This window comes from Paraburkholderia phenoliruptrix (assembly GCF_019511605.1).
GTDB classification, from domain to species: Bacteria; Pseudomonadota; Gammaproteobacteria; order Burkholderiales; family Burkholderiaceae; genus Paraburkholderia; species Paraburkholderia phenoliruptrix_A.
The window spans coordinates 1-115,343 of sequence record NZ_JAEUAV010000011.1 but is presented as its reverse complement, the minus strand read 5'-3'; the positions used below and the strand labels follow the sequence as shown (position 1 = coordinate 115,343).

The 115,343-nt window shown below is 62.5% G+C and carries 98 protein-coding genes (1 of these 98 running past the window's edge); 61 read left to right on the top strand and 37 right to left on the bottom strand.

What is annotated here, in order from left to right:
• The 8 genes from JNB89_RS16220 to JNB89_RS16185 form a co-directional block, all read left to right on the top strand.
• On the top strand, window positions 1-2,026 hold the 3' portion of the coding sequence (locus JNB89_RS16220; protein WP_220362916.1) for an acyl-CoA dehydrogenase. 290 nt of this gene lie to the left of the window's left edge; the window shows 2,026 of its 2,316 coding nt (coding positions 291-2,316); its start codon lies off the left edge, out of view; its stop codon occupies window positions 2,024-2,026.
• A gap of 10 nt (window positions 2,027-2,036) precedes the next feature.
• Window positions 2,037-3,260, top strand: coding sequence for a CaiB/BaiF CoA transferase family protein (locus tag JNB89_RS16215; RefSeq protein WP_220362915.1), 1,224 nt, complete (start codon window positions 2,037-2,039; stop codon window positions 3,258-3,260).
• Between the two features lie 32 nt (window positions 3,261-3,292).
• A complete protein-coding gene (locus JNB89_RS16210) occupies window positions 3,293-4,480 on the top strand; it encodes a CaiB/BaiF CoA transferase family protein (protein WP_220362914.1) in 1,188 nt (395 codons plus the stop codon).
• A 60-nt stretch (window positions 4,481-4,540) separates the two neighbouring features.
• The gene (locus JNB89_RS16205; protein WP_220362913.1) at window positions 4,541-5,194 is read left to right on the top strand and encodes a carboxymuconolactone decarboxylase family protein; all 654 of its coding nucleotides are present in this window, start codon (window positions 4,541-4,543) and stop codon (window positions 5,192-5,194) included.
• 88 nt (window positions 5,195-5,282) lie between these two features.
• Window positions 5,283-6,038, top strand: coding sequence for a GntR family transcriptional regulator (locus JNB89_RS16200; RefSeq protein ID WP_013338281.1), 756 nt, complete (start codon window positions 5,283-5,285; stop codon window positions 6,036-6,038).
• Between the two features lie 160 nt (window positions 6,039-6,198).
• Entirely contained in the window at window positions 6,199-6,816 is a 618-nt protein-coding gene (locus tag JNB89_RS16195) for a glutathione S-transferase family protein (RefSeq protein WP_220362912.1), read from the top strand.
• Window positions 6,806-7,729 carry an amidohydrolase family protein gene (locus JNB89_RS16190; RefSeq protein WP_220362911.1) on the top strand — a complete coding sequence of 308 codons (924 nt, stop codon included), beginning with the start codon at window positions 6,806-6,808 and terminating at the stop codon, window positions 7,727-7,729. Before JNB89_RS16195 ends, JNB89_RS16190 begins: the two co-directional genes overlap by 11 nt.
• Window positions 7,730-7,783: 54 nt before the next feature.
• On the top strand, window positions 7,784-8,545 hold the full coding sequence (locus JNB89_RS16185; RefSeq protein ID WP_220362910.1) for an enoyl-CoA hydratase-related protein: 762 nt from the start codon (window positions 7,784-7,786) through the stop codon (window positions 8,543-8,545).
• A 333-nt stretch (window positions 8,546-8,878) separates the two neighbouring features.
• On the opposite strand, the gene JNB89_RS16180 is transcribed toward JNB89_RS16185, so the two are convergent.
• Complete coding sequence (locus JNB89_RS16180) at window positions 8,879-9,913, bottom strand: LysR family transcriptional regulator (RefSeq protein ID WP_220362909.1); 1,035 nt, start codon at window positions 9,911-9,913, stop codon at window positions 8,879-8,881.
• A gap of 106 nt (window positions 9,914-10,019) precedes the next feature.
• Here JNB89_RS16180 and JNB89_RS16175 point away from each other — a divergent pair, with 106 nt between their 5' ends.
• The 4 genes from JNB89_RS16175 (at window position 10,020) to groL (ending at window position 13,940) form a co-directional block, all read left to right on the top strand.
• Window positions 10,020-10,754 carry an SDR family NAD(P)-dependent oxidoreductase gene (locus tag JNB89_RS16175; RefSeq protein WP_220362908.1) on the top strand — a complete coding sequence of 245 codons (735 nt, stop codon included), beginning with the start codon at window positions 10,020-10,022 and terminating at the stop codon, window positions 10,752-10,754.
• A 120-nt stretch (window positions 10,755-10,874) separates the two neighbouring features.
• Window positions 10,875-11,471: an NADPH-dependent F420 reductase gene (locus tag JNB89_RS16170; protein WP_220362907.1), complete on the top strand. Its 597-nt coding sequence runs from the start codon at window positions 10,875-10,877 to the stop codon at window positions 11,469-11,471.
• 484 nt (window positions 11,472-11,955) lie between these two features.
• Window positions 11,956-12,246 carry a co-chaperone GroES gene (groES, locus tag JNB89_RS16165; RefSeq protein ID WP_008923887.1) on the top strand — a complete coding sequence of 97 codons (291 nt, stop codon included), beginning with the start codon at window positions 11,956-11,958 and terminating at the stop codon, window positions 12,244-12,246.
• Between the two features lie 53 nt (window positions 12,247-12,299).
• Complete coding sequence (gene groL, locus JNB89_RS16160; protein ID WP_013338351.1) at window positions 12,300-13,940, top strand: chaperonin GroEL; 1,641 nt, start codon at window positions 12,300-12,302, stop codon at window positions 13,938-13,940.
• Between the two features lie 181 nt (window positions 13,941-14,121).
• Here groL and cysC read toward each other — a convergent pair whose 3' ends face one another.
• The 3 genes from cysC to JNB89_RS16145 all read right to left on the bottom strand — a co-directional run bounded on the left by cysC (window position 14,122) and on the right by JNB89_RS16145 (window position 17,104).
• Complete coding sequence (gene cysC / locus JNB89_RS16155) at window positions 14,122-14,733, bottom strand: adenylyl-sulfate kinase (protein ID WP_220362906.1); 612 nt, start codon at window positions 14,731-14,733, stop codon at window positions 14,122-14,124.
• A gap of 15 nt (window positions 14,734-14,748) precedes the next feature.
• Window positions 14,749-15,960 (bottom strand): chondroitin 4-O-sulfotransferase, encoded by a 1,212-nt coding sequence (locus JNB89_RS16150; protein WP_220362905.1) that lies wholly within the window; start codon window positions 15,958-15,960, stop codon window positions 14,749-14,751.
• Between the two features lie 283 nt (window positions 15,961-16,243).
• Window positions 16,244-17,104, bottom strand: a complete 861-nt coding sequence (locus JNB89_RS16145) for a hydroxymethylpyrimidine/phosphomethylpyrimidine kinase (protein ID WP_013338353.1) — start codon at window positions 17,102-17,104, stop codon at window positions 16,244-16,246.
• Between the two features lie 282 nt (window positions 17,105-17,386).
• On the opposite strand from JNB89_RS16145, the gene JNB89_RS16140 reads away from it, so the two are divergent.
• The 8 genes from JNB89_RS16140 (at window position 17,387) to JNB89_RS16105 (ending at window position 24,943) form a co-directional block, all read left to right on the top strand.
• Entirely contained in the window at window positions 17,387-17,557 is a 171-nt protein-coding gene (locus JNB89_RS16140; protein WP_013338354.1) for a rubredoxin, read from the top strand.
• 298 nt (window positions 17,558-17,855) lie between these two features.
• Window positions 17,856-19,265 (top strand): hypothetical protein, encoded by a 1,410-nt coding sequence (locus JNB89_RS16135; protein WP_220362904.1) that lies wholly within the window; start codon window positions 17,856-17,858, stop codon window positions 19,263-19,265.
• Window positions 19,266-19,713: 448 nt separating this feature from the next.
• Window positions 19,714-20,292 (top strand): YqgE/AlgH family protein, encoded by a 579-nt coding sequence (locus tag JNB89_RS16130; protein WP_013338356.1) that lies wholly within the window; start codon window positions 19,714-19,716, stop codon window positions 20,290-20,292.
• A 10-nt stretch (window positions 20,293-20,302) separates the two neighbouring features.
• On the top strand, window positions 20,303-20,743 hold the full coding sequence (ruvX, locus tag JNB89_RS16125) for a Holliday junction resolvase RuvX (protein WP_220362903.1): 441 nt from the start codon (window positions 20,303-20,305) through the stop codon (window positions 20,741-20,743).
• On the top strand, window positions 20,730-21,263 hold the full coding sequence (gene pyrR / locus JNB89_RS16120) for a bifunctional pyr operon transcriptional regulator/uracil phosphoribosyltransferase PyrR (protein WP_013338358.1): 534 nt from the start codon (window positions 20,730-20,732) through the stop codon (window positions 21,261-21,263). Before ruvX ends, pyrR begins: the two co-directional genes overlap by 14 nt.
• 285 nt (window positions 21,264-21,548) lie before the next feature.
• Entirely contained in the window at window positions 21,549-22,574 is a 1,026-nt protein-coding gene (locus tag JNB89_RS16115; protein ID WP_220362902.1) for an aspartate carbamoyltransferase catalytic subunit, read from the top strand.
• Window positions 22,575-22,715: 141 nt separating this feature from the next.
• On the top strand, window positions 22,716-23,996 hold the full coding sequence (locus JNB89_RS16110; protein ID WP_220362901.1) for a dihydroorotase: 1,281 nt from the start codon (window positions 22,716-22,718) through the stop codon (window positions 23,994-23,996).
• Window positions 23,997-24,103: 107 nt separating this feature from the next.
• Entirely contained in the window at window positions 24,104-24,943 is an 840-nt protein-coding gene (locus tag JNB89_RS16105; RefSeq protein WP_220362900.1) for a lysophospholipid acyltransferase family protein, read from the top strand.
• A gap of 9 nt (window positions 24,944-24,952) precedes the next feature.
• Here JNB89_RS16105 and JNB89_RS16100 read toward each other — a convergent pair whose 3' ends face one another.
• Complete coding sequence (locus JNB89_RS16100) at window positions 24,953-25,849, bottom strand: symmetrical bis(5'-nucleosyl)-tetraphosphatase (protein ID WP_220362899.1); 897 nt, start codon at window positions 25,847-25,849, stop codon at window positions 24,953-24,955.
• Window positions 25,850-26,065: 216 nt separating this feature from the next.
• Here JNB89_RS16100 and JNB89_RS16095 point away from each other — a divergent pair, with 216 nt between their 5' ends.
• The 6 genes from JNB89_RS16095 to JNB89_RS16070 all read left to right on the top strand — a co-directional run bounded on the left by JNB89_RS16095 (window position 26,066) and on the right by JNB89_RS16070 (window position 31,703).
• A complete protein-coding gene (locus tag JNB89_RS16095) occupies window positions 26,066-26,977 on the top strand; it encodes a GDP-mannose 4,6-dehydratase (RefSeq protein WP_013338362.1) in 912 nt (303 codons plus the stop codon).
• Window positions 26,978-27,396: 419 nt separating this feature from the next.
• On the top strand, window positions 27,397-28,458 hold the full coding sequence (gene rfbB / locus JNB89_RS16090) for a dTDP-glucose 4,6-dehydratase (protein ID WP_013338363.1): 1,062 nt from the start codon (window positions 27,397-27,399) through the stop codon (window positions 28,456-28,458).
• A 10-nt stretch (window positions 28,459-28,468) separates the two neighbouring features.
• Window positions 28,469-29,362, top strand: coding sequence for a glucose-1-phosphate thymidylyltransferase RfbA (rfbA, locus tag JNB89_RS16085; RefSeq protein ID WP_027210070.1), 894 nt, complete (start codon window positions 28,469-28,471; stop codon window positions 29,360-29,362).
• Window positions 29,347-29,898 carry a dTDP-4-dehydrorhamnose 3,5-epimerase gene (gene rfbC / locus JNB89_RS16080; RefSeq protein ID WP_220362898.1) on the top strand — a complete coding sequence of 184 codons (552 nt, stop codon included), beginning with the start codon at window positions 29,347-29,349 and terminating at the stop codon, window positions 29,896-29,898. The genes rfbA and rfbC overlap by 16 nt, the downstream gene beginning before the upstream one ends.
• A 6-nt stretch (window positions 29,899-29,904) precedes the next feature.
• Complete coding sequence (rfbD, locus tag JNB89_RS16075) at window positions 29,905-30,798, top strand: dTDP-4-dehydrorhamnose reductase (protein WP_220362897.1); 894 nt, start codon at window positions 29,905-29,907, stop codon at window positions 30,796-30,798.
• On the top strand, window positions 30,795-31,703 hold the full coding sequence (locus JNB89_RS16070; RefSeq protein ID WP_220362896.1) for a glycosyltransferase family 2 protein: 909 nt from the start codon (window positions 30,795-30,797) through the stop codon (window positions 31,701-31,703). The genes rfbD and JNB89_RS16070 overlap by 4 nt, the downstream gene beginning before the upstream one ends.
• Before the next feature lie 66 nt (window positions 31,704-31,769).
• On the opposite strand, the gene JNB89_RS16065 is transcribed toward JNB89_RS16070, so the two are convergent.
• The 3 genes from JNB89_RS16065 to JNB89_RS16055 form a co-directional block, all read right to left on the bottom strand.
• On the bottom strand, window positions 31,770-33,677 hold the full coding sequence (locus JNB89_RS16065) for a glycosyltransferase family 2 protein (protein WP_223216783.1): 1,908 nt from the start codon (window positions 33,675-33,677) through the stop codon (window positions 31,770-31,772).
• A gap of 324 nt (window positions 33,678-34,001) precedes the next feature.
• Window positions 34,002-35,441 (bottom strand): ABC transporter ATP-binding protein, encoded by a 1,440-nt coding sequence (locus tag JNB89_RS16060; RefSeq protein ID WP_220362895.1) that lies wholly within the window; start codon window positions 35,439-35,441, stop codon window positions 34,002-34,004.
• The gene (locus tag JNB89_RS16055) at window positions 35,431-36,261 is read right to left on the bottom strand and encodes an ABC transporter permease (RefSeq protein ID WP_220362894.1); all 831 of its coding nucleotides are present in this window, start codon (window positions 36,259-36,261) and stop codon (window positions 35,431-35,433) included. Before JNB89_RS16055 ends, JNB89_RS16060 begins: the two co-directional genes overlap by 11 nt.
• A gap of 519 nt (window positions 36,262-36,780) precedes the next feature.
• Here JNB89_RS16055 and JNB89_RS16050 point away from each other — a divergent pair.
• The 6 genes from JNB89_RS16050 to JNB89_RS16025 all read left to right on the top strand — a co-directional run bounded on the left by JNB89_RS16050 (window position 36,781) and on the right by JNB89_RS16025 (window position 46,023).
• Window positions 36,781-38,154 carry an ABC transporter ATP-binding protein gene (locus JNB89_RS16050; protein WP_220362893.1) on the top strand — a complete coding sequence of 458 codons (1,374 nt, stop codon included), beginning with the start codon at window positions 36,781-36,783 and terminating at the stop codon, window positions 38,152-38,154.
• A gap of 118 nt (window positions 38,155-38,272) precedes the next feature.
• Window positions 38,273-41,593, top strand: coding sequence for a methyltransferase domain-containing protein (locus JNB89_RS16045; protein WP_220362892.1), 3,321 nt, complete (start codon window positions 38,273-38,275; stop codon window positions 41,591-41,593).
• Between the two features lie 35 nt (window positions 41,594-41,628).
• A complete protein-coding gene (locus tag JNB89_RS16040) occupies window positions 41,629-42,858 on the top strand; it encodes a glycosyltransferase family 4 protein (protein WP_220362891.1) in 1,230 nt (409 codons plus the stop codon).
• Window positions 42,859-42,878: 20 nt separating this feature from the next.
• The gene (locus JNB89_RS16035; RefSeq protein WP_135893151.1) at window positions 42,879-43,457 is read left to right on the top strand and encodes an acyltransferase; all 579 of its coding nucleotides are present in this window, start codon (window positions 42,879-42,881) and stop codon (window positions 43,455-43,457) included.
• A gap of 48 nt (window positions 43,458-43,505) precedes the next feature.
• Complete coding sequence (locus tag JNB89_RS16030) at window positions 43,506-44,471, top strand: glycosyltransferase family 2 protein (protein WP_220362890.1); 966 nt, start codon at window positions 43,506-43,508, stop codon at window positions 44,469-44,471.
• 55 nt (window positions 44,472-44,526) lie between these two features.
• Window positions 44,527-46,023 (top strand): mannose-1-phosphate guanylyltransferase/mannose-6-phosphate isomerase, encoded by a 1,497-nt coding sequence (locus tag JNB89_RS16025; RefSeq protein WP_220362889.1) that lies wholly within the window; start codon window positions 44,527-44,529, stop codon window positions 46,021-46,023.
• Between the two features lie 92 nt (window positions 46,024-46,115).
• Here the strand turns inward: JNB89_RS16025 and cysN are convergent, their stop codons facing one another.
• A complete protein-coding gene (cysN, locus tag JNB89_RS16020) occupies window positions 46,116-48,026 on the bottom strand; it encodes a sulfate adenylyltransferase subunit CysN (protein ID WP_220362888.1) in 1,911 nt (636 codons plus the stop codon).
• The gene (cysD, locus tag JNB89_RS16015; RefSeq protein ID WP_346656212.1) at window positions 48,026-48,955 is read right to left on the bottom strand and encodes a sulfate adenylyltransferase subunit CysD; all 930 of its coding nucleotides are present in this window, start codon (window positions 48,953-48,955) and stop codon (window positions 48,026-48,028) included. Before cysD (JNB89_RS16015) ends, cysN begins: the two co-directional genes overlap by 1 nt.
• A 1,008-nt stretch (window positions 48,956-49,963) precedes the next feature.
• Between cysD (JNB89_RS16015) and JNB89_RS16010 the strand changes: the two genes are divergently transcribed.
• From JNB89_RS16010 to JNB89_RS15965, 10 genes are all read left to right on the top strand, one after another.
• Window positions 49,964-50,782, top strand: coding sequence for an ABC transporter permease (locus JNB89_RS16010; RefSeq protein ID WP_220362887.1), 819 nt, complete (start codon window positions 49,964-49,966; stop codon window positions 50,780-50,782).
• Window positions 50,772-52,148, top strand: coding sequence for an ABC transporter ATP-binding protein (locus JNB89_RS16005; protein WP_220362886.1), 1,377 nt, complete (start codon window positions 50,772-50,774; stop codon window positions 52,146-52,148). Before JNB89_RS16010 ends, JNB89_RS16005 begins: the two co-directional genes overlap by 11 nt.
• Before the next feature lie 5 nt (window positions 52,149-52,153).
• Entirely contained in the window at window positions 52,154-52,828 is a 675-nt protein-coding gene (locus JNB89_RS16000) for a hypothetical protein (protein WP_220362885.1), read from the top strand.
• 37 nt (window positions 52,829-52,865) lie between these two features.
• Complete coding sequence (locus JNB89_RS15995) at window positions 52,866-58,046, top strand: glycoside hydrolase family 99-like domain-containing protein (RefSeq protein WP_220362884.1); 5,181 nt, start codon at window positions 52,866-52,868, stop codon at window positions 58,044-58,046.
• A 12-nt stretch (window positions 58,047-58,058) separates the two neighbouring features.
• Window positions 58,059-59,066, top strand: a complete 1,008-nt coding sequence (locus tag JNB89_RS15990) for an NAD-dependent epimerase/dehydratase family protein (RefSeq protein ID WP_220362883.1) — start codon at window positions 58,059-58,061, stop codon at window positions 59,064-59,066.
• Between the two features lie 22 nt (window positions 59,067-59,088).
• Window positions 59,089-60,522 carry an FAD/NAD(P)-binding protein gene (locus tag JNB89_RS15985; protein ID WP_220362882.1) on the top strand — a complete coding sequence of 478 codons (1,434 nt, stop codon included), beginning with the start codon at window positions 59,089-59,091 and terminating at the stop codon, window positions 60,520-60,522.
• Window positions 60,523-60,740: 218 nt separating this feature from the next.
• Window positions 60,741-61,586: a glycosyltransferase family 2 protein gene (locus JNB89_RS15980; RefSeq protein ID WP_220362881.1), complete on the top strand. Its 846-nt coding sequence runs from the start codon at window positions 60,741-60,743 to the stop codon at window positions 61,584-61,586.
• Complete coding sequence (locus JNB89_RS15975; RefSeq protein WP_220362880.1) at window positions 61,583-62,554, top strand: UDP-glucose 4-epimerase family protein; 972 nt, start codon at window positions 61,583-61,585, stop codon at window positions 62,552-62,554. Before JNB89_RS15980 ends, JNB89_RS15975 begins: the two co-directional genes overlap by 4 nt.
• On the top strand, window positions 62,548-63,570 hold the full coding sequence (locus JNB89_RS15970) for an MraY family glycosyltransferase (protein ID WP_220362879.1): 1,023 nt from the start codon (window positions 62,548-62,550) through the stop codon (window positions 63,568-63,570). Before JNB89_RS15975 ends, JNB89_RS15970 begins: the two co-directional genes overlap by 7 nt.
• Before the next feature lie 12 nt (window positions 63,571-63,582).
• Window positions 63,583-65,463, top strand: coding sequence for a polysaccharide biosynthesis protein (locus tag JNB89_RS15965; RefSeq protein ID WP_220362878.1), 1,881 nt, complete (start codon window positions 63,583-63,585; stop codon window positions 65,461-65,463).
• A gap of 147 nt (window positions 65,464-65,610) precedes the next feature.
• On the opposite strand, the gene JNB89_RS15960 is transcribed toward JNB89_RS15965, so the two are convergent.
• On the bottom strand, window positions 65,611-66,711 hold the full coding sequence (locus JNB89_RS15960) for an MraY family glycosyltransferase (RefSeq protein WP_220362877.1): 1,101 nt from the start codon (window positions 66,709-66,711) through the stop codon (window positions 65,611-65,613).
• Between the two features lie 251 nt (window positions 66,712-66,962).
• Between JNB89_RS15960 and JNB89_RS15955 the strand changes: the two genes are divergently transcribed.
• Window positions 66,963-68,591, top strand: a complete 1,629-nt coding sequence (locus JNB89_RS15955; protein ID WP_220362876.1) for a methyl-accepting chemotaxis protein — start codon at window positions 66,963-66,965, stop codon at window positions 68,589-68,591.
• A gap of 45 nt (window positions 68,592-68,636) precedes the next feature.
• Here JNB89_RS15955 and galE read toward each other — a convergent pair whose 3' ends face one another.
• Genes galE through JNB89_RS15935 form a run of 4 tightly spaced genes read right to left on the bottom strand, consistent with a single transcriptional unit; the run spans window position 68,637 to window position 72,969 of the window.
• A complete protein-coding gene (gene galE / locus JNB89_RS15950; protein ID WP_013338409.1) occupies window positions 68,637-69,662 on the bottom strand; it encodes a UDP-glucose 4-epimerase GalE in 1,026 nt (341 codons plus the stop codon).
• 12 nt (window positions 69,663-69,674) lie between these two features.
• Window positions 69,675-70,823, bottom strand: a complete 1,149-nt coding sequence (locus JNB89_RS15945) for a glycosyltransferase family 4 protein (protein ID WP_220362875.1) — start codon at window positions 70,821-70,823, stop codon at window positions 69,675-69,677.
• A 53-nt stretch (window positions 70,824-70,876) separates the two neighbouring features.
• Window positions 70,877-71,710 (bottom strand): glycosyltransferase, encoded by an 834-nt coding sequence (locus JNB89_RS15940; protein ID WP_220362874.1) that lies wholly within the window; start codon window positions 71,708-71,710, stop codon window positions 70,877-70,879.
• Window positions 71,707-72,969 carry an oligosaccharide flippase family protein gene (locus JNB89_RS15935; protein WP_220362873.1) on the bottom strand — a complete coding sequence of 421 codons (1,263 nt, stop codon included), beginning with the start codon at window positions 72,967-72,969 and terminating at the stop codon, window positions 71,707-71,709. Before JNB89_RS15935 ends, JNB89_RS15940 begins: the two co-directional genes overlap by 4 nt.
• A 274-nt stretch (window positions 72,970-73,243) precedes the next feature.
• On the opposite strand from JNB89_RS15935, the gene JNB89_RS15930 reads away from it, so the two are divergent.
• The 4 genes from JNB89_RS15930 (at window position 73,244) to waaA (ending at window position 78,266) form a co-directional block, all read left to right on the top strand.
• Window positions 73,244-74,638 carry a phosphomannomutase/phosphoglucomutase gene (locus JNB89_RS15930; protein ID WP_135893169.1) on the top strand — a complete coding sequence of 465 codons (1,395 nt, stop codon included), beginning with the start codon at window positions 73,244-73,246 and terminating at the stop codon, window positions 74,636-74,638.
• A 308-nt stretch (window positions 74,639-74,946) separates the two neighbouring features.
• Window positions 74,947-75,948 (top strand): lipopolysaccharide heptosyltransferase I, encoded by a 1,002-nt coding sequence (gene waaC, locus JNB89_RS15925; protein WP_135893170.1) that lies wholly within the window; start codon window positions 74,947-74,949, stop codon window positions 75,946-75,948.
• Window positions 75,949-75,997: 49 nt separating this feature from the next.
• Complete coding sequence (locus tag JNB89_RS15920) at window positions 75,998-76,882, top strand: Kdo hydroxylase family protein (protein WP_013338415.1); 885 nt, start codon at window positions 75,998-76,000, stop codon at window positions 76,880-76,882.
• A gap of 70 nt (window positions 76,883-76,952) precedes the next feature.
• Entirely contained in the window at window positions 76,953-78,266 is a 1,314-nt protein-coding gene (gene waaA / locus JNB89_RS15915; RefSeq protein WP_220362872.1) for a lipid IV(A) 3-deoxy-D-manno-octulosonic acid transferase, read from the top strand.
• A 39-nt stretch (window positions 78,267-78,305) separates the two neighbouring features.
• Here waaA and ureG read toward each other — a convergent pair whose 3' ends face one another.
• The 17 genes from ureG to JNB89_RS15830 all read right to left on the bottom strand — a co-directional run bounded on the left by ureG (window position 78,306) and on the right by JNB89_RS15830 (window position 95,575).
• Window positions 78,306-78,959: an urease accessory protein UreG gene (gene ureG, locus JNB89_RS15910; protein WP_135893172.1), complete on the bottom strand. Its 654-nt coding sequence runs from the start codon at window positions 78,957-78,959 to the stop codon at window positions 78,306-78,308.
• An 11-nt stretch (window positions 78,960-78,970) separates the two neighbouring features.
• Window positions 78,971-79,651, bottom strand: a complete 681-nt coding sequence (locus JNB89_RS15905) for an urease accessory protein UreF (protein WP_220362971.1) — start codon at window positions 79,649-79,651, stop codon at window positions 78,971-78,973.
• Window positions 79,638-80,330 carry an urease accessory protein UreE gene (ureE, locus tag JNB89_RS15900; protein ID WP_220362871.1) on the bottom strand — a complete coding sequence of 231 codons (693 nt, stop codon included), beginning with the start codon at window positions 80,328-80,330 and terminating at the stop codon, window positions 79,638-79,640. Before ureE ends, JNB89_RS15905 begins: the two co-directional genes overlap by 14 nt.
• 2 nt (window positions 80,331-80,332) lie before the next feature.
• Window positions 80,333-82,039: an urease subunit alpha gene (ureC, locus tag JNB89_RS15895; RefSeq protein ID WP_220362870.1), complete on the bottom strand. Its 1,707-nt coding sequence runs from the start codon at window positions 82,037-82,039 to the stop codon at window positions 80,333-80,335.
• Between the two features lie 56 nt (window positions 82,040-82,095).
• Window positions 82,096-82,401: an urease subunit beta gene (locus JNB89_RS15890; RefSeq protein WP_013338421.1), complete on the bottom strand. Its 306-nt coding sequence runs from the start codon at window positions 82,399-82,401 to the stop codon at window positions 82,096-82,098.
• Between the two features lie 40 nt (window positions 82,402-82,441).
• Entirely contained in the window at window positions 82,442-82,744 is a 303-nt protein-coding gene (ureA, locus tag JNB89_RS15885; RefSeq protein ID WP_006048588.1) for an urease subunit gamma, read from the bottom strand.
• A 131-nt stretch (window positions 82,745-82,875) separates the two neighbouring features.
• The gene (locus JNB89_RS15880; RefSeq protein WP_220362869.1) at window positions 82,876-83,679 is read right to left on the bottom strand and encodes a transporter substrate-binding domain-containing protein; all 804 of its coding nucleotides are present in this window, start codon (window positions 83,677-83,679) and stop codon (window positions 82,876-82,878) included.
• A gap of 228 nt (window positions 83,680-83,907) precedes the next feature.
• On the bottom strand, window positions 83,908-84,801 hold the full coding sequence (locus JNB89_RS15875; RefSeq protein WP_220362868.1) for an urease accessory protein UreD: 894 nt from the start codon (window positions 84,799-84,801) through the stop codon (window positions 83,908-83,910).
• Window positions 84,802-84,930: 129 nt separating this feature from the next.
• Window positions 84,931-85,623 carry an urea ABC transporter ATP-binding subunit UrtE gene (urtE, locus tag JNB89_RS15870; protein WP_135893177.1) on the bottom strand — a complete coding sequence of 231 codons (693 nt, stop codon included), beginning with the start codon at window positions 85,621-85,623 and terminating at the stop codon, window positions 84,931-84,933.
• Window positions 85,624-85,671: 48 nt separating this feature from the next.
• Window positions 85,672-86,535 carry an urea ABC transporter ATP-binding protein UrtD gene (gene urtD / locus JNB89_RS15865; RefSeq protein ID WP_135893178.1) on the bottom strand — a complete coding sequence of 288 codons (864 nt, stop codon included), beginning with the start codon at window positions 86,533-86,535 and terminating at the stop codon, window positions 85,672-85,674.
• Complete coding sequence (urtC, locus tag JNB89_RS15860) at window positions 86,532-87,725, bottom strand: urea ABC transporter permease subunit UrtC (RefSeq protein ID WP_220362867.1); 1,194 nt, start codon at window positions 87,723-87,725, stop codon at window positions 86,532-86,534. Before urtC ends, urtD begins: the two co-directional genes overlap by 4 nt.
• Before the next feature lies 1 nt (window position 87,726).
• Window positions 87,727-89,373 (bottom strand): urea ABC transporter permease subunit UrtB, encoded by a 1,647-nt coding sequence (urtB, locus tag JNB89_RS15855; RefSeq protein ID WP_220362866.1) that lies wholly within the window; start codon window positions 89,371-89,373, stop codon window positions 87,727-87,729.
• A gap of 355 nt (window positions 89,374-89,728) precedes the next feature.
• The gene (urtA, locus tag JNB89_RS15850) at window positions 89,729-91,033 is read right to left on the bottom strand and encodes an urea ABC transporter substrate-binding protein (protein ID WP_013338428.1); all 1,305 of its coding nucleotides are present in this window, start codon (window positions 91,031-91,033) and stop codon (window positions 89,729-89,731) included.
• Between the two features lie 598 nt (window positions 91,034-91,631).
• A complete protein-coding gene (locus JNB89_RS15845; RefSeq protein WP_220362865.1) occupies window positions 91,632-93,173 on the bottom strand; it encodes a DUF3443 domain-containing protein in 1,542 nt (513 codons plus the stop codon).
• Window positions 93,174-93,202: 29 nt separating this feature from the next.
• Window positions 93,203-93,655, bottom strand: a complete 453-nt coding sequence (locus JNB89_RS15840; protein WP_220362864.1) for a DUF2844 domain-containing protein — start codon at window positions 93,653-93,655, stop codon at window positions 93,203-93,205.
• A 137-nt stretch (window positions 93,656-93,792) separates the two neighbouring features.
• On the bottom strand, window positions 93,793-95,085 hold the full coding sequence (locus tag JNB89_RS15835; protein ID WP_220362863.1) for a DUF3443 domain-containing protein: 1,293 nt from the start codon (window positions 95,083-95,085) through the stop codon (window positions 93,793-93,795).
• 28 nt (window positions 95,086-95,113) lie between these two features.
• The gene (locus JNB89_RS15830) at window positions 95,114-95,575 is read right to left on the bottom strand and encodes a DUF2844 domain-containing protein (protein WP_220362862.1); all 462 of its coding nucleotides are present in this window, start codon (window positions 95,573-95,575) and stop codon (window positions 95,114-95,116) included.
• Window positions 95,576-95,886: 311 nt separating this feature from the next.
• Here JNB89_RS15830 and JNB89_RS15825 point away from each other — a divergent pair, with 311 nt between their 5' ends.
• Entirely contained in the window at window positions 95,887-96,723 is an 837-nt protein-coding gene (locus JNB89_RS15825; protein ID WP_013338433.1) for an alpha/beta fold hydrolase, read from the top strand.
• A gap of 337 nt (window positions 96,724-97,060) precedes the next feature.
• Complete coding sequence (locus JNB89_RS15820; protein ID WP_220362861.1) at window positions 97,061-97,753, top strand: hypothetical protein; 693 nt, start codon at window positions 97,061-97,063, stop codon at window positions 97,751-97,753.
• Window positions 97,754-97,977: 224 nt separating this feature from the next.
• Here the strand turns inward: JNB89_RS15820 and JNB89_RS15815 are convergent, their stop codons facing one another.
• Window positions 97,978-98,301, bottom strand: a complete 324-nt coding sequence (locus JNB89_RS15815) for a rhodanese-like domain-containing protein (RefSeq protein ID WP_013338436.1) — start codon at window positions 98,299-98,301, stop codon at window positions 97,978-97,980.
• A gap of 61 nt (window positions 98,302-98,362) precedes the next feature.
• Window positions 98,363-99,016, bottom strand: coding sequence for a protein-L-isoaspartate O-methyltransferase family protein (locus tag JNB89_RS15810; RefSeq protein ID WP_013338437.1), 654 nt, complete (start codon window positions 99,014-99,016; stop codon window positions 98,363-98,365).
• 400 nt (window positions 99,017-99,416) lie between these two features.
• Between JNB89_RS15810 and JNB89_RS15805 the strand changes: the two genes are divergently transcribed.
• The 6 genes from JNB89_RS15805 (at window position 99,417) to JNB89_RS15780 (ending at window position 106,330) form a co-directional block, all read left to right on the top strand.
• The gene (locus JNB89_RS15805; RefSeq protein ID WP_220362860.1) at window positions 99,417-100,535 is read left to right on the top strand and encodes a LacI family DNA-binding transcriptional regulator; all 1,119 of its coding nucleotides are present in this window, start codon (window positions 99,417-99,419) and stop codon (window positions 100,533-100,535) included.
• 3 nt (window positions 100,536-100,538) lie between these two features.
• A complete protein-coding gene (locus tag JNB89_RS15800; RefSeq protein WP_220362859.1) occupies window positions 100,539-102,026 on the top strand; it encodes a sugar ABC transporter ATP-binding protein in 1,488 nt (495 codons plus the stop codon).
• Window positions 102,007-103,020 carry an ABC transporter permease gene (locus JNB89_RS15795; RefSeq protein WP_220362858.1) on the top strand — a complete coding sequence of 338 codons (1,014 nt, stop codon included), beginning with the start codon at window positions 102,007-102,009 and terminating at the stop codon, window positions 103,018-103,020. Before JNB89_RS15800 ends, JNB89_RS15795 begins: the two co-directional genes overlap by 20 nt.
• A gap of 71 nt (window positions 103,021-103,091) precedes the next feature.
• On the top strand, window positions 103,092-104,054 hold the full coding sequence (locus JNB89_RS15790) for a substrate-binding domain-containing protein (protein ID WP_220362857.1): 963 nt from the start codon (window positions 103,092-103,094) through the stop codon (window positions 104,052-104,054).
• A 43-nt stretch (window positions 104,055-104,097) separates the two neighbouring features.
• On the top strand, window positions 104,098-105,147 hold the full coding sequence (locus tag JNB89_RS15785; RefSeq protein ID WP_013338442.1) for a sugar phosphate isomerase/epimerase family protein: 1,050 nt from the start codon (window positions 104,098-104,100) through the stop codon (window positions 105,145-105,147).
• A gap of 34 nt (window positions 105,148-105,181) precedes the next feature.
• Entirely contained in the window at window positions 105,182-106,330 is a 1,149-nt protein-coding gene (locus tag JNB89_RS15780; RefSeq protein WP_220362856.1) for a Gfo/Idh/MocA family protein, read from the top strand.
• A gap of 5 nt (window positions 106,331-106,335) precedes the next feature.
• Here the strand turns inward: JNB89_RS15780 and JNB89_RS15775 are convergent, their stop codons facing one another.
• The 3 genes from JNB89_RS15775 to JNB89_RS15765 all read right to left on the bottom strand — a co-directional run bounded on the left by JNB89_RS15775 (window position 106,336) and on the right by JNB89_RS15765 (window position 108,850).
• Complete coding sequence (locus JNB89_RS15775) at window positions 106,336-106,596, bottom strand: hypothetical protein (RefSeq protein WP_013338444.1); 261 nt, start codon at window positions 106,594-106,596, stop codon at window positions 106,336-106,338.
• A gap of 110 nt (window positions 106,597-106,706) precedes the next feature.
• Window positions 106,707-107,867: an ABC transporter substrate-binding protein gene (locus JNB89_RS15770; RefSeq protein ID WP_013338445.1), complete on the bottom strand. Its 1,161-nt coding sequence runs from the start codon at window positions 107,865-107,867 to the stop codon at window positions 106,707-106,709.
• Window positions 107,868-107,908: 41 nt separating this feature from the next.
• Window positions 107,909-108,850 (bottom strand): CysB family HTH-type transcriptional regulator, encoded by a 942-nt coding sequence (locus JNB89_RS15765; RefSeq protein WP_013338446.1) that lies wholly within the window; start codon window positions 108,848-108,850, stop codon window positions 107,909-107,911.
• A gap of 220 nt (window positions 108,851-109,070) precedes the next feature.
• Here JNB89_RS15765 and JNB89_RS15760 point away from each other — a divergent pair, with 220 nt between their 5' ends.
• From JNB89_RS15760 to cobA, 6 genes are all read left to right on the top strand, one after another.
• Window positions 109,071-110,750, top strand: a complete 1,680-nt coding sequence (locus tag JNB89_RS15760; protein ID WP_220362855.1) for a nitrite/sulfite reductase — start codon at window positions 109,071-109,073, stop codon at window positions 110,748-110,750.
• A gap of 22 nt (window positions 110,751-110,772) precedes the next feature.
• Window positions 110,773-111,327, top strand: coding sequence for a DUF934 domain-containing protein (locus JNB89_RS15755; protein ID WP_220362854.1), 555 nt, complete (start codon window positions 110,773-110,775; stop codon window positions 111,325-111,327).
• Window positions 111,324-112,076, top strand: coding sequence for a phosphoadenylyl-sulfate reductase (locus tag JNB89_RS15750; RefSeq protein ID WP_220362853.1), 753 nt, complete (start codon window positions 111,324-111,326; stop codon window positions 112,074-112,076). Before JNB89_RS15755 ends, JNB89_RS15750 begins: the two co-directional genes overlap by 4 nt.
• A 154-nt stretch (window positions 112,077-112,230) precedes the next feature.
• On the top strand, window positions 112,231-113,193 hold the full coding sequence (gene cysD, locus JNB89_RS15745) for a sulfate adenylyltransferase subunit CysD (protein ID WP_220362852.1): 963 nt from the start codon (window positions 112,231-112,233) through the stop codon (window positions 113,191-113,193).
• 24 nt (window positions 113,194-113,217) lie between these two features.
• On the top strand, window positions 113,218-114,534 hold the full coding sequence (locus JNB89_RS15740; RefSeq protein WP_220362851.1) for a sulfate adenylyltransferase subunit 1: 1,317 nt from the start codon (window positions 113,218-113,220) through the stop codon (window positions 114,532-114,534).
• A 52-nt stretch (window positions 114,535-114,586) separates the two neighbouring features.
• The coding region (gene cobA, locus JNB89_RS15735) for a uroporphyrinogen-III C-methyltransferase (protein ID WP_220362850.1) at window positions 114,587-115,343 on the top strand (757 nt) is incomplete at its 3' end.

Here is a 115,343-nt window from a genome sequence, read left to right as displayed (position 1 = left end):
GGTGAGCGAACACGGTGCGGCGCAAGCGCTGATCGAGGCGGTTGTGAGCGGCGAATCGGTGGTCGGAATTGCGTGGCAACACGGTATCGGGCAACTTGAACCATCGGCCGATTCGCCCACGCGCTATCGGCGCGACGGCGACACAATAGTGCTTGATGGGACGCTGCACTTCGTCACGCCGCTCGTCGGTGCGGACGGCTGGGTCGTACTGGCTAACGGCAGCGAAGGTCTGACGCTCGTCTGGCTTGCGGCCGATACGAGCGGTATCGAGTTAAAGGGTTCACGAGGTATCGACGGCGCTTCGCTCGGCACGCTCCATTTGCAACGCTGCACAGTGCAGGCGACGCAGGTATTGATGGAGGGTGAGGAGGTTCTGGACACGCTTGCGCGGGCGCTCGACATCGCCCGTATCGCGCAGGCAGCGGAACTGCTGGGCATTGCGCGTGCGGCTCTGGAAGCGACCATCGACTACACCTGTACTCGCGTGCAGTTCGGGCGCGCGATCGGTTCGTTCCAGGCACTCCAGCACCGTCTCGTGGACGGCTATATCCAGACCGAACTGGCCGCCGCGGCGCTGCGCGACGCGGCGGCAGCCGATAGGCAAGTGCGTTCTGAACTGGCCTCGTCGGCGAGCCGTGCGAAGGCGCGCAGCGCTCAGGCAGCGTTGTGGGTCACGCGTCTTGCGGTGCAGTTGCACGGCGCGATCGGTTACACGGAAGAAGGGCCGATCGGACCGTGGCTCAAGCGAGCGATCGCGCTCTCGGCGTGGCTTGGCAATGAGCGCGCTCACCGTGCCCGGTATTTCAGGTTGCGTCCAGCCGGCCGGCAGATGCGACGCGACGCGACGGGCACGACGCCGCCCACGGACTTTCCGCGCGACGCGGATTGGGACGCGATGCCCGAAGCGCAATTCCGGCAGATGGTGAGGGCATTCTTCTCGGCCCACTATCCCGAAGCATTGCGCTACTTTCCGCGGCGCTTGCATTGGAATGAGATCGCGCCGTGGTATCGCACGCTGTCCGAGCAGGGCTGGATTGCACCGGCGTGGCCTAAAGAGTTCGGCGGCATGGCATTGCCACCGGACAAGCTCATCGCGTGGATCGAGGAACAGGAACTCTTTGGCGTCGGACGTCCGCCCGATCAGGGGCTCATCATGCTCGGTCCGATCCTGATCCGCTACGGTTCTGATGCGCAACGCGCGCAATACCTGCCGAAGATCCTTTCCGGCGAACATGTGTGGGCGCAGGGCTATTCGGAGCCGAATGCCGGCTCCGACCTCGCGTCGCTGCGCACTCGCGCGTTGCTCGACGGCGACTCGTTCATCGTGAGCGGGCAGAAAACGTGGTCGACGCTCGCGCAGGACGCGACGCACATGTTCATGCTCGTGCGCACCGACAACAGCGGCAGGAAGCAGGAAGGCATCAGCTTTCTGCTCGTCGATCTGAAAAGCCCCGGCGTGACAGTGCGGCCCATTCAGACGATCGCGGGCGACGAGGAGTTCTGTGAAGTCTTCTTCGACGATGTTCGCGTGCCCAAAGGCAATCTCGTGGGCGAGTTGCATCGCGGCTGGGACATCGCGAAGCAGTTGCTCGGCTTCGAACGTCTTTTCTCCGGGAGTCCGAAGCATTCGCAGCACGCTCTTGCGCAACTGCGTGAACTCGCCGAATCGCGTGGCTTGCTGGCCGATCCCGCGTGGGTCGACGCATATGCGAGCGCACAGCTCGACGTCGCCGATCTGGTGTCGGCGTATGGCGGTTTCGCGGACACGGTCAAGCGCGGCGAAACGCTGCCGGTGGAAGTGTCGTGGCTCAAGATCTGGGCGACCGAAACGCACGAACGCGTCGCGATGCTGCTCAACGAAGCGGCAGCGGAATCGGCCATGTGCGAGCAGGCAGTGAGCACGGGGTCGCAGCCGGTGCATATCCACGCGCCGCTCTTCAACGCAATGGCGGCCAAGATCTTTAGCGGCAGCAACGAGATCCAGCGCAACATTCTCGCGCGCCAGGTGCTGCGGCTGCCCGTGTAAAGGAGGACATGTGAACCAACTGATGTCGCGCTTGCGCGTGCTCGATATGAGCCGCGTCTTTTCGGGCCCCTGGGTTGGGCAGATGTTCGCCGATTTCGGCGCGGACGTGATCAAGGTCGAACGGCCGGTGCACGGCGACGATACCCGCCACCAGGGTTTCAGGATGCGCGACGCGGCGGGCGAGGCAACGACGGAAACGTCGTCGTTCGTTGCGATGAATCGGGGCAAACGCTCGATCACGATCGATCTCGCGCAGCCAGCCGGTCAGGATCTCGTGCGCAAGCTTGCAGCGAAGTGCGATGTGCTGATCGAGAACTTCAAGGCCGGCGATCTGGATCGTTACGGTCTCGGCTACAAGGCGATGCGTGAGATCAATCCACGGCTCGTCTATTGCTCGATCAGCGGTTTCGGTCAGACGGGGCCGTATAGCAGCAGGCCCGGCTACGATCCGATCTTCCAGTCGATGAGCGGATTGATGGCGATGACCGGCGCGCCCGATGGCGAGCCCGGCGCGGGCCCGCAAAAGGTGGGCTACGCGGTGTCCGACCTCACCGCCGGGTTCTACGCGACAGCAGCGACGCTGGCGGCGCTTCATCATCGCGACACGGTGTCGGGGGTTGGGCAGCACATCGATATCGCGCTGCTCGACGCGCAGATCGGCGCGATTTCTCACATGGCTCAGAACTGGTTCGCCTCGGGCCGCCAGCCGCCGCGCCTCGGCACCAGTTCGGAGATCACTTGCCCTTATCAGGCGTTTAGCTGCAGCGACGGCGATCTGATGGTGGCGGTGGGAAACGACGGGCAATTTCGCAAGTTCGCAGCGGCAATCGGGCGACCGGAACTCGCGACCGACGAGCGCTTCCTGACCAACCCGCAACGGGCCGCGCACCGCGGCGAGCTGATCCCGCTCATTGCGGCGCAACTCGCGCCGCGCACAGTACGTCACTGGATCGACGTGCTCGAAGCAAGCGGGATTCCCTGCGGTCCGATCAATGACTTCGCGCAGGCCTTTTCCAATCCGCAAGTCGTGCATCGCGAGATGCGTCGCGTGATCGCGCATTCCGCCATCGGCGAAATGGCGTTTGTCGCGAATCCCGTGAAATTCTCCGAGACACCCATTCAGTATCGGCGCGCGCCACCTTTGCTCGGCGAGCACACCGACGAGATCCTCGGCGAAGTGCTGGGACTCGACGCCTGCGAAATCGCGGCGCTGCGCGAAACGCGGACTATTTGACGGACTCAACCGGCCACGTACCACCCAACGATATGACAGCACCTCTTTCTCACATTCGCGTACTCGACCTCAGCCGCATCATGGCGGGGCCCTGGAGCGGCCAGATTTTCGCGGACCTGGGCGCCGACGTCATCAAGATCGAACGGCCCGGTGCGGGCGACGACACGCGTAGCTGGGGACCTCCGTTTCTGCAGGCAAGTGACGGCACGCCGTCGAAGGAATCGGGCTACTTTCTTGCGGTCAATCGCGGCAAACGCTCGGTCGCCGTGGATCTTGCGACGCCCGAGGGTCAGGCAACCGTGCGCGCCATTGCCGCGCAGTGCGATGTGGTGCTGGAGAATTTCAAGGCGGGTACGCTCGAACGCTACGGCCTGGGCTACGACGATCTGAAGGTCGTGAAGCCCGATCTGATCTACTGTTCGATCACTGGTTTCGGTCAGGACGGACCCAAGGCCGGACATGCCGCATACGATTTCATGATCCAGGCAATGGGCGGTCTGATGAGCGTGACGGGCGAGCGCGACGACCTGCCTGGCGGCGGCCCGCAGAAAGTGGGCGTGCCGATCGTCGACATCATGACGGGCATGTATGCGACGATCGGCGTGCTCGCGGCGCTTGCGCGGCGCGCCGAGACAGGCGAGGGTGAACACGTGGACATTGCGATGCTCGACGTGCAGGTCGCGTTCCTCGCCAATCAGGCGATGAACTATCTTGTGTCCGGCAAAGTGCCGGGCCGTAGCGGCAATCGTCATCCCAACATTCAGCCCCAGGATGTGTTCAGGTGCCGCGATGGCCATCTGGTGCTCGCCGTGGGCAATGACGGTCAGTTCCGGAAGTTCTGCGAGGTCATTGCACGCACCGAACTTGCCGTCGACGAGCGTTTCGCCACTAACGCGCAGCGCGTGCGCAATTTGCCCGAGCTGCTCGCCATCATCCGCGAGGCGCTACTCGCCGACGACCTCGCGGTATGGCTTGCGAAGCTTGAAGCGGTTGCTGTGCCGTGCGGTCCGATCAACACGATCCCCATGGTCTTCGAGGATGAGCAGGTAAGGCATCGCGAGATGTTGCGTCATTTGCCTCATCCGGTGTCGGGCACGGTCCCGCAGGTCGTCAGTCCGATCCGGTTGCGCAATGCGCCCCTGGCGTTCGACCGTGCGCCGCCGACGCTAGGTCAGCATACGGACGAGGTGCTGCGTGAACTGGGCATTGCCGGGAGTTGAAGGTTGCATCATGAGAACTCTGCATCACTGTTTCCAATATCGCTTCATGAAGGACTGAACGTGGCTCGCATTCCCCTTTTTAATCCGGACTTGATGACTGCCGAACAGGAGCGCGTCTATCGCGCAGTCGTGGACGGCCCGCGCGGCACCGTGGTCGGCCCGCTGCGCGCGGCGCTACACCGGCCGGAACTGGCCGACTGCTGGCAACGTTTCGGAGCGATACTGCGGTACGGCACGAGTCTGCCGGCGCGTTTGACGGAACTGGCGATCGTGGTCACGGCGCGTCGCTGGAACAGCCAGCTGGAATGGCACATTCACGCCGACGCGGCAAAGCGCGCAGGCATCGGCTCAGCGGTGCTCGACGCGATACGCGAGGGCGAGGCTCCGCGCTTTGCCGATCAGGAAGAGGCCGACGTCTATGAATTCGCGCGACAGCTACAGCAGTCGGGCAACGTGCAAGAGGAGATCTATCAGCGCGTGATGGCGCGCTGGGGCAATGTTGGCGTGGTCGAACTGGGCGCGGTGATCGGGTACTACACACTGGTGTCGATGACGCTTAACGTGCATGACATCCCGTTGCCGGACGGCGTGCAGCCGCCACTTGCGCCGCTCGCGCATGTCAACGCCGCGCACGAGTCGTTGCCGACCCTGGCGCCGGCGGTGGCGGCCGAACCGGCGTCGAGCGATGTCGCGGGAGGCCCCGGAAATCGGTAAAGGTCAGTAGTCTGGTTCACTGATTCTTTGCATTACACTAGCGGGACGCGCCGCGTGCCAGCGGCATACGATCAAACCCGGAGCAGCAATGAGTCACGAGGCAACCGTCAGCGAACCCGTCATCGATTTCAGCCTGAGCGGCGTGGCTCGATACATCCAGCTTGCGACGCTTTTCCGGCGGCGGATCGAAGCGGGTCAGTGGCCGGTAGGCGAACAGATCCCAACGGTGGACGAACTGGCCGAGGAGTGCGCCGTTGCGCGTGCAACGGTGCGTCAGGCGCTCGGGCTGCTGGAAGACGAGAAGCTCATCGAGCGTTTCCGCGCGAAGGGCACATTCGTTATCCAGAAGCCACAGAGCGCGTTGTGGTGCGAAGTCCCTACCGACCTTTCAGGGTTGCTGCTGGCCGCAGAAGGCGCAAGCATCGAAATCCTGAAGCACGAAAAGGGCGTGATGCCCGGCAGCGTGCTGCACACCGGCGGGCAACTGGCGCCTTCCTATCAGCATTGGCGCCGGCGCCATTCGCGCGAGGGGCAGCCCTATTATCTCGGCGATGCCTACATCGACGAGCGATTGACCCGGCGCATCCCCAAATCGGCGTTCAAGCAGCACACCACGATGCGCATTCTGCGCGACATGCCCGATCTGGAATTGCGCGAAATTCAGCAGACCATCACCATCGGCGCCGCCGACGTCGAACTGTCGCGCATGCTGGAGATTCCGCTCAATGCGCCGGTAGCGCACGCGTGGCGGACCGCGACCGACGCCAACGGGACGATCGTTTTCGTCGGTAACGGGGTGTATCGCGGCGACGTCGTGCGACTCGACATCAAGGTCGCGCTGTAGCGGTTCGCGCGCGCCCTGGCGTTCGGCGCGCCAGGGTTTTCACCGAAAAGCTTTTTGCACGGCCAATAGGCTAAAAGAACATATAATTGACCTATTCAGGGCTTGCTGTTTTTCGGCTGCCACGAGCAGGTGTCAGATTGCCGTCAGAAGGATCGCTTCGATGAAACTTCATTATTCACCGCGTTCGCCGTTCGTTCGCAAGGTCATGGTCTGCGCGCTCGAAACCGGCGTCGCGCCGCAACTCACGCGCGTGCGCTCGCCGGTCGCGATGGACACGCCGAATCTTGCGCTCATGCGCGACAACCCGTTGAGCAAGCTGCCCACGCTCGTGCTCGACGATGGACTCGCGCTGTTCGATTCGTCGGTGATCTGCGAGTACCTTGATACGCTGCACGATGGCAAGCGGCTTTTTCCAGCCGAGGGACGCGAGCGCTTCGTCGCGCTTCAGCAGCAGGCTTTCGCTGACGGGCTGCTCGACATCCTGCTCTTGTGGCGGCAGGAGCGCAACAAGCCTGAAGTACAGCGGCGCGCGCAATGGCTGGACGGTTTTGCCGCGAAGTCGGCGGCTTCGCTTGATGCGCTCGAAACGCTCGCGCCGAACTTGCGGCTGGACTCGATTCAGATTGGCGATATCGCGATTGCGTGTGTTCTCGCGTACTACGATTTTCGTCTGCCTGATCTGCAATGGAGAGAGGGGCGGCCGGCGCTTGCCGCATGGCATGCGCAATTCGCCGAGCGCGACTCGATGCGCAGCACGGAGCCCGGCGATGGCGAATGATTCCCTTAAGGCGCAGGCCGATCCGCTGCGTCCTCACGAGACGGTACCGGCGAAAATGCCGCGCGCGCCACACGAAGCGTTGCCTGCGCTCGCCTGCGATACGCATTCGCATGTGTTCGGTCCTTACGATGCATTCGCGTTCGCCACGCCGTCGAGCTACCCGCCACCGCTCGCGCCCGCGGCAACGTACCTCGAGATGCTCGACACGGTTGGCGCAGGCCGCGGTGTGCTGGTCCAGCCCGCGCCATATGGTATCGACAATGCCGCGCTCGTGGCTGCGCTACGCGCAGGACAGGGCAGAATTCGCGGCGTGGCCGTGACGCGTGAGGACGTTAGCGATGCGACGCTTGAGTCACTGGATGCGAGCGGAGTGCGCGCGTTGCGCTTCAACGAAATGCCGAGCCCGCAAACCGGCAAGCCATTTGCGGGCAGCGTAGGTGTCGACACGGCGCTCGCGCTGGCGAGCCGTATCCGGGCGTTGGGCTGGCACGCGCAGGTTTGGGCGCGCTGCGCGGACGTGCCGGCCATCGCCGAACGCCTTGGGAAAGCCGGATTGCCGGTCGTGTTCGAGCATATGACCTGCTTCGATCCGGCGCTCGGCGTTAAGCACCATCACTTCGCGAACGTGCTCGCGCTGCTGCGCGAAGGGCGTATTGCTGTGAAACTCGCGCTGTGCCGCGTGTCGAAACTGGTGCCGGACTACGACGATCTGCGGCCATTTCATGATCGCCTCGTCGAAGCCAATCCGCAGCAACTCGTCTGGGGTTCCGACTGGCCGTTCGTGCGTATGGACGATCAAGCGCCAGATGTAGGGGCGCTACTCGATACGTTCCAGCGCTGGGTAGACGACCCCGCGCTGCGGCAAGCCATCCTTGTGGAGAACCCCGCCCGGATCTACCGGTTCGAGGAGTAGCAGGAGAGATCTATTTACCATTTCGGCACAGACACTTAAAAAGGAATCCTCTTCATGTCGCTCAAGCTCGACAAACATGATGGCGTGGCGATCGTTACGCTTGACCGTCCGCCTGTCAACGCGCTGACCATCGCGCTATACGCTGAAATCGCCGATTTGTTCCAGCAACTGGGTACGGAACTCGACGTCCATTGCGCGGTGCTCACTGGCGCGGGAGAACGTGCGTTTTGTGCGGGCCTTGATCTGAACGAGTTCCTCGCCGCGAAGCCGGAGGATGATCCCGAGCGCGCCGCGATTGTGCGTCGGACGTTTTCGGCGGTCTATCGCTGTGCGATTCCCGTGATTGCGGCGATCAACGGTCCGGCGCTCGGTGCGGGCTCCGTGCTCGCGACGGTTTGCGACATCCGCATTGCGGCGAGCCATGCGCGCTTCGGTACGCCGGAGATTAACGTGGGTCGTTGCGGCGGTGCGGCACATCATGGCCGGTTGATACCGCAGGGCGCGCTGCGGCGCATGTACTTTACGGGCGAGCCAATCAGCGCACAGGAAGCCTTCCGGCTTGGGCTTGTCGATCAGGTCGTCGCGTCGGAGGAACTGATGCCGACCGCGCTTGAGCTTGCGTCGAAGATCGCAGCGAAAAGTCCGCCCGGCTTGCGCTATGCAAAGCAGGCGCTTAACGATATCGAGTCGATGGCGCTGGAGGCTGGCTATGAGCATGAGCAGAGCTACAGCACCAGGCTGATGTACACCGAGGACGCGCGCGAAGCGACTCGGGCTTCGGTTGAAAAGCGTCCGCCCGTGTTTCGAGGACGGTGAGGCGCGAAGGCTCAAGGAGTCGAGTACACCATGCCATATGTGGCGACCGGGCTGCTGTCGAAGTCCGTTAAAAACGCTGCCCCTGTTCCTGGATGACGCTAATGTAATTTCCGCTGCTGAAGGCACGCAATAAGGCTTGGCGGCAACTCCGGCCCGTTAGTCGTCCTTGCGTTTCAATGCTGATTTTCACGCAGTCTTGACCCACCGGGGATGCGAACAGAATCCTGGACTACTTTGGAGGTAGTCCATGTATTCATACGAAGACCGCGTTCGCGCGGTCGAGCTGTACCCGAAGCTTGGCAAGCGCATCAAGGCGACAATCCGCGAGTTGGGTTACCCGACTGAACCACCCCGAGTTTGAACTGACCGCCGAGCATTGCCAAGCCGTACTAATTGTTTCGCAGGCTTGTTGACAGCCTTCCCGGCTCTCTTCGTATCGTCTGCGACCGCACTTCGCACAGCACCCTTCGGGCAACTCCCGCGATCGCCAAGCCGCTCGACGAGCCGTGCCTCGCATTCAGACATAGCGTGCCCGCGCCGCTGCGAGATCATGAAGGTGAGAGGACGCATGTGCCACGCGCGCCGTTTAAGTTCGACGAGCGTGCCGTTCGCAAGGTCTTCGTCAACCATATGACGCGGCATGTGGCCCCAGCACAAGCCGCCCTTGAGCAGATCGTGCTTCGCGCCAAGGTCGTTCACCAGCCACTGGCGTTCACTGACTACGCCCTGTTGTGTCTTCTGCGCATCGGGCTGATTGTCGGTGACGACGAGCTGGACGTGCCGGCCAAATTCCTCTCGTGGAATCGCCCCGCTGATTGCGGCAAGCGGATGCGATGGCGCACAGACGGTCACCATTTGCGCGTCACATAAATGCTCGCGTTCTATCGTGGCTGGGCTTAGTTCCGGCACGTCGGTAATCGTCACTGCCAATGCGCACGTGCCTTCGAGTACCAGACGCTCGCCGCCCTGCATGGTCGTCATGCGCAGATTGATGGCCACCGTTGGAAAGTCCGCCTGCAGGGTACGCAAGCATTCAATCAGATGCGCACGCGGGAAATAGGTATCCACGGCAATCGAGACCTGGGGGACCCCGGCGTCAGCAATTGAAGCCGCGCGCATTTTCATTTCCTCAGTGCGGGAGATCACGCCGCGAGCATCCGGCAGCAGGCTGCGGCCCGCGGCCGTGAGCGTCGCTTTGCGCGTGTTGCGCTCGAACAGCACCACGTCGAAGGCATTCTCGAGCGCGCTGATCGCGTGACTGATCGCCGACTGTGCGCGTCTCAGCTCACGTGCAGCGCCGGAAAAGCTTCCCTCGTCACACACGGCGACAAAGGCCCGGAGCTGGTTGATGGTGACGTTGTCAAGCATGGTTATCCAAAAACTAGATGGCAGTTATAGATTTTTAGTCAATTGGCTTTATGAATCAAGAGTCCGAGAATCGGGTTCTCGTTTTTGTTTCCAGGGATGCATGCACATGAACAGACTTGATGGAATGACTGCGGTGATCACCGGCGGCGCGACCGGCATCGGACGCGCCGCGGCCGAGCGCTTCATAGAGGAGGGCGCGTTTGTCTTTATCTTCGGGCGCCGGCAGGAAGCACTCGACGCCGCTGTGGCCGGCCTCGGGCCCAATGCCCGCGCGGTGAAGGGTTCGGTCTGCGATCTCGCCGACCTAGACCGGCTCTACGCAGCGGTGAAGGCAGAGCGCGGCAGCCTCGACATCGTCTTTGCGAACGCGGGCGCGGGGAGCCAGCTTCCACTCGGCGAGATCACCGTGGAGCACATCGACGAAATCTTCGATACCAATGTGAAGGGTTCGATCTTCACGGTCCAGAAGGCACTGCCACTGATGAGCCGGGGCGGTTCGATCATCCTGACCGGATCGAGTGCCGGCACCACGGGCGCGCCGGCCTTCAGCGCCTACAGCGCGAGTAAGGCGGCCGTGCGCAACCTCGCTCGGACGTGGGCCGAAGACCTGAAGGGCACCGGTATCCGGGTGAACGTGCTCTCGCCCGGGCCGACCGCGACCGAACTCGCGAAGGAAGCGCTAGGCGAGGAGGGCATGAAGCTATTCGCGTCGCTCAATCCGCTCCAGCGCATGGCCGATCCGGCAGAAATCGGAGCAGTCGCCGCCTTTCTTGCGTCGTCGGACAGCAGCTTTATGACCGCCAGCGAGGTGGCCGTCGACGGTGGCCTCGCGCAACTTTGAAGAGAAGATCAACTGGGCCAATTGCTAGAAGGCAAAACGGCTTTCATTGGGTGACAGGCCAAACAATTGAACCGAGCGGCGGTTACAAGCTGTGAGCGCGCCGCGAAAGAAGGAGAAAACATGAGTTACGCAATCATCGGCTTTGGCAAGATCGGCCAGGCACTGGCCCGGGCGTTTGCCCGCAAGGGCATTGAAGTAGCCGTGGCAACCACGCGCGATCCGCAAAGCTTTGCAGCCGATGCGGCCGCGATCGGACCGACGATTATTCCCAAGACTCTGGCGGAAGCCGTCGAGGCTGACATTATCTTTCTGGCAGTACGTTTTGAGTCGCATCCGAACGTCGCAAAAGCACTGCCTGACTGGAAGGGCAAGACCATCGTCGACGCGATGAACACGCAGGCTCCGATCGAGGAGCTGGGCGGTCTTCCGTCCTCTGCGTTCGTCGCGAAGGCGTTCGCCGGCGCGAGGCTGGTGAAAGGCTTCAATCATCTCGTTGCTGCCGTCCTTGATCAGGACCCGGCGGTACACGGTGGCAGGAGAGTCGTGTTCCTGGCGAGCGACGATGACGGCGCCGCAACTGACGTCGGCGCGCTCGCGGAAAATCTGGGTTTTGCGCCAATCAAACTTGGCGACCTTTCAGAAGGCGGGTGGCTTGTCCATGCGCGGGGGAAAAGCTGGGGGCAATTGATCTTCAAGGACCTGGTCAAGTTCGACTGATAACGACGGCTCAACGATATCTCGCCGGGTCCCCATTACAAATATGAGAGGTGTGGCGCACAGGGGGCGGGACTCGCCGATCGCGCACGGCTCCGTGCATTGTCCATCGCCGAGTCTTCACTGGCTCAGTCGCGCTGATCTCGGATTTCCAGGGTTTCCACTGACTTGCGCCGTTTGCATTGCCGCACGTCAGAAACCGTGCCGCAGGAGCAGCGGCTGCTTCGCATCCCGGCGATTGCGGAGCCATAAATCCTTGTTCCTGCTGGATGTTTTCGCGTTGCCCCGCACACATACAGTTCAGGCCGAGGGGAATAAAGTTCAGGGCTGAATGAATCTGGACCGCCCCCGCATCCCTTCTTGAATTTGTCACCACCCGTCCATATAATTAGCACTCGCTGCACGAGAGTGCTAACAACTTCGCCGGTTGGCTCGGCCAGCCGGGTTTTCCAAGCGTTCTTCAGTCTCAATCAAGAGAGGAGTATGTATGAACCTTCGTCCTTTGCATGATCGCGTGATCGTCAAGCGTCTGGATCAAGAAACCAAGACCGCGTCGGGCATCGTGATCCCCGAAGCCGCAGCAGAAAAGCCGGATCAGGGCGAAATTCTGGCGGTCGGCCCGGGCAAGCGTGACGATAAGGGCGCAGCAATCGCCCTCGACGTGAAGGTTGGCGACCGCGTTCTGTTCGGCAAGTACGCAGGCCAGACCGTCAAGGTCGACGGCAACGAACTGCTGGTCATGCGCGAAGAAGACATCATGGCCGTGGTGCAGAAGTAAGCGCAAAGCCGCTACTTCCCCGGTTATATCTCAAGAATTCAAGGAGTTAGAAGATGGCAGCTAAAGACGTCGTATTCGGTGATTCCGCCCGTGCCAAGATGGTCGAAGGCGTGAACATCCTCGCGAACGCTGTGAAGGTCACGCTGGGTCCCAAGGGCCGCAACGTTGTCCTGGAACGCAGCTTCGGCGGCCCGACGGTCACCAAGGACGGTGTGTCGGTCGCAAAAGAGATCGAACTGAAAGACAAGCTCCAGAACATGGGCGCGCAAATGGTCAAGGAAGTGGCTTCCAAGACCAGCGACAACGCAGGTGACGGCACCACGACCGCAACGGTCCTGGCTCAGTCCATCGTCCGCGAAGGCATGAAGTACGTCGCATCGGGCATGAACCCGATGGACCTGAAGCGCGGTATCGACAAGGCTGTCGCAGCCGCAATCGAAGAACTGCGCAAGATCAGCAAGCCGTGCACGACCAACAAGGAAATCGCTCAGGTCGGCGCGATCTCGGCAAACAGCGACACGTCGATCGGCGAGCGCATTGCTGAAGCAATGGACAAGGTCGGCAAGGAAGGCGTGATCACCGTCGAAGACGGCAAGTCGCTGCAAGACGAGCTGGACGTTGTCGAAGGTATGCAATTCGACCGCGGCTACCTGTCGCCGTACTTCATCAACAACCCGGACAAGCAAGTCGCCGTGCTCGACAACCCGTTCGTGCTGCTGCACGACAAGAAGGTGTCGAACATCCGCGATCTGCTGCCGGTTCTGGAACAGGTCGCCAAGGCTGGCCGTCCGCTGCTGATCATCGCAGAAGACGTCGAAGGCGAAGCTCTGGCAACGCTGGTTGTGAACAACATCCGCGGCATTCTGAAGACCGTTGCTGTGAAGGCTCCGGGCTTCGGCGATCGTCGTAAGGCAATGCTGGAAGACATCGCGATCCTGACCGGCGGCCAGGTCATCGCTGAAGAAACCGGCCTGACGCTCGAGAAGGCAACGCTGGCTGAACTGGGCCAGGCAAAGCGTATCGAAGTGGGCAAGGAAAACACCACGATCATCGACGGCGCAGGCGAAGCCGCTAACATCGAAGCTCGCGTCAAGCAAGTGCGCAAGCAGATCGAAGAAGCGACCTCGGACTACGACCGCGAAAAACTGCAAGAGCGCGTTGCCAAGCTGGCAGGCGGCGTTGCAGTGATCAAGGTTGGCGCTGCGACCGAAGTCGAAATGAAGGAAAAGAAGGCACGTGTCGAAGACGCACTGCACGCAACGCGCGCAGCTGTGGAAGAAGGCATCGTTGCTGGCGGCGGCGTTGCGCTGATCCGTGCACGTACGGCGATCGCCGGCCTGAAGGGCGCTAACGCCGACCAGGACGCAGGTATCAAGATCGTGCTGCGCGCCATGGAAGAGCCGCTGCGCCAGATCGTCACGAACGGCGGCGAAGAAGCCAGCGTCGTGGTGGCGGCAGTTGCTGCTGGCCAGGGCAACTACGGCTACAACGCAGCAACCGGCGAGTACGTCGACCTGGTTGACGCAGGTGTCGTGGACCCGACGAAGGTCACGCGCACGGCGCTGCAAAACGCAGCATCGGTTGCAGGTCTCCTGCTGACCACCGACGCAGCTGTTTGCGAACTGCCGAAGGAAGATGCACCGATGCCTGGCGGCATGCCCGGCGGCATGGGCGGCATGGGCATGGACATGTAATTGCGTGTCCGCTCCCCGGTTGGACTTCGAAAGAGGCTCAATCGGGAGCTTATGGAAAGCGCACCGCGAGGTGCGCCATCCAAAAATCGCCAAAGAAAAACCCGCAGCAATGCGGGTTTTTCTTTGGCTGCGTGTTTTTGCAGGCCCCTGCTTGTGCAGCTGCCGGTTATGCAGCTGCCGGTTATGCCGCGACCGCGAGAGAGTGCTCGCGCAAATAGTCGAAAATGCCGCCCACGCTTTCGCTCGGCGTGAGCGTTGCCGTGTCGATAACCAGTTCGGGATCGAGCGGCTTTTCATACGGTGCCGAAACGCCGGTGAACGCCGGAATTTCGCCGGCCAGCGCTTTCGCGTAGAGCCCCTTCGGGTCGCGGCGCGCGCAGGTTGCGACCGACGCTGACAGGTACGTCTCGATGAAATTGCCGGCGCCGATAATGTCGCGCGCCATCGCGCGGTCAGCCTGCATCGGCGAAATAAGTGCCGTGATGACGATAAGGCCGGCGTCGTTCATCAACTGCGCGACATGTGCCACGCGGCGGATGTTTTCGTGGCGGTCGTGCGGGTCGAAGCCAAGGTCGTTGCCGAGGCCGTGGCGCACGTTGTCGCCGTCGAGCACGTAGCAGGCATGTCCTTGCTCCACCAGTTGCCGCTCCAGCTCGAACGCAATGGTCGACTTGCCCGCGCCCGAAAGGCCCGTCAGCCAGATCGTAACCGGCTTCTGACGAAGAACCCGCGTTCTGTCCGCAAGCGTGACAGCGCCGCGAAAGCGTTGCACCGGGCCGCTGAGTCGTGTCATTCCTGTTCCTTGAACTTAAACGCAGTGCCAACCTTGGCGCCATACTCCGGCGTTGTGCAGCCGCTCCGCCGAATCGGCGAGAGCGACATGAAATCCGTCGGGCGCGCTCGGCGGCAAGGCGATCGAAAAGCCGGCGTTGGCGCTGGGGTAGCCCGCGTTGGCAACGTCCGGCCGAGGCTCGCCGCTCGAGCCGCGGGCAATGACTTCGCTGCCGACGCGCACTTCGAGCAGCACCTTTTGTTCCGGATGGTTAAGATTCACGACCCAGCCGGAGATCACGCCGTCGCGCACCGAGTCGACAAACCCGTCGTACATGTCCGCAAGCGTTTGCGCGCCGGTCCGCGCGAATTGCAGGTATTTGTTGATCGGTGCGAGGTCAAAACGGCCGATCACGCCATGCACCTGGGCGAGGAAGGCTTCGTCGAATCCGAACACCACCGACTTATGCAGGTACGGATTTTCAAGTTGATTGATCTCGGACTGAATCTCATTGACCAGTTCGAGGGCTTTCGCGAACACGCTGCCCGAGCGGTGCACATCAGCGCTAACTTCGCGCCTGACATGCTCGAACAGCTCGTAATCGAGGCGATTGTCGTCAATGAATTTCTGTTTCGCGCTTTCGGCCAACGGGCCGTGTGCTTTCGACGAACCGCTCGTTAGGTTCGTCTCGAAGTAAAACGGCAATTCCAGTCCGGTGTTCGCGCAAAGCCGGAGTAAAAATTCGCTCATGTTTTCGCAAGTGCCGACCGTGCTGAAATGATGCTGGAGGTTGGCTTTGGCAATACTCAGGCTCAGTTCGTCCGGCGCCGAATGCCCGCTCAACATTTGCACGAATATATTTTTGCCGCCCAGAGACTCGCTCACCCAGTCATCGAGCGAAAGCGCGCCGCGACGCACGAGCGCCTCTGTGGCCGACACGCTTGCACCGCGTGCGACTTCGCCGTTTTTCCCGTTTAGCGCGTAGCGGTAATGCGATATGTGGCGCGCAAGCGGGTCGCGCAGAACGGTGCAATAGGCGAGGGGAGTCTTCAAACTCCTGTGAATTCCGTACGATTGGTGTCCGCCGCCGATATGCGTTTCGAGTAATCTGTTGCGGCAGTTGTCCCAGCCTTCTCTATCCCACTCGAACACGACGAACTGATCTTTAGCTCTGTTCAGGTCGAAGAACGAGATTACGGTCGATCCCCCGCTCTTTGGCGGGTGGATGAAAAATGTGGGCGCGGACATATATCCATGTGAAGAATTACGATTTGCAAGTGTAGCGTGTGCTTACGCCGCGGTTGTAACGTTTGTTTACAAAAGTGCAAACGTTTGCCTCCGCCGACGCGGGTGATCAGACAATGCAGCGGGGTAACGGCGAGGCGGGGCGAGGAAGCGCGCGAGTTGCACGCAGTTCGCTGAGAAGCGTGCAGAACTGTCGAAGAGAGGTTCGATCAACTGCCGAACTCGCGGCCACCGCCAACCTGCGGTGACCCCGGAAACGCCCAATACGCGGTAAGCCGAAACCGCGTCAGTGCCGGGCTTCGCCAGGCGCCACGTCCTGGCCGCTCGTCGGCGGCGTTTCGTCGTCGCTGCTGCGCGCCCAGAAGAACCGGTCCGGCATGTATGCACCCATACCCGGCCGGAACGCGCTGCGTACCGCCTGGTAAAGATATTCCTGAGCTTCGCGAACGGCCTCCGCCGGCTCCTGGCCATTGGCGAGCAGCGCCGCGATGGCCGAGCCGAGCGTGTCGGTCAACCCCATGAGGCGGTTGCTGCCGCGATCCCACATGTCCTGACGCAACTGGCCGTCTTCGCTGAAAAGCGTATTGACGAGCCGGTGCGTGCCGGTTTCCGTGGACAGAATGTATTCGCAGCCATGCGACAGCAGATGCGAAATCGCCGCGTCGAGGCTTGGCGCTTCGGCGTCGCCGTCCGGCTGGGCAAGTGCGAGCAACGTGGTCGCGTCGGCGACCAGCAAGGTGGTTTGTGGCGCAAGCAGATCGGCGATAGCTTCGCGCAGTTCGTCGGCGGCCAGCACGTGTTCGTCGTCGAGCGTGAAGTCGGGGGCCAGAATCAGCGGAACGTCGTCGTAATCGGCTACCACCTCCGCAATCGCGCTCACCACTTCCGCGCGCGTGCAGGCGCCGACCTTGAACGCCGCGATCGGCATGTCCTCGAGCAGCATGCGCGCCTGAGTCGCCACCACTTCAGGGTCGAGCCCGTTGACCTCGTCGCATGTCGCCGAATCGCGCACGGTGTAGCCGGTTAGCACGGAAACGCCATGACAGCCCATGCTGGCAAGGGTCATGAGGTCGGCTTGCAGGCCGGAGCCGCCGGTGGGATCGGAAAGGCCGAAGGTGAGGACGATCGGAGGCGTGTCGCTGGGCATGAAGATTTGAAAGGAGCAGTGTTTTGGTGCACTGAGTGTGCAATCGGCTCAATTATGCGTCCTAAACCGGGGCGGGGGCGTTTTTTCGCATCGTGACGGCGCGCTCCGCCTCGCGCGGCCAGGCTGTGGCGCGACGCCGCATACGGCGCCGGCTCCCGTCGCCCGGTGTTGCGGGCTTCCATTGTCGGCGCGGATTCGGCATTTGCCATTGCTAGGCATGGGGGCGGCAACACGGTACCATCATGGCTCCCGTTTCCCCGGACTTCACGACGCGACACAAGAATGGAATATCAAAGCTGGATGTGCCTGATTTGCGGCTGGATTTACGACGAAGAAGCCGGTTTGCCGGACGAAGGCATTGCGCCGGGCACGCGCTGGGCGGACGTTCCGATCAATTGGACCTGCCCGGAATGCGGCGCGCGCAAGGAAGACTTCGAGATGGTCCAGATCTGAAGCCGGTTGGCGGCCGGCGGCGCGCGGCCGGGTGTCGTATCGCGCCGGAACGTCGCCGTACCGGCAGTGTCGCAGGCGTAAGCTGGGATAGCCGGCTCGTTGCGGCGATTGGTCGTTCCGCACCGGTCGTTCAGCATTCGTCAGTGCGCTCGCGTCACTCGCGCATCGGTTGTTGCGTGTCTGGCGTGGCGCATTTCTCATTGCGTGTTTGTCATCGTTCAGTGGCCGGTTCGCGCGTAAGGCGCTCAGTGTGCGCGCGGCGCGCAACGGCGGCCCGCCGAGTTTCTGTCGCCCACTCATGACTCTTCGATCCGCAGCCCCAGTTTCCTTCGACGCTTTGCCTAACCCGCGCGGCGGCGCTGTCCGTCCCGCGGAACTCGCGCTGGCGGAGGCGCTGTTGGCCTTCGAGCAGCACACCGGCTGCACCACCGCGCTAGTGCGCGCCGCGCACGCACTGCGCAGCGCCGGCTGGCTGAGCGCGACGCGTTTCGCCGACGTGCTGGTGCGCCTCTCGCCGCTCGCCGCGGGCGATCCCGCGGAGGCCGAGAGCGTGCGGCCCGGCTTCGGGGCGGCGCTGCGCGATTTCCGGGCGGCACTGGAGCGTCACAATCTTCGCGAGCTGGCCTGCTCGCCCACGCTCTTCAACCATTACCGGGTGCTGTGCGCCGAGCTGGGCGAGCACACGGCGGCATCCCCGGTTGCGTTCGAAGATCTCGCGCTGACCGCGCGGCCCGTGCCGCCGGTGTCGTTTCATGTGCAGCCGGCTGAGCAACTGGCGCATCTGCGCGCGCGCTACGAACGGGCGCTGCTGCCGGTGCTGCGCTCGCAACCGGACAGCGGCAGCATGGCGGCGCGCGCGGCAACCGAAGCCGCGCTGGACGAACTGGACGCGGTGTTCACGGAACTTTCCGGTCCCGATCCCTACGATTTCTGGCGCCTCGCGAAGGCGTGCGCGCGTGCGTTGCGCGTGAGCGGGCGCGCGGCGGGCGAGCCGGACGCGCGCCGCTTTTACGCGCGCTGCAATCTGGCGCTTGCCGAGCATGCGCGCGGCATCGAGCGCGCGCAGCGCTCGCTCGTGCGGGCCACGCTTGCGCTGCTGTGGCGCGACTATGCGCTGTTCGGCGCGGCCGCCGAAGACGCCGACCAGGTCGAGGTGCTGCACGACTACGGCTTGACGGTCGACTGGCACGTCGCGGGCACCCAGGCATCCGAAATGCTTTGGGAAGCGGGCGCGGTCGAGGCGCAGTCGTTCAGCGCGCGCACTTCGCTGACGCGCGAACTGGGCGTGCTGAGCGTCAATGCGCATGCCTACGAAGATTTCCTGCAGACGGCCGATGCGGCCATCGCCGCGCTCGCCGACCATGCGCGTGCCGCCGATCAGCCCGAGAAAGCCGACCCAGGCGAAGCGCTGCAGGCGGGCGACGCCGCATACCGGCTCGGGTCCGCGGCTTGCGCGCTAGGCCTCGGCCATGTCGCGCTGCTGGCCGATGCGCTTGGGCTCGCGTGGCGCCGCCGCGCGCATGGGGGCGTCTCGACGCCTGCGGTGCGCGCGCATGTAATCGTCGACGCTCCCGCGGCCAGCGCGCTCGAACAAGCCGCTGAGGCGTTGCGGGCCACGTTGCACAAGGTGGCCGCGGGTGTGGCGCCGCCCGCGAGCAGCGCGGCGCTGGCCGCGCTGACGCGGGCGATCGAGCAGGGCGGCGCGTGACGGGTGCATAGCTGGTGCTTGAACCTGGATCGTTGCGGGCATGCGATAGGTTCGAACGCGCGGAACGCCTCGGGAACGAGCGGCATGCAAAAGGCGCCAAAGGAGGCACGTAGGCGGGGAATCAGCAGCCGCGCACGAGCACCGGCCCATAAGCTGCAGTGCACAAGCAGTGACGCGCGAGCGCCATCGCCCACGGAGTGACGAACAAACAGCGCACCATGAAGAGCACTACGAGGCGCGAGCCCCGCAAACCCCGCGCAGCGGCCCCGCCAGACCGGCCACGATAGAACCGGCGCGCCGCTCGAACACGCGGCATGGCGAGGCCCGCGTGCGTGATAGAGTGCAACATGCTTCGCCGTAGATGGCTCGCGGTACGCTTTCACGATTCACGTCGCCGCTCCACGCTCAAAGCCCGCCATCCTGCATCGTCTTTGCTAAAATCCGAACTATGTCCAAGAGTACCGATCGCATCAATCTGACCAACCAGTTCCTGATCGCCATGCCCAACATGGCCGATCCGACGTTTTCCGGAACGGTGGTTTACCTTTGCGATCACAGTGAGCGCGGCGCGCTCGGCCTCGTGATCAACCGGCCGACCGACATCGACCTGCAAGCGCTCTTCAGTCGCATCGACCTCAAGCTCGAAATCGAGCCTCTTCTTCACGTTCCGGTTTACTTCGGCGGTCCGGTGCAAACCGAGCGCGGCTTCGTGCTGCACGATCCGAAAGACGGCAATACCTACACGTCGTCCATGTCGGTGCCGGGCGGGCTGGAAATGACCACCTCGAAAGACGTGCTCGAGGCGGTCGCCAGCGGCACCGGTCCGGAGCGCTTCCTGCTCACGCTCGGTCACGCCGGCTGGGGCGCGGGTCAGCTCGAAGAAGAGATCTCCAAAAACGGCTGGCTGACGGTCGAGGCCGATCCGAAAATCGTGTTCGACGTGCCCGCCGAAGAGCGCTTTGAAGCCGCGCTCGCGCTGCTCGGCGTCTCGCTGTCCATGCTGTCGGGCGAGGCCGGGCACGCATGAGAGGCGCCGCATGAGCCTGGCGCGCGCGCGTGAGGCGACGCTGCTTGCGTTCGACTACGGCGAGAAGCGCATCGGCGTGGCGGTCGGCAATTCGCTCACGAAAAGCGCGCGGCCGCTCGTCATTGTGGAGAATCGCAGCCGTGAATATCGCTTTGCGGAAGTCGGCAAGCTGATTGCCGAATGGAAGCCGGACGCGCTCGTCGTCGGCTTGCCCATGCATCCGGACGGCACGCCGCATGAAATGACGCAGCTTGCGAGGCGCTTCGGCAACCAGCTGAACGGCCGTTTCAATCTACCGGTGACATGGGTCGACGAGCGCTATTCGTCGGTCGAGGCAGAGGCGGGCCTGCGCGCCACCAAGGGCCGCGCGGATCGGCTCGACGCAGAAGCCGCCAGCATCATCCTTCAGCAATATCTTGACGGACTTTCCGACAACCATGAGTTCCATTGACGCCGAAGCGCTATACCGCGCGCTGCTCGATCAGATCCGCTCTGCCTATGGCGAGAAGCTCGGTGCGGTCGAGGGCGGCGCCGTGCTTGCCGGCATTCACAGCGGCGGCGCGTGGCTTGCCGAACGGCTTGCGCGCGACTTGAATCTGGCGAGCTTCGGCGTGATCAACGTCGCGCTGCATCGCGACGACTACGCGAAGAAGGGCCTGCACGCACAGGCGAGCCCGACCTCGCTGCCGTTTTCCGTCGACGGCCGGCGCATCGTGCTCGTCGACGACGTGCTGTACACCGGCCGCACGATTCGCGCGGCGCTCAATGAGCTGTACGACTATGGCCGCCCGGCGGCGGTCGAACTGGCGGTGCTCGCCGACCGCGGCGGACGCGAGCTGCCGGTGGCGGCGCGCTTCGTCGGCGGGGTGGTGGAGATACCCGCGGACGCCACGCTCGTGCTCGCGCGCGACGAAAGCGGCGCCGCGGGCGAGACGCGGTTTACGTTCCACACCGAAGCACGCGTTGATTGAGTGCTACGGCTAATCGGGCAGCGAGGTTGCAGCTATTGCGGCATCTGGCAGCGCGGCAAGTGCGGCGCGAAAACCAGGCAGGCGACACGATAAAAGCGCCGCGCCGCCCGCAGGGTCCCGCGCCAGCCACGCGAGCCGCGTCGCCTGAGTGACCAGCAGCAAAACACGAAACAACACACGCAACGAAACACGAAACGTAAGCCGAGCGACACCCGGCAGCCAGCGCCCAACGCGCACTTCGCATCGCACCCACACGTTCAAGCCCGTATTTCAAGCAGGTACATCATGAACACCGCCACCCAGGCCCCGCAGGACTCCGCCGATAACGCCACCGAGCGCTTCCGTTATGGCTTTCTGAAGGGCAACCCGCAGCTCACGAAAAACGGCGAGCTCAAACACCTGTTGTCGATCGAGGGTTTGCCGAAGGCCATCGTCAATCACATTCTGGACACCGCGAGCCAGTTCGTCAGCGTGACGGATCGCGAGGTGAAGAAGGTGCCGCTTCTGCGCGGCAAGTCGGTGTTCAATCTGTTCTTCGAAAATTCCACGCGCACGCGCACCACGTTCGAGATTGCGGCCACGCGTTTGTCCGCGGATGTGCTGAATCTGAACATCAATGCGTCGTCGACGAGCAAGGGCGAATCGCTGCTGGATACGATCAACAACCTGTCGGCCATGCACGCCGACATGTTCGTCGTGCGCCATGCGTCGAGCGGCGCGCCGTATCTGATCGCGCAGCACTGTGCGCCGCACGTGCACGTGATCAATGCCGGCGACGGCCGTCACGCGCACCCCACGCAGGGGCTGCTCGACATGTACACGATTCGCCACTACAAGAAGGACTTCACGAATCTGCGCGTGGCGATTGTCGGCGACATTCTGCATTCGCGGGTCGCGCGCTCGGACATTCATGCGCTCACCACGCTCGGCGTGCCCGAAGTGCGTGCGATCGGCCCGCGCACGCTGCTGCCGGGCGGCCTCGAACAGATGGGCGTGCGGGTGTTCCACAACCTGGACGAAGGGCTGAAAGACGTTGACGTGATCATCATGCTGCGTCTGCAGAACGAGCGCATGAGCGGCGCGCTGCTGCCCTCGGCACAGGAGTATTTCAAGAGCTGGGGCCTGACGCCCGAGCGGCTCGCGTTCGCGAAGCCCGACGCAATCGTGATGCACCCGGGCCCGATGAACCGCGGAGTCGAGATCGACTCGCAGGTCGCGGACGGTCCGCAGTCCGTGATCCTGAATCAGGTGACGTTCGGTATTGCGGTGCGCATGGCGGTGATGGGCATTGTCGCGGGCAACAACGATTGAGCAGCGATTGAGCGGCGACTGAGCAGCGACGGATGCGTGACCAGAGCCAGCACGCCTCGCGCAAACCACCCGCACGGAACCACGCACACGCGGCAAACAACGCAGAATCTGGCCAAACCGGCTGAAACAAAAAGGCAGCGCATGAAGATTCACATTCAAGGCGGCACGCTGATCGATCCGGCAGCAGGCACCGAACAGCAGCAGGACATTTTTATCGTGGCGGGCAAGATCGTCGCGCTCGGCAACGCGCCCGCCGATTTCGAGGCGACGCAAACCATCGACGCGCGCGGCCTGCACATCGCGCCAGGTCTCGTCGATCTGTCCGCGCGTCTGCGCGAGCCGGGCTACGAACACAAGGCCACGCTCGAATCCGAAATGGCCGCGGCGCTCGCGGGCGGCGTGACGAGCCTCGTGTGTCCGCCGGACACCGATCCGACGCTCGACGAACCCGGCCTCGTCGAAATGCTCAAATTCCGCGCGCGCAATCTGGATCAGGCGCACGTGTACCCGCTCGGCGCGTTGACCGTCGGCCTGAAAGGCCAGGTGATCACCGAAATGGTCGAGCTGACCGAGGCGGGTTGCATCGGCTTTTCGCAGGCCGACGCGCCGGTGGTCGACACGCAGGTGCTCATGCGAGCGCTGCAATACGCGAAAACCTATGGCTTCACGGTTTGGCTGCGTCCGGTGGACGCGTATCTTGGCAAGGGCGGTGTGGCCGCGAGCGGTGCGCTTGCGTCGCGCCTCGGTCTTTCCGGCGTGCCTGTCGCCGCTGAAACCATCGCGCTGCATACCATCTTCGAACTCGTGCGCGTGACCGGTGCGCGAGTGCATCTGTCGCACGTGTCGTCGGCGGCGGGCATTGCGCTCGTGCGCGCGGCCAAGGCCGAGGGTCTACCCGTTTCGTGCGACGTCACGGTGAATCACGTGCATCTGATCGATCTGGACATCGGCTACTTCGACGCGCAGTTCCGGCTCGACCCGCCGCTGCGCCAGCAGCGCGATCGCGAAGCGATTCGCGCCGGTCTCGTCGACGGCACGATCGACGCAATCTGCTCGGACCACACGCCGGTCGACGACGACGAAAAACTGCTGCCGTTTGCCGAAGCCACGCCGGGCGCGACGAGCCTCGAGCTGTTCCTGTCGCTCACGGTGAAGTGGGCCGACGAAGCCGGTCTGCCGCTCGCGAAAGCGCTCAACCGGATTACCGCCTCGCCCGCTCAAGTGCTCGATCTCGAGGCTGCCGGCCGCGTCGCAGTCGGCAGCGTGGCCGACTTGTGCGTGTTCGACCGTCACGCGCACTGGCGCGTCGAGCCGCGCGCGCTGAAGAGCCAGGGGCACAATACGCCGTTCCTCGGTTATGAACTGCCGGCGCGTGTGCGCGCGACCATCGTGTCCGGTCGCGTCGCGTTCGAGCAGCGCTGAAATGCACGGCACGACCGCGGGGCGCCAATGCGCTGCACGATTCAAGCACCGGGCCCTCAGGGTGCCTGCATCGAGCCCATATTGACCCGCCAGAAAAAGCTCCGACCATGAAGCTCGCGTTACGCAAAGCCCGTCTCATCGCGCATCTGCTGCACGGCATGTGGATCGTCGCAACGCGTTTTCCGAAAGCCGACGCGGACCGCCGCCACGCACTCAATCGCGCGTGGTCGCTGAAAATGCTGCGGCTGTGCGGCATGCGCCTCGTCGTGCATAACGACGGCGCGCGGCTCGACCGCGGCGCGCTGGTGGTGGCCAACCACATTTCGTGGATCGACATCTACGTGATCAATGCGTGGCGGCCGACCCCGTTTGTCTCAAAGGCGGAGATTCGCCAGTGGCCGCTGGTCGGCTGGCTTGCAGAGCAGCTCGACACCGTGTTTATCCAGCGCGAGAAACGCAGCGAAGCGAAGCGAATCATGCATGAGCTGTCCGACCGTTTGAGCGCAGGCGAATTGATGTGCGTGTTTCCCGAGGGCACCACGTCCGACGGTCTCGCGCTGCTGCCGTTTCACGCGAACATGTTTCAGGCGGCGGTGTCAGCCTGCGTGCCGGTGCAGCCGCTGTGCATCATGTACGAGGACGCCCAGGGCCGGCAGTCCACGGCGCCTGCGTATATCGACGATCTGTCGCTTGCCGATTCGCTCAATCTGTTGCTACGCGGCGGGCCGTTGACCGCGCACGTGTACGTGTGCGGGCCGCTCGCGCCGGGCGCGGATCGGCGCGCGTTGGCCGCCGAAGCGCAGGGCGTGATTGCCGCCGCGCTGCGTGAAATGCAGGGCGGCACGGCGGCGAGCGGCGCGCTGATCCAGGAGCCGAGCGAGCCCTACGCGGCCGGCGAGACGCTGATCGAACCGGCTGATCCGTCAGGCCGCTCGCCGAGCGTCTGAAGAAGCGCTTCAGAGCGCTGTCGCGTTGCCGCCGCGCGCGCGGCAGTTCTCGCATTCCACCTGAGTCAGCGTGCGCTCCGCGGGATTTGGCGCGAGCCGCACTGCGGAGAGTTTTTCGCCCCATACGCAGCCCGAATCGAGCCCGATCAGGTTGTCGCGCAACGTCAAACCGAGCGCGGCCCAATGGCCGAACACCACGGTCACGTCGGCGGTCTTGCGCCACGGCACGTCGAACCACGGCATGCAGCCAGGCGGCGCGGCGTTCAGGCCGCCGCTGCTGCTGAAATCCATCGCGCCTTCAGCATTGCAAAAGCGTACGCGCGTCAACGCGCTGCATGTCACGCGCAGCCGCTCGATGCCTTTCAGATCCGGCGTCCACAGACTCGGCTCGTTGCCGTACAGGCCCGCCAGCGTTTCTTTCCAGTTCGGCGCGCGTAGCGCCCGCTGCAATTCGTCGGCGAGTTCCAGTGTGAGGTTCACGTCCCACTGCGGCAGCACGCCCGCATGCACCATCAGCATGCCGTTTTCGTAGTGGGCGATCGGGCGGTGGCGCACCCATTCGAGCAGATCGGCGGCGTCGGGCGCGGCAAGAATTTCGTCGATCGTGTCGCCTTTTTTCGATTTGCGAATTCCCGCCGATACCGACAGCAGATGCAGGTCATGATTGCCCAGCACCGGCACCGCACGCTCGCCGAGCGCGATGATGTCGCGCAGCGTGGCAAGCGATTCGGTGCCGCGGTTGATCAGGTCGCCCGCGAACCACAGCGGCGCGTCGGCCGGCGGCGCGGCCTTCGCCAAGAGGCGCTGGAACGGCGTGCGGCAACCTTGCAGATCGCCGAAAGCGAGTGGCGCGGGGCGCTGCTGCACAGTGAATGAAGCGAAGGGAGGCGCGTTGGACGGTGTCATCGACAGAATGTTGGCGGTTCGATACACGCGGCGGCGCACGGCGCGTGCCGCGTTGAGGCGGTGCAGCAAAAGAGCGTGACATAATAGCCCGTTTGCGGCGCCGGCATCGGTTGGTGCGGCCACGCGGCGTCTTTTTTGCGCGCGCGCGTCGGCTTGCAGTGAACGACTGGCGCGATATTGCATCACAACAGGATGACCCTCGTGAACGGAGAATGCATGTCGTCTTTCCATGCGCAGCAACCCGTCCGCACGCTCGTCACCGGGGCGGGCGGCTTTACTGGCCGCTATCTGGTGGACAACTTGCGCGAGCGCGGCCATACCGTGATCGAAACCTTCGCCGGTCGCGACGAAGAGCAAACACCCACCCGCCTGCGGCTCGACATTACCTCGCCGGAAAACTGCCGGCGCGTGATCGAAACCGTGCGGCCCGATTACATCGTGCACCTTGCCGCGATCAGCTTTGTCGGGCATGACGATCCGCTCGACTTCTACCGCGTCAATGTGCTGGGCACGCTGAATCTGCTGGAGGCTTGCGCCGCGACCGGCCACACGCCGCGCAAGGCGCTGATTGCGAGCAGTGCGAATGTGTACGGCAACGTGACGAGCGATGCGATCGACGAAAGCTTTCCGCTCACGCCGGTCAATCACTATGCGGCGAGCAAGGCGGCCATGGAAACGATGGTGCACACGTGGTTCGACCGTCTGCCTATTCTGATCGTGCGGCCGTTCAACTACACCGGCCGCGGACAGGCGTCCAACTTCCTCGTGCCGAAGATCGTCGAGCATTTCGCGCGGCGCGAGCCGTCCATCGAGTTGGGCAATATCGACGTAGCGCGCGATTTCTCCGACGTGCGTTATGTGGTGCGCGCTTACGAAGCCCTGCTCGATTCCGACGCGACGAGCGAGACAGTGAACGTCTGCACGGGCACGCCCTATACGCTGCGCGAGATTCTGTCCGCCGCAAGCGATCTGACCGGCCACAAGCTGCAGGTGAATATCAACCCTGCATTCGTGCGGCAAACCGACGTCAAAGTGCTCGCCGGGTCGCCCGCCAAGCTGCGCGCGCTGGTTCCGCAGGTGCAGGCCATTCCGTTCATGGATACGCTGCGCTGGATGCTGGCCGCCTGAAAACAGGCGGGCTGGCGCTCGCCGGTCCGCCCAACGCGCGCCGGGCCCGGATCGGGCGCGGCCCGCGCCCGATCCGTCCCTCAACGCTTTTGCGGCACGTACTGCGTGTATCGGATAACGCGTGCGATCGTACAAAATCCTTACGTATGCGCTGTGGCGATCCGGTGGGCATGAACGGTGTACGTCATGTCGCGGAAAATGCAGCTGAAACGCCGCTTGTCAAGCTGTTTCAAGTTGTTAGGGTCCTAGTTTTTGTTCTCCACGGCTTTATAATCTGGGGTTCATAAGATTGGCGTCTGAGCGTCTGCGTACTGTGTGTACAGGCCGCGGGCGCCGAAATAAACAGACTCCACAACGCGTGGCGAGCGGGCCGGCCGACCAATGGCCGGGGCTGCCGCTGACATCTGGAAGGGAATTTCATGATTCTGGTAACGGGCGGTGCCGGCTTTATCGGCGCCAATTTCGTGCTCGACTGGCTAAATACGTCGGACGAAGCGGTGCTGAACGTTGACAAGCTGACCTATGCCGGCAATCTCGGCACGCTCAAGTCGCAACAGGGTAACCCCAAGCATGTTTTCGTGCGCGCGGACATTTGCGACCGCGCCGCCATGGACGCCCTGTTTGCCGAGCACAAGCCGCGCGCCGTGCTGCACTTCGCCGCCGAAAGTCACGTGGACCGTTCAATCCACGGTCCCGCCGATTTCGTGCAGACCAACGTCGTGGGCACCTTCACGCTGCTCGAAGCCGCGCGAAGCTACTGGAACACGCTCGGCGAGGCCGACAAGGCCGCGTTCCGCTTCCTGCACGTTTCGACCGACGAAGTGTTCGGCTCGCTTTCCGCAACCGATCCGCAGTTCTCCGAAACCACGCCGTACGCGCCCAATAGCCCGTATTCGGCTACCAAAGCGGGTTCGGACCACCTCGTGCGTGCGTACCATCACACGTACGGTTTGCCGGTGCTCACCACGAACTGCTCGAACAACTACGGTCCGTACCAGTTCCCCGAAAAACTGATTCCGCTGATGATCGCCAATGCGCTCGGCGGCAAACCGCTGCCGGTGTACGGCGACGGGCAGAACGTGCGCGACTGGCTGTATGTGGGCGACCATTGCAGCGCGATTCGCGAAGTGCTCGCGCGCGGCGTGCCGGGCGAGACGTACAACGTGGGCGGCTGGAACGAGAAAAAGAACCTCGAGGTCGTGCACACGCTGTGCGATCTGCTCGACAAGCTTCGTCCGAAGGCGGCGGGTTCGTACCGCGACCAGATCACTTACGTGAAGGACCGCCCGGGCCACGACCGCCGTTACGCAATCGACGCGCGCAAGCTCGAACGCGAGCTCGGCTGGAAGCCGGCCGAAACCTTCGAGACGGGTCTGGCCAAAACGGTCCAGTGGTATCTCGACAATCAGGCGTGGTCTGACGAAGTCGCTTCGGGCGAGTACCGCAAGTGGGTTGAGACGAACTACGCGCAGCGCGCGTAAGGGCATAGCCATGGCGCGCAAAGGCATTATTCTCGCGGGCGGATCGGGCACGCGGCTGTATCCGATCACGCATGTCGTCTCCAAGCAACTGCTGCCGGTGTACGACAAGCCGATGATCTACTACCCGCTTTCCACGCTGATGGTGGCGGGTATTCGCGACGTGCTGATCATCTCCACGCCGCAGGACACCCCGCGCTTTGAAGCGATGCTCGGCGACGGCAGCCAGTGGGGCATGAACATTCAGTACGCGGTTCAGCCTTCGCCGGACGGTCTCGCGCAGGCGTTCATCATCGGGCGCGAGTTTGTCGGCAACGATCCGTCGGCGCTGATTCTCGGCGACAACATTTTCTACGGCCACGATCTCGCAAAGCAGCTCGAGCGCGCGAACAATCAGGCCGAAGGCGCGACCGTGTTCGCCTACCACGTGCACGATCCGGAGCGCTATGGCGTGGTCGAGTTCGACAAGCAGTTCCGCGCCCTGTCGATTGAGGAAAAGCCTGCCAAACCGCGTTCGAACTACGCGGTCACGGGCCTCTACTTCTACGACAAGCAGGTCTGCGACATCGCTGCGGATATCAAGCCGTCGCCGCGCGGCGAGCTCGAAATTACCGACGTCAATTCGCGTTACCTCGCCAACGCCGCGTTGAACGTCGAGATCATGGGCCGCGGCTATGCGTGGCTCGACACGGGCACGCATGATTCGCTGATCGAAGCGGCCACCTTCATCGCGACCTTGCAGAAGCGCCAGGGCCTCGTGGTCGCCTGTCCCGAGGAAATCGCGTACCGCCGGCAGTGGATCGGCGCCGAGCAGTTGCTCGCGCTCGCCGCGCCGCTCGCGAAAAACGCCTATGGCAAGTATCTGCAAAACATTCTTACGGACCAAGTCGCATGGCCATCCAAGTAACCGCTACGGCGCTGCCTGAAGTCAAGATCGTCGAGCCGAAGGTGTTCGGCGATGCGCGCGGCTATTTCTACGAGAGCTTCAACGCGTTGGAGTTCGCGGAGCACGTCGAGCCTGGCGTGACGTTCGTGCAGGACAATCATTCGCGCTCCGCCAAGGGCGTGCTGCGCGGCCTGCATTATCAGATTCAGCATGCGCAGGGCAAGCTGGTGCGTGTGGTGGAAGGCGAGGTGTTCGACGTCGCGGTGGACATTCGCAAGAGTTCGCCGAATTTCGGGAAGTGGGTGGGAGTGACGCTGTCGGTGGAGAACCATCGGCAACTTTGGGTGCCGCCTGGGTTTGCGCATGGGTTTGTGGTGCTGTCCGAGTCCGCCCAGTTTCTCTATAAGACTACCGACTACTGGTTTCCCGAGCACGAGCGCAGCATCGTCTGGAACGACCCGGAAATTGGCATCGAGTGGCCTATCGACTTCGAGCCGCTGCTCGCAGCGAAGGACGCGGCGGGGAAGCGGTTGGGTGACGCAGAGCATTTCGCCTGAGGCCGTATGAACGCGGGTAAAGAACAAACAATCCTCCTCACCGGAGTGAATGGCCAGGTCGGTTTTGAACTGGCACGAACACTCCAGGGCTTGGGCAAAGTCGTCGCGCTAGACCGTAGCGGACTGGATCTGGCCGATCTGGATCAGGTGCGTCGAGTGGTCCGCGAAATAAGGCCGGGCCTGATTGTGAATCCCGCAGCGCACACTGCGGTCGACAAGGCTGAAACCGACGTCGACGCGGCCATGCGGCTCAATGCCGAAGCGCCCGGCGTGCTGGCTGAAGAAGCCAGAAAAATCGGAGCGGCGCTCGTCCATTATTCGACGGACTATGTATTTGACGGAACGAAATCCGGCCTTTACGCGGAGGACGACCCCGTCAACCCACAGAACGTCTACGGCAAAAGCAAGCTCGCTGGCGAGCAGGCCATTGCGAACTCCGGCTGCTCGCATCTGATTTTCCGCACGAGCTGGGTATACGGAACACGAGGCAAGAACTTCTTGCTCACCATGTTGCGTCTTGGCGCGGAGCGTAGCGAACTGAGCGTGGTAGCTGACCAGTTCGGAGCGCCCACGTGGGCCAATACGATTGCGGCCCTAAGCGCCAACGTGCTCGCACAAGCCGTTGCACCCAATCAGTCCGATTGGTGGGAAAAGCATTCCGGCATTTATCACCTCACCGCCTCGGGTGCCACGTCGTGGCACGGTTTTGCTGAAGCCATTTTCGAGTTCTCGGAGCTTGAAAAGAAGCCGACTGTAAAGCCTATTCCTGCTGCGGCCTATCCAACGCCGGCCACGCGCCCGAGCAATTCGCGCATGTCGAACGAAAAGCTCGCTGCCACATTCGGTGTACGCGCGCCTGATTGGCGTGAAGCATTGCGCCTTTGCCTGGCTACGAGGTGAACGGCGGCGAAGTGCGGAAGCCACGCTCAGGCGCAGTCGTGGTTCTCTACCATCCGGACGCCGCCTGCGTTGAGCGCGCCAACCGTCTTGCAGCCACAATGCGCTGCGTCGTGGTCGACAACACGCCTTCTTTACGCGGCAAAAGCGAACTCGGCTTATCAGATTCGATTGAATACCTGTGCAATGGTGAGAATCTCGGTATTGCAACCGCAATCAACCAGGGTATCGAACTACTGATTCGCGAGGGATTCGAGGTCGCGATTCTGTTCGACCAGGATAGCGAACCGCCTGCGTCGCTGTTGACCGAGTTGCCGGCCATCATTGCGCGCGCCAACGCATCGCAAGAACGGGTGGCGCTGGTCGGACCGGCGTACGACGACCCTCGCTTGCGCGGTGTCGCGCCGTTCGTTCGCTTCAAATGGTGGACGCTCGAGCGCATCTCTCCGACTGGCGATGAGCCGATCGACGTCGACTTCCTCATTTCTTCCGGCTCGTGCATCAACCTTCGCTGGTGGGCGGACATCGGCCCGATGGACGACGCGCTGTTCATTGATTTCGTCGATCTGGAATGGTGTGTCCGCGCGAAGCAGAAAGGCTTCCGCGTTCTTGGCGTGCCCTGGGTTCGTATGAGTCACGAACTCGGTGGGGAACCGGTCCGCGTGTTGGGGCGCAGCTATCCGATGCATGGACCACTGCGGCACTACTATCAATTCCGCAATGTCGTTGCATTGATGAAGCGCTCATCAATGCCGGTGACGTGGAAAAGCACCGAACTGGTGAAGCTGCCCGTTCGAATTGTGATTTACTGCTTTTTCCCCGAGCGACGCAAAGAACACCTCGTCATGGTATGGCGTGGGATTCGCGACGGTTTGCGCGGGCGGCTTGGCGCGTACCGCGGCCGTTAAGCGAGGTGTAGCGGCGGCGACGAGGCGAGCAGTGGCACTCTTCGACACGAACGCACACCGCAATCTTCAGTCGAGTATGTGCGTGCGCGGTGGATCCGCTAACGTGAATAACGGCAGTTGCGGGTTCAGCGTCAGATTCGGGTTGTAGGCTGGGTCATACGCGAGCTTGTCCGCCCAACGCTTCTCCATCCATCTAACTTCTTTCACAAACCTGTCGTACTTGTCCGGGGCCATATCGGAGCCCCGTGTGGCCGACTCGTGATGGTACAGCTCAGCGTGCGGCGTCCACACGTTTTTGTAACCCGCTTCGCCCACTCGCAAGCAGAAATCAACGTCGTTGAATGCAACCGCGAGTTCTTCATCCAGTCCGCCGACTTCGTCGTAAATCGACTTACGGATAACGAGGCATGCCGCGGTTACCGCGGAAAGGTTTTGCCGCATCACTGCCCGGCCAAAATAGCCGAACAGCCCGCGTTTCATCTTGTGATGGATATGGCCAGCCACACCGCCCAGCCCCATCAGAACTCCCCCATGCTGCAAGGTGTTGTCCGGATACCAGAGCGCCGCGCCCACCGCACCGTGACCGGGTTGGCCCGCGACCCCCACCATCTCGTTGAGCCAGTCCGGCGAAATGACCTCGATGTCGTTGTTCAGGAGACAAAGATATTCGCCGGTCGCAACGGCCGCAGCGCGATTGTTAAGCGCAGAGAAGTTAAACGGTGAATCGTCGCGAAGAATGCGCACGTTGCGTTGCTCGGAGATCTGCGCGAAGTAACTCAACGTTTCTTCTTTGACGCTTCCGTTATCCACGACGATGATCTCGTAGTTAGGATAGATCGTACGCAGGAAAATGCTGTCGATGCATTGGCGAAGCAAATCGACGCCGTCGCGTGTCGGGATGATGATCGACACCTTGGGGGCGGGGTGAGGCACCGCGTAGCGAACGCGCATGATGGGCGGCTCGTCGAAAACCTGTTCGACCGTCGCTTCAGCCTGGATGCGTTGGAGATGTTCCTCCAGAGCGCGAATCGCGGCGACCAGCGCATAGGGTTTCTCGCTTCCGCTACTGGCTGTGCTGCCCGGTGCAATACGCCAGTGGTAAAGCACGTGAGGAATATGCACGACCTTTTCGTGCCCGGCGATTTCTACACAGCGTAAAGTGAGGTCGTAGTCCTGACTCCCTTCAAAGCCTTTGCGGAAGCCGCCCGCCTCGCGCACCAACGCAGCTTCGAAGACACCCAGATGAGAGAACATGTTCTGGGACAGAAACAACTGCGGGTTCCAGTCGCACTTGAAGTACGGCATTGTCCGCTTTCCGTCGGCGGTGAGCTTGTCCTCGTCGCTATAGAACATCCGCGCGTCGGGATGCTTGTTGATGTAGCGCGCCACCGAGAAGAGTGCATGGGCCGGCAGGACATCGTCGTGGTCCAGCAACGCGATGTACTGGCCAGTCGCAATCGCAAGCGCGCTGTTGCTCGCTTCCGATATATGCCCGTTCACGTCGCGAAACACGACCTTGATCCGGCTATCTAGCGACATGTACTTGCGCAGAATCTGCGCCGGCTCCGGTCGAGTGGACGCGTCGTCTGCTATGCACAATTCCCAGTGTGGATAGACCTGGTTCAGCACCGACTGGATCATCGCTTCCAGGAACACCGGGTCGCTGTTATACGTCGGCACGACCACGGAAATGAGCGGCTGACGCGTGAACGCCGCCATGATCTCCTGTGCCTTTTCGCGCTCGGTTTCGCTGAATGTGTCGTAGCGGGCGATCCACTCGTTGTAGACGGCCTCCGGGGGCGGTCTGTCTGCGAAACCAACCCCGCTTTGCAGACGGCGAAGATGATCGCGCGCGCCAGACAACCCGGTGCGGCGCAGTGCCGAAGCGTAGTGGCGGATGGCGCCGGCGTAGCTGCCTTGCACGTTTGCCTGGCGCTGAATCGTCCCCCACACGAGACGGATGGCGCGAGCCATGGCGGACAGTCGGCGCAAAGGCGCGGTGATGCGCCACGACGGCGAGTTGAGAACCTGCTGCAGTTCGACTTGTAGTCGTACCCGTTCGTTTTCCGTCGACACATGTTGGCTCAGCATCTCAAGAGCGCTCGAGAGCTTTTCCTCCAACAGTTCGATCCGCTGCGTTGCTGCGGCGAGTTCCGCTTCGACGTTTGATCCGGCAGGTGCGGTGCCCGGAAGCAGGGCGCGTCGAGAATCGTCGACTTTCTGGTCAGACGTCATTTTCAAGGCGCGAACGAATCGCGTTGTTGCAATGGTTAAGGGTTCTTCGGGTGCGAAACAACATCAAGCCTGCGCGACGGCGTCACGCACGAAGAGGGCTACATTGCTCATGGGCACGCCGACGAGCCCGGTAGAAACGCTCGTAGATTCCGATTTGACGATCAGTGCGTCGTGCAAACAGTCACGTACGGCAAACGTACCGGCCTCATTGACGAGAAGCAGGGCAGTAAATGCGTAGTCGCCGGGCGGAAGGATGGGCATGTCGAACAGGAATTCCGCCTCCAGCGCGCTCGACGAGTCCAACGCTACATCTTCGTGTGCATTCGTGAGGGAAGTGTCGTCGCCAAATAGCGGCTGGCCCAGCCTGTCTTTCACGAAAAAGGCGAAGACCGGCAATGAACCGGATGACGGTCGCCTTGCGCGAATGCGCAACTGCACTCGCTCGCCGCCAACCACCCAACTGACGGGTGCGCTTTGCTCGCTGAGCAAGTGCACGGATTCGATGAGTGGGTCGTCACGCTGAGCAGGCAGGCTATGTGGATCGACGTCAAGCGGGATGATCGACGCGGCCGGCGTAGCCGCGTTTGTCACGAACATCTCTCTCTGGTCCGCAGTCACGGCGCGCGTGGGCTGGGCGGGCGAAGCTTGCGCATTGGTCCGGGAGGCGGTTTCCTCCAGGTCCTCGGAGCTTGTCCACGACATGGTCTCGCCTTGCTGCTGGCGATAGAAGGCCTCGAAATAGCTGGTGCAGACGTGCCTCGCTTCGCCGGTCTCGCGAATTTCGCCGCGGTCGAGCCAGATTACGCGCGAGCACAGACTGCGAACAGCAGATGAATCATGGCTGACGAAGAGGACCGTGCCCGTTTGCTGAAAGCGGCGCAGAAACCGCATGCACTTTTGCGTAAAGAATGCGTCACCGACAGCCAGTGCCTCGTCGATCACCAATATGTCCGCGTCCACATGAGCGATAACGGCAAAAGCGAGCCGCACGAACATGCCGCTGGAGTAGGTTTTGACGGGCTGGTCGATAAAGTGGCCGATGTCCGCGAACTCGATAATCTGCTCGAGCCGTGCATCGATCTGATCGCGGCTCAGACCGTGCAGTTGCCCGTTCATGTAGATGTTCTCGCGGCCGGTGTACTCGACGTCGAATCCGGAGCCGAGTTCCAGCAATGCCGCGATGCGGCCGCGCGTTTGCACTTCGCCGCCAGTGGGAGCGAGGGTGCCGCAGATAATCTGCAGCAGGGTGCTTTTGCCCGAGCCGTTGCGTCCGATAATTCCGACCGTTTCGCCGCGTGAGATCTCGAAGTCGATCCCCTTCAGAGCCCAAAAGGTACGGACGCAGTTTTGAGCGCCCGCAAAGAGTGCTCGCCGTAGCGACGGCAGCGGCGCCAGCGACCCGAGCAGGCCAAGGATGCTTCGCTTCAGACGATGCGAGGGCTGCTCGTAAGACTCGAAGCCTTTTGTCAGCGAGGCGACGCGGATCGCAATGTCAGATGACATCCGCAAATCCCCGACGCGTTTTCTGGAACCATCCGAACCCGAGCCAGGCGACCAGAAGCGCGATTGCCGTATAGACGCCCCAGCGGCTCCAGTCGATGGAGTGGCCCCAGACGAGGACGTCGCGGCTTTGCTCGATCGGATAGGTCATGGGATTCAGATAGACGAACGTGCGAAAGCGTTCCGGCAGCGACGAGACAGGGAAAAACACGGGCGACAGGAACATCAGCGCCGTAATCGCAATCCCTATGGTTTGACCGATGTCGCGCAAGTACACGCCTGTGGCCGCCAGCGTCCAGCTGACACCGAGTATGAACACGCAAAGAGGGGCAAGCACGATGGGTAGCAGAAATGCAGTGGGCGGTACAGCGCCTACTATCAGCCACTCCGCTACCAGCAGGATCAGTACGCTCACACAAAGGTGGAACATTGCCGAAAGCAACGTCACGCACGGGAGTATCTCGAGCGGAAAGACGATCTTCTTCACGAAGTTGGCATGCGACAGGATGAGGGTCGGCGCCCGGCTCACGCACTCGGAAAACAGGTTGAACATGATCATGCCGGCGAACAGAACGACAGCGAATTCGCCTTTGGATGCGGTCTCCGCGGTCGCCCCGCCGCCCCACCGGGATTTGAACACCGTGCTGAACACGAACGTGTAGATGGTCAGCATCAGAAGTGGAGTGAGCAGCGACCAGAGTATGCCGAGTAACGAACCCTTGTATCGCCCGACCGCGTCGCGGCGTGCGAGGTCCAACATGAGGCGCCGATTCTTCACCAGCGATGCAGCGAGGTATCGTGGCGAAACGCTAAAGCTATGCATATGTCGGTCGTCGATGCTCTACGGAGATGGAATTGGAGGTTCGGCGCGGCGGATCAGCGCCCGCGGGCCCCACTGGCGTTCACCGATAGGGGCGTCCTCGGCTGCCGGGCCTATTGGTCAGATCAACCGGCAGCAGTCTGTTTGCCAGAGATGATTGTTATTCGTGGTCGCGCATTATCTCATAGAGGCAGCGCTCCAAGTCCGACGAGACTGGCCTTCGTGTCTCGAAGTGTAAAACCTGAAATTAATTTTTTAGCGGCGCCGTTGCGCGTGTGGATCGATCCTGTCAGACGCACAGCCAGACGCTGCGTCCTGCTTGTCCCCATGGCCTTTGCCCGCTCGGAGACGCGTCGTGAAGCGAGTGTTTATCATATTGTGAAATGACCGAAACGCGGTAAAATCGCGGGTTACTCCCCATGACCTGATCCGGCGGTTCATCTTCGCATTGCGGCCCACAAAGTCCGTGCGGTGGACGAGCCGGTCGCTGAGCGACAAGAGAGCAGTTTAGGAAAAATTCATATGTCGGAACACCTGGCAGTCGAAGCTTCTGGCATTCGCAAGGGCTTTGCCTCTTACGAACGTCCCGCCGACCGGTTGAAAAAGAGCGCATTCGGTGTCGCCGCGCGCTTTTCGCCGAGTGCGGCTGCAAGGCGCGCCGCATTGCGCCGCGCCGACGGGCTGTCCAATGTGTTTTGGGCGCTGCACGATGTGAGCTTTTCGGTTGCCGCCGGCGAAACCGTCGGAATCATCGGTCGCAACGGGTCCGGCAAAAGCACGCTGTTGCAGATCGTCTGCGGAACGCTTGCTCCGACTGCCGGAGACATTACCGTACGCGGCAAGGTGGCCGCACTGCTCGAGCTCGGCTCGGGATTTGACGTCGAGTATACGGGGCGTGAAAACGTGTATCTGAACGCCCAGCTCTATGGCCTGACCCGTCAGCAAATCGACGAGCGGTATGACGACATCGTCGCGTTCGCGGACATCGGCGAATTCGTCGATCAACCGGTCAAGACCTACTCGAGCGGCATGTTCGTCCGTCTTGCCTTCGCGGTCATCGCGCACGTGGATGCAGACATTCTCGTGATCGATGAGGCGCTTGCTGTTGGCGATGCTTTCTTCAATCAGAAGTGTTTTCGCTTTTTGCATGAATTCAAGAAGCGCGGCACGATTCTTTTCGTCAGCCACGACACTTCGACGATCAAGAAGCTTTGCTCCAAAGTCGTGTGGATAGATCACGGTCACGTCATGGCTGAAGGCGATCCCGAAGAGGTATGTGCCGCGTATCTCGAAGCCCGGTACAGTTCTTCCGCGCCGGCGGCCGCCACCGCGCGGCAGCCTGCCCCCAGGCGCAGCGTTCTGCCGTGCGACGAGCGCCGCAGCGTGATCAATGCGTCTTCCTTGCGCAACGACATTCAGGTGATGGACTTCAATCGCCATTCGCAATCGTTCGGGTCGGGCGGAGCGCAGATTGTCGACGTGGCGCTGGTGGACAGCGCAAAGCGTCGCCTCGAGTGGGTTGTCGGCGGCGAGCCTGTGACCCTGCAAGTGTCCGTGAACGTTGGCGAAACGTTGTCTTCTCCGATTGTTGGATTCTTTCTCAAGAACGACCGTGGGCAGGATCTGTTTGGCGAAAACACCTTCGCTTCGTTCGCGGACCGGCCTGTGCATTGCGAGGCAAACAATGTGCTCTGCGCCGAGTTTTCCTTTGTGATGCCGGTGCTGCCCGAAGGCCATTTTTCGATCAACGTGGCAGTGGCAGAAGGTACTCAGTACAACCACGTCCAACTTCACTGGGTCCACGATGCATTGCCGCTTCAGTCGCACGTTTCACGAGTCCGGCACGCCCTCCTGGGCATTCCGATGCTTCATCTCGACGTAGCCAGCGTGCCCTGAGCGCGGCAATCCCACCCTGCCCGGCAGCGCATGACTCGAGCTGCGCGAGACCGGGCCTTGGAAAGACTACCGATAGTGTCACCAGCGTAAGTAAGCCAGTAGCCCAGGACTTTCAAATATGACAACACAAGCGAGAACATTCAGGTTCAAAGGCGCTGAGAACGGCCACGAATTCACCGGGGAACGTTATCTTCCTGGCGTTGCCGGCCCTATTCAGTACGAACACTACCACCGGTATCTGTTCTCTGCGCCCCTGTGCGAAGGCAAGGACGTGCTCGATATTGCATCGGGCGAAGGCTACGGCTCGGCAGTGCTGGCGCAATCGGCAAAATCCGTGGTTGGCGTGGATATCGACGCAAAAGCCGTGGAGAACGCTCGCGCTCGCTACGGTGACCAGCCCAATCTGCGCTACGAGCATGGCAGCGCGACGGCTATTCCCTTGCCGGACGCGTGCGTCGACATTCTGAACTCGTTCGAGACCCTCGAGCACTTCCACGAGCACGAGGCGTTCATGCTCGAGGCGAAACGTGTGTTGCGTCCGAACGGCTTGATGATCATATCCACGCCGAACCGGCCAATCTACTCGCCGGCTGGTGCGCCGCCGAACGAATATCACGTGCGCGAGCTCGATCGCGAGGAGTTCGTGCAATGGCTGAAGACCGGCTTCAAGAACTTTGTGCTGTACGAGCAAAAGCCCACGGCAGGTTCAATGCTGTTTCGCGAGGGGCGCAACGGCGCACGGGAAGTGACCTACTGGTCCGAGACGGAGGTCGGCGAGTACACCTCGACGCAGGGCCTCGTCAACCCGGTCTACTTCGTGGCGATCGCCTCCGACGGCCCGTTGCCCGAGCCCAATGACGATGTGCTCGAAGGAAGTCTGTCCTTTGCGCGCTACGACAACGCGCGCAATGGGCACATTGGCGATCAGGCGGTCGAGATTGCCAGGCTGACGACCGAAACCATGGCGCGCGGCGATGAAATAGGGCGTTTGACCGGCGAGACCGTACGGCTCACGGAAGCGGTGCTTGCTCGAGATGCGGAAGTTGGCCGCCTTACGCAGGAAACGGTACGACTGAATCAGGAGATCATTGTTCGCGATACGGAAATTGCGCGTCTGAACCGGTTGACGGCAAGCACCACTGCGCCGCAGGGGCAACCGGCTGACCTGCACGAGCAATTGGCCGAATTGACGAGGCAGGTCAAGAAGTCCAATGCAGCGTTGCGGGCCTTGCAAGCCCGACAGCAGCCGGCAGTCGGCTCGTCGGACGCAGAGCTTAGGCACGAAAACGAGCAACTGCGAGCACAACTCGATGCATTGACCCGTTCCGCGTCATGGCGCCTGACGGAGCCGCTGCGTTTTGCCGTTCAGCGGCTGCGCTCCGTCAAGCGCAAACTGGCTTCAACGGCGCATGGCGTCCATACGCCATCTACTCAGGACGGCAGCTCGCGTGCGGCTGCGCCCGCTAGCCGCGTCGCATCTATTCCGCAATCGCCCGTGCCATTTGTGCAGGCGGCGCAACCGCGCGCAAACATCTTCGTCATCGAGTCAGGCAGTGAAGGTGCATTGCCGAAGTGCCTCGCCGCGCTGAGCGCCTATACCACGGACATTCCTTATTCGGTGTCCGTCGTGGGCAGGGCCAATCCGGCGCTTGCCACGCAATTTGGAGTCGGCTTTCTCGGAGATGCCGACACGCCCAATTCGCTTGCAGCATTGCGCAACAGCATTGACCGCTTGAGCGGTGAATTTGTCGTGCTGGTGTCGGACCGGCTTATCCCCCACCCGGGGTGGCTTGCTGCGATCGATGAAGGCTTCGCGCGCTTTCCCGATGCAGCAGCGCTTTGCGCACTGATTCTCAAGGACGCCGAGACGGTGGACGCCGCCGGCGCGGCCATCGACGCCGATGCGCGACTGCGCCCGAACTATGAAGGCGTGACGCCCGATGACGCCGCGGTCAATGCCGTCATGCGCGTGACCTGCGCGGGGCCCGGCTTCGTGGCAATTCGCGCGGACGCATGGCAGGCAATCGCTCAGCAGTTCGGCGAGGACGAGCCGTTTCAGGCAGGCCTCGTTTCTATCGGACTGTTGCTGGCCGCTCTCGGCAAAAACACCTACCTCCAGCCGTTTGCCCGGTTTACCCGGTTGCCGCTTTCGAAGGCTGAACGCGCTGCTTCGAACGATGCGAACAGGAAGTGGCAGGCTGCGCACCAGCGCTGGTCGATCCGTCAGCGATTCGAGAAGGTCTTTGCCGCGGGTGCGGGCGGCAACGTGCTGAAGCTTGCAGCAAGGCCGAAGATTGTCATGGTCGACGCGTTCGTGCCCAAGCCCGACCAGGACTCTGGCTCTGCCGACCTCTTCTGGTACATGCGCATTTTTCATGCTTTTGGCTATCAGGTCAGCTTCATCGCAGCGTTCGAAGAAAAGCCGCTCGAAAGCTATGCCGATGCGTTGCGACGTTGGGGTGTGCGGGTTCAATACGCGAGCGACCTGGGTCACCTGAACGAACTCGTACTGGAAGAGGCTAAAGACGCGCAGGTTGTGCTGGTGCAGCGGGTGATCGTGGCCCGCCACGTCATCCAGCCACTTCGCGAGCGGCAGGTCAACGCCAAGATCGTGTTCGGCACCGTGGACCTGCATTATCTGCGCGAGGAGCGCATCGCCATTCACGAACGCTCGGCGGACGCGCTCGATTACGCGTTGACGCTACGCCGCGAGGAACTGCGCGCGATGACCCTGTCGGACGCCACCATTGTGGTGAGCCGCCTGGAATACGACATTGTCAAGGAAACCTTGCCAGAGGTGAATGTCCACCGCATTCCGATTCCGCGAATGCCGGTCCGCTCGACCAGCACGTTCGCTGATCGCGCAGGCGTGGTCTTCGTCGGAGGTTTTGCGCACCGTCCGAATATCGACGCCGTGATGTTCCTCGTCGAAGAAATCTGGCCTATCGTCCGCCAGCATTTGCCCCATGCGGAATTGCGCGTGGTCGGCAGCAATGTCACGCCGGCAATTCAGGCGCTCGACAATCCTGCTACCGGCGTCAAGATAGTTGGCTTCGTCGAAGACCTGGATGAGGTCATGAGCGGCGCACGGCTTTCCGTGGCACCTTTGCGATTCGGCGCAGGCATTAAAGGCAAGGTCGTGTCGAGCTTGCTTCATGGCCTGCCTTGCGTACTGAGCAAAATGGCGAGCGAAGGCATGGGCCTCGTCGACGGTGAGCACGTGCTGGAAGGCGAGACCGCAGAAGAGATCGCAACGGCCATCGTTCGGCTACATGAAGACCCGCAACTGTGGCAGCGTATTGCAGATGCAGGCTTCCTCGCGGCTTCGGCGGAGTATTCGGTCGAGAGTGTGGCCGCGAAGTTTTCTGCCTTGCTCGACTCCGTTGGTCTGGTCGACGAGTCGCGCCTCAGTGACGCGAGCGCATTCCAGATCCACTAACCGATTCTTTCGAACGACCTGTTCCGGGCATTTTTATGTTGCAATCCATTTTTTCCTTGTTGCGAAAGCGTCCGCAGCGCCGCACAGACGGCAAGCTGGGTGTCCTGATCGAGCTGGCGTCATTCGACAAGGGCGGTCTGGAGAAAGTCGTGCTGGACTCGGCGATAGCTTTCGACCGCCAGCGCTTTGACGTCACCATCGTTACGCCGGGCAAGGTCGGCCATCTCGGCGCCGTAGCGCGAGAGGCCGGCTTGCGAGTGATCGGCCTGCCGGCCAGCAATCAGCAGGGCGCCTACGACCGCCTGCTGAGGGAGCTGGGCATAGACGTCGCAATGTCGCATTTCTCCAATGCAGGCTATCCGCTTTTTGCGCGCTACCAGATCCCGAACATTACGTTCATCCACAACGTGTATGCCTTTTTCTCGGCGGAGCAGGCCGAGGCTTTCGCACGTAGTGACCGGTACGTCGATTGCTATGTCTCCGTGTCGAACAATGCTACGCGCTTTGCGGTGCGGAATCTGGGCGTCGATGCGAGCAAGATTGTTACCGTACCCAATGGTCTCATCATTGCAGAGCATGAAGCGCGTGAAAAGAAGCCGGTCAAGCTGACGCGTGCAGAACTTGGCCTTGCTGACAGCGACTATGTGTTTGCCAACATTGCCTCTTACAACCTGCACAAGGGCCATTATGTGATGGCGGACGCAATGCGGCATCTGCTGCAAAAACGCCGCGACGTGAAGATACTGTGCGTGGGAAACGTGGTTTATCCGCCGCATGTGGATGCACTTCGCGCCTATCTGAAGGAGCACGGTCTCGATCAGCACATTCTGATGCCGGGTTATTTCCCCGATGTCGAGGACGTGCATCGCGTCGCGGACGCTTTCCTGCTGCCCTCGTTCATCGAAGGCTGGAGCATTGCAATGAACGAGGCAATGTTCTACCGCAAACCGATGATATTGACCGATACCGGCGCGTCCGCGGAAGTCATCGAAGATAACGACATCGGCATTCTCGTTCCCAACGAATATGGCGACACGCCGGATCTGAACTCCAGGCTGCTTGACGAGCTGGCTTATGCGCCGCACAACTACAAGATCGCGCCAGTGCTTGCCGAGGCCATGAACGAGATGGCGTCCGATCGCGAAAAGTGGCGAGCGAGAGGTGAGGGCGGCCGCCGGAAAATCTACGAGCGTTTTGATTTCTCGAATATCGTGAAGCGGTATGAGGAGATCATTGAAAACGCGGTTCGGCAAAAAAGCCGTTAAGACAAGGGCGAGGGTGCGACATGCTAGGGAGAGCCAAGCAGTTTTATCGCTTCATCAGGTGGCGTTTCAAGCCGGCTGTATGCTTTTATCTGGGCAATCACCTGTTCATGAACTACATGCCGTACGGTATTCGTCACTGGTTCCTGCGGCGGTTCTGCCAGGTCAGGATCGGCCGCGACTCGAGCATTGCAATGGGATGCTTCGTGACGGGCTACCACATTGCCATTGGCGACAATACCGTCATCAATCGCTATACCTATCTCGACGGCCGCGTGCCGCTTACGATTGGCAACAACGTCAACGTGTCTCACTACACGCTGATCCAGACGCTTACGCATGATCCGCAAAATCCCGACTTCGTCTGCTTGTGCAAACCGGTCGTTATTGAAGATCATGTCTGGATTGGCGCGCGTGCCATCATCAGCCCGGGCGTTCGCATTGGCGAGGGCGCGGTGATTGGCGCCGGCTCGGTCGTCACGCGAGACGTCGAGCCCTACACGATCGTTGCAGGCAATCCGGCTCGCTTCATCAAGGAACGTTCGCGCGATTTGCGGTACAAGTCACGCTATTTCCCCTTCTTCGACACTGATATTCAATAGCGGACGCTTTTATTCGTCTGGCCATTGCGACCTTCTCTGATCCCTCATATGTCGATCTTCAAATCACGCCGTGCAGCGGCGCCGCCTACGACACCGACAATCTCCGTGGTGATTCCGCTGTACAACCACGCACGCTACATTGAAGCGGCACTCAAGAGCGTTCTGGAACAGACGTCGCCCGCCGACGAGATCATCCTCATCGACGATGGGTCGAAGGACAACGGCTTTGCTCTTGCCGAGCAAATGCTGGCGAAAGTGCCGCACGCTCGCTTTCACAAGCAGGAGAACGCGGGGGCGCACAATACGATCAATCGTGCGATCGGCATCAGCCGCTCCGAATACATTGCGGTGCTCAATTCAGACGATGTCTTTGCGCCTACCAAACTGGAGCGTGTGCGGGCGATCGTGCATGACAGCCCTGGCGTGGGCTTGATAGCGGGGAAGCCCGGCATCATGGACGATAACAGCGTAAGGCAGAACACCGGCATCGCAATCGACTGGCTGGGTCGCGCTGCGAACTTTCTGGACGAATGGAAGCTGCCTCAACTCGCGCTTCTCAACGAGAATTTCGTCGCCACGACGTCGAACATGGTATTTACTCGCGCGCTATGGGAGGCAGCGGGAGGCTTCCAGCCGCTTCGTTATTGCCACGATCTCGATTTCCTGATGTTTGCCTACGCGCAGAGTTCGGTGTTTCTCGACCGCGAGCATGAGCACATTGTCTATCGCGTTCACGAAAGCAACACCATCAAGGAAGACCTTGGCAAGGTGCGGGTCGAGATTGCCGCGGTGATAGCACAGGCGTTATTCGCCTCGGGTCCGCGGCTGTTCTCGGCCGGTTTAACCGAGCGGGATCTTGCGGCATTTCAGACGTTTTTGCGAAACAAGCAGTTGACCGAACTGCTGTGTTTCTTCCAGACGATCCTACCCACGTTTGCGACTCGGGCTGCGTTTTACGAGTATGCAGCGGATGCCCGAAACGCGGCGGCTTTCCGAGCGGCCGTCCTGAACTGAGCGCAGTGGCCAATCGACAAGACCATTGTTCGCCGATCACCTGGCGCCAAATACTATGAACTCGACGGTATCTACTCAACGGGACAGTGCGTCACCGACGCATGGTCCCCTACCGCTACAGGCGGTGATCCTGGCCGGAGGCTCTGGCACACGCTTGTGGCCGCTGTCGCGGGACCAGTTCCCGAAGCAATTGATCGGGCTTCTCGGCGAGGAGTCGCTTCTTCAGTCGACCGCTCGCCGGCTCGACGCAGTCAACGCTTCCAGGCCTGTCGCCGAGCAAGTGCTGGTGGTATGTGGTGAAGACCATCGTTTTACGACGGCAGAGCAGCTCAGGCGCGTCGGGCGCAGCGGTGTAATCATTCTCGAACCGGTCGGCCGCAATACCGCGCCGGCCCTTACTCTTGCAGCACTGGCGCTGGTGCAGGGCGGCAACGATGCCATCATGGTGGCGATGCCTGCCGACCACGCGATCCGTGATGTCGCGACCTTTGCGGAGTCCGTGGCCAAGGCAGCCGAGTATGCAGAGACTGGCCAGGTCGTCACATTAGGCATTGTTCCGACGCGGCCGGAAACCGGATACGGCTACATCAAGGTGGGCGAAGCGCTCGGCAAGAACGGGGGGCATCGCCTCGAGCGTTTCGTGGAGAAGCCGAACCTGGACCTGGCGCAAAGCTACCTGAACTCGGGTGACTTCTGGTGGAACAGCGGCATTTTCGTGCTCCGTGCGTCAGTCTGGCTCAGGCTCGTCGAACACTATCATCCGCTTATCGCGGAAGCATCTCGGCGTGCGTTTGATGCTTCCGTGGCTGACCAGGATTTCCTTCGCGTCGGCAGGGAGGAATTCGTCGCGTGTCCTTCCGAATCCATCGACTTCGCTGTCATGGAACATCTCGGCGACCCGGACTCGCCCGCCGAGGGAGTGGTCATTCCGCTGCAAGCCGGATGGTCGGATGTCGGCTCCTGGGACGCGATCTGGGATCTGTTGCCGAAAGACGGCGAGGGAAACGTCGCTCGCGGTAGGGCCATGTTCGACGGAGCGGTCAACACGTTCGCTCATTCAGAAGGGCGCCTTATTGCATGCGTGGGTACGGAGAACCTCGTGGTGGTCGAGACGCCGGATGCAATTCTTGTCGCAAAGACCTCGGAGGTCCAGCGCGTGAAAAACATCGTCGCGCGTATCAAGGCCGAGAACGGGACAGAGGCGCAATATCACCGTAAGGTCTTCCGACCGTGGGGCTACTATGACTCGATCGACAGTGGCCGTGGCTTTCAGGTAAAACGGATCGTGGTGAATCCAGGCTGCCGTCTGTCCTTGCAGATGCACCATCATCGCGCCGAGCATTGGATTGTCGTGAGCGGCACTGCACTCGTCACGCGCGGCGACGAATCTTTCCTATTGTCGGAGAACGAGTCGACCTATATTCCGCTTGGGCAGAAGCACCGGCTCGAAAATCCGGGTAAGGTGCCGCTCGCCATGATAGAAGTGCAGTCCGGCAGTTACCTGGGCGAAGACGATATTGTCCGCTTCGACGATACGTACGGCCGGGCTTGATCGCCCGGCCGCAGTACCGCGCACAGCGCGCGCCACGTGCGCTCTGTGCGCTTTTTCACCCGCAGCGCGGTTTGTGCACGAGGCACTGCCTGTCAGGAATTGAACGACCGCGCGAGCATCTCGGCACACTCGTCTATTGACGTATCCGCCGTGTCAATGACGAAATCGGCATGCTGCGGCGGCTCATACGGACTATCGACGCCAGTCATGTTGGGCAGCAGACCGCTTCGCGCTTTTCTGTAAAGTCCCTTTGGATCACGCTGTTCACAGGTTTCCAAAGAAGCGTTGACATAGACTTCGACAAAGCGATCTTCACCGATCAGTTGACGCGCCATTTCACGCTCCTGGCGAAATGGCGAGATGAATGCGGTCAGTACGATAAGCCCCGCGTCCATCATCAACTTCGCGACTTCTGCTATGCGCCGGATGTTTTCCACCCGGTCAGAGGCCGCGAAGCCAAGATCCTTGTTGAGACCCTGACGGACGTTGTCACCGTCGAGAATATAGGTGCGCTTTCCCGCAGCATGGAGCTTGACCTCGAGCGCGTTCGCGATCGTGGACTTGCCGGCGCCCGAAAGACCAGTGAACCAGATCACCTTGCCGGCGTGGCCGTTCTGACGCTCCCGATCTTCGCGGGTAATGGTCAGCGGTTGGCGGTGAACGTTTTGCGATCTGCGCAGGCTATGGTGAATGATGCCGGCCGCCACCGTGTTCTTGGTGAAGCTATCGACCAGCAGAAAGCCACCTAATGTGCTGGACTGCTCGTAAGGCGCGAACGCCAATGGTTTGCTTGTGGCGATGGTGCATACCGCGATGTCGTTCATGCCGATATCGCGCGCTGATTCGTGGGCGAACGTGTTGACGTTGATCCGGTGTTTGATTGCGGTGATAGATGCACCAACCCACTGGCTGGCCAGTTTCAGTTCATAGTTGCGCCCGGTGAGGCCGGCTTGCTCATGCATCCAGACGAGCGTGACCTTAAACTGGTCGGACACTTCTAGCGGCTCCGATGCCAACGTCAGTACATCGCCTCGCGAGACGTCTATGTCTCGGTCGACAACAACGGTAATCGCGTCGCCAGCCCGCGCTTCGTCACGACTACCGTCGAAGGTCACGATGTCGCTCACGCGCGCAACCTGGCCCGAGGACGTGACGCGCAGCTCATGCCCGCGACGCAGTACGCCGGAGGCCACGGTGCCGCAGATGCCGCGGAAATCCGCGGTCGAGCGATTGATCCATTGCACCGGCAGCGCAAAGTCCGCCTGCGGTGGCGGTGCAGCATTGACTGTCTCGAGATAGCCCAGCAATGTGGGCCCGGTGTACCAGACAGTGTGCGAAGAGCGCTGCGTGACATTGTCGCCATGTAGCGCGGCGATCGGTATGGTCACGATATCGCTGAAATTCAGGGGCTGCGCGAGGCGGGAGAAATTGTCCGCAATCTCGCTGAACGTCGCGCGGTCGAAGCCGACGAGGTCCATCTTGTTGACGGCCAGCACCACGTGGCGAATGCCGAAAAGCGCTGCCAGGAACGCGTGCCGGCGCGTTTGTGTCTGAATACCGCGCCGTGCGTCCACCAGCAGTATGGCGACCTCCGCTGTCGATGCGGCTGTCGCCATATTGCGGGTGTATTGCTCGTGGCCCGGCGTGTCGGCCACGATGAATTTACGCCGCCGGGTCGCGAAGAAGCGGTATGCCACGTCGATGGTAATGCCTTGCTCGCGCTCCGCGCTGAGCCCGTCGACGAGCAACGCAAAATCAATCGCATTGCGTTGCGTGCCATACACTTTGGAGTCCGCGACGAGATCCGCCAACTGGTCGTCGAACAATTGGCGCGCGTCCCAAAGAAGACGGCCGATCAACGTGCTCTTGCCATCGTCGACGCTGCCGCAGGTGATGAAGCGCAACTGGTCCAACTGCGATTGCTCGGCCAGCCACGTCTGAAGGTCGCCGGGCTGTTCGACGGCTCGTTGCGGTAATGCGTTCGTCTTGAGGTTTCGCGCCATCAGAAATACCCCACTTGTTTCTTCTTTTCCATGCTGCCCGGGGTGTCAGTGTCGATCTTGCGCCCCTGACGCTCGGACGTGTTCGCATTGACCAGTTCGAGCAGAATATCGTCGATAGTCTCGGCCTCGGACTCTATTGCGCCGGTCAACGGATAACAGCCCAGCGTGCGGAAGCGAATCTTGCGAATTTCGATCTCTTCACCGGGCATGAGCTGGCAGCGGTCGTCGTTGATCATCATTATCATGTCGGGACGAACGACGACCGGTCGCGGCCGTGCAAAGTAAAGCGGCACGATGGGAATATTTTCTTGCCGGATGTATTGCCAGATGTCGAGTTCGGTCCAGTTGGAAAGGGGGAACACCCGAATGCTCTCGCCTGCATTTTTGCGGGCGTTATAGAGATTCCAGAGTTCCGGGCGCTGGTTCTTCGGGTCCCAACGATGGCTGGCGGTTCTGAACGAGAACACGCGCTCCTTGGCGCGCGACTTCTCTTCGTCGCGGCGCGCGCCGCCGATGACGACGTCGAACTTGTAGTGGTCGAGCGCCTGCTTCAGACCTTCGGTTTTTGTGATTTCCGTGTGGCGGGCGGCGCCGTGGTCGAACGGATTGATGTTTCTGGCAATGGCGTCCGGATTGATGTGCGTGATCAGGCGCATGCCCGAACGATGCGCCATGTAATCACGAAACAGATACATTTCCTGAAACTTCCAGCGCGTGTCTATGTGCAGTAACGGGAACGGCGGCTCGCTCGGATAGAACGCCTTGCGGGCAAGATGCAGCATGACCCCGCTGTCTTTGCCGACCGAATACATCATGACCGGGTTCTGCGCCTCGGCAATGGCCTCGCGCAAAATGTGGATGCTCTCGTTCTCGAGCCGCTTCAGGTGAGGTGAAACGCCGCCACCGTTTGCGGCGACGCCGTCCGTCACACGCAGTATTGGCGAGTAGGCCTGCGGTACGAATTCGATCGACGGCATCGACGGCATGTCACGGAGCACGCCGACCAGTTGCCCGGAGGCAAGCACGCTCAAATCACGGCCCAGGTGCTGCTGCAATTGCTCCAGAGCCCACTGTACCGTGCGAACGTCAGGAGCCGCCGGTAGCGGCACCCAGTAGCGACCGCCTCTTGCGTCGTTCGCATGGAGGCAAGGGCGTCCGCCGGGAAGGGAGGCCAACTGCGAGAAGAGTAGGAGGCGGCGCTTGCTGCGCGCCCGGTCGATCACCCAGTTGGTCACCAGCGCGATTGCCGGGCGACCGAGTTCATCCACGAGTCCTTGCGCGCCAAGCTCATCAGGAAGAATGCCGAGGCTGTGCAGCCGGCGTTCAGCAGTCCGCTTGCTTTCCGCCCCGAGTCGCCCGCTCAGGTGTTGGAAGGCGAGTTCCGTTGTCCATACTCGCGCGTCATCGAGCCCAAGAAGATCAACATTTGTCATGTCGCAATATGCCGAGTGAGTGAATCTAGGAAATGGATGCTGGTTCAACCATGGCATTTTACAGGGTTGTGTCCATGAGAACGCAAATTGCGTCAACTGTGCGAGCCGGAGGTTGCGGATGTTCACGGGCAATGAACGCCAGAGGTCGCGATGTCTGACCATTGCTCTCCAATCCTTTCTGATGCTGATATGATCTCTCCTGCGCGTCAGCTGTTTTTGTGCCTTGGCCGGGGCGAAGATCTCGCACTTCGCGCTGACCCGGCGGGCCAGGCGACACGTTCAGGCGCGTGGGCGCGGCCGTTTGTCTTCAGCGTTGGATCCACGCGGTCCAGGCTGTCTGGTGTTCCGCAGTTGTAGAAAGACGACTTTCTTACCGCTGCCCAAAGCGGCTCAGTAATCCATTCCCTCACCTGACTCGTGTCTGTGCGCTCGCCGCGCGTCGCGGCGAATGACAAAACATTCTCACCCTTACGATTTCTCTCAAAACGCATAAGGCGTTCTCGAATGCAAACGTTTCCAGTTCATCCGCGTGAACTTGCGCTAAGTCTGTGGCGTAACCGCCGTCTGATCAGTTTGTCCGTGCGGCGCGAGGTGCTCGGACGGTATCGCGGTTCGTTTCTCGGCATCTTCTGGTCGTTCTTCAACCCGTTGCTGATGCTCGCGGTGTATACGTTGGTTTTCAGCGGTCTCCTGAAGGCAAGATGGCATGCAGGGAGTGACTCGAAGACCGAATTCGCACTCGTTCTTTTTGCGGGTCTGATGCTCTTTAATCTATTTGCGGAATGCATAAACCGCGCACCGAGCCTGATCCTGGGCAACCCTAACTATGTGAAGAAGGTTGTCTTCCCACTCGAAATACTTCCGTGGGTCAGCCTCGGCTCGGCTCTGTTTCACGGCGGCGTGAGCCTGCTTGTCTGGCTCATCGCCTATTGCATCTTCTTCGGCGTTCCGCATACGACGGTCCTCCTGTTGCCGCTGGTGCTGATTCCCTTCCTTCTTTTCACGATGGGGCTCAGTTGGGCGCTTGCGTCGCTCGGGGTGTTCTTGCGTGACGTGGCTCAAGTCATCGGCATCCTGACTACAGTCTTGATGTTTCTTTCGCCCATCTTCTATCCTGCTACCACGTTGCCTGAAAAATATCGCCCGCTGATCTATATCAACCCGTTGACACCGGTGATCGAGTCGGCGCGCGACGTACTGTATTGGGGCAAGCTTCCAAGCTTTGAAATGTTAGGAGTCTATTCGTTGATCAGCGCATTTATCGCCTGGCTGGGTTTCGCCTGGTTCCAGAAGACACGCACGGGATTTGCCGATGTCCTCTGAAATCGCGATCAAGGTTGAGAACCTCAGCAAGCGCTATCAAATCTACGACCAGCCGCGGGATCGGCTCAAGCAGTTCATTCTGCCGCGCATGCGCAGAATGGTTGGCGCTCCATCGGCCCAGTACTTTCGGGAATTCTGGGCTCTTCGCGACGTTTCGTTCGAGGTAAAACGCGGCGAAACAGTCGGCATCATCGGGCGCAATGGCAGCGGCAAGTCGACACTGCTGCAGATGATTTGCGGCACGCTGAATCCTACCTACGGCTCGTTGCAGACCAAGGGGCGCATAGCGGCATTGCTCGAGCTGGGGTCGGGCTTCAACCCCGAATTCACCGGCCGTGAGAATGTCTTCCTTAATGCGGCGGTGCTGGGTCTGAGTCAGCAGGAAGTCGAAGCATGCTTTGACGATATCGTTGCGTTTGCAGATATCGGGCACTTCCTCGATCAGCCTGTCAAAACCTATTCAAGCGGCATGGTGGTCCGGCTTGCGTTCGCCGTTCAGGCCATGATCAATCCGGACATTTTCGTCGTTGACGAAGCGCTTGCCGTCGGCGATGAGAAATTCCAGCGCAAGTGCTTTGCACGCCTCGAGGAACTCAAGAGTCGCGGCACCTCCATTCTGTTTGTTTCGCATTCGGCGGCAAGCATCATTGAATTGTGCGAACGGTCTCTTGTTCTCGACAAAGGCAGCCGCCTCATGTACGGCGCCGCGCCCCAAGCGGTGCGTGCCTACCAGAAGCTGCTTTATGCGCCGCAAGCGGAATATGAAGCACTGGTTCGGGAAATTCGCGCCGCCGACGTCGACGCAAATCCGACCGGTGACTCCGACAACCAGCAGGCAGACGCCACATTGACGGATGCGGTGGAGGTCAAGGATGCCGGGGCCGCGTTCGATCCTGGCCTCGTGCCCGACACAACCACCGTTTACCCGTCGCAGGGTGCGGAGATCCGCTCGATCGCATTCCGTGACGAAAGCGGGCGTGTGGTCAATGTGCTGCAGGCGGGCGAGACGTATCACCTCGAGATGGAAGGCGTCTTCAGCAAGAGCTTTGCGGGCGTCTTTTTCGGAATCCATCTGCGCAATATCCAGGGTGCAGTCGTGACAGGTCAACGTTATCCGGAAGAGGGGCGCTACGTCACGAATGTACGGGCCGGAACGGAGTTCAAACTGAGGTTTGCTTTCAGTATGAGTCTGATTCAGGGCGCGTATTTTGCTGGAGGAGGCATCTGGTCTGCGGAAGAGCCCACCTGCGCGCACCGCATTCTGGATGCGGTCATGTTCCGCATTGCGCCGACCGAAAAGCAAAAGTCGTTCGGCTATGTCGACCTCGCCGCCAGCGAGCCGACACTCGATCTGGCGGCGGTGTAGTCGGTATGGCGCGCCATCTTATCGGGTTGGGAGATTCGCATCTCGAAGCACTGCAGTTCGCGGCGAGTCTCGGTCTCCTGAATGTCGAGAGCAGTGATTTTTCGATCGTGCCAGGGGCAACCGTGGTTGGCTTGAGAAACCCAAACTCGTTGACCAACGCCGTCAATCTGTTCAAGGAGTCGCTCTCCGCGTGCACGCGAGATGCGAGCGTGGTCATCCACCTGGGCGAGGTCGATTGCGGATTCGTAATGTGGTGGCGTGCGATGAAGGTCGGCGAAAGCGTCGAGGCGCAATTCGATCAGTCGCTACAGGCGTATCGTCAATTCGTCAACGACGTGCTGCAAATGGGCTTCTCGAGAATCTGCGTAACCGGTGCGAGCCTGCCGACCATTCGCGACGGCGTGGATATGAGCGAGGTCGCCAACAAACGCAGCGAAATTTCCGTCAGCCTGCGCGATCGCACCGATTTGACGCTGCGATACAACCGCTGCCTCGCGGATATGGCGGCCGAACTGAAGCTCGGCTATTTCGACGTGGGCAATGCGACGTTGGATCGTTCGTCGTTGCTGGTTCATGATTTCTTCAGGAACCCTGACCCCACGGATCACCATTTGGACAAAACAAAAGTCGCCGGAATCTGGGCGGAAAGATGTAACGCATTCGTAGGCGGATCGATGTGATTCGCCCGTGATTATCGAGCGATTGGAAGGGTAGGAAATGAGTGACGTTGTTGATGAAAGGCTGGCCGCGCAGGAAAAACTGTTCGAATTCCTCCGCTGGAACAGCTACCGTTCCGAACGACACAAGCTGTTGTATATCGCCACGCCCAAAGTGGCGTGTACCTCGTTGAAGTGGTGGTTTGCAGCGCTAGAAGGCTATGCGCAGGCTTTGTACAACATTAACGACAGTTCGGAGTCCGATCCCGAACTGGTCGTTCACGAGTCTCACAAGGTTGCGCCGCACGTGACCGGTCTGGTCAAGGCCGATCTCTACGACGCGTTGACCTCGGACGAGTATTTCCGGTTCGCCGTCGTGCGCAATCCCTATAAGCGCATTTTTTCCGCGTGGCAATCGAAACTGGTATTGCAGGAGCCGCTGCAGGTCGGGCGCTATACGAAGTTCGAGTTCTTCAATCTTCCCATCACCTCGCGACAGGACATTGCCCCCGCGTTCGAATCGTTTCTCGAGCATCTGGCAGCCAACGAGTCGCCGTCGTTCTGGGACCATCACTGGACGCCGCAAGCTTCGTTGCTGAAACCGGAGATCATCCAGTATTCGCAGATCGCCCGAATTGAAGACACCGCGGCCTTGAGCAATGCGCTGAAGACCTGGCTAGGCGGCTACCTTCCCAATCCATTCGACTCGCACCGCGCAAACGAAAGCCTGATTCCTTTCCAGCCGGATCTCATCACCCCGCGCAGCGCCGAATTGCTGCGCACAATGTATGCAGAAGACTTCGACGTCTTCGGCTATGACCGCGAGCTGCCCGCGGCCAAAGAGCGTTTTTCCGAGGACGAGGCAAACGTTGCCCTCAAGGCCGTGCACCTGCTTCGCGCTCGTCATGCGCAACTGCGTGAGCGCTCCGAACGCTTGACCACGCTGACCCAGGCAATCGGCGAAAGTGGAAACCGGATTTCGAGTCTGGAGCAGAGTGCGGCTCAACGCGACGCCTTGCTGCACGAGCGCGAGGCGCAGATCGCGGTTCGCGACGAGGCTATCGAAGAGCGCGAGAAGGTAATTGCCAACCTGAATAGCGCTGTCGCCGCACGCGATGCGCAGATTTCCAGGCTGAACCGTCGGGGAATCGAGCGTAACGCACAGATCGCGAGCCTCGCGCGGACAGCTGCTGCGCGCGACGTGCAAGTGAAATCGTTGGAGCAGGCCGTCGCGGAGCGCGATGCGCTAATTGCCGAGCGCGATGCACAAGTTGCCGCGCGTGATGCACTGATTGCCGAACACAATCGCCAGATGGAAGCCCTGCAGCGCGAAGCAGCGGAGAAGGGCGCGCAGCTCGACTCAGAACGTCAAAGGATTGCCGAGATTTTTGGGTCGCGCACGTGGCATCTGGCCACTCGCATCCGCAAGGGCGCCTCGGCGTATCGACTTGTATTCGGCCCTGCCGGATCACGCGGAGCATCGGCATTCGCTCGTGCGCGACGTGCATTGGAGACGCAACTGGCGCTGCGGGCCATTCGCGGCACGCCTATGTTCGATGGCTCGTTCTACCTCGCCAACAACCCGGATGTGCGGGAAGCGGGTATCGACCCGCTCAGGCACTATCTGGTGCATGGCTGGCGCGAGAAGCGAGATCCTTCACCCACCTTCAGCACCGCGCGGTATCTGTCCGAAAACCCGGACGTCGAGCAGGCGCAGCTTAATCCGCTGGTGCATTATCTGCGGTTTGGGCGGCGCGAGGGCCGCGTGCTGCCGGTGAGCGAAGCCGTGACATCGCCCGATGCAATCGGCACGTCGGCAACCGGCGTCCCGGTGCCGGCTGCCGGTTCGTCGGGTCTACTGCGTGCAGACGCGCAGGCTACGCAGCAGGGCGGGCAACCCGCGGTCCAAAGCGCGCTCGATGCAGAGGTGAGCGCGATCAGGCAGTCGGGACTTTTCGACGAGAGCTATTATCTTTCGGTGAATCCGGATCTCGATCTCCGCCCCGAAGATGCGATTCGCCACTATTGCGAACGCGGCTGGCGTGAAGGACGCAATCCGTCGGACGACTTCGACACTCAGTATTACCTTGCGACTTATAGCGATATCCGCGCAGGTGGAATCAACCCCTTCTGGCACTACGTCATTGCCGGAAAGAACGAGGCGAGACATGCCGCGCCTGCCGTTAGCAACCGTCATGAAGACGACGTCTGGTTTGGATCGTTTGAATCGGATGTCAAGCTGATTGCCTTCTACCGATCGCCGGACTGGGCCGCGGTACGTGCGGGCCGTCCCATGTTCAGGGGGCACCTGCAACCTTTCCTGCCGAGCGCTCAGCCGGGATTCTACGACCCGCTCGACAAGGACGTTCTACGCTGGCAGGCAGAGACGGCGCGTCGCCATGGCGTCTATGCGTTCTGTTTCGATCTGTTCGCCGACGACGGCGAGCCGTTGGGTCCCCAGCCGGTAGACGGCTTCCTTGCGGCCGAGGCGGCGGACATTCGTTTTTGCGTGCGGCTGCAAGTGCAAGCGCCGGAACAGTCGCGTGCAATAGCGGGAAAACTCGCGCGTTGTTTTGCGGATCGTCGCTACGTCCACGTCGACGACAATCCGGTCGTTCTCGTTTCGGTGACCGCGGACGCCGCGAAGACCGCTGCATTCATTTCAGCCTTGAACCAGCGTCTTGCCGAGCAGGGTACGGGCGCACCAAGCTTCATTGGCTGCTGGTCTACCGGGCAGGCGGACACGGCAGGTATGGAACCAGGCGAGGTTTTTGAAGCTTCGTTGGACCTGCGCGTGAGCTCAGAAATCGGCAACTTTGTGCCTGTATCCACGAGCGGCATGCATCTGGTCCCATACAGCGTGGTCGTGGCTAACGGTATCTCGCGGTTGTCGCGGGGAGCTCCGGCGGGCCACGTTTACTACCCTGTCGTCTCGCTCGCCCGCGATAATTCCACGGGTCGCGGCGAGAATCCGATTGTCTACACCCGCTTCGACCCCAAAGCCTACCGGCGGTGGCTGGATGCCGCAATTGCCAGTGCGAGAGCGTCTTCCCATGAGGGAGGACGCATGGTTTTCCTCAATGCGTGGAACGACTGGAACGAGGGCATGGCCCTGGAGCCGGATCACCGTACGGGCTTTAACCGGCTCAATGAGACATCGCGGGCACTGACCGGGCGCGAGTCGGGCAAAAAGATGCCCAAGGTCTCTGTCATCGTGCCGAATTACCGGCATGAGCAGTTCCTAAGGCGGCGTCTGGACAGCGTCTACGGGCAGACCTACAAGAACATCGAGGTGCTGTTGCTCGATGATTGCTCGCCGGACGAGAGTCGAGTCGTGATGGACGAATACGCCTCGGCGTATCCGGAAATCACCCGCACGCTTTACAACGACAGAAACTCCGGCGGCGTTTTCCGTCAATGGGCCAAAGGCATTCAGGCTGCGACCGGCGATCTGGTCTGGATTGCGGAGAGCGACGACTTCTGTGATGAGACTTTTCTGGAGACGCTCGTCTCGAGCTTCGACGACGAGTCGGTCATGCTGGCCTACGGCTTCTCGCTATTCGTGGATCGCGATGAAAAGCCGATCGACGGCGGCTTTCACTGGTACGTAAGCGATCTCGACAACGCGCAAAGGTGGAGCACCAGTTACGTTGAAACAGCGCATAACGAGGTCAGGACGGCGCTCGGTATCAAGAACACCATCCCGAACGCGAGTAGCGTTGTCTTCAGGCGGCCGGTCGACCTGCCGCTTCTCGAAGACGAGTCGTGGCTTTCCATGCGGGTGGCTGGCGACTGGGTGTTCTATCTACATCTGCTGAGAGGCGGCAAGATCGCCTACTGCGCCGATGCGACCAACTTCTTCCGACGCTACCCCGGCAGCACGGCTGACACGACCTATAAGCAGGAAGTGTTTTACCGCGAGGTCGGCATGGCGAGCCGCACTGTCGCGCAACTGTACGATGTGCCGCTGGAAGTGCTCGAGCGTTGTCGCAAGGGGTACGAAACGTTCTATTCGCAAATGGTGGGTCGCGATACCGAAGAGTTTCTGCGCTGGTACGACTACTTTTCGGTGTTGCAGGCACGCCAGCAGCGCTTACCTAACGTGATGGTCACCACCATGGGCTTTAGTCCTGGCGGAGCCGAGATTCTTCCCATCCGCATCGCGAACGAGCTCAAACGGCAAGGCCATTCCGTCGTGCTGCTGAATACGGGACTCATGGCGCAGGACGATCGCATCCGCGAAATGGTTCGCAACGACGTTCCCGTCGCAGTGGAATCCGATGTCGCGGCAACGCGAGAACTGATCCGCGCGTTCGGCATAGAGGCGTTGAACACGCATCAATGGCACTTGCAGAAGTACCCGACCGAGGTGCCCGACGTGTTCGACAGCCTGCGCGTGCACGTTGCGTCGTTGCACGGAATGATCGAACACGGCGATGCTTTCGGCGCGACTGAAGAGCAACTTCGGCTGGCGGACGAGAAAGTCACGACCTGGGTCTACACGGCGAACAAGAACCTGGTGCCGTTCGTCAACTGCGGGCTCTATGACGAGACTTCTACCCGCTTTGCCAAGATTCCCAATGGAATGATGCCGGCGACCGTCGTCCCGGTAAGCCGTTCGAGCATGGGCATACCTGAAGATGCGTTCGTACTGTGCTGCGTGAGCCGGGCCATTCCTGACAAGGGATGGGCTGAAACCATCGAGGCCGTGGAGCGCGCCCGCACGCTGTCCAACCGTGACATTCGCCTGGTTCTCGTGGGCAACGGTCCGGTCTACGACGAGTATTGCCAGAGCGGGCCTTTGGAGTTCGTTCACTTCGCGGGCTTCTCCGAGGACTCCGTCGGCTATTACGCCGCGGCGGACATGGGCATCATGCTGACGAAGTTCAAGTCCGAGAGCTTCCCGTTGACGATCGTCGATTGCCTCTTTGCGGGCAGACCGTACATTGCGACGGACGTCGGCGATATCCGCAACATGCTCACGGAAGGCAAGGACGTTGCGGGCGCGGTCATCGAACTGGAAGACTGGGTCGTGCCCGTGGACGCGGTTTCGCAAATCATTGCGGCCTTCGCTTCCGATGAGCAGAAATATCGCAGCGCCTGCGCGCTCGTGGCCGGTGTTGCCAACCGCTACAAGATCGACATGGTCACGTCGAAATACGTCGAGCTTTTCAACACGTCGCACGGCCGGCAGCGGCTCGGGTCGGAGGAGCGCCGGCGCGATCCCCTACAACTCAACTGACGGTGGACGAACATGAACAACCATGCCAGTCGTGAGGTCGGAAACAGGAGCAGACGATGTCTCGTACTAGGGGGACGAGGCTTTATCGGGTCACACTTGACTCGGGCGTTGCTCGAGCAGGGCTTTCAGGTTCGTTGTTTCGACCGCCCGCAATCGGCCGTGCGGGGCGGACACGAGATCGAGCATCCGGATTTCGAACTGTTCGAAGGGGATTTCGTGAATCCTCTCGACATGCAGCGCGCGCTCGAAGGCGTCGACATTTGCTTTCACCTCGTGTCGACCACACTGCCGAAATCGTCGAATGCCGACCCGGTGTTCGATGTGGAGACCAACCTGCTTGGTACCGTTCGGCTCCTGACCCAGGCGGTCGAGGCAGGGGTCGCGAAAGTTATCTTCGTGTCGTCGGGCGGCACTGTCTACGGTGTGCCCCAGGCGGTGCCGGTTCCCGAGACTCACCCAACCGAGCCGGTGTGCTCATACGGCATCGCCAAGCTCGCGATAGAAAAGTATCTGGCCTTGTTCCATCAGCAGCACGGCCTGGACTACGCCGTGTTGCGATTGGCCAACCCGTTTGGTGAAGGCCAACGCGCTGACGCAGGCCAAGGCGCGGTCGCTGTCTTCCTCGGCCGGATTCTCAGGGGAGAAACGCTGGAAGTGTGGGGAGACGGTTCGGTGATTCGCGACTACATCTACATTGACGATGTGGTGCGTGCGTTGATTCTTTCGATCGATGTGAGCGGCGACGAACGTCTGTTCAATATCGGGTCGGGCCGCGGACGCAGTGTCAACGAGGTATTGGATGTACTCGAACGCACGGTCGGCCAGCGGGCTATTCGCCGCTATCGGCCAGGCCGGACATTCGACGTGCCGGCGAGCGTGCTCTGCATCGAAAGTGCGCGCCGCTCGCTCGGCTGGGCACCGCAGGTCGAATTCGACGAAGGCGTCGAGCGCTTCGCCGCCTGGATGAAGCGCGAACTGGCGGAGCAGTCGCTGCTTGCAGTGGGAGGATACTCTGACTAGTCGCGCGAGCGGTGAGGCCACAGTGAACGCCGCGTGGGCTTCGACCGATTTCGCGGCCGGCGCGCCGACGACCATCGCGATCATCGGCGGTGGATTCAGCGGCGCGCTGACGGCAGTGGGCATCTTGCGCGGCGCACGCCCGGGCAATTCACGCGTATTACTGGTGGATAACGGATCAGGTTTTGGCCGGGGACTCGCTTACCGCCATGCTGAGCCGGAGCTCGTGCTGAACGTTCCGGCCGGCAACATGAGCGCGTTACGTGACCAGCCGGACCACTTCGTCAAATTCCTGCAGCGCGTCGATCCACGCTTTAACGAAGGATCATTCGTCCCGCGCACGTTGTACGGCGAGTACGTCGAGCAGACGCTGGCCGAAGCAGAGCGCGCATGTCCCGATACGCTGACACGCCATGACGGAGAGGCGATCGCGTTGCAACTCGAGCACGAGCCAACGCGTTATCGAATCGATTTCGCAGACGGACGCGTCGTGTATGCACAGCGTGTCGTGCTAGCCACGGGCCATTTTGCGCCGGATTTGCCGTCCTGCTTTCCTCGCAACGTTGCACACCGGGTCCTGCGTGCCTGGGATCACGATGCAGCGGACGCGTTGGACCCCGCCGCGCCCGTCGCAGTGATGGGCATGGGTCACACGGGCATCGACACTCTATTGCGTCTCGTCAGGCTATGCCCCGAGCGCAAGGTGTTCATGTTCTCCCGCCGGGGCCTGGTGCCTCACACGCACCGTCCGAAACCTGTCATGCCAGCCAGGGTCGGGTATCCCGAAGGGTTCGCGTCGTTAGCGCCCACCATCAGGGCTTACGAAAAGTCGCTGCGCGCTTCGATTGCTCAGCGTGTCGCTGGCGGAGAGGATTGGCGCGACGTGTTGAACGAGTTGCGCCCGCATACGTCTTCGTTGTGGCGCAGCCTGCCCTACGAGGAACGCGCGCGCTTTCTCCGCAGACTTTTACCGTACTGGGACATCCATCGGCATAGACTGGCGCCGGCGGTAGGCGACCGTTTCAGGCATCTGCTGGAGACGGGCCGCGTCGAGCGCATAGCCGGCGCGGTGGTGGACGCGCATGAGCGGGACGGTATGCTTCATGTCGACCTGCGCACTCGCGCCGGCGCAACGACGCGCACGCTCGAGGTCAGCGCCGTAATCAACTGCACGGGGCCGAACTACGATCTGACGAAGGTTTCGTTGCCCCTGATAAAGCAACTGCTGCACGCCGGCCACATTCGGCGGGATCGACTCGGGCTGGGGCTCGATGTCGATGATGAGTACCGCGTGATCGGGGCAAATGGTCAGCCGGCCCATGATCTTTTCTACGTGGGCCCCATGCTGCGGGCCAGATATTGGGAGGCGGTCGCCGTGCCGGAACTGCGCCAGCATGCCGCTGCCCTGGCTGAAAAACTCGTGCACGACCTGGCTTGCGTGGCGCGGGAAGCAACCTGAGCGGGAACGGGCGGCGCAGTCGTGGCTGCGCCGCGCCTGATCGACGGCGTTATACGCTATTCGGCTCTTTGGCAAGTGGCGAGAAATGAGACAATTTGCACCCTGCCGATAACGAACGACAGGCCGACTTGTCGGGACAGGTAAACTTAAGCAAACTTCGTCGGGCCAAACACGGGGTTCCGACCTGGCCGCCGCCATAAGACAAGCCGTTACTACTCATGAAAGCTACACAAGCGCCGCGCTCCGGACGGGAGGGATTGTCCGTGTCGGTGGTGGTCTATCGCCCGGATCTGCAACTACTGATGTCGACGCTTGCTGGCCTTGCGGCGGCAGGCCAGAGGTTACGTGCCGGCCGCCCCGGCTTGCCGATCACCTTGTACCTCGTGGACAACGGCGGCTTGCCCGACGTGCAGGCGGCCGCCGCGGAACTCGAGCAGCATGGGGTTGCCACGACGATCATCGCGGGGCACGGCAACGTGGGCTACGGTCGCGGTCATAACCTTGCGATCGAACGCACGGACAGCCGCTATCACCTGATTCTGAACCCCGACATCGACCTGGCTCCAGACGCGTTGTGCAAGGCGCTGGATTTCTTCGACGCGCATACGGAAGCGGGGCTCATGACGCCATGGATCGGCGATGAGCACGGTCATCAACTGTTCCTGTGCAGGCGATACCCCGCGCTGCTCGATCTGTTCGCGCGGGGCTTTCTGCCTGCGAGCCTGCGGCAGTGGTTCTCGCGACGCCTCGCGCGCTACGAGATGCGAGACCGGATCAACGCGCGTGACGTCGTATGGGATCCTCCAATCGTGAGCGGCTGTTTCATGATGTTCCGCACCGACGTCCTGAAGCAACTGGCGGGTTTCGACGCCCGCTACTTCCTGTATTTCGAAGACTACGACCTGAGCCTGCGCGCCCACGAACTTACGCGGGTCGTCTACACCCCCTCGGTTCGCGTCGTGCACCATGGCGGCGGCGCGGCGCGCAAGGGGTATGCGCATATCCGCATGTTCGTTGCATCGGCCTATAAGTTCTATAACCGCTTCGGCTGGAAGTGGCTATGAGTCACATACTGATTACGGGCGCCAACGGCTTTGTGGGCCGCACACTGAGCCGGGTATTACTCGACGCAGGGCATACCGTCAGCGGCGTCGTGCGGCGTGCGGGGCAGCTCGATCCGCGCGTGAATGAGTGGCTCGAGCCCAGCACGGACTTCGCAGCCTTCGAAGCGCAATGGCCGGCGGGCCTGGCTGCCGATTGCGTGGTGCATCTGGCCGCCCGCGTTCATGTCATGCAGGAAGATTCGACAGATCCTGACGCGGCCTTTCGTTCAACCAATGTCGAGGGCACGCTTCGCGTTGCGCGAGCTGCATGGAAGCATGGCGTGCGGCGCTTCGTCTTTGTGAGCAGCATCAAGGCAGTCGCTGAAGCCGACAGGGGCCGCCCTCTGAGCGAAGACAATGCGCCGGCCCCCGAGGATCCCTACGGCAGATCGAAGCTTGCTGCCGAACAGGCGTTGCTCCGCTATGCCCAGGAGACAGGAATGGACGTGGTGATCGTGCGCCCGCCACTGGTGTATGGGCCCGAGGTCCGCGCGAACTTCTTGCAGCTGATGCACGGCCTCTGGAGGCGCATGCCGCTGCCTCTGGGCGCGGTACGCGGACGACGCAGCCTCGTCTATGTCGAAAACCTCGCAGACGCCCTGATGCATTGCTCGACTGACCCGCGGGCGGCGGGACAATGCTTGCACGTCGCGGACACGGACGCACCCACAGTCGCCGAGCTGTGCCGGGCGCTTGGTCGCCATTTGCACAGGCCGGCGAGGCTCGTGACCGTACCGGAGAGCGTGCTGCGCCTTGCAGGGCGGCTAACCGGCCGCTCGGCGCAAATAGATCGCCTCGTCGGCGCGCTGCAGGTCGATACAACAAGAATCCGGACGGTGTTGGGCTGGACCCCGCCTTATTCCACCGACGAAGGGCTGGCCGCCACCGCCCGTTGGTATCGAGCTATGAAGGAAGACAGCCAGTGCTGAGTTACTTTGCCACGGTCCCGGCTTGGGCGACTGTCGTGCTGATTGCGCTCGCATCCGCTTGCGCATGCGCGGCCATTCTTTGGATGCTGTTACGCACCGGACTTGCCTGGCGTCTTGCGACTGATGTGCCGAACGACCGGTCGCTTCATAACGCGCCTACGCCAAGAGTGGGCGGGTGGGGCGTGGTGCCCGTCGCTGTCGCCGCGATCTTGCTGTTGGCGCCAGGCTTGTGGTTTCTCGCACTGGGCACTGCCTTCCTTGCGGCCGTCTCGCAGATCGACGACCGCCGGGGCCTGCCGGCGCGGGTAAGATTTGCCGCCCATGTGGTCGCGGTGGTCGGCCTCGTCGCCGTCTTTCCGGCGAGCGCGCCCTGGTGGGCGCTGGTAGTCCTTGCTTTCCTGATGTTATGGCTGGTCAATCTTTACAATTTCATGGACGGCGCGGACGGTCTCGCGGGCGGAATGGCCCTGCTGGGCTTCGCTGGCTACGCCGTGGCCGCTGTCGTCAGTAGCCGTCCGTCGCCCGAGCTTGCCGTGTCGACCATAGCGGTGTCCGGTGCCGCTTTGGGCTTTCTGCTGTTCAACTTCCACCCGGCGCGCATTTTTCTCGGCGACGCCGGCTCGATTTCCCTGGGCTTTCTGGCGGGGGCGTTCGGCTATTGGGGCTGGCGTGGCGGCGTCTGGCCCGTCTGGTTTCCGGCCATGGTGTTTGCGCCTTTCATTGCCGATGCCTCCGTTACGCTCGCGCGACGCCTGTTGCGCGGAGAAAGATTTTGGCAGCCGCACCGCGAGCACTACTATCAGCGTATGGTGCGTTGTGGGATTGGCCACACAAAGACGGCGCTGGTTTGGTATGTCGTCATGGCTACTGGCATAATGCTTGCTCTGTTCGCTCTTGGCCGTGGTGCCGTCTTTCAGGGGTGCCTCGTCGCCGCCTGGATAGCCGTTCTATTTTTGGCGGGTGTGGTCGTCGATATGCGCTGGCGTCATTTCCAATCAATCCTGTCAGACAAGTAAGGGATGCCGCTGATGTTAAGAAACAAAGCCAGCTGGCTGTCTCTCAGCGCTTTCCTTTTCGATCTATGCGCGGTGGCCGGATCGTGGCTCATCGCGTACCTGCTTCGCTTTAACGGATCGATTCCATACGATTTCCGCGTCGGCGCCCTGCGGTCCCTGCTCTGGGTTCTGCCCGTTTATGGCGGGATGTTCCGCGTGTTCGGCCTGTATCGCGGCATGTGGGTGTTCGCGAGCCTGCCCGACCTCGTGCGCATCTCCAAGGCCGTGATCGCCGGCGCGCTGATCGCAATGGTCGTTTCAGTGCTGGTGCAGCCGTATCCAATCGTGCCGCGCTCGGTCCTCGTCGTGTCGCCTCTCTTTTTGTTCCTGGCCATGGGGGGCTCCCGGGCGCTCTACCGCGCCACTAAAGAGTTTTACCTTTACGGTGGCCTGGTTGCGCAAGGCAAGCCGGTCGTCGTGCTCGGCGCCGGCAACGCGGGGGCCAGCCTCGCACGCGAGTTGTCGCGTTCGAGCGAATGGCGTCTTGTCGGCCTGCTGGACGACGATGTCTCCAAGCACGGGCGCGAAATCTACGGCTACAAGGTTCTCGGCTCGATCAGCGAGTTGCCGCGCATGGCCGAAGAGCTGAAAACCGAGTACGCGATCATCGCGATTCCGTCGGCGTCCGTGGACGTGCAGCGTCGCGTTGCGACGCTTTGTGTGCGGGCCGGGGTCCGTTCACTGGTGCTCCCGGCGCTGACGGATGTAACCCAAGGCCAGGCCTTCCTCTCCCGCGTCCGCCAAATCGACCTCGAAGACCTGCTGGGCCGCGACCCGGTGATGATCGACACCGACCACGTCGAAGCGCTGCTCAAGAACCGCGTCGTCATGGTCACCGGCGCGGGCGGCTCGATCGGCTCCGAATTGTGCCGGCAGATCCTGCGCTTTGGCCCGGTTCAACTGGTGGCCTTCGACATCTCGGAGTTTTCGATCTACCGGCTCAACGAAGAGCTCGCGGACCGCTACCCTGAAGTGTCGGTCGTGCCAATTATCGGCGACGTGAAAGACTCGTTGCTGCTCGATCAGGTGATGGCGCGCTACAGCCCGCATATCGTTTTCCACGCCGCCGCCTACAAGCACGTGCCGCTCATGGAAGAGGTGAACGCCTGGCAGGCCGTGCGCAACAACGTGCTCGGCACCTACCGGGTGGCGCGCGCCGCGATCCGGCACGACGTCGCGCACTTCGTGCTGATTTCCACCGACAAGGCCGTCAATCCCACCAACGTGATGGGCGCGAGCAAGCGCCTCGCGGAAATGGTGTGCTCGTCGTTGCAGCAAAGCGCGCGGCGCACGCAGTTCGAAACCGTGCGCTTTGGCAACGTGCTCGGCAGCGCGGGCAGCGTGATTCCGAAGTTCCAGGAACAGATTGCGCGCGGCGGTCCGGTGACGGTCACGCATCCGGAAATCACGCGTTTTTTCATGACGATTCCCGAAGCGTCGCAGCTCGTGCTGCAAGCGTCGAGCATGGGGCAGGGCGGCGAGATTTTCATCCTCGACATGGGTAAGCCGGTGCGCATAGCCGATCTCGCGCACGATCTGATCCGCCTGTACGGCTTCACCGAAGAACAGATTCGCGTCGTGTTCACGGGCCTGCGGCCCGGCGAAAAACTCTACGAAGAACTGCTCGCCGACGACGAAACCACCACCCGCACACCGCACCCCAAGCTGCGCATCGCGAAAGCGCGCGAAGTGCCGGACAGCCTGATCGACAACCTGTTGCCGTGGCTCATGCAGCACCGCGTTCCGACAGACGACGAAGTGCGCCGCGACCTGCGCCGCTGGGTTTCCGAATATCAGCCGGCCACGCCGACCGCTCTGCGCAGCGTGCCAGCGCCCGTTACGCGGGTTTCCTGAGCACGGGCTCCCGGCTCCTCGCTGACTCCCCAACAGACCTGCGTGGCGCGGTAGGACAGCCACCACGACAGGCGTGCTTTACCGCGATCCCCATGCGCTCCGACAGGCGCAGCGAAAAAACAAAAGGCGCCTCGGCGCCTTTTGTTTTCACCGCTTCGCCTTCCTCACCACCATCCACCGCGGCGACTTGAACCGCACGATGCTCACATAGAGCCACACATACGTCGCCGCAAACACGACGACAAAGCAGAACAGATGCAGCGTATGCCGCCAGAACAACGTGGCCGGCACGACTGCAATGAGGCACAGCAGCCACAAATACGGCGACGTCAGCGAATTGCGCCGCGTCAGCTCCCGCGCGGTGCGCGCGCCCACCGCCCAGCGCATCAGCCGCTTGTACACCAGCATGTGCAGGTGCACGCCGTCCGGAATGCCTGGCGACATGCCGCGAATGAACTTCTTCCGGTAGATCGAGAAGCAGGTCTCGAAGATCGGGTACATGAAAAGCAGCACCGGATACCACGCGGACACGTCGCGATTGCGCATGACCAGCAGGATCGACAGCTCGCCGAGCATGAAGCCGATGAAATACGCGCCGCCGTCGCCGAGAAATATGAGCCCCGCCGGGAAGTTCCAGATGAAGAAGCCGAGCACCGCGCCCATCATCATGAACGACGCGGACAGCACCACCGGGTCGTGTACCTGGAAGGCCACGTAAGCGAGCGAAGCGAACATCATGAACGCGACCATCGACGCGAGGCCGTTGAAACCGTCGATGATGTTGATCGCATTCGCGAGCGCCGCTACCGCCAGCACGGTGACCGCGCACGAAATCACCGCATACGACAGCAGGAAGTCGAGTGGCGGAACGCTGATGCGCGTGACCGCGATATCGAGCAGAAAGTACGCGAGCGCCGCCGCCGCCATCGTACAGACGAGGCGCGCAAGCGGCGACACGCGCTTGGTCAGATCTTCGAGCAGACCGGAGCCGAAGGCGGGCAAGCCGCATGCAGTGAGCCCGAGAATGCCGCCCGAGACGGCCGGATACGAACCGTGCAACTGCATGGCGGACACGACCAGCCCGAGCAGAATGCCCGTGCCGCCTATGCGCGGTACCGGACGCACATGGAATTTCTGTACACCGGCCAGATCGGTGTCCGTCGAAAATCTTTCATGCAGATGCGCATAGCGCACGATCAACAGCGTGATCAGCAGCGAAACCAGAAAGCCGAGCGCAAAACTAAGCATGAAAGTGGGCCTGAGCAAAGACGCCGAATTATACAAACGAAACGTCGAGCGTCCGGAAAAGCATGCGGCTCGAGCATGCCGCCAGATTTCCCAGATAGTGAGGCTTAAATCGCCCGGAAAGCCGCGCCAGTCATGGATTTCACCTATTTAGCGAGGCTTCGCGCAAGCCGTTAAAGCGGGATGCGGCGAAGTGGGATGACGCGGGTGAATCGTCACTCGCCGCGGATCGACAAGACCGTTCCGGAGACTCAATGCTAAACAACATCACAATTCGTGGCGGCCTGACGCTGGTGATCAGCGTATTCGTTGCCTTTTTGCTGACCGTGATCGGTGTCGGCTACGGAGCGCTCAAACTGGCCAACAGCAGCCTTTCGGACACGCAGCGCAGCGCGGCGGCGCTCTCGCATCTGAAAGCAAGCTCGGAGAAACTGCTGCAGGTGCAACTGGCGCTGGGCTCGTATCAAACGCTCTTTAGCGTCGGCAAGCAGACCGACGACCTGCTGCCGGCCGCGCATAAAGTGCTGGTCGAATCGAACAAGGACTTCCGCAATTACATGGCGGGCCCGTTTTCGAGCGACGCCGAGCAGAAGCTCGCGCAGAACGTCGAGCAGGCGCGCAGCGCGCTCGTCGATAAGGCAATCGAGCCGGAGTTCAAGGCGCTCACCGACTTCGATTTCAACACGTTCCGCAACATTCAGGGCGAGACGGCGAACGCGTTCTACACCACGTATTCGAAAGCCATCGACGCGCTCGAGCACGCGCAGACCGAAAACCAGCACCGCCAGGCCGAGACGGCCGAGCAGCGCTTCCAGATCGCGACGCTGCTGTTCGCTGCGATTGGCGCGCTCGCCATCGCGATTGGCGTCGGCGCGCGAATGGCGTTGTCGGCGGCGCTCATCAAGCCGGTCAACGCGACCGTCAAGCACTTCGAGCGCATGGCCGCCGGCGATCTGACGGTGGACATCAACAGCCAGTCGCGCAATGAAATGGGGCAGTTGTTGAGCGCGTTGACGAAGATGCGCGACGGGCTCGTTCAAACCGTGTCGCAGGTACGCGGCAGCACGACGGCGATCACACAGGGCGCGAACGAAATTGCGTCCGGCAATGCGGATCTGTCGGCGCGCACTGAACAGCAGGCCGCGGCGCTCGAAGAGACGGCGGCGAGCATGGAGCAGCTTTCTGCGACGGTCAAGCAGAACGCCGACAACGCCAAGCAGGCCAACCGCCTTGCGAAGGGCGCGCTGGATACCGTCACGCGCGGCGGCAACGTGGTTTCGCGCGTCACCGAGACGATGGACGGCATTACCGAGTCCTCACGCAAGGTGACGGAAATCATCGGCATGATCGAGGGCATTGCGTTTCAGACCAACATTCTGGCGCTCAACGCCGCGGTGGAGGCGGCGCGCGCGGGCGAGCAGGGGCGCGGCTTCGCGGTGGTGGCCTCGGAGGTGCGCAGCCTCGCGCAGCGCTCGGGCGCGGCGGCCAAGGAAATCAAGGAACTGATCGGCGACTCCGCGGCGCAGGTCGAGCAGGGCGCGTCGCTCGTGGCCGAGGCGAGCCGCACGATGCACGAGGCGATGCAGTCGGTGGAGCGCGTGACCGGCATCATGGGAGAGATCGAAGCCGCCGCACTGGAGCAGAGCGACGGCATCGAGCAGGTCAACAAGGCGGTTGCGCAAATCGACGAGGTCACGCAGCACAACGCGGCGCTCGTCGAGGAAGCGGCCGCGGCGGCCAAATCGCTGGAAGAACAGGCGGCGGTGTTGCGTGAAGCGGTGGCGGTGTTTCGTGTGAGCGAAGGCTCGGCGAAACACGCGAGCTATGCGGCAACGCCCGCGCGCGGTATTGCTTCCGCGCACGCGGCGCTTGCCGTGTCCTGATTCAGGCGGCGACGCACTGTGCTCGCCGCCTGCGACCTTTGCGCATCAGCCTGCAAATCCATGCGGATTCGCGGACTGCCAGCGCCAGTGGTCCGCACACATTCTTTCAATGCCGAACTCCGCGCGCCAGCCGAGCACCTCGCGCGCCGCGCTCGGATCGGCAAAGCACGACGCCACGTCGCCCGGGCGGCGCGCCACGATCTCATACGGCACCGGGCGTCCCGAGGCCTTCTCGAACGCCTTCACCACGTCGATCACGCTATAGCCCTGGCCGGTTCCGAGATTCACGACGAAGCTCGCATCGCGCTTGACGAGTGCATCGAGCGCGGCCAGGTGCCCGCGCGCCAGATCGACCACGTGAATGTAATCGCGCACGCCCGTGCCGTCCGGCGTGTCGTAATCGCCGCCAAACACACGCAGCTTTTCCAGCTTGCCGACCGCGACCTGGGCGACGTACGGCATCAGGTTGTTCGGAATGCCAGCCGGATCTTCGCCGATCAAGCCGCTCTCGTGCGCGCCCACCGGATTGAAATAGCGCAGCGTGGCAATGCGCCACGACGGATCGGCCACTTCCAGATCGCGCAGCACCTGCTCCGCGATCAGCTTGGACTGGCCGTAGGGGTTGGTTGCCGAGAGCGGGAACGATTCGTCGATGGGCGAGCTTTTCGGCACGCCATACACGGTGGCCGACGAGCTGAACACGAACTGCTTGACGTTGCGATCGCGCATGACGCCGAGCAGCGCGAGCAGACTGCCCACATTGTTGCTGTAATACTCGACCGGTTTCGCGACCGATTCGCCGACCGCCTTCAACGCCGCGAAGTGAATCGCGCCGGTAATGGGATGCGCGTCGAAAATGCGATTGAGCGCCGCTTCGTCGCGCGCGTCGGCTTCGTAGAACGCGACGGCGCGGCCGGTAATCTGCTCGACGCGCCGCAGCGATTCGCGCTTGCTGTTCACCAGATTGTCGATTACCACGACGTCGTAGCCACCGTTCAGCAGTTCGACGCAGGTATGCGAGCCGATGAAGCCCGCGCCGCCCGTTACCAGAATCGTGCCCTTCGTGGTCATGCTGTTACTCCGTTAAAGTAAAACGCCCGTCATTTTTTGCACCAGGTCTTTATATGTTTCGACGACGACGCGTTCGTCGAACTCCTGCGCGACTTTCTGCCGGCCGCGTTCTGCCATCGCGCGGCGCTCGGCGCCGCTCATCTCGAGCATGTGCGCGAGCGCCCTCGCGAGATCTTCCGCGCTGCGCGCTTCGCAAAGCAATCCATTGACGCCGTGGGCCACCACTTCACGGCAGCCCGGCACGTCGGTCGCGACGATGGGCCGGCCCATTGCCGACGCTTCCATCAGCGTGCGCGGCACGCCTTCGCGATACGACGGCAGCACGACGCAATCCGCATCGGCGATAAAAGGGCGCACGTCATGCGCTTCGCCTAGATACTCGACAATGCCTTCGCGTTCCCAGGCCGCGACCTCGTCGCGCGTGATCGCGCTCGGGTTGTCGACCCCGACCGGGCCCAGCAACTGAAAGCGCGCCTGCGGATAGCGTTCGCGCAGACGCCGCGCCGCTTCCACATATTCGCCCACGCCTTTGTCCCACAGCAAACGGCCGATCAGCACGAACCTGAATTCCGCGCGCTCGGGCATGGCCGTGAACGCAAACTGTTCGAGGTCCACCCCTTCGCCGTGCAAAAGCCGCGCGCGCTCAGGATGCACCAACAAATTCTGTTCGACAAACGCTGCCTGATCGTCGCGATTGAGAAACCAGACTTCGCGCGGAAAACGGAACGCAAAACGATACAGTTTTTTGGCGACCTGCGCGGCGCGGCTAGACTGAATAAACACATAGCCGAGGCCCGTGGTCACCGCGACCGATTGCACGCCCGCCAGTTTCGCGGCGATCGAGCCGTAAATGTTCGGCTTGATCGTGTAATGAAACACGACGTGCGGACGGATTGCGCGGTAGTGACGATACAGCGAATACAGCGTGCGCAGATCGTCGCGCGGATTGGTGCCCTTCGAGGCCACGGGCAACTCGATGCAGCGGCAGCCCATCGCGCGCAGCAGCTCGAACGTGCGGTCGTGCGGCGCGAGCACCGTCACGTCGACGCCGCGCCCGACCAGCATGCGGATCAGCCCTTGCCGATACGTATAGATTGCCCAGGCGGTGTTACACACGAGTGTAATGCGCAACGCGGGCGTCGACTTCAGGGCTGGCTTCATGCGGTAACGAACATGGCGGTGGAGGAAAAGGCGCGCGAGGCGGCGCGGCAAAATCAACTGCTCGCGCGCGGCGCGAGCAGGCTGCGTTTGGCCCGCTGCAGCGCGCGGTAAGGCGTCACGAGGTGCAGCAGATTCTTGGCGAGGCCCAACCAGTCGTAAAGATTGGCGGCGTTGAAGTAGCGCAATTGCAGCCGCAGCGTGGAAAGCACCTGGCGGCGCCGCTTCGTCGCGCTGATGCCGCCTTCGTTCAGCTCGTAATAGAGGCCCAGTTCTGGCAGATTCGCGCAGTCGTAGCGCTCCATCAGGCGTACGAACAGATCCAGGTCTTCGGCCGAGCGATAGTTCGCGCGATAGTTGCCGACCGCACGCACAGCGTCGATACGCAGCATCATCGAAGGGTGCGCGAGGCATGAGCGGAAAAAGCGCAGGCGCCGGATCTGCGCCGGTTCGGCGGGCGGCGTGAGCATGAAAAGCGGCTCGCCCGCACGCGTGACGACCTGCGTCCACATGCCGAGCCCGGCCACTTGCGGATGCGCTTCCATGTAGGCGCGCTGCTTCGCGAGACGTTGCGGCACACTGCGATCGCCCGCGTCGATGCGTGCCGCGTAACGAAAGCCGCGCTGGGCGAGCGCCTCGATGCCCGCTTCGAGCGCGCGCTCTATGCCGCCGTTCACCGGCATGCGCAGCACTTCTATCTGCATGTTCGAAAGCGCCGGCGCGACGATGGGCGGCGTGCTGCCGTCGTCTACGATCAGCACGTGGACCAAAGCGCGTTCATTGAAGGACGCGAGCGTCAGATCGACGTCGGCCTGGCCGTTATAGGCGGGCATGAGCACCGCGACGTCGTCGAGGCAGTGCGGCGGCGCGTCGGCGAAGGGGAGCGTCATGGGCGCAATTTGAAACGAATGTAATAAAGATTAACTGCCGCTGCCGCGAGATACCCGCCTGCGAGACCGACCAGCGGGCCATAAGCGCCGAGCCGCGGAATGGCCAGCAGATTGACGACGAACGCCACTGCGAGCGCAAGCAGCCATTTGAACAGCAACACGAACTTCGCCTGATATTTCAGCACGACGAGGTTGCCAATGGCTTCGATACCCGCGGGCACCGAAAGCCAGACAGCCCAGCGGAAAATGTCGATTGCGCCTTCGAAGCCCGGCCCGAACACGCGGCGAATGATAAAGCCCGCAAGCAGGTCGAGCACGAGCGCGCCGCATATCATCAACGCGGCCGTCATTGCCGTGAGGCGCCACACGTTACGGCGCAATTGCCGGGACTGCTGCACGCGGTACACGAACGCAGGCGCAATGGTCTGCGCGAGCATCAGCCCGAGCGTGATCCAGTTTTCGTTCAGTTGCTGCGCGGCGGAGTAGCGGCCAAGATCGGCGAATGAAATGGCGCGCTCGAGCATCAGCCGGTCCAGTTTCAGGAACAGGTACATGCAGATCAGGCCGAGCCAGAATACCGTGCCCGCACTCGCAAAGTGTGTGAAGAGCGAGCGCTCCACATGCCAGTTCAGTTTGCCGCCGTGCCGACGAATGTAATAGACGAGCAATACACTGCCGATAGCCGCCGACTCCAGCGCCCACAGCCAGCCAAAGCGCGAGGGTTCGGCGGCGGCGCGCACGAGCAGATAGACCAGGCCGGCCTTCAGCACCGCGGTGCTCATGCTGGTCAGCAACTGCGGCTTGCTGTAGGTCATGCTTTGCAGCCACGCGTTGATTACGCCGACAAACGGTTCGCGAAACAGCATGGTGACCGCGAGGCCCGCGAGCATCGCGCCCACGAGGGGATCGAAGAAATGCAGCGCAATGCCAAGCCACGTGAGCAGCAAGGCCGCGACCGACACCGAGAAACGCAGCGCAAAGGCGCTGCCGAGCACCGTGCCGAGTTGCGCGGGCGGCCGCGCGACGATGGTGGGAACGAGAATCTCCGCGCCGCATACCCACGTGATGGGCGAAAGCACGAGCAGCAATGTATTGGCGTATTGCCATTTGCCGAACGTTTCGGGCCCGAAGTAACGCGCGAGCATGCCGCTGATCGCAATGGCCACGCCGATTTGCGCGAGCCGTTCGAGGCCGAGCCAGACAATGTTGGTGAACGCGCGCGTGACGTCCGGATTGGCAAAGCGTTTGAGCGTCAGCATCCGTTGGGCGCTCGCCAATGCACGGTGCGCGAGTGCCCGCATCGGGCTGCGCTGCGCAGCATGCGTTGCCCCGGCATGTGCCGCCCCGGCAACTTTACAAATGGAGGGCGTCTAAGCATTAGAATGGCGTTACAGGCTGGTCCGAAAAGCGCAATTATAAGTTGGAACCGGATCGCTTCCGGCAAGGGTGCAGCATCATGTCCGATCAATATGATTTACCGATCCAGCATGACTGCGCCGGTCAAAATTTTCCATTGCACGCAAGTGAGCCAACATGATCTCCAAATCCATTTTCAAGGCATATGACATTCGCGGTGTGATCGGCAAGACGCTCGACGCCGACGCAGCGCGGTCGATTGGCCGCGCATTCGGTAGCGAAGTGCGTGCGCAAGGCGGCGACGCCGTGGTAGTCGCGCGCGACGGTCGGCTGTCGGGTCCGGAGTTGATCCAGGCATTGTCGGACGGCCTGCGTGCGGCCGGTGTCGACGTGGTCAACGTGGGCATGGTGCCCACGCCGGTCGGTTACTTCGCGGCAAGCGTGCCGCTCGCGCTGGAAGGCGGCGAACGCCGCGTCGACTCGTGCATCGTCGTGACGGGTAGTCATAATCCGCCGGATTACAACGGTTTCAAGATGGTGCTGCGCGGCTCCGCGATTTATGGCGAGCAGATCCTCGCGCTGCATCAGCGCATCGTCGACGAAAACTTCTCCACCGGCAGCGGTACCTATGTGGAGTACGACATTGCGGATGATTACCTTGCCCGCATTGCCGGCGACGTCAAGCTCGCACGTCCGATCAAGATCGTGGTGGACGCCGGCAACGGCGTCGCGGGCGGCCTCGCACCCCGGCTCTTCAAGAAGCTTGGCTGCGAACTCGTGGAACTGTTCACGGAGATCGACGGCAACTTCCCGAACCATCACCCGGACCCGGCTCATCCGGAGAACCTTCAGGACGTGATTCGCGCGTTGAAGGAAACGGACGCGGAAATCGGCTTTGCATTCGACGGCGACGGCGACCGTCTCGGCGTCGTCACCAAAGACGGCCAGATCATTTATCCGGACCGCCAACTGATGCTGTTCGCCGAAGAAGTCCTGTCGCGCAACAAGGGCGCGCAGATCATTTACGACGTGAAGTGCACGCGCAATCTCGCGAAGTGGGTGAAGGACAAGGGCGGCGAGCCGCTCATGTGGAAGACCGGCCACTCGCTCGTCAAGGCAAAGCTGCGCGAAACCGGCGCGCCTTTGGCGGGTGAAATGAGCGGCCACGTGTTCTTCAAGGACCGCTGGTACGGTTTCGACGACGGTCTGTACACCGGCGCACGTCTGCTCGAAATCCTCACGCGCGTGGAAGACCCGAGCAAGCTGCTGAACTCGCTGCCCAACTCCAACTCCACGCCCGAGCTGCAACTGAAGCTTGAGGAAGGAGAGAACTTCGAACTGATCGCGCGTCTGCAGAAAAACGCCCAGTTCACGGGCGCGGACAACGTGGTGACGATCGACGGCTTGCGTGTCGAGTATCCGGACGGTTTTGGCCTTGCGCGCTCGTCGAACACCACGCCGGTTGTCGTCATGCGTTTCGAAGCGGATAACGACGCGGCGCTCAGGCGCATTCAGGAAGACTTCCGCCGCGTGATTCTGGCCGAGAAGGCGGACGCGAAGTTGCCGTTCTAGGAAGTCTGAGGCGAAGGCAGCGGCGGCGCTGCAGTTGCGGATGAACCGCAGCAGGCCGCAGCGAGCCGCAGCCATCGTCCACGATCTCTGTAACGCGGCGCGGGTTTCACTTACCGCGCCGCGTTTTTTCATGCCGATCGGCTATGTCGCGCTAGAATTGCCGTCCTGGCGGCATGACCTGCGCGCGGCGTGCAGATCGTTGCGCCTCTCGCCGGAGGTCTCGCGCGAAGCCAAGCGGCAATTTGCGCAGCACCTCTTTCAATGCCTGTTTCAATGCCTATTCGGACCGGATATCCGGTTTCCCACTTTTGAGCGTGCAAAAGATATTGATCGTGAGGGTGTCGTCGCTGGGCGACGTCGTTCACAACATGCCGGTGATCGCCGATATCCGGCGCCGCCATCCCGAGGCGCAGATCGACTGGCTCGTCGAGGAAAGCTTCGTGGGGCTCGTCGAACTGGTGAGCGGCGTGCGGCGTGCCGTTCCGGTGTCGCTGCGGCGCTGGCGCAAGCGCATTCTTTCGCTCGAGAACTGGCGCGAGATCGGGGCATTTCGCCGCGCGCTCGCTGCCGAGCACTACGATCTTGTCATCGACTGCCAGGGGCTCATCAAGACCGCGTGGGTCGCGAAAATGGCGCGCGGGCCGCTCGTCGGCCTTGCCAATCGCACGGACGGCGCGGGCTTCGAATGGCCGGTGCGTTTCTTCTACGACAGGCGCGTGCCGATCGAGCCGCGCACCCATGTGGTCGAGCGCACGCGGCAACTGGTGGCCGCGGCGCTGAACGATCCGCAGCCGCAGCCGGGCGACGAGATCGACTTCGGCATCGACACGACGCGCGCCGCGCTCGCCTTGTCGTCGGCCAATCTGAACCTTCCTGTGCCTTACGTGGTGTTCGTCCACGCGACCTCGCGCGCCGACAAGCAATGGCCCGATACCGCGTGGATCGAACTGGGGCAGTCGCTGGTGCGGCGCGGCGCGTCGATTGTCCTGCCTTGGGGCAGCGAGTCCGAACGCGCGACGAGCGAACGTCTCGCGAAGGAATTCGGCGCGGCGGCCATCGTGCCGCCCAAACTGTCGTTGCCCGCGGTGGTCGGTCTGATAGAAGGCGCGGCCGCGACGGTCGGCGTTGACACAGGTCTAGTGCACATCGCGGCGGCGCTGAAGCGGCCAACGGTCGAGTTGTACAATTTCGCCACCGCGTGGCGTACCGGCGGGTACTGGTCGCCGAACGTCGTCAATCTCGGCACCGCAGGGCAGGCGCCCACGCTGCAACAAGTGAAGTCCGCGCTTGCCGGCTTCGGCCTGCTGTAATTCGTCCGGCGCGCTTCGCCTTACGCATCATCCGTTTTCAAGGGCGATCATGAACGAAACCCAGATTATCGAAGTCGCGAATGCCGACTGGCACGGGCGCAATCTGTCCGTGCCGCGCGAGATGCTGCTCGCGGGCGTCGAGCGCGGCAAGGTGCTGTATTTCCCGAACCTGCGCTTTGCTATCGAAGGCGGCGAGCAGGCGCTGCTCGATCCGGCGCTCGCCGATCCGAACCGCAAGAACATCAGCCTCGAGCCGAACGGCGGCGCGCTGCATGGCGTGGTCGGCGACGCCGTCACGCAGTCCGCGGTGCGTGCGTTGATCGCGCGTTATCAGGCCAATGCGCGCACGCTGGTCGACGGGCTCTTTCCCGAATACAACGGCAAGCTGCGCGTGGCGCCTACGAGTCTGCGGTTGCATCAGGTGGAAACGCGCCAGACCTCGTGGCGCAAGGACGATAGCCGCCTGCACGTCGACGCCTTTCCGTCGCGGCCGAATTATGGCGAACGCATTCTGCGCGTGTTCACCAACGTCAATCCGCATGGCGTGCCGCGCGTGTGGCGCGTGGGCGAACCGTTCGAGGACATGGCAAAGCGCTTCCTGCCGCGCATCAAGCCGCAGGTGCCGGGCTCCGCATGGCTGCTGAACCTGCTGCACGTGACCAAGTCGCCGCGCAGCGAATACGATCATTTGATGCTCAACCTGCACGACGGCATGAAGGCGGACCTCGACTATCAGAAGACGAGCCCGCAGGAGACCATGCCGTTTCCGCCGGGCAGCGTGTGGGTCTGTTTCTCCGACCAGACTTCGCACGCGGTAATGTCCGGTCAGTTCATGCTCGAACAGACCTTCTTCCTGCCGGTCAAGGCGATGGCGCAGCCCGAGTGCGCGCCGCTCGGCATACTCGAACGCCTGAAGGGCAGGGCGCTGGTTTGAGCGCCGCGGTCAATCTGGAGAGCGGGGTTCTGCTGCCCGCCCGTCGCGCGCTCGTGATTGCGGAGCTGCAGTGCTGAGGGCGATCTATAACGCGCTGTGGTGGCTCATCGCGCCCGCGGCGGTGCTGCGTTTGCTGATCCGCTCGCGCAAGGAGCGCGGTTATCGCGAGCATATCGGCGAGCGCTTTGGTTATGCTCGCGGACGCCTGCCCGAGGACAACGCGCCGCTCATCTGGGTGCATGCGGTGTCGGTCGGCGAGACGCGCGCCGCGCAACCGCTGATCGAAGCGCTGATGAAGGCGCGTCCCGACGCGCGCATTCTGCTCACGCACATGACGCCGAGCGGCCGCGCGACCGGCGAACAGATTTTCGGCGACCGCGTGTTGCGCAGCTATCTGCCGTACGACATGCCGCGCGCGGTGCGGCGCTTCTTGCGCGCGTGGCGGCCGTCGCTTGGCCTCGTCATGGAAACCGAGGTATGGCCCACGCTGATCGACGAATGCCGCCGGGCGGACGTGCAACTGGTGCTGACCAATGCCCGCATGTCGGCGCGCTCGTATAAGCGCGCGGCAAAGTTCGGCGGCGCGACGAAAGACGTGTTCGGCGGCTTTGCCCGCGTGCTCGCGCAAAGTCCCGCCGACGCGGAGCGGCTGACGGCGCTCGGCGCGCGCAATGTCGCGGTGCTCGGCAATCTGAAGTTCGACATGAGCACGCCGCCCGAACTGGCGGCGCGCGGTCATGCGTGGCGCGCGGCCATCGGCACGCGGCCGGTGTGGGTCGCCGCGAGCACGCGCGAAGGCGAAGAGGAACTCGTGCTGCAGGCGTTTGCCGCGCTGGGCGTCGAGGGCGCGCTGCTCATCCTGGTGCCGCGCCATCCGCAGCGTTTTACCGAAGTGGCGGGTCTCGTCGAGAAGGCCGGCTTGCGGCTCGTGCGGCGCTCAGCCTGGGCGCCGGATGCGAAGGTCGCGTCGGCGGCCGCGGCCGCGAGCGGCGGCGTGCCGGCAATGCCTGCGGACGTGAATGTGCTGCTCGGCGATTCGATGGGCGAACTGGGCGCTTATTACGCCGCGTCGGATCTCGCGTTCATAGGCGGCAGTCTGCTGCCGCTGGGGGGGCAAAACCTGATCGAGGCGTGCGCGGTCGGCGTGCCCGTGCTGATCGGGCCGCACGTATTCAACTTCACGCAGGCCACCGCCGATGCGGTCGCCGCCGGCGCGGCAGTGCAGGTGCATGACCCGGCCGACCTTGGGCGCGCGCTGCGCGAGCTCTTCAACGACAAGGCGCGGCGCCTTGCGATGGGCGGCGCGGCGTCGGCCTTCGCGGCGCGGCATCGCGGCGCAACTGCGCGCACGGTCGATGTGTTGATGGCATTGTTGCCGGAATGACGAGCGGCGGCGCTCAAACGGCGCTGCCGCGGCGCGCCGTCAAACCTTCAACAAGCCCTTTCGCTCGATAAAGCGCACCACCTCGTCCAATCCGTCGAGCGCCTTCAGATTGCACATCACAAAAGGCCGCTCGCCGCGCATCTTCTTCGCGTCGGACGCCATCACGTCGAGATTCGCACCCACCAGCGGCGCGAGATCGGTCTTGTTGATCACGAGCAGATCCGACTTCGTAATGCCAGGCCCGCCCTTGCGCGGAATCTTCTCGCCGCCCGCCACGTCGATCACATAGATGGTGAGGTCCGACAGTTCGGGGCTGAAAGTGGCCGCGAGATTGTCGCCGCCCGATTCGATGAAGACGATGTCCGCGTCCGGGAAGCGCGTGAGCATGCGGTCCACGGCTTCCAGATTGATCGACGCGTCTTCGCGAATTGCCGTGTGCGGGCAGCCGCCCGTCTCGACGCCCATGATGCGCTCCGCCGGCAGCGCGCCCGCGACCGTCAGCAGCCGCTGGTCTTCTTTCGTATAAATGTCGTTGGTGATCGCGACCAGGTCGTATTGTTCGCGCATCGCCTTGCAGAGCATTTCGAGCAGCGTGGTCTTGCCCGAGCCCACCGGGCCGCCGACGCCCACGCGCAGCGGCGGCAGCTTCTTCGTGCGAACGGACGAGACGGCGGTATGTTGAGGTGCGTTCATGATGGATCGTTTTATGAGCGAAAGAGCCGCGAATACTGCGACTCGTGGCGCGCCGACAGAATGCCGAGCTGCGGCGCAAAAGTGTTGATGTTTTCCGGCGGCGTGGCGAGCGCGCGTGTCACCGCTGCCTCGATCGGCTCGCGCAATGCGACGATAATGCGTTGCCCGGCTAGCTGCCCGAGCGGCACGGCCTTCAATGCGGCGGCGGCCTGGTTTTCGACCCAGCTGAATGCGTAGGCGGCGAGCGCGGCGTCCACTGCGGCGTCATGTGCATAGGCTGCGAAGGCGAACGCCGTGGGTTGCGCGAGCGGCGAAATTGAGGCGAGCGTCGCGCGCCGCGCCGCATCGCCCCATTCCACCGAGACGCACAACTGACGCAGCGACCAACCCATCTGCGCGGTTTCGCGGCGCAACTCGGCGGACTCGCGGCTCGCTAGAAATTCGCTGTTGGCTTGCGCGAGACCGGCTGCGTCGTGAGTGCGCCAGCGCTCTATCTGATGCGCGAGAAACGGCAGCTCGCCATGCGCGAGCACGTCGGTGAGGCCGCTTGCGATCCAGTCGCGCGCGGAGTCCGCGTCGGTGATGAGCCGCGCTTCGATCGCCGCTTCCAGTCCCTGCGAATAACTGAACGCGCCGATCGGCAGCGCCGGCGACGCGAGATGCAACAGCGCCGTGAGTTCAGCGATGCGCATGGTGATGAGGGTGGCCGTGCCCGCAGGATTCGTCGTGCGTGTGGCCTTCGTGGTCGTGGCCTTCGTGGGCGTGGGCGTGGCCTTCGTGGCTGTGACCATGCCCATGACCGTGATCGTGACCATGTTCGTGGCCATGCTGATGATCGTGCGCATGACCTGACCCATGATGTTCGCCGAACACCTGCTGCGCGAGCGCGTAGTCTTCGGCGAAGCTCTCGTCATGCCCGTGCTTGTGCCCGCCGCCATACGCGCCAGCTTCAGGCTGAAACGGCATGGACACTTGGGCGACCGTTGCGCCGATGCGCTCGAGCATGTCGGCGAGCACCGGATCGTATTCGAGCTTCAGATAATCCGCGCCGACTTCCACCGGCGTATGGCGATTGCCGAGGTGATACGCCGCGCGCGTCAGCGTCAACGCATCTTTCGCGCGCACCACGAGCACCGTTTCGGGCGCCGCGACCACGCGCACGAGGCCGCCGTCGTCGGCGACCAGCACGTCGCCGTCGCGCAGCACGGTGCCGCGCGGCAGCAGCACGGCCACTTCCTCGCCGGTATCGAGCGTGGCCGCAAGCCGGCTCTTGCGGCGCTCGTCGAAAGCGAGCGTCAGCGTGGGTGCGCGCTTGAGCAGCACCGGCGCGAGCTTCAGATGAGGGGCAAGCAGCTTGTCGAGGGTGCGCATGATCAGAACAGGAAGTAGCGTTGCGCCATCGGCAAAACAGTGGCCGGATCGCAGGTCAGCAATTGACCGTCGGCAATTACCTGATACGTTTCCGGATCGACGCTGATCGACGGGCGCCACGCGTTGTGAATCATGTCTGCCTTCGTGATGTTGCGGCAGTTCTTCACAGCCACGATACGCTTTTGCAGACCATAGCGCTCGGCGACGTCTGCGTCGGCGGCGAGTTGCGAAACGAAGGTCAGCGACGTGCGCCCCAAAGCCCCGCCGCGCGTGGCGAACATCTCGCGATAATGCACCGGCTGCGGTGTCGGAATCGACGCGTTCGGGTCGCCCATCTGCGCCATCGCGATCATGCCGCCCTTCAGGACGAGCGACGGCTTGATGCCGAAGAACGCGGGCTCCCAGAACACGAGGTCCGCCCATTTGCCCGGCTCGATCGACCCCACTTCGTGCGCAATGCCGTGAGTGATCGCCGGGTTGATCGTGTATTTGGCGACATAGCGCTTTGCCCGGAAGTTGTCGTGCCGCGCGTTGTCCTCGGGCAGCGCGCCGCGCTGCACTTTCATCTTGTGCGCGGTTTGCCACGTGCGGATGATCACTTCGCCCACGCGGCCCATTGCCTGCGAATCGGACGACAGCATCGAGAGCGCGCCCAGATCGTGCAGGATGTCTTCGGCCGCAATGGTCTCGCGGCGAATCCGCGATTCGGCAAACGCAATGTCTTCCGCAATCGAGGGGTCCAGGTGGTGGCACACCATCAGCATGTCGAGATGCTCCTCGAGCGTGTTGACGGTGTAGGGCCGCGTCGGATTGGTCGACGAAGGCAGCACGTTCGCTTCGCCGCAGACCTTGATGATGTCCGGCGCGTGGCCGCCGCCCGCGCCTTCCGTGTGATACGTGTGGATCGTGCGGCCCTTGAACGCGGCCACGGTCGCTTCCACGAAACCCGCTTCGTTCAGCGTGTCGGTGTGAATCGCGACCTGCGTGTCGGTGTCGTCGGCAACCGAGAGGCAATTGTCGATCGCGGCCGGCGTCGTGCCCCAGTCCTCGTGCAGCTTCAGGCCGATGGCGCCCGCGGCGATCTGTTCGAGCGCCGGCTGCGGTTGGCTCACATTGCCTTTGCCGAGAAAGCCGAGGTTCATCGGGTAGCCGTCCGCGGCTTGCAGCATGCGCTCGAGATGCCACGGACCCGGCGTGCAGGTGGTCGCGTTGGTGCCCGTTGCGGGGCCCGTGCCGCCGCCGAGCATGGTCGTCACGCCGCTCGCGAGCGCTTCCTCGATCTGCTGCGGGCTGATGAAGTGAATGTGCGTGTCGATGCCGCCCGCCGTCACGATCAGCCCCTCGCCGGCGATCACTTCGGTGGACGCGCCGATGGCAATCGTCACGTTGGGCTGGATGTCCGGGTTGCCCGCCTTGCCGATGGCGGCAATGCGGCCGTCCTTGATGCCGATGTCGGCCTTCACGATGCCCCAGTGGTCGAGAATCACCGCATTCGTCACGACGGTGTCGACAACCTCGGCATGCACGCGCTGCGATTGGCCCATGCCGTCGCGAATCACTTTTCCGCCGCCGAATTTCACTTCTTCGCCGTAGGTCGTGAAGTCGCGTTCGACTTCGATCAGCAACTCGGTGTCGGCAAGACGCACGCGGTCGCCGGTGGTGGGGCCGAACATTTCCGCGTATGCGCGGCGGCCAATGCGTAAGGTCATGATGTGGGTCCGGAATTGAGCAGGGCGGGTCGGGGCAGCAGAGCGCGCGCGGCGCCTCAGAGCTTGCCCATCACCTTGCCGTTGAAGCCGTGGACGATGCGCTCGCCCGCCAGTTCGACCAGCTCGACCGTGCGCTCCTGGCCGGGCTCGAAGCGCACCGCGGTGCCTGCCGCGATGTTCAGGCGAAAGCCGCGGGCCGCTTCGCGATCGAACGCGAGGGCGTCGTTCACTTCATAGAAGTGATAGTGCGAGCCGATCTGCACGGGCCGGTCGCCGGTGTTCGACACGACGACCGTGACGGTCGCGCGGCCCGCGTTGAGCTCGTGCTCGCCTTCGTCGATGATGAGTTCGCCGGGAATCATGGGCGTGCCTTTCTATTCGGGGAGATCAAGATTCAGCGGCTCACGGAATCGGATGATGCACGGTGACGAGCTTCGTGCCGTCCGGGAAGGTGGCTTCCACCTGAATGTCGGGAATCATCTCGGGCACGCCTTCCATCACGTCGTCGCGGGTGAGCAGCGTGGTGCCGTAGTGCATGACCTCGGCGACGGTCTTGCCGTCGCGCGCTGCTTCCATCAACGCCGCCGTGATGAACGCGACCGCTTCTGGATAGTTGAGTTTGAGGCCGCGCGCGCGGCGCCGTTCGGCAAGCAGCGCGGCGGTGAAGATCAGCAGCTTGTCCTTCTCGCGAGGTGTCAGCTTCATCGAATGAGTGCGGTGGGTGGCGCCTGCTCCAACGGAACAGGTCGCGACAATGATAGGCGTTGCAGATCGCCGATGCGACCCGTGCAATACCGGACAGACAGTGACGCTATCAAGCCCGGCTAACGGTGCGCTTACAGATCCGCAGGCAACGGCGCGCCGAACCACTTCTTCGACATCGTGTTCAGCGTGCCGTCCTGCCGCGCCTGTGCGATCGCGGCGTTGACCTTCTGCTGCAGGCGCGGTTCATTCTTGTTCATGCCGACGAAGCACGGCGAATTCTTGATGACGAACTTGGGCTCCGGCCGGCGCGGCGGATTCTTCGCGAGAATCGCGGCGGCGACGATGTTGCCCGCGGCGATCAGTTGAACCTGGCCCGAAAGGAATGCGGCGATGGTTGCGTTGTTGTCTTCGAAGCGCTTGATCGTGGCGTTGGGCGCCATTTGCGAGAGGCCGATTTCCTCGAGCGCGCCGCGCGTCGCGCCCACCGTCTTGCCGGTGAGGTCGGCGGGGCCGCTCACCTTGATGTCGGCGGGACCGAACACGCCCTGGTAGTACGGTGCGTAAGCGGTCGAAAAGTCGATGACTTTCTCGCGATCCGGCGTCTTGCCGAGCGAGGAGATCACGAGATCCACCTTGTTGGTTTGCAGATACGGAATGCGGTTCGCGCTATTCACGGGCACCAGTTCCAGCTTCACGTTCATCGACTTGGCGAGCAGCGCGGCGGTGTCGATGTCGTAGCCCTGCGGCTTCATGTCGGGGCCGACCGAGCCGAACGGCGGATAGTCTTCCGGCACCGCGACCTTCAGCACGCCGGCCTTGACGATGTTGTCGAGCGTGTCTGCGTGTGCTGCATGAGCGGTGATCGCGAGAATGGACGAGACGAGCAGAGAGGCCAGCAACGTGCGGCGCGTGGAGCGAAGCGTGGGTCGGTTCATTTGTAGTAGGCGTGCGTGATTGTGATGGTGGTGGTAGCGGTGGCGGGCGGCTGTGCCGGAATAGGCGGCAGCATCGCGGCAGCGTCGCGGCTGAGGATGCAAGGTGTGTGCCATCGTGGTGCGGCGGGCGCTCGCAGCAAGAACTGCGCGAGCGTGCACCACGAGTGGGCCCGGCTTCGCGCCGGCTTGGTGCGTGCGTGTCTTACGCGGTGAAAGCGGGTTGTCGACCTACGTGGTCCAGATCCGCAGCGGCACGGCTTCGACCTCATGCACAACGGGGCGCAACTGCAACCAGCATTGCGTCAACGCGCGCTGCAACGTCTCCATCGACCTGGACACCGCGCGCACGAGCAGCGCGCCGTCGGTCACACAGGAGGCGGCCGCGCGCAATGAATTGTCGAAGGGCAGTTGCGCGCTCAGCGCTTCGGCTAGCGCGTCGTTGCAGGCGGGCCCGACGGCCCACAGCGTCCCATATGCGGGAAATCCGCCGAGCCCTTGCGCGGCATCGCGCAGCGGATCGTCCGCCGCAAGATGCGCGCGCTCCAGCCACAGCAGTTCGCCACTCGTGCGCGCGATACGCGAGACCGTCTGCAAGCGGCCCTCCGACCAGCGCTCGCCGGCCGCTTGACGGCCAAGCTGGGTCGCATCCCAGCCGATTGCAGTGGCGCCTTCGGCGAGCGTCAGCGAAAAATCCAGTGCCGCGTTCGCCCGATCGAACACGATGTTGTTCTGCGGCAGCCAGTCGAGCTTCGCCTGTGCGCCGACGCGCACGGCGATCTGCTGCCGCGCCGCGCGGCCATTGGACTTGTACCACTTGGTCGCGCCAGGCGTCGTGATGACCGCGTGGGCACCGGCGCCGACGTCGACGTGAATGGAAAGCTCATCGCCACCGGCAATGCCGCCTGGCGGATGCACGATCACCGTGTGACAGATGGATTCGCCTTCGGGATAGAGCGGCCGCTGCACGCGCAACGGCCCATCGTGAAGCCGATGAGCGAGCGTGGTCCGCTCGCCTTGCTTGACAAAGCCGAGTTCGAGCCGCGCGCGCCATTGCGCATGCGCTTGCTCTTGCAGTTGCCCTTGCGCATTGGCCAGCGTGACGTGATTTTCGTGAAGCGACATGCGAACGAACGTGCAATCGACGTGTGAGTAGAAGTACAAGCAGAGGCGCGTGCAGGCCGATACCATGCCTACCCATGCGGTCTCGGCCCAGGACGCGCCGAGCATAGCACGCCATGCAAAACGAACGCCTCACACGGCGATCAGCGCGCGCACGCCGTCGGCGTCCATGTTGACGCCTTCGCCGCCCGCGACAATCTCGCCGCGGCTCATCACCCAGTAGCGGTCGGCAATGTCCTTCGCGAAGTCGTAATACTGCTCGACGAGCAGCACGGTCATGCCCATTTCCTCGACGAGTTGGCGCAGCGTGCGGCCAATGTCCTGGATGATGGACGGCTGTATGCCTTCGGTGGGCTCGTCCAGAATCAGCAGTTGCGGATCGCTCATCAACGCGCGGCCGATCGCAAGCTGTTGTTGCTGACCGCCCGACAGATCGCCGCCGCGGCGCCCGCGCATGTCCTTGAGCACGGGAAACAACTCGTAGATCCGCTCGGGAATCTTTTTCGGCGCTTTCTTGCTGGCCGCGCCCACCAGCAGATTTTCTTCGACAGTGAGGCGCGGAAAAATATCGCGCCCCTGCGGCACGTAGGCGAGTCCTTTTTCGACCCGCGAATAGGTGGGCAGCTTCGTGATCGGTGCGCCGCGCCACGCTATGGAGCCGCTTTTCGTCTGCACGACGCCCATCAGGCAACGCAGCAGCGTGGTCTTGCCCACGCCGTTGCGGCCGAGCAGAACCGTCAGCTTGCCCTCCGGCACCGTGAGCTTCACATCGCGAAGAATGTGGCTGCCGCCGTAGTACTGGTTCAGGTTTTCGACTTCCAGCATGTTGTTTCGATCCTCTCGACCTCTTAGACCTTCGGTTCGCCCGCCCGCTCAGCGGCCGAGATACGATTCGATCACGGTCTCGTCGCGCTTCACCTCGTCGAGCGTGCCGTGCGCGAGCACGCGTCCTTCGGCCATCACCGTGACCTTGCCGCTCTCACCGGACAGCGCCGCCACGAATTCCATGTCGTGTTCGACCACCATCATCGAGCAGGTGCCGCGCAGGTGATTGAGCAGGTCGGCCAGTTGCATGGTCTCGTCGTCGGTCATGCCGGCCGCGGGTTCGTCGAGCAGCAGCAGCGCGGGCTGTTGCATCAGCAACATGCCGATCTCGAGCCGCTGTTTCTGTCCATGCGAAAGCTCGCCTGCAAGACGGCGCGCTTCGCTTTCCAGACCGATCAGCACGAGCGTCTCTTCAATGCGCGCTTGCGCCGCGCGGTCGAGCCGCGCCCGCAACGAGGCGAGCCATCCCTTGTCGGTCTTCATCGCGAGTTCGAGGTTTTCCCACACGGGATGCTGCTCGAAAACGGTCGGCTTCTGGAACTTGCGTCCAATGCCGGCGCGCGCAATGGACGGCTCGTTCATTCGCGTCAGGTCGATTGACTGGCCGAGAAACACCTTGCCCGAATCGGGCTCGGTCTTGCCGGTAATCACGTCCATCATCGTCGTCTTGCCCGCGCCGTTCGGGCCGATGATGCAACGCAGTTCGCCGGCGTCGATGGAAAGCGTCAGTGCGTTCAACGCGCGAAAGCCGTCGAAGCTCACGGTCACGTCTTCGAGATAGAGGATCGTGCCGTGCGACACGTCGATCTGCCCCGGCACGACCGCGTGCCCCATGCTGGCGACGCCGCTCAGCGCATGTTGCGAAGGTTGCTCGGGCAGGTCGAGGTCGGGAACCATCGGGTTTTCGTTCATGAGCGGTTCCTCTTGCGCTTGGCGAGATCCACGATTCCCATGATGCCGTTCGGCAGGAAAAGCGGAACCAGCACGAAAATCAGACCGAGGAAGAACAGCCAGTATTCGGGAAAGTTCGCGGTGAAAAAGCTCTTCGCGCCGTTGACCGCGAAGGCCCCGACAATCGGCCCGATCAGCGTGCCGCGGCCGCCAACGGCCACCCAGATCGCCATTTCGATTGAGTTGCCAGGCGACATTTCGCCCGGATTGATGATGCCCACCTGCGGCACATACAACGCGCCGGCAATGCCGCACAGCACCGCGGACACCGTCCACACGAAAAGCTTGTAGGCGAGCGGGCTGTAGCCGAGGAACATCAGGCGCGTCTCGCCGTCGCGCACGGCGGTGACGACGCGGCCGAGCTTCGACGTGACGATTGCCCGCGCGCCGATGAACGCGGCGATCAGCACCGCGAACGTAATGAGCAGCAGCGCGGTGCGCGTGCCCGCATGCGTGATCGGAAAGCCGCCGATGCGCTTGAAGTCCGTAAAGCCGTTATTGCCGCCAAAGCCGGTCTCGTTGCGATAGAACAGCAGCATGGCGGCAAACGTCATGGCCTGCGTGATGATCGACAGATACACGCCTTTCACGCGCGAGCGGAACGTGAAAAAGCCGAACACCCACGCGACCACGGCCGGCACCAGCACCACGAGCAGGAGCGCATAGCCGAGATGCTGCGTGCCTTGCCAGTACCAGGGCAGTTGGTGCCAGTCGAGAAACACCATGAAGTCGGGCAGGTCGCTGCCGTACTTGCCGTCGTGGCCGATGGCACGCATCAGGTACATGCCGATCGCGTAGCCGCCTAGCGCGAAGAAGAGCGCATGGCCGAGGCTCAGAATGCCGCAGTAACCCCACACAAGATCGAGCGCGAGCGCGGCAATCGCGTAGCACATGAACTTGCCGGCTACCGTCGTCGCGTAAGCCGATAGATGCAGCGGACTCGTTTCCGGCACCACGAGCGTCGCGAACGGCACGCCGAGCGCGACCACGGCGATCAATACGATCAGCGCGAGCCACGCGCGCCGCGACAGAAGTGCGGGACGCGGCGGCAGGCCGAGTGCGAAACCGGCCGGCGCGTCGCGGCCGCCAGTCGCGCCGGCGTGTGCGCCGAGACGGCCCTGGGCCGACGAGGGAGAAGTTGCAGACGTCATGTCATGCCTCCGCGCTACGGCCCTTGAGGGCGAACATGCCCTGCGGACGCTTCTGGATGAACAACACGATCAGCACGAGCACCGCGATTTTCGCGAGCACCGCGCCCCAGAACGGTTCGATCGCCTTGCTGACGAGCCCGAGGCCAAAGCCGCCGATCACCGTGCCCGCCAGTTGTCCGACGCCGCCCAGCACGACGGCCATGAACGAATCGATGATGTAGCTTTGCCCGAGGTCGGGGCCGACGTTGCCGATCTGCGAGAGCGCGCAGCCGCCGAGACCCGCGATGCCCGCGCCGAAAGCAAACGCGTACGAGTCGACCCGCGCGGTTTTCACGCCGACGCACGCCGCCATGCGCCGGTTCTGCGTGACAGCGCGCACGAAGAGACCAAGGCGCGTTTTTGTCAGCACGGCCCACGCAATGCCGACCACGATCAGCGCGAACGCGAGGATCGCAAGCCGGTTGTACGGGAGAATCAGGCCCGGCAGCACGGTCACGCCGCCGCTCATCCACGAAGGGTTGACCACCTGCACGTTCTGCGCGCCGAACAGCATGCGCGTTGCCTGAATCAGGATCAGGCTGATGCCGAACGTGGTGAGCAGCGTTTCGAGCGGGCGGCCATACAGATGCTTGAGCACCAGCCGCTCGATCACGATGCCCACCAGCGCGGCCGCCGCGAACGACGCGGGCACGGCGACGAGCGGGTACCAGTCCACGGCGCCCGGCGCCATGCGCTGAAAGAGGTTTTGCACGACATAAGTGGCGTACGCGCCGATCATCAGGAACTCGCCGTGCGCCATGTTGATGACGCCGATCAGGCCATAGGTGATGGCAAGGCCGAGCGCCGCGAGCAGCAGCACGCTGCCAAGCGACAGACCGGCGAACAGCGTGCCGGCGATTTCGCTGCGACGGCGGATGGCATCGAGTTCGTCGAGGCCGCTTTGCGCCGCGGCGCGCACGCGCTCGTCGCCTTCGGCAAAGCTGCCGTCCGCTTTCTTCGCGACGAGCGGGCGCAGCAGCTCGTTCATTTCGAGGTCGTGCCGTGCGGCGACGAGCTGCACGGCCTCGAGTCGCTTCGCGGCGTCGGCATCATGCAATGCGGTCATTGCCCACAGCGTGTCGAGGCGCTTTTTCAGCGCGGGGTCGGTTTCCTTCGCGCGGGCCGCATCGATGAGCGGTTTGATCGACGCGTCGGGATTTTTCAGCAGCGCGTCGATGGCTTCGGCGCGCGTCGTCTTGTCCGGCGAGTCGAGTTGCAGGCCCGAGAGCGCGCCCGCAACTTTCGCGCGCAGCAGATTGTTCAGTGTGACCGGTTGCGCGTCGCCGGCTTCGACCGTCTTGCCGGTGACGGCGTCGCGCGTGGTGTCGCCGTCCTGCAGTAGAACGGTGCCCGAGTCGGTGGCGAGCACGCCATCTTCGGACAGTGCCTTGAGCACCGTCAGCGACTCCTTGTCATGACGGGCGATGAGCTTGTCGATCGCGGCGGACTTCGCGTCGAAGTCGTCGGCGGCGAGCGGCGCGACATCGGCCGCGCTCAAGGCAAATGCGCTATGCGGTGCAAGCGCGCCGAACGCTAGCAGCACAAGCGCCGCGCCGCTTGCGCTGCGTTGCGCGATTCGCCGAGCAGAAGTGAGAAGTGAAAACGCCATGATGGCCTTTGAAGAATGACTGACGGCGCGTCGCGCAACGGGCCGCGCGTGCCGGCTGATTGCATGCTGGTGCGCGCAGGGTTCTGTCGTGACGAGCCGGCTTGTCGCGTTGCGGGGTTGCGTAGCTGCTTGGCCGCTTAGCCGTTTAGCCGCCGAGCCGCCGAGCCGCCGAGCCGCCGAGCCGCCGAGCCGCCGAGCCGCCAACTCGCCAGATCGCATCGAGGCAGCGCCTTAAGGCGCATGGCGGTGCGTAAAAGCGCCTGGCAGCGGCATGGCGGCCGCGGCGCCAAAGCGAGCCGCCGCCGCGCGCCATGTCGTCACCCAACGTCACGCGACATCAAGCAGCTTCGCAATGTCACGCGATTCGCGAGCGCGAGCGCTTGAGGAACGCGGGAATCGAACTCACGACATCCGGCTTGCCCGCATTGCCGGCAATGTACGGGCTCCACGGTTGCGCACGAATTGCGGTCTTGGTGCGCCAGACCACGTTGAACTGACCGTCCGCGCGAACTTCGCCGATCATCACCGGCTTGTGCAGATGGTGGTTGCCGTCCATCTGCAGCGTGAAGCCCGAAGGCGCCGCGAATTGCTGGCCGATCATCGCCACGCGGACCTTGTCGACGTCCGTGCTCTTGGCCTTTTCGACCGCCTGCTTCCACATGTGAATGCCGACGAAGGTCGCTTCCATCGGGTCGTTGGTCACGCGCTTCGTGCCGCCCGGCAGATTGTTGTCCTTGACCCATGCGGCCCACTGTTTCTTGAACTTCTCATTGGCCGGATTGCGCACCGACATGAAGTAGTTCCATGCCGCGAGGTTGCCGACGAGCGGCTTGGTGTCGATGCCGCGCAGTTCTTCCTCGCCGACCGAGAAGGCCACCACCGGCACGTCCGACGCCTTCAGCCCCTGGTTGCCGAGCTCTTTATAGAAGGGCACGTTCGAGTCGCCGTTGACCGTCGAGATCACAGCCGTCTTGCCGCCTTGGGAGAACGTCTTGATATTGGCGACGATGGTCTGGTAGTCGCTGTGACCAAACGGCGTGTAGACCTCCTGGATGTCGGCTTCCTGCACGCCCTTCGACTTCAGGAACGCGCGCAGGATCTTGTTGGTCGTGCGCGGATACACGTAGTCGGTGCCGAGCAGGAAGAAGCGCTTCGCGCCGCCGCCTTCCGCGCTCATCAGGTATTCGGTGGCGGGGATTGCCTGCTGGTTCGGCGCCGCCCCGGTATAGAACACGTTGCGCGACATCTCTTCGCCCTCGTACTGCACCGGGTAGAAGAGCAGGCCGTTGAGTTCCTCGAACACCGGCAGCACCGACTTGCGCGACACAGAGGTCCAGCAGCCGAACACCACGGCGCACTTTTCCTGCGTGATCAATTGACGCGCCTTTTCGGCGAAGAGCGGCCAGTTTGACGCCGGGTCGACCACGACCGGCTGAATCTGACGGCCCATCACCCCGCCGTTCTTGTTGATGTCCGCGATGGTCATGAGGGCGGTGTCTTTCAGCGATGTCTCGGAGATGGCCATCGTGCCCGACAGCGAATGCAGAATGCCGACCTTGATGGGACCGCTCGCGGACTGCGCACGCGCAAACGGCGCGCGACCTGCGAGCGCGAGCGCGCCGGACATGGAGCCGAACTTCAACAGACTGCGACGTTTCATGTATATCCCCTTGCCATTGATGATGAATGTTTATGGGCGTCGACCTCAGCCGCAGGGCTTGCCCCGCATGACTTGCCGCTTGTGTACTGCAAGGCATATGCCATGTTGATGAGCTGCGCGCATTCGCGCTGACTTGCGCTGTGGCGCGGCTGGGCGCGCGCGGGCCTATGCGCGGTGGCGTACGAAGCTGGTGCACGGCGAAGGCATGCGCCTCGTTCAGGTGCGGCGCGCGCCGCGAGGAGGCGTGAGAGCGCAGGAGCGGGCGTTGTCGGTGCACGCGCGCAGCGGCGTTGTGCATGGCCGGGGAGGGCTGCGCAATGCGGACCGCGGTGCGGCGGAAGCGTCGAAGAGGACGGTGGGGGTGTGAGTGCTGAGGTGTGAGCGCGGACGTGTGAGCGTTGAGATATGAGCGTTGAGGTGGATCGATGAGTGTGGGCGCTGAGGTTTGGGCGCTGAGGTTTCGACGCTCAGGTTTGAGCGGAGGTGTGAGCGATGAGTGTGAGCGCCGAGGCATGAGCGCCGAGGCATGAGCGCCGTAGTGCGCGGCCGGCGTCGCATCACGCCGGCCTCGTTTTATGAAGCGTTGCTCGCGTCTATATCAGAAGGCAATGAACGGCCCGCTTTGCGCTCCCGCTTGTGAGCCGTTCAGCGCGGTGTACACGCTACGGCCGAAGAAGAACGGCAAGCCCCAGATGAAGTACCCCGAGACCGACGTGTACGACGCGACGTTGTCGAAGGCAGCATAGGTACCCGAGAGGAGGTTCGCGGTATTGGCCACCTGGAAAGGCACGGTTGCTGCGGTACCCGCGCCGCTCGTCGACTTGAGGAGCGCCGAAAGGCTCAGCGTAGTTGCGGGTGTATAGCGACCCCAGGCATCGAACGGAATGGCCGTGTCGCCGAAAATGGTGGTGTTCGAGCCGCTGTCGATAGCGCTATTGCCAAACGTGCCGCCCTTGTACGTGGTCGTGAAAAAGCCGTTGCCGTCGAGCGCGATGATGTTGGCGGTAGAAGGCAGCGTGTTGTTCTGCTGCGTTCCAATGCCGAACACGAGCTCGCCCGTCGCGCTTGCCTGACCGCCCGGCTGCAGCGAGGGTAAACGGATGACGGTGCCGTTGTTGTCGGTCGTGAAGTCCGCTACGGGATTCATGACTTGCGTATCGAGCGGCACGCGCGTGTTGGTACACGGCCTCGATGACGAACAGTAGTAGTAGGTTGCCGGCAGCACGAACTGCGCGGCGAGCGGAAAGTCGCGCACCGCTGAGCCAATGCCGATCACACCGTTTGCGCCTAGCTGCGTCACGTTGCCGATGTCGGCGATGCCGCGCGACGCACAATCCGTTGGCGTGGGATTCGCGCCGTCGCTGATGACCTGCACCGGCAAGTTGCCGGCCAGCTTGGTGCCGATGGTCACGTCCGCCCGCTTGACCGAACCCCACGTGTAGCCCGACGCGAAGATCGCGCATTGGGAGATGGGCGCGTTATGCGTGGGGTCGTCGGTGGCGCCTGTCTGCGCCGGCAGGCTGCCTGCCAGCGCGGAGCCGAGCGCACTGGCCAGCACACGCACGCCTGCGGAGCCGGTGTCGAGCAGCATGTGGTCGATGGTCGCGCACTGGTTCGTGCCCTGCACGCCCGGAATGCAGATCTTGACGGTGACGTAGGGCGTGTTGGCGTAGCCGCCTGTCCATCGTTCTATTGTGATGGGGGCTGTGTTTTGGGCCGGTGTTGGAGCCGGGGCAGGAGCCGGGGCTGGAGCTGGAGCTGGAGCCGGAGCCGGAGCCGGAGTCGGAGTCGGAGTCGGAGTCGGAGCCGGAGTCGGCCTCGGGGTTGGAGCCGGAGTCGGCGCTGGAGTCGGCGCTGGAGTCGGCGTCGGTGTGGGTGTCGGTGTCGGCGCTGGAGTAGGGGCCGGTGCAGGAGCCGGAGCCGCCGCCGGAGCCGATGCAGGACTCGCATCCGAAGCGGGCGTCGGGCTCGAGCCAGCCGAAGCCCCGGAAGCCGGAGCCGAAGAATCCGTTTTACTGTTGTTCTGCGTGGCGGCGTTCGCACCGTTCCCGTCGTCGCCGCCGCTGCTACCGCCGCAGCCGGCCAGCCCGACGCTAGCCGTGAGCAAAGCGAAGCAGATTGTCTTGCTGAAAGTATTCATTTTTGTTGTTCGTGATTCGACGTGTGCCGTTACCGGATGTCTTGCGCGCGGACATTCGCAGGCAGAAGCCGCGGCAGGATGGCCTTGCCGAAGAAGTTGCCTGGCCGGCCCATCGACTCGATCTGAAAGTCGTCGCTGCGCTCAATGAACGGACCGGTGCCACGCGGCTTGTCCGCACCCGCCGTCGCCGCGCGATGAAAATAGTTGCCGAGTAGCGCGTTCATATCGGGGCGCACCGGCCCCTGCCAAGCGACGGCAAACACGACGTTGTTGGGAAGCGTGTATTCACGAATCGCGACGCCGCTTACGTCGCGTGTTTCATGCAGTCTGTAGGATGCCGAACCGTTTGGCGTGGTCACTGCCGCCGCCGAGCGCAGCGACGTTTGCGACGGCGCACCGACGCCTGGCGCGCCGCCCAATGCCGCATAAGAAGCCAGCGGCAACATGAGCGCGGCGGCGGACGCGGCCTTTAGAAATGTCATTGGAATGCTCCAGCAAAAAAGGTCGGAGCATGTTGCCAGCGCAGCCGTACCGGAATGTGCGGACAAGGCTGAATGTGTTGGCGGAAATGGACGAAGGAGGCGCGGGGACAAGCGCGCCTCCGTGTCGAGGCAGATGCCTAGAATGCGACGAACGGTCCGCTCTGATTGCCGATCTTCACGTTGCCGATGGCCGTGTAGACATCCCGTCCATAGAAAAACGGCAGACCCCACAGGAACATGCTGTTCTTGCGATTCGCGAAATACGAACCGGCATTGTTGAGCGCATAGCTGCCCGCTAAGCGCAAGGCAAGCGCGTTGCCGACCGAAAACGGCATGTTGACCGGCGTGCCCGCGCCGTTGGTGGACTCCATGATGGCGCTCAGACTGAGCGGCGTGGCAGGCGTGTACCAGTTGTCCGGCGTGGCGGGAATCGTGTCGTCCGGAAAGGCGTACGCGTTCGTGCCGCTGTCGATTGCGCTATGCGTGTAGACCTGGCCTTTGTACTGCGTCGTGAAATTGCCGTATTTGTCGACGGCAAGAACATTCAGACCGGACGGCATTACGTTGTTCTGCTGCGTGCCGATGCCGAACACCAGTTGCCCGGTCACGCTCGCCAGGCCGCCGGCCGGCACGGCGGGCAGGCGGATGATTGCGCCGTTGTTGTCCGTGGCGAACGCGACGACCGGATTCTTCACCTCCTTGCTCGCCAGCATGCGGGTGCTGACGCACGAGTTCTGCGACGGGCAATAGTAGTAGTTGCCGGGAATCGCGGTGGTCACGGCGTCGGCAGAATCGGTGGCGAAATTGTCGATGCCGAGAATGCCGTTCACGCCCGCAAAGCCGCTGCCGCCCATGTCGGCACCGTAGTTCGAGCAGTCGTCCGGCGTCGGATAGGTGCCGTCGGAGTAAACCTGGATGGGAAGGTTGCTCGCGGTCTTGTTGCCGATCATGATGTCCGCGCGCTTGACCGAGCCCCATGTGTAGCCCGCCGCGAACGGCATGCATTCGGCGATGGGTGCGGCGCCGGTCGTGTCGTCGACCGCGCCGACTTGCGTCAGCAGCAACGGCGCCAGCGTGGGAATGGCGCGCGCAGCGATACGCACGCCGGTGGAGCCGGTGTCGACCAGCATGTTGTCCACGGTCACGCATTGCGGCGCGGCCTGTGTACCCGGCACGCACACCTTGATGGACGCCTTCAGCACGTTGACGCTGCCAGGCGAATTGTCCACGGTGATTTGCACCGTGTTGTCGCCGGTGTTGGGCAGCGACGCATTGTCCGACGTGCCCGAGCCGTGCGGCGTCCAGTCCGGCGTGGCGTTCCAGTTGGCCGAATTGCTGCCTTGATTGCCGTTTCCGCCGCCGCCGCACGCGGACAGTGCGAAGACCGCAACGGCGGCCACGAGCGAAAGCGTCTTCTTCAATGTGTTCATAGGTGTTCTCTTCGCGCTGAGCGCCGGTTTAGTCGAGGTCGCCGGGACGCACGCCGGCGGGCACGAGACGCGGCAGCCACGCCATGCCCGAGAAGTTGCCGAGGCGGCCCGTGGACTCGATGCGGAACTCGCCGTTGCCTTCGACCAGCGGCCCGGAGCCGTGCACGCCGGATTGCCCGGCTGCCACGTAATTGCCGAAGTAGCTGCCGAGCAGCGTGCGCATGTCCGGGCGAACCGGCCCGGACCAGGAGACGGCGAACACGACATTGGAAGGCAGTACGTATTCGCGGACGGTGACGCCGTTTGCGTCCACGGACTCGCGTACCGAGTAGGGCGCGGTGCCGGTAGTGGCGCTGGCAGGCTGGCTGCCGGCGGCGGTGGGTGCAGCGGCAGCGGCCACGCCCGGCGCGCCGCCTAGCGCTGCATAGGACGACAGCGGCAACAGCGGCAACAGGCTCGCGGCCAGCATCGCGATCTTGAAAAGTCTCATCACACGGCTCCCAGAATGGACCGAGCATGGTGCCCGTGTGGTATTCGGGAAAACCTGGGAAATTTCGCAATCGAAGAAAAGAAATGTCGCAATAAATTGCGACGCAAGATCAACGGCGAAGGGCGATTGATGGCAAATACGCAACTCTGGTTCTCAAACTCCGCTCTTCCCTAAAGCACAGCACCTCCGTATTCTTCACTCAGCGTTTTCGCAGTTGCTTTGAGCGTTTGCTGCCGCCGCGGTGGCTTTCGTAACATTGGCGCCGGATCATCTAGCCGGCATGCCCGACAACCGAAACAGGAGAAATGACCATGCCGTATGTGACCACGAAGGACAATGTCGAGATTTTCTACAAAGACTGGGGCCCGAAAGACGCGCAGCCCATCGTCTTCCATCATGGCTGGCCGTTGTCTTCCGACGACTGGGACGCGCAGATGCTGTTCTTCGTGCAGAACGGTTATCGTGTGATCGCACACGACCGGCGCGGCCACGGCCGCTCGTCGCAGGTATCGGACGGGCACGACATGGACCACTACGCGGCCGACGCGTTTGCGGTAGTCGAAGCGCTGGATCTGCGCAACGCCGTGCATATCGGCCATTCGACGGGCGGCGGCGAGGTGGCGCGTTATGTCGCAAGGCACGGCGAGCCTGCCGGCCGCGTCGCGAAGGCGGTGCTGGTGAGCGCCGTGCCGCCGCTCATGCTCAAGACCGAGGCGAATCCTGAAGGTCTGCCGCTCGAGGTTTTCGACGGCTTTCGCAAGGCGCTAGCGGACAATCGCGCGCAGTTTTTCGTCGACGTTCCGGCTGGCCCGTTCTACGGTTTCAACCGGCCGGGTGCAACGGTGCACCAGGGTGTGATCCAGAACTGGTGGCGCCAGGGCATGATGGGCAGTGCGAAGGCGCACTATGAAGGCATCAAGGCGTTTTCGGAAACGGACCAGACCGAGGACCTTCGCGCGATTGGCGTGCCGACGCTGGTGCTGCACGGCGAAGACGACCAGATCGTGCCGATCGCCGACTCGGCGCTGAAGTCGGTCAAGCTGCTGAAGAACGGCACGCTGAAAACGTATCCGGGTTTCTCGCACGGCATGTTGACCGTGAATGCCGATGTGCTGAACGCGGATCTGCTTGCGTTCGTCAAGGGGTAAGCGCATGAGAAAGAGCCCGCTGCGCGCGGGCTCTTTGATGGTTTGTACCCGATCCTCGCTGCAAGCGAAGAATCAAGGCGCCGGCGCACACCGAATGGTTGCCCACATGAGCGCTCGCGGCACGCTGTCCGCCATATCGAAATCACGCCACCGTTGATTAAAGTTTGTCAGAAGATTGCCGTTGATCAGTGTGCGATTATCGGTCCTTCAATGGTGCGCATGAGGCGTCTTACGCAGTATTGCCAGAGTCCCGCTCTGGGAAATTGTAGTCGCTAAATAGAGTAAGGCACCGGTAGCTCGCTCCAATTAAAGCAATGATAGTCATACGGGGCTGCCAATGAATTTCAAAAGACTTACTCTCCTGCTGTGTTTTGCCGCCTTGACCGGATGTGCGGCGACGCCTCCCATGTCTCTGACAAAGCAGGAGCAGCAAAACCTCAAAAATGTAGAGGGCACACTGTTTATTCCGCAGAACGGTTTGGCCGTGACGGTCGTGCCGACCAACCCGGGTGCGACCGGACTACTGGGGGCGCTGATCGTGGCCGGAATCGACGCGGCTCGCCGGGCTTCCGCGGAAAAAGACGCGGCTCCCATGTTCGATCAACTGCACGATTACGATTTCAGAACCGTCATGAAGCAGGCTTCGAACGATGCAATTGCCACGCTTCAGGATGTCAAGTTCAGTGCGCCGCTTGACGTGGAAACCGTCAATTCGAGCACGCAGAAAAGAATCGCCTACGACAAATCGTCGGCAAGTGCTGTTCTTTTTGTCGACGTCGGCTATCAGTTGCAATCGGGCAACCTTTATATATCCGCTAATGCGGTGATGTACCCGAAGGCGAGCGCATTGCTGGAATTCAGAAAGAAGCCGAATGACGCCGACCCGTTGGATGCCGGTAATGCGATTTATCGAAAGACATTCAACTTCGGCAAGCAGCACGTTGCTGCCGCTGAAATCAAGGGTGATCTGACAGAAGGGGCGAACAGCATTGCGTCGCAACTGGCGGCCGATCTGAATCACCCGCTCTGATTGACCTCGCCGTGTCGCGCAGACAGAAGAACCGGTCTTGCGCGCTCAACACATTGATGTTGTTACGCACCTCGGCCTGATAGCCGCGCACGTTCGCGTCCAGCGACGTGCGCGCCAGAGACCGCTGCAAGCCCATAAACCAGCCCGCAAACAAGTCCGCAAGCAAGCACCACAGAGCAGACGCCACCAACGGCGCCTGCCCACGCCTGGCCGCCCGCGAAAAATCAGTACGTCGGAACCGACGGATCCACCTGACGCGACCACGCGTCAATCCCGCCTTGCAGATTGAAGACGTTGGTGTGGCCGCGCGACTCGAGGAACATCGCGACCTGGGCGCTGCGCGCGCCGTGATGGCAGATGCAGACGATCTGCGCGTCGTCATCCAGCTCTTCGCTGCGCGCGGGAATTTCGCGCATCGGGATCGACACGATGCCGGGCATCGAAGCCGTCTGGAGTTCCCACGGTTCGCGCACGTCGAGCAGCACGGGAGCCGGGCGCGAGGTGTCGGCGAGCCATTCGGCGAGCGCGGGAGCGGTCAGGTTTTGCATCAGCGGGACTTCCGTTCAATGGACGGCGCGGGCGCGCCGGCCGTTCCGTGAAAAAGGCAGATCAGAACTTGAAGCGCGGCGGCTGCACGGCGTTGACGAGCGGCTCGACATACGTCTCGAACACGTCGGCAATGCGGTACTGCTTTTCGTCGATACGCGTGATGACCTGCGCTTTCATGACCGGCGCCGTGCCGACGAACGCAGCCAGACGGCCGCCAATCTTCAGATGCTCGAGCATTTCCTGCGGCAGCACCGGCAGCCCGCCCGACACGCAGATCACGTCGTACGGAGCGGCGGCGGCCCAGCCGCGTGCGGCGTCGCCCGTTGCGACTTCCACGTTCAGCACGCCGTTGCCGATCAGGTTGGCCTTGGCCAGTTCAGCGAGTTCGGGTTCGATGTCGACGGTCAGCACGTGTTGCGCGCGATGCGCGAGCAGCGCCGCCATATAACCGGAGCCGGCGCCGATTTCCAGCACGCTTTCGTGTTTCTTCACCGCCAGTTCCTGCAGCACGCGCGCTTCGACGCGCGGCGCCAGCATGTGCTGGCCGGCCGGCAGCGGCACTTCGAAGTCGGCGAAAGCCAGTTCGCGGTAAGCGGCGGGGACGAAGTTTTCACGCTTGACGATCGACAGCAGATTCAGCACGTCCTGGTCGAGCACTTCCCAGGGGCGGATCTGCTGTTCGATCATGTTGAAACGCGCTTGCTCGATGTTCATGGTGGATTTGGCGGTTCTGGTTTGGCGAGTGTGGCGATTTTCCTGCTGCGCGAGCGCCCCGGCAGAATGCAGGCAAGCACGCCGCGGCAGCGTAACTGCGGGATTGTACCAAATGGCGCCCGGAGCCCGGGCGAGAGGCGGCAACCGCTGCTGGCCGCGCCTTTCGCCCGCTTCTAGCCCGCTTCTAGCCCGCTTCTAGCCCGCTTCTAGCCGCGCTGCTGGCCGCGTTTTTGCCGCCGTTTGGCTACGCTGCTGGTCGGACTTTTGGCCGCACTTTTGGCCGCGCTCGCGGCTGTCCTGTCAGCGTCGCCCCCGTGTTTATCCCTAGCAATCCGGCCTTGCAGTCCCTTGCGTTTTCGCCCAAGAATGTAATCGATTACATTTTTCGGAAGCCGAGCGCGTGTCCCGTTCCACGTCAAAAGCGAAACCTGCCGCCCCGAGCGCGGCGCCAGTCGAGCCGGCCCCGCAATCGCAGCGTGAGCCGCTCATGGAGACGCAGCCGCTCGCGCATGCCCGGCATGGCACGGAGGGCGTGTCCATTGCCGGCGTCGCGAGGCAGGCGGGCGTGTCGGTCGCCACGGTGTCGCGCGTGCTGAACGCGCACGAGAACGTTCGGCCCGCGACGCGCGACAAGGTGCTAGCCGCCATCGACGCAAGCGGCTACCGCGTGAACGAACTCGCGCGCAACTTGCGCACGGCCGAAAGCCGTCTGCTGCTGACCATGGTGCCCGACTTCGGCAATCCGTTTTACGCGGAGATCGTGCGCGGCATCGACAGCGTCGCGCGTCAGCACGGCTACTTCATGCTGTTGTGCGATACCGGCGCCGACGCGGGCCGCGAGCGCAGTTACTTCGACCTGCTGCGCCGCCGCCGCGCGGACGGCGCGATCTGCCTGGACCCCGCGACGATCCAGCAGGCGCTCGGCGAAGCGTCGAGCGCGCTGCCGTGGGTCGCCTGCTGCGAGTTCGATCCGGCGATGGGCGTGCCGTACGTCGGCATCGACAACTATCGGGCAGCGGGCGACGCCGTGCGGCATTTGCTCGCGCGCGGGCACCAGCGCATAGGCCTCATCAATTCCGACATCGACTATCTGTATGCACGCCAGAGGCAGCAAGGCTATCTCGACGCGCTGACCGAAGCGGGCATCACGCCGCTTCCCGGCTGGCGCATGAACCTCAACAGCCTGGACTACGAAGCGGGCGCCTCGGCCGCCGCCACGCTGATGCTGCCGCCCGATGCGCCCACCGCGATCTTCGCCGTTTCTGACACGCTCGCCACCGGCGTGCTGCACGGCTTGCGCAGCATCGGCAAACGCGTGCCCGATGACGTGGCGGTGATCGGTTTCGACGACATCTCCATCGCGGCGCAAGTCGACCCGCCGCTCACCACGATCGCGCAGCCAATGCGCGAACTCGGCGAGACCGCCGCGCGCCTCTTGCTGCAGCGGCTTGCGAATCCGCTGGCGAACGTGCCTGGCGTGCTGTTGCCGCACCGGCTCGTGATTCGCGGGAGCACCTGAACCATGAGTCTCGCGATCCGTTTCGACGACATCCGCAAAGACTTCGGCCCCGTGCGCGTGCTGCACGGCGTGAGCTTCGACCTCGCGCCAGCGCGCATCTACGGTCTGCTCGGCGAGAACGGCGCGGGCAAGTCGACGCTGATGAAAATTCTCGCGGGCTATGAGACCGCGACCTCCGGCACCGTGCTCATCGACGGCCGAGCCAGGCAGTTCAACGGTTCGCGCGACGCCGAGTCGCAAGGCATCGTGCTGATTCACCAGGAGTTCAATCTCGCCGAGCATCTGACGATTGCGCAGAACATGTACCTCGGCCACGAGAAGCGGCGCGGCTGGTTCGTCGACGATGCCGCGATGCGCGCGGAAGCCGCGCGCTATCTCGCGCAGGTGGGTCTCGACAGGGCGCCCGACACGAAGGTGCGCGAGTTGATCGTCGCCGAAAAACAGATGGTAGAAATTGCCAAAGCGCTGTCGCGCCGCGCGCGGCTGCTCATCATGGACGAGCCGACGGCCACGCTCACGCCTTCCGAAACCGAGCGCCTGTTCACGCTGATGGCGAAGCTGAAGGCGGACGGCGTGACGATCGTGTACATCTCGCACAAGCTCGATGAAGTGGAGCGCATCACCGACGAGGTGATCGTGATGCGCGATGGCCGCTTTGTCGCACGCAACGAAACGGCCGCGCTCGCGCGGCAGCAGATGGCGAACCTGATGGTCGGCCGCGACGTGTCCGACATGTTTCCTGCAAAGATCACCGTGTCCGCGAGCGCGCCGGTTGCGCTCAAAGTAGAAGGGCTGAGTGTGCCGGACTGGGTCGAAGACCTGAGCTTCGAGGTGCGCGCCGGCGAAGTGTTGGGTTTCGCGGGACTCGTCGGCGCGGGCCGCACCGAAGCGTTCGAAGCGATCATCGGCTTGCGCAAACGCACGGCGGGGCGCATTGAAATAGCGGGCCGCAGCGTCGATCTGAAGAGTCCGCGCGACGCCATGCGTCACGGTCTGACCTACCTGAGCGAAGACCGCAAAGGCAAAGGTCTGCACGTGAACCTGAACCTGCAGGACAACCTCACGCTGATGACGCTCGAGCGCTACGCGCGTCCGCTGCTCGATATGAAGGCGGCCCGCGAAGCTTTGAAGAGCGCCGTGAGCGAATTCGGCATTCGCACCGGCGACCTGTCGAACCGCGCGCGCATGCTTTCGGGCGGCAATCAGCAGAAGCTCGCACTCGCCAAGTTCCTACAGCCGGAGCCGGACGTGATCGTGCTCGACGAACCGACGCGCGGCGTAGACGTCGGCGCGAAACGCGATATCTACTTCCTGATTCATCGTCTCGCCGCGCAGGGCCGCGCGGTGATCGTCATTTCATCCGAACTGATCGAGCTGATCGGCTTGTGTCACCGCGTCGCCGTGATGCGCGCGGGGCGCCTGCCGGCCACACTCACGCTCGAACATCTGACCGAAGAGGAGTTGATCGCCCATGCGACCGGCACCCACTGAAGCCGTGCAATCCGGCCGCGCGCTGCGCTTCGCGCATCGTCTGTATGCGCTCGGGCCGTTCGCCGGGCTGATCGCGCTGTGTATCGTCGGCACGCTGCTGAACCCCGATTTCGCCACGCTCGACAACATGATGAACGTGCTCACGCGCACTTCGTTCATCGGCATCATTGCCGTGGGCATGACGTTCGTGATCATTTCGGGCGGCATCGACCTGTCGGTCGGCTCGATGGCCGCGCTGATCGCGGGCAGCATGATCTGGCTGATGAACGCGCTTGCGGCGGGCGTGGGCGGCCATACGTTCGCGCCTCTGACGATCGTCACGCTCGGCATTGTCTTTGCACTCGCGCTGGGCGGACTGTTCGGCTGCGCGCATGGCCTGCTCATCACGAAGGGGCGCATCGAGCCGTTCATCGTCACGCTGGGTACGCTCGGCATTTTTCGCGCGGTGCTCACCTGGCTCGCCGACGGCGGCGCGCTGACGCTCGATAATTCGTTATCCGATCTTTATGGACCGGTCTATTACGCGAGCCTCTTCGGCGTACCCGTGCCGATCTGGGTGTTTCTCGTGACAGCGGCCGGCGGCGCGCTGATTCTCAACCGCACGGCTTTCGGGCGGCACGTGCAGGCCATCGGCTCGAACGAACAGGTCGCGCGTTACGCGGCGATTCGCGTGGACAGCGTGAAGATCGTGACGTATGTGCTGCTTGGCATTTGCGTCGGCGTTGCGACCGTGCTGTACGTGCCGCGTCTCGGTTCGGCGACGCCGACCACCGGGCTGCTGTGGGAGCTCGAGGCGATTGCGTCGGTGGTGGTGGGCGGCACGGCACTGAAGGGCGGTGAAGGGCGCGTGATCGGCACGGTGATCGGCGCGATTCTGTTGTCGGTGATCGCCAACATTCTGAATCTCACCAGCATTATCAGCGTGTATCTGAACGCTGCGGTGCAGGGCGTGGTGATTATCTTCGTCGCGTTCGTGCAGCGCGGACGGCGGTAGGGCAGCGGTTCGAGGTGAAACAAACGAAGAGGCGCAGACGCGCTTCATAACAGCAGATAGGAGACGCAACCATGAAACAGGTCATTCGAGCGATCGGCGCCGGCATGCTGGCGTTGGGCATCTTGAGCAGCGCGGGCATTGCCCGCGCCGACGACAAGGTCACGCTGGGCGTCGCGATTCCCACTGCGGATCACGGCTTCACCGGCGGCATTGTCTGGTGGGCCAACAAGGCAAAGGCCGATCTCGAGAAAGCGCACCCGAACCTCAAGGTGATCGTGAAGACCGCGGCCGGCTCGCCCGAGCAGGCAAACCAGTTGCAGGACCTCGTCACGGTCAACAGGATCAATGCGCTCGTGATCTTTCCGTTCGAATCGGCGTCGCTCACGCAGCCGGTTGCGCAGGTCAAGAAGAAGGGCGTGTATGTGACGGTGGTGGATCGCGGCCTGACCGACACCAGCGCGCAGGACGCCTACGTGGCCGGCGACAACACCGCGTTCGGCAGAATCCCCGCCGAGTATCTGGCCAAGGCGCTCGACGGCAGGGGCGACATCGTCGCACTGCGCGGCATTCCGACCACGCTCGACAACGAACGCTGGAGCGCTTTCACCGGCGTGCTGAAGGCCTATCCGAAGATCAAGATTCTCGACGCCAAGTACGCGAACTGGAACCGCGACGACGCGTTCAAGGTGATGCAGGACTACCTCACGCGCTTCAAGCACATCGACGCCGTGTGGGCCGCCGACGACGACATGGCGGTCGGCGTGCTCAAGGCCATCGACCAGGCAAAGCGCAGCGACATCAAGATCGTGTTCGGCGGCGCGGGCTCCAAGGGCATGGTAAAGAACGTGATGGACGGCGCGCCGCTCACCAAGGCCGACGTGTCGTATTCGCCGAAGTTCATCTACGACGCGATCAAGCTGACGGCCGAAGCGCGCCTCAAAGGCGAGAAGCTGCCGGCGACCACGATCATTCCGTCGGTGCTCATCACGAAGGAAAACGCAAAAGACTTCTATTTTCCGGACTCGCCGTTCTGATCATGAGCCGCGCGGCGCACGCCCTGATTAAAGGAACCATACGATGAGAACCATCAAAGGTCCGGCGATTTTTCTCGCCCAGTTCATGGGCGACGAAGCGCCGTTCGACAATCTCGCGCATCTGGCCAGTTGGGCCGCGAGTCTCGGCTTCAAGGGCATTCAGGTGCCGTGCGACGCGCGCCTGATCGATCTCGAACAGGCCGCGTCGAGCGACGCCTATTGCGACGAACTGCGTGAAACCGTCGACAACGCGGGCGTCGCGATCACCGAACTGTCGACGCATCTGCAAGGGCAGCTCGTGGCCGTGCACCCCGCGTACGACACGCTGTTCGACGGCTTCGCGGCGCCGCACGTGCGCGGCAATCCCGCGGCGCGCACGCAGTGGGCCGTCGAGCAAATGAAGCTCGCGGCGAAAGCGTCGCAACGTCTCGGCCTCGACACGCACGTGTCGTTTTCGGGCGCGCTCGCGTGGCCGTATCTGTACCCGTGGCCGCAGCGTCCCGCGGGTCTCGTCGAAGCCGCATTCGACGAACTGGCGCGCCGCTGGACGCCGATTCTCGACGCGTTCGACGCGGCCGGCGTGAACGTGTGCTACGAACTGCATCCGGGCGAGGATCTGCACGACGGCGTGAGCTTCGAGCGTTTTCTCGCGGGCGTGAAGCATCATCCGCGCGCGAACATCCTCTACGACCCGAGCCATTTCGTGTTGCAGCAGCTCGACTACCTTGCGTTCATCGACATCTATCACGAGCGCATCAAGGCGTTTCATGTGAAAGACGCCGAGTTCCGGCCGAACGGCAAGCAGGGCGTGTACGGCGGCTACAGCGGCTGGGTGGAGCGCGCGGGACGCTTCCGCTCGCTCGGCGACGGGCAGATCGACTTTGGCGCGATCTTCTCGAAGATGGCGCAATACGATTTTCCGGGCTGGGCGGTGCTCGAATGGGAGTGCGCGCTCAAGCATCCGCATGACGGCGCGCGCGAAGGCGCGCAGTTCATTCGCGAGCACATTATCCGCGTGGCCGAACATGCATTCGACGACTTCGCGGGCAGCGGTGTCGATGCGGCGCAACTCAAGCGCGTGCTCGGCATCTGAGCACTCAGGCAGTAAAGGCGAAAGGAGCGGCGCAATGCCATACAGAAGACTCAGACTCGGCATGGTCGGCGGCGGGCAGGGCGCGTTCATCGGCGCGGTGCATCGTCTCGCGGCGCGGCTCGACGACCGCTTTGAACTGGTGGCGGGCGCGCTGTCGTCCGATCCGCAGCGGGCGCGGGCGAGCGCCGCCGAGGCGGGCATCGCGCGCAGCTACGACGACTGGCGCGAGATGGCGCGCGCGGAAGCGGCGCGCGACGACGGTATCGACGCCGTGGCCATCGTGACGCCTAATCATCTGCATGCGCCGGTGGCAACCGCGTTTCTCGAGGCCGGCATTCATGTGGTGTGCGACAAGCCGCTTGCCGTGTCCCTCGCCGAAGGCGAGGCGCTCGCCAAACTCGCGCGCGAGAAAAACCGGCTGTTTGCGCTCACGCATACGTATTCCGGCTATCCGCTCGTGCGCCATGCGCGCGAGATGATCGAAGCAGGCGAGATCGGCCAGATTCGCGTCGTACAGGTCGAATATGCCCAGGACTGGCTTGCCGAACCGGTCGAAAACGGTGGCCTGAACAAGCAGGCGGGCTGGCGCACAGATCCGGCTCTTGCGGGCCCGGCGGGTTGTCTCGGCGACATTGGCACGCATGCGTATCATCTCGCGTCGTTCGTCACGGGCATGACGCCTGTTGCGCTCTCCGCGGAGTTGCATACCTTCGTGCCGGGACGGCGCATCGACGATCATGCGCAAGCCATGCTGCGCTATGCGAACGGCGCGCGCGGCATGCTGTGGGCGAGCCAGGTGGCAAGCGGCGCGGAGAACGCGTTGCGCCTGCGCGTGTACGGAACCCGCGCAAGCCTTGCATTCGATCAGGAGCAGCCGAACGAATTGTGGTTCACGCCGCTTGGCGGGGCCGCACAGCGTTTGACGCGCGCCCGCGTGAGCGGCGCGAGCGCGGCGCACGCGACGCGTGTGCCCGCTGGTCATCCGGAAGGCTATCTGGAGGCGTTCGCGCAGTTGTATAAAGACGCCGCCTTGCAGATCGAGGCGCTGAACGAGGGCCGCGCGCTGCCCGCCGAGAGTCTGTTGCTCACTACCGTGGAAGACGGCGTTGCGGGCCTGCGCTTCATCGACGCGATGCTGGCGAGCAGCGCGGCGGACGGCCAGTGGCGCGAGATCGCGCGGTAACGGTTCTAGCCGCCTTTGCTCTTCCTGATCTGCGCTTCGAACGCAACATCGAGCTTGCTCGCCTTACGGGGCTTTGGCGGACCGTACGCGTCGACGAACTTGACGAAGTCGTCGAGCGTCAGCGGGTCGGAGACCTTCTTGTCCGTGCCGCCCGATTTGTCGACGAGATAGAAGAGGCCGCCTGAGAGACTGATGGCCGCGAACTGCGGATTGCCGCTGCGCGTTTTCAGCCGCTCGACAGCATGAATGGCTCGCGTGGTGCGCATGGTGTGGGACCGCCGTTGGGTTGGAGACTATAACTTTAACAACTTAGCCAGCGCAGCGCGCTTGAAGCGTCGGGCAGGCGCGCCACGCCCGCCCTGCACCTGCACGCCACTCACTGACTCAGATAGACGAACTTGCCGTTCTTGATGATGCCCATCACGCTTGCGCGCTGATCCAGCCCCACGTGATCCTTGGCGCTCGTGTTGACGACGCCGTTCGGCACGACGAGTTCATGCGCGTGTTCGAGTTCGTTGCGCAACGCGACGCGAAAAGCCTGCGTGCCCGGCTGCGCGGCTTTCAGCGCACGTGTCACGGCATCCTGCAGACGCGGATACACGCCCGCTGCATCGCCCGCAAATTGCGTGACACTGCCTGCGCCGTACTTCGCTTCATAGTCGTTTGCAAACGCGAGCGCAGCCTTTTTCGCCGGATGATCCGCCGGCAGCGTGCGCGCGACCACCACCGGCTGCGTCGGGAACAGCGTGCCTTCCACGTCCTTGCCGCCCAGCTTGATGAACTCCGGCGTCGCGATGCCGTGCGTCTGGTAGATCGGGCCTTTGAAACCTCGTTCGATCAACGTGCGCTGCGGCAGCACCGTCGGCGTGCCGGCGCCGGCAATCAGGATAGCGTCCGGCTTCGCAGCCATCAGCTTCAGAATCTGGCCGGTCACGCTCGCGTCCGTGCGGTTATAGCGCTCGGTCGCGACCAACTGGATGTGGCGCAGCGCCGCGAACTTGCTGAACTCGTTGAGCCAGCTTTCGCCGTAGCCGTCCGCGAAACCGATGAAGCCCACCGTCTTCACGTTGTGGTTCGACATGTAGCGCGTCATCACGTCGGCCATTGCGCTGTCGGTCTGCGCCATCTTGTAGGCCCACACCTTCTTGCCTTCCTGCGGCTCGACCACGCTTGCAGAGCCGATCAGCGTGATCATCGGCGTCTGGCTTTCGGCCACCGGATCGAGCGCGGCCATTGCAGCCGGCGTGATGTTGGGGCCGACGATCACGTCCACGTGGTCCTCGTTGATCAGCTTGCGGATGTTGCGCACCGCGGCGCCCGGGTCGGAGGCGTCGTCGAGGAAAATGTAGTCGGCTTTCTGGCCGGCAATCGTGGCCGGCCACATCAGCATGGCGTTCTTGCTGGTAATGCCGATCACGGCGGCCGGGCCGGTGCTCGACAGGTCGATGCCGACCTTGATGTCGGCGTGCGCGGCGGTGGCGAGCAACAGCGCGCCGAGAGCGGCAAGGCCGCGAAGTCTGTTCTTATGCGACGTCATCGTGTGGGTCTCCGTAGCGGAAATTGCGAAGCGGTAGTGAATCAGAGTTCGTAGGTTTCGTGTTCGCCCTTGAGCGCCTGTTCGATCAGCTTGCGGTTCAGGCCCGGCGAGAGCAGCTCGACGAGCGTATACACATAGCCGCGCAGATACGCGCCCTGTTTGAGTGCGATTCGCGTGACGTTGCTGCCGAACAGGTGACCGACGGGCATGGCGCGCAGATGGCGGTCGCGCTCGGTGTTAAAAGCGATATCCGCCATGATGCCGACGCCCAGACCCAGCTCGACGTAGGTCTTGATCACGTCGGCGTCGATTGCCTCCAGCACGATGTCCGGGTGCAGGTTGCGCAGCCGGAACGCTTCGTTGATCTTGCTGCGACCGGCGAAAGCGTTATCGTAGGTGATCAGCGGATATTGGGTCAGATCGTCCAGCGAGAGCAGCTTGCGCTCGAGCAGAGGATGATCCGGCTGCATCACGGCGACGTGGTGCCACTGAAAGCACGGCAGCGAGACCAGTTCCTTATAGTTGGAAATGGCCTCGGTCGCGATGGCCAGGTCCGCCTGGTCGTGCAGCACCATCTCGGCCACTTGCGTGGGACTGCCTTGAAGGATCGAAAGGTGCACCTTGGGAAAGCGCTTCTTGAACTCGGCGATGGCGGCCGGCAGCGAATAGCGCGCCTGCGTGTGAGTGGCGGCAATCACGAGGTTGCCCTGGTCTTGCGCCGCGTAGTCTTTGCCGACCCGCTTGAGGCTCTCCACTTCCTGCAGAATCCGCTCGACCGACTGCAGAATGATCCGCCCCGGTTCGGTGAGCGAACGCACCCGCTTACCGTGGCGGGTGAAGATTTCCACGCCCAGCTCGTCCTCCAGTTCGATGATCGCCTTCGAAACGCCGGGCTGGCTCGTATACAGCGCCTTGGCCGCTTCGGTCAGATTGAAGTTCTGCCGCACAGCCTCGCGCACGAAGCGGAACTGATGCAGGTTCATATATAACCTCTCCGCATATCAAAAGAATTTTTTAGTCGTTTGAAATATAAGGCGAGTTTATTACGATCTGTCCATCTTTTTCAATATGGATATCTGTATTTGTTATAAGCAAATGAGGGATAGGTCTAAACCCTGACTCGCAGATGCTGACAAACACGGACGTTCAGAGCGCGGCGGGTCCGGACCGTCGTGGGTAACGCAAAAAAATTGGGGTCCCCGAATGTACCAATACGATCAGTACGACCAGACCATCGTCGATGAACGGGTCGCGCAGTACGCCGATCAAGTTCGCCGCCGCTTGTCGGGCGAATTGAGCGAAGAGGAGTTCCGTCCGCTGCGCCTGCAGAATGGCCTGTACTACCAGCGCCATGCGTACATGCACCGCATTGCGATTCCCTACGGCAACCTGCGCAGCGACCAGTTGCGCATGCTCGCGACCATCGCGCGCGAGCACGACCGCGGCTACGGCCATTTCTCCACGCGCTCGAACATCCAGTTCAACTGGATCAAGCTGGAGGAAACGCCGGAGATTCTGCGCAAGCTCGCGTCGGTGCAGATGCACGCTATTCAGACCTCGGGCAATTGCATCCGCAACATTACCGCCGATCAGTTCGCGGGCGTCGCGCCTGACGAATTCGTCGACCCGCGTCCGTGGGCGGAAATTCTGCGTCAATGGTCGACGTTCCACCCCGAGTTCCTGTGGCTGCCGCGCAAGTTCAAGATTGCCGTATCCGGCTCGCAGGAAGACCGTGCAGCCGTGCAGATCCACGACATGGGCGTGTATGTGAAGCGCAACGCGCAAGGCGAGCTGGTGGTCGACATTCTGGCGGGCGGGGGTCTCGGCCGCACGCCGATTGTCGGCGCGGTGATCCGCCGCGACCTGCCGTGGCAACACCTGCTGACCTACAGCGAAGCCGTGCTGCGCGTGTATAACCGCTACGGCCGCCGCGACAACATGTACAAGGCGCGCATCAAGATTCTCGTGAAGGCATTGTCGCCGGAGAAGTTCGCCGCACAGGTCGAAGAAGAGTGGCAGCACCTGAAGGACGGCCCTTCGACGCTCACGCAGGCCGAACTCGACCGCGTGTCGCAATACTTCCAGCCGCCGGTGTACGAGAAGCTCGCCGACACGGACGCTTCGTTCGAAAAGCATCTGCTGGAAAATCGCGCGTTCGCGCGCTGGGTGGAGCGCAACGTGCGTCCGCACAAGGTTTCGGGCTACGCGGCGGTCACGCTCTCGCTGAAGAACGGCCTCGTGGCGCCGGGCGACGCAACGGATGCGCAAATGGAAGCCGTCGCGGATTGGGCCGACGAGTATTCGTTCGGCGAGATTCGCGTGTCGCACGAACAGAACCTGATTCTCGCGAACGTCAAGAAGCGCGACCTGTTCGCGCTGTGGGAAAAGGCGAAGACGCAAGGCTTTGCAACGCCGAATATCGGCTTGTTGACCGACATCATCGCGTGCCCGGGCGGCGATTTCTGCTCGCTTGCGAATGCCAAGTCGATTCCGATTGCGCTTGCCATCCAGCAACGCTTCGAAGACCTCGATTTCGTGTATGACCTCGGCGACGTGTCGCTGAACATCTCGGGCTGCATCAACGCCTGCGGTCATCACCATGTCGGCAACATCGGCATTCTGGGCGTCGATAAGGATGGCTCGGAGTGGTATCAGGTGACGCTTGGCGGCGAACAGGGCACGGGCGCGACGGGTGCGCACCTCGGCCGTGTGATCGGCCCGTCGTTCTCGGCGGAAGAAATGCCGGACGTGATCAGCAAGGTGATCGACACGTTCGTCGAGCACCGCGACGAAGGCGAGCGTTTCATCGATACGTACAACCGCATCGGCATTGCCCCGTTCAAGGAACGCGTGTACGCGTCGCGTCAACCGGCTCACGCGTAAGCGCGCAAAGGATACAGACCAGATGGCTTCTATCATCAAGAACCGCGCGATCGTCAACGACGACTGGACGCTCGTGTGCCCGGCCGAAGACGGCTCGCTGCCCGCGGTCAACGAACTGCCGGCCGGCAAGGTGCTGGTGCCGCTCGCGTTGTGGCAAGCAGAGCGCGACGCGCTCGCTGCTTCGCGCGGCGCGGCCGAACTTGGCGTGTGGCTCGCGCCGGACAGCGAACCGGCGGACATTGCCGGCGATTTCGACAAGGTCGCGCTGATCGCGGTGGACTTCCCGGTGTTTCGCGACGGCCGCGGCTACAGCATTGCCCGCCTGTTGCGCGAGCGTTACGGTTACAAGGGCGAGCTGCGCGCCATTGGCGACGTGCTGCGCGACCAGGTGCGCCTGATGCTGCGCTGCGGCTTCGACGCATTCGCGGTGCGCGCCGACAAGGACATCGCCGACGCAATCAAGGCATTCGACGACTTCACCGTGCAGTACCAGGGTGCATTCGACGAACCGGCGCCGCTGTTTCGCCGCCGCGCGGCTCTGTCGGCTTCGTCGGCTTCCGTAAAGGCCACGGCATGAGCGCCGCCCCGTCGCAAACGCTGACGCCGGAGCTTGCCGCGAAGGTGGAACGCCTGAACGCGCTGCTCGATTCGATCGCCGCGCGCCACGTGAACGTGAAACTCGCGAGCAGCCTCGCGGCCGAAGACATGCTGCTCACGCACGCGATCCTGTCGCGTGGTGTGAAGATCGGCATCTTCTCGCTGAACACCGGCCGTTTGCACGCCGAGACGCTCGGCATGCTCGATCGCGTGAAAGAGCGTTATGGCTACGAGATCGAGCAGTTTCATCCGCAGGCTGCCGCTGTCGACGAATACGTTGCTTCGCACGGTCTGAATGCGTTTTACGAAAGTGTCGATCTGCGCAAGCGCTGCTGCGAGATCCGCAAGGTCGAGCCGCTCAACCGCGCATTGTCGAATGTGAGCGCGTGGGTGACGGGGCAGCGCCGCGAGCAGTCGGTGACGCGTGCCGAACTGCACGAGGAAGAACACGACGCCGCCCGCAAGATCGCGAAGTTCAATCCGCTCACGGACTGGACCGAAGCCGAAGTGTGGGATTACCTGAAAGCGTTCGACGTGCCGGTCAATCCGTTGCATGCGCGCGGTTATCCGAGCATCGGCTGCGAGCCTTGCACACGCGCGGTGCGCCCCGGCGAAGACAGCCGCGCGGGCCGCTGGTGGTGGGAGTCGCGCGACACGAAGGAATGCGGGCTGCACATCACGACGATCACGCCGGTTGCCGTGGACCGCAGCGAGAACGCGCCGGCTTGAAGCAGGTCTGGTTTGTGCGGCCTCGGGTGCAGAAGGTTCGGCCCGGCGACTTGCCTTTGCGACTTCACCCCGCACATACCGGATCACTGAGCGAATTGAATCACTCAGCTTCGACGAGCAACCTCGTCGGGGCGAATCAACGAAGGACCCAAACATGAGCACCACGCTCGATTCCACTGTCAACGCTCCGCTTGCCAACACGGCCAACCGGATGGATCACCTCGATTGGCTCGAAGCCGAGTCGATTCATATCCTGCGCGAACTGGTCGCCGAGTGCAGCAGGCCGGCGCTGCTGTTTTCGGGCGGCAAGGATTCGGTCGTCGTGCTCGCGCTTGCGCTAAAGGCGTTCGGCATTGGCGCGAATCGCAAGACCGTGCTGCCGTTCCCGCTCGTGCACATCGACACCGGCCACAACTACGACGAAGTGATCGACTTCCGCGACCGCCGCGCGAAAGAAATCGGCGCGCAACTGGTGGTTGGGCACGTTGAAGACTCGATCAAGCGCGGCACCGTGCGCCTGCGCCGCGAAACGGATTCGCGCAACGCCGCGCAGGCGGTGACGCTGCTCGAAACCATCGAACAGCACGGCTATACCGCGCTGATCGGCGGCGCGCGCCGCGACGAAGAAAAGGCTCGCGCGAAAGAGCGCATCTTCTCGTTTCGCGACGAGTTCGGCCAGTGGGACCCGAAAGCGCAGCGCCCGGAACTGTGGAGCCTGTACAACGCGCGTCTGCACAACGGTGAGCATCTGCGCGTGTTCCCGATCTCGAACTGGACCGAACTCGACGTGTGGCAATACATTGCGCGCGAAAAGCTCGAACTGCCGTCGATCTACTACGCGCACCAGCGCGAGATCGTGCGCCGCAACGGCCTGCTCGTGCCGGTCACGCCGCTTACGCCGATGCGCGAAGGCGAAGTGAGCGAAACCGCAGTAGTGCGCTTTCGCACGGTCGGCGACATCAGCTGCACCTGCCCGGTGGAAAGCGATGCCGACGACCTCGAGAAGATCATCGCCGAAACGGCCGTGACCGAAATCACGGAGCGCGGCGCGACGCGCATGGACGATCAGGTCTCCGAAGCCGCGATGGAACAGCGCAAGAAGCAAGGTTATTTCTAAGCACGCCGACAAGGACAGAACATCATGAGCAGCATTCACCAGCCAGAAGACCTCGGCGTGCTTCGCTTCATTACCGCGGGCAGCGTGGACGACGGCAAGAGCACGTTGATCGGCCGCCTGCTGTACGACAGCAAGGCTGTGCTCTCCGACCAGTTGTCGGCGCTGTCGCGCGCGAAGAACAAGCGCACCGTGGGCGACGAAATCGACCTCGCGCTGTTGACCGACGGCCTTGAGGCCGAACGCGAGCAGGGCATTACGATCGACGTCGCGTATCGCTACTTCGCGACGGCCAAGCGCAAGTTCATCATTGCCGATACGCCGGGACACGAGCAGTACACGCGCAACATGGTGACGGGCGCGTCGACCGCGCACGCCGCGATCATTCTGGTCGACGCGACGCGTGTGACGTTCGTCGACGGCGTCGCGCAACTGTTGCCGCAGACCAAGCGTCATAGCGCGATCGTCAAGCTGCTCGGCTTGCAGCATGTGATTGTCGCGATCAACAAGATGGACCTGGTCGATTACAGCGAGACGCGCTTCAACGAGATTCGCGACGCGTATGTCGAACTCGCGCGCCAACTCGGCCTCTCCGACGTGCGCTTCGTGCCGGTGTCGGCGCTCAAGGGCGACAACATCGTGACCGCGAGCGAGCGCATGCCGTGGTATGCGGGCGAGCCGCTGCTCGATCTGCTCGAAGCATTGCCGGTGGAAGTGGCGACGGGTCAGGCGCTGCGCTTTCCGGTGCAGTGGGTTGCGCGCCAGGACGGCAGCCAGGCAGACGACTTCCGCGGCTACATGGGCCGCGTAGAGGCGGGCGAAGTGAAGGTGGGCGACACCATCGTCGTGCTGCCCGCCAATCGCGAAGCCACGGTTGCCGAGATCATCGCGCCGGTGGTGGGCGGCACGGCCGCGGTGGACCGTGCGTTCGCCGGCCAGACCGTGACCATCCGTCTCGCTGAAGACGTCGACGTGTCGCGCGGCGATACGTTCGTGCTGCGCGAAGCGGCGCCGGAACCCGCGAAAAAGCTCGAAGCCGACCTGTGCTGGTTCGACGACACGCCGCTTTCGACGCAGCGCAAGTATCTGCTGAAGCAGACCACCAACACTGTGTTTGCGCGCATCGGCTCCATCAAGGAAGTGCTCGACGTGCATACGCTGTCGCATTCGACCGATCGCCGCGAACTGGCGATGAACGACATCGGACGCGTGGCGCTGACGCTGCAGAAACCGCTGGTGTGCGACGTGTACGACTCGCATCAGGGCACGGGCGCGTTCGTGCTGATCGACGAGGCGACGCATCACACGGTTGCGGCCGGCATGATTCGCGCGTTTTCGGCGTAAGCGGTTTGCGCTGCCGCGCACCGCTCGCGCACTGACGAACAGGCTGAAGCAAATGGGTAAGGTTTATCTGATCGGCGCGGGACCAGGTGCCGCCGACCTGATCACGGTGCGCGGTGCACGGCTTCTCGCGACCGCCGACGTGGTGCTGCACGACGCGCTGGTCGAGCCCGCGATGCTGGACTACGCGCCGTCCCACGCGCGGCGCATTGCGGTGGGCAAGCGCTGCGGACGACTGTCCACGGCGCAGCAGTTCATCAACAAGCAGATCGTGGACGCGGCTCTCGAACACGAAGTGGTGGTGCGCCTGAAGGGCGGCGACCCGATGCTGTTCGGTCGCGCCGATGAAGAGATGCGCGCGCTCGAGGCGGCCGGCATCCACTATGAAGTGGTGCCTGGCATCACGGCTGCGCTTGCCAGCGCCGCTTCGCTGAAGCGGTCGTTGACGCTGCGCGGCGTATCGCGCAGCGTGGCATTGGCAACGTTCAGCCGCGCGCCCGGATCGGACGAAATTCGCGAGCAGGTGAATGCCGATTCACTCGTGTTTTACATGGGCCGTGACAGCGGTGTCGAGATTGCGCAACAGTTGATCGCCGCGGGCAAGCCGGCGTCGACGCCTGTGGCGATTGTCGAGGCTTGCAGCACCGAGCGCGAGCGCATGCTGACGTTGACGCTTGAAGAGCTCGCCGCTGGGGAGGCTCAGCAATGGGTGGATGCTTCGCAGCCTAGTCTGTTGATGATTGGCGAGGCGTTTGCCGCGCGCGAGCGCGTGCAGGATGCGGCGCGGCGTGTGGGTGGCGGGGTGTTGGTGG

What these genes read in the sequence shown, in the direction of transcription:
- JNB89_RS16210 (WP_220362914.1), top strand. Translation starts at nt 3,293, where the DNA reads ATGACAGCACCTCTTTCTCACATTCGCGTACTCGACCTCAGCCGCATC.
- JNB89_RS16200 (WP_013338281.1), top strand. Translation starts at nt 5,283, where the DNA reads ATGAGTCACGAGGCAACCGTCAGCGAACCCGTCATCGATTTCAGCCTG.
- JNB89_RS16195 (WP_220362912.1), top strand. Translation starts at nt 6,199, where the DNA reads ATGAAACTTCATTATTCACCGCGTTCGCCGTTCGTTCGCAAGGTCATG.
- JNB89_RS16190 (WP_220362911.1), top strand. Translation starts at nt 6,806, where the DNA reads ATGGCGAATGATTCCCTTAAGGCGCAGGCCGATCCGCTGCGTCCTCAC.
- JNB89_RS16185 (WP_220362910.1), top strand. Translation starts at nt 7,784, where the DNA reads ATGTCGCTCAAGCTCGACAAACATGATGGCGTGGCGATCGTTACGCTT.
- JNB89_RS16180 (WP_220362909.1), bottom strand. Translation starts at nt 9,913, where the DNA reads ATGCTTGACAACGTCACCATCAACCAGCTCCGGGCCTTTGTCGCCGTG.
- JNB89_RS16175 (WP_220362908.1), top strand. Translation starts at nt 10,020, where the DNA reads ATGAACAGACTTGATGGAATGACTGCGGTGATCACCGGCGGCGCGACC.
- JNB89_RS16170 (WP_220362907.1), top strand. Translation starts at nt 10,875, where the DNA reads ATGAGTTACGCAATCATCGGCTTTGGCAAGATCGGCCAGGCACTGGCC.
- groES (WP_008923887.1), top strand. Translation starts at nt 11,956, where the DNA reads ATGAACCTTCGTCCTTTGCATGATCGCGTGATCGTCAAGCGTCTGGAT.
- groL (WP_013338351.1), top strand. Translation starts at nt 12,300, where the DNA reads ATGGCAGCTAAAGACGTCGTATTCGGTGATTCCGCCCGTGCCAAGATG.
- cysC (WP_220362906.1), bottom strand. Translation starts at nt 14,733, where the DNA reads ATGACACGACTCAGCGGCCCGGTGCAACGCTTTCGCGGCGCTGTCACG.
- JNB89_RS16150 (WP_220362905.1), bottom strand. Translation starts at nt 15,960, where the DNA reads ATGTCCGCGCCCACATTTTTCATCCACCCGCCAAAGAGCGGGGGATCG.
- JNB89_RS16145 (WP_013338353.1), bottom strand. Translation starts at nt 17,104, where the DNA reads ATGCCCAGCGACACGCCTCCGATCGTCCTCACCTTCGGCCTTTCCGAT.
- JNB89_RS16140 (WP_013338354.1), top strand. Translation starts at nt 17,387, where the DNA reads ATGGAATATCAAAGCTGGATGTGCCTGATTTGCGGCTGGATTTACGAC.
- JNB89_RS16135 (WP_220362904.1), top strand. Translation starts at nt 17,856, where the DNA reads ATGACTCTTCGATCCGCAGCCCCAGTTTCCTTCGACGCTTTGCCTAAC.
- JNB89_RS16130 (WP_013338356.1), top strand. Translation starts at nt 19,714, where the DNA reads ATGTCCAAGAGTACCGATCGCATCAATCTGACCAACCAGTTCCTGATC.
- ruvX (WP_220362903.1), top strand. Translation starts at nt 20,303, where the DNA reads ATGAGCCTGGCGCGCGCGCGTGAGGCGACGCTGCTTGCGTTCGACTAC.
- pyrR (WP_013338358.1), top strand. Translation starts at nt 20,730, where the DNA reads ATGAGTTCCATTGACGCCGAAGCGCTATACCGCGCGCTGCTCGATCAG.
- JNB89_RS16115 (WP_220362902.1), top strand. Translation starts at nt 21,549, where the DNA reads ATGAACACCGCCACCCAGGCCCCGCAGGACTCCGCCGATAACGCCACC.
- JNB89_RS16110 (WP_220362901.1), top strand. Translation starts at nt 22,716, where the DNA reads ATGAAGATTCACATTCAAGGCGGCACGCTGATCGATCCGGCAGCAGGC.
- JNB89_RS16105 (WP_220362900.1), top strand. Translation starts at nt 24,104, where the DNA reads ATGAAGCTCGCGTTACGCAAAGCCCGTCTCATCGCGCATCTGCTGCAC.
- JNB89_RS16100 (WP_220362899.1), bottom strand. Translation starts at nt 25,849, where the DNA reads ATGACACCGTCCAACGCGCCTCCCTTCGCTTCATTCACTGTGCAGCAG.
- JNB89_RS16095 (WP_013338362.1), top strand. Translation starts at nt 26,066, where the DNA reads ATGTCGTCTTTCCATGCGCAGCAACCCGTCCGCACGCTCGTCACCGGG.
- rfbB (WP_013338363.1), top strand. Translation starts at nt 27,397, where the DNA reads ATGATTCTGGTAACGGGCGGTGCCGGCTTTATCGGCGCCAATTTCGTG.
- rfbA (WP_027210070.1), top strand. Translation starts at nt 28,469, where the DNA reads ATGGCGCGCAAAGGCATTATTCTCGCGGGCGGATCGGGCACGCGGCTG.
- rfbC (WP_220362898.1), top strand. Translation starts at nt 29,347, where the DNA reads ATGGCCATCCAAGTAACCGCTACGGCGCTGCCTGAAGTCAAGATCGTC.
- rfbD (WP_220362897.1), top strand. Translation starts at nt 29,905, where the DNA reads ATGAACGCGGGTAAAGAACAAACAATCCTCCTCACCGGAGTGAATGGC.
- JNB89_RS16065 (WP_223216783.1), bottom strand. Translation starts at nt 33,677, where the DNA reads ATGGCTCGCGCCATCCGTCTCGTGTGGGGGACGATTCAGCGCCAGGCA.
- JNB89_RS16060 (WP_220362895.1), bottom strand. Translation starts at nt 35,441, where the DNA reads ATGTCATCTGACATTGCGATCCGCGTCGCCTCGCTGACAAAAGGCTTC.
- JNB89_RS16055 (WP_220362894.1), bottom strand. Translation starts at nt 36,261, where the DNA reads ATGCATAGCTTTAGCGTTTCGCCACGATACCTCGCTGCATCGCTGGTG.
- JNB89_RS16050 (WP_220362893.1), top strand. Translation starts at nt 36,781, where the DNA reads ATGTCGGAACACCTGGCAGTCGAAGCTTCTGGCATTCGCAAGGGCTTT.
- JNB89_RS16045 (WP_220362892.1), top strand. Translation starts at nt 38,273, where the DNA reads ATGACAACACAAGCGAGAACATTCAGGTTCAAAGGCGCTGAGAACGGC.
- JNB89_RS16040 (WP_220362891.1), top strand. Translation starts at nt 41,629, where the DNA reads ATGTTGCAATCCATTTTTTCCTTGTTGCGAAAGCGTCCGCAGCGCCGC.
- JNB89_RS16035 (WP_135893151.1), top strand. Translation starts at nt 42,879, where the DNA reads ATGCTAGGGAGAGCCAAGCAGTTTTATCGCTTCATCAGGTGGCGTTTC.
- JNB89_RS16030 (WP_220362890.1), top strand. Translation starts at nt 43,506, where the DNA reads ATGTCGATCTTCAAATCACGCCGTGCAGCGGCGCCGCCTACGACACCG.
- JNB89_RS16025 (WP_220362889.1), top strand. Translation starts at nt 44,527, where the DNA reads ATGAACTCGACGGTATCTACTCAACGGGACAGTGCGTCACCGACGCAT.
- cysN (WP_220362888.1), bottom strand. Translation starts at nt 48,026, where the DNA reads ATGGCGCGAAACCTCAAGACGAACGCATTACCGCAACGAGCCGTCGAA.
- JNB89_RS16010 (WP_220362887.1), top strand. Translation starts at nt 49,964, where the DNA reads ATGCAAACGTTTCCAGTTCATCCGCGTGAACTTGCGCTAAGTCTGTGG.
- JNB89_RS16005 (WP_220362886.1), top strand. Translation starts at nt 50,772, where the DNA reads ATGTCCTCTGAAATCGCGATCAAGGTTGAGAACCTCAGCAAGCGCTAT.
- JNB89_RS16000 (WP_220362885.1), top strand. Translation starts at nt 52,154, where the DNA reads ATGGCGCGCCATCTTATCGGGTTGGGAGATTCGCATCTCGAAGCACTG.
- JNB89_RS15995 (WP_220362884.1), top strand. Translation starts at nt 52,866, where the DNA reads ATGAGTGACGTTGTTGATGAAAGGCTGGCCGCGCAGGAAAAACTGTTC.
- JNB89_RS15990 (WP_220362883.1), top strand. Translation starts at nt 58,059, where the DNA reads ATGAACAACCATGCCAGTCGTGAGGTCGGAAACAGGAGCAGACGATGT.
- JNB89_RS15980 (WP_220362881.1), top strand. Translation starts at nt 60,741, where the DNA reads ATGAAAGCTACACAAGCGCCGCGCTCCGGACGGGAGGGATTGTCCGTG.
- JNB89_RS15975 (WP_220362880.1), top strand. Translation starts at nt 61,583, where the DNA reads ATGAGTCACATACTGATTACGGGCGCCAACGGCTTTGTGGGCCGCACA.
- JNB89_RS15965 (WP_220362878.1), top strand. Translation starts at nt 63,583, where the DNA reads ATGTTAAGAAACAAAGCCAGCTGGCTGTCTCTCAGCGCTTTCCTTTTC.
- JNB89_RS15960 (WP_220362877.1), bottom strand. Translation starts at nt 66,711, where the DNA reads ATGCTTAGTTTTGCGCTCGGCTTTCTGGTTTCGCTGCTGATCACGCTG.
- JNB89_RS15955 (WP_220362876.1), top strand. Translation starts at nt 66,963, where the DNA reads ATGCTAAACAACATCACAATTCGTGGCGGCCTGACGCTGGTGATCAGC.
- galE (WP_013338409.1), bottom strand. Translation starts at nt 69,662, where the DNA reads ATGACCACGAAGGGCACGATTCTGGTAACGGGCGGCGCGGGCTTCATC.
- JNB89_RS15945 (WP_220362875.1), bottom strand. Translation starts at nt 70,823, where the DNA reads ATGAAGCCAGCCCTGAAGTCGACGCCCGCGTTGCGCATTACACTCGTG.
- JNB89_RS15940 (WP_220362874.1), bottom strand. Translation starts at nt 71,710, where the DNA reads ATGACGCTCCCCTTCGCCGACGCGCCGCCGCACTGCCTCGACGACGTC.
- JNB89_RS15935 (WP_220362873.1), bottom strand. Translation starts at nt 72,969, where the DNA reads ATGCTGACGCTCAAACGCTTTGCCAATCCGGACGTCACGCGCGCGTTC.
- JNB89_RS15930 (WP_135893169.1), top strand. Translation starts at nt 73,244, where the DNA reads ATGATCTCCAAATCCATTTTCAAGGCATATGACATTCGCGGTGTGATC.
- JNB89_RS15920 (WP_013338415.1), top strand. Translation starts at nt 75,998, where the DNA reads ATGAACGAAACCCAGATTATCGAAGTCGCGAATGCCGACTGGCACGGG.
- ureG (WP_135893172.1), bottom strand. Translation starts at nt 78,959, where the DNA reads ATGAACGCACCTCAACATACCGCCGTCTCGTCCGTTCGCACGAAGAAG.
- JNB89_RS15905 (WP_220362971.1), bottom strand. Translation starts at nt 79,651, where the DNA reads ATGCGCATCGCTGAACTCACGGCGCTGTTGCATCTCGCGTCGCCGGCG.
- ureE (WP_220362871.1), bottom strand. Translation starts at nt 80,330, where the DNA reads ATGCGCACCCTCGACAAGCTGCTTGCCCCTCATCTGAAGCTCGCGCCG.
- ureC (WP_220362870.1), bottom strand. Translation starts at nt 82,039, where the DNA reads ATGACCTTACGCATTGGCCGCCGCGCATACGCGGAAATGTTCGGCCCC.
- JNB89_RS15890 (WP_013338421.1), bottom strand. Translation starts at nt 82,401, where the DNA reads ATGATTCCCGGCGAACTCATCATCGACGAAGGCGAGCACGAGCTCAAC.
- ureA (WP_006048588.1), bottom strand. Translation starts at nt 82,744, where the DNA reads ATGAAGCTGACACCTCGCGAGAAGGACAAGCTGCTGATCTTCACCGCC.
- JNB89_RS15880 (WP_220362869.1), bottom strand. Translation starts at nt 83,679, where the DNA reads ATGAACCGACCCACGCTTCGCTCCACGCGCCGCACGTTGCTGGCCTCT.
- JNB89_RS15875 (WP_220362868.1), bottom strand. Translation starts at nt 84,801, where the DNA reads ATGTCGCTTCACGAAAATCACGTCACGCTGGCCAATGCGCAAGGGCAA.
- urtE (WP_135893177.1), bottom strand. Translation starts at nt 85,623, where the DNA reads ATGCTGGAAGTCGAAAACCTGAACCAGTACTACGGCGGCAGCCACATT.
- urtD (WP_135893178.1), bottom strand. Translation starts at nt 86,535, where the DNA reads ATGAACGAAAACCCGATGGTTCCCGACCTCGACCTGCCCGAGCAACCT.
- urtC (WP_220362867.1), bottom strand. Translation starts at nt 87,725, where the DNA reads ATGACGTCTGCAACTTCTCCCTCGTCGGCCCAGGGCCGTCTCGGCGCA.
- urtB (WP_220362866.1), bottom strand. Translation starts at nt 89,373, where the DNA reads ATGGCGTTTTCACTTCTCACTTCTGCTCGGCGAATCGCGCAACGCAGC.
- urtA (WP_013338428.1), bottom strand. Translation starts at nt 91,033, where the DNA reads ATGAAACGTCGCAGTCTGTTGAAGTTCGGCTCCATGTCCGGCGCGCTC.
- JNB89_RS15845 (WP_220362865.1), bottom strand. Translation starts at nt 93,173, where the DNA reads ATGAATACTTTCAGCAAGACAATCTGCTTCGCTTTGCTCACGGCTAGC.
- JNB89_RS15840 (WP_220362864.1), bottom strand. Translation starts at nt 93,655, where the DNA reads ATGACATTTCTAAAGGCCGCGTCCGCCGCCGCGCTCATGTTGCCGCTG.
- JNB89_RS15835 (WP_220362863.1), bottom strand. Translation starts at nt 95,085, where the DNA reads ATGAACACATTGAAGAAGACGCTTTCGCTCGTGGCCGCCGTTGCGGTC.
- JNB89_RS15830 (WP_220362862.1), bottom strand. Translation starts at nt 95,575, where the DNA reads ATGAGACTTTTCAAGATCGCGATGCTGGCCGCGAGCCTGTTGCCGCTG.
- JNB89_RS15825 (WP_013338433.1), top strand. Translation starts at nt 95,887, where the DNA reads ATGCCGTATGTGACCACGAAGGACAATGTCGAGATTTTCTACAAAGAC.
- JNB89_RS15820 (WP_220362861.1), top strand. Translation starts at nt 97,061, where the DNA reads ATGAATTTCAAAAGACTTACTCTCCTGCTGTGTTTTGCCGCCTTGACC.
- JNB89_RS15815 (WP_013338436.1), bottom strand. Translation starts at nt 98,301, where the DNA reads ATGCAAAACCTGACCGCTCCCGCGCTCGCCGAATGGCTCGCCGACACC.
- JNB89_RS15810 (WP_013338437.1), bottom strand. Translation starts at nt 99,016, where the DNA reads ATGAACATCGAGCAAGCGCGTTTCAACATGATCGAACAGCAGATCCGC.
- JNB89_RS15800 (WP_220362859.1), top strand. Translation starts at nt 100,539, where the DNA reads ATGAGTCTCGCGATCCGTTTCGACGACATCCGCAAAGACTTCGGCCCC.
- JNB89_RS15795 (WP_220362858.1), top strand. Translation starts at nt 102,007, where the DNA reads ATGCGACCGGCACCCACTGAAGCCGTGCAATCCGGCCGCGCGCTGCGC.
- JNB89_RS15790 (WP_220362857.1), top strand. Translation starts at nt 103,092, where the DNA reads ATGAAACAGGTCATTCGAGCGATCGGCGCCGGCATGCTGGCGTTGGGC.
- JNB89_RS15785 (WP_013338442.1), top strand. Translation starts at nt 104,098, where the DNA reads ATGAGAACCATCAAAGGTCCGGCGATTTTTCTCGCCCAGTTCATGGGC.
- JNB89_RS15780 (WP_220362856.1), top strand. Translation starts at nt 105,182, where the DNA reads ATGCCATACAGAAGACTCAGACTCGGCATGGTCGGCGGCGGGCAGGGC.
- JNB89_RS15775 (WP_013338444.1), bottom strand. Translation starts at nt 106,596, where the DNA reads ATGCGCACCACGCGAGCCATTCATGCTGTCGAGCGGCTGAAAACGCGC.
- JNB89_RS15770 (WP_013338445.1), bottom strand. Translation starts at nt 107,867, where the DNA reads ATGACGTCGCATAAGAACAGACTTCGCGGCCTTGCCGCTCTCGGCGCG.
- JNB89_RS15765 (WP_013338446.1), bottom strand. Translation starts at nt 108,850, where the DNA reads ATGAACCTGCATCAGTTCCGCTTCGTGCGCGAGGCTGTGCGGCAGAAC.
- JNB89_RS15760 (WP_220362855.1), top strand. Translation starts at nt 109,071, where the DNA reads ATGTACCAATACGATCAGTACGACCAGACCATCGTCGATGAACGGGTC.
- JNB89_RS15755 (WP_220362854.1), top strand. Translation starts at nt 110,773, where the DNA reads ATGGCTTCTATCATCAAGAACCGCGCGATCGTCAACGACGACTGGACG.
- JNB89_RS15750 (WP_220362853.1), top strand. Translation starts at nt 111,324, where the DNA reads ATGAGCGCCGCCCCGTCGCAAACGCTGACGCCGGAGCTTGCCGCGAAG.
- cysD (WP_220362852.1), top strand. Translation starts at nt 112,231, where the DNA reads ATGAGCACCACGCTCGATTCCACTGTCAACGCTCCGCTTGCCAACACG.
- JNB89_RS15740 (WP_220362851.1), top strand. Translation starts at nt 113,218, where the DNA reads ATGAGCAGCATTCACCAGCCAGAAGACCTCGGCGTGCTTCGCTTCATT.